This is a genomic window from Streptomyces paradoxus, from assembly GCF_014202475.1.
Classification (GTDB): Bacteria; Actinomycetota; Actinomycetes; order Streptomycetales; family Streptomycetaceae; genus Streptomyces; species Streptomyces paradoxus.
In genome coordinates, this window is the sequence record NZ_JACHGV010000004.1 from 565,315 (window position 1) to 652,032 (window position 86,718).

Genomic DNA, 86,718 nt, shown 5'->3' on the forward strand with positions numbered 1-86,718 from the left:
GCAACTCGCAGGGCTCATGCGTGGAGTTCGCCCGGCTGCCGGGCGGAGACGTCGCCGTCCGCAACTCGCGCTTCCCCGACGGTCCCGCTCTGGTCTACACCCGCGCGGAGATCGAGGCCATGCTGCTGGGCGTGAAGGACGGCGAGTTCGACCACCTGGTGGGCGGCTGACGATCCGGCAGCCCCCGGTGAAAACGGGGCAATCGGCACTCAACGCGCGGTAACGCGCGTAGAACCGCGACGCGAGGAAGCGCCGCGGTTTCTCATTCCCCGTGCGGCCGGGAACCGGTCCGCGGCAGCCGGAACAGCGCCCAGACCACCTTGCCGTCGAGCGCCCCCGCCAGCGGATGCCAGCCCCAGCTGTCGCTGAAGGAGTCGACGAGGAACAGCCCGCGGCCCGACTCGGCCGAGAAGTCGTCGGCCTCCCGGGTCACCGGACTGTCATGACTGGGGTCGCGCACCGCGCACACCAGCCGCTCGGTCCACCGCATCAGATGCAGCCGCACGGGAGGCTCACGGCCTCCGGCGCACGCGCCGTTCGCCGGCAGCCCGTGCCGCAGGGCGTTGGTGACGAGTTCCGAGACCACCAGACAGACGTCGTCGAACCGCTCGCCCATGTCCCACTGGTCGAGGGTTCTGCGAGTGAACTGCCGTGCCTCGCGCACCGCTTCGTAGCGGGCGGGCAGAGCGCAGGAGGCGGCGTCGGACACTGCCGCGGGATCCAGCGGCGGAAGGCCCTGCCGTAACGGCTCGAGCATGGTCGATCCATTCGTCCCCATGCGAGGCACTCCCGGGAATTCGCGGTCGGTGCGATGCGGCGGTGGTGCGGGACCATGGTTTCGGATGCGTACAGCAGATGCAAGGGCAGATGCACGTGCAGGTGACCGGAATGAGCTGTCCCGTACCGCTTGTTGGCCAATTTTTCCGTCATCTTCGCGACTCTCTTTGGCCGTTCACTTGCCTTCTTCTTGCTCCCGCGCACGAGCGCCGACCGTCTCGATTCCGTTTCCGTAACCGGACGAGTACTGCTCGGAGTGTTTTAGTGGCAGACTGCGGCCCCTGAAGACGTTGGGGAGGCTGGCGAACGTGAGCGCGGGAGAGCCGGGATCGGTGGTGCGGCGCATGCTGCTCGGATCACAACTCAGGCGACTGCGTGAGGCGCGGGGCATCACGCGCGAGGCGGCGGGCTACTCGATCCGCGCCTCCGAGTCGAAGATCAGCCGGATGGAGTTGGGCCGGGTGAGCTTCAAGACCAGAGACGTCGAGGACCTGCTGACCCTGTACGGCATCACGGACGAGCAGGAGCGCGCCTCCCTGCTCTCCCTGGCCAAAGAGGCCAACGTCGCGGGCTGGTGGCACAGTTACTCGGACGTCCTGCCCAGCTGGTTCCCGACCTACGTCGGCCTGGAGGGCGCCGCCTCGCTGATCCGGGCGTACGAGGTGCAGTTCGTGCACGGCCTGCTGCAGACCGAGGCGTACGCCCACGCGGTGGTCCGGCGCGGCATGCAGGGCGCGAGCGAGGCCGACGTCGAGCGCCGCGTGGCGCTGCGGCTGGAGCGCCAGAAGTACCTCGTCGACGAGCGCGCGCCCGACTTCCACATCATCCTGGACGAGGCCGCCCTGCGCCGCCCGTACGGCGACCGCGCGGTGATGCGGGGCCAGCTCCAGCACCTCATCGACATCTCCGAGCGGCCCAACGTACGGCTCCAAGTGGTGCCGTTCAGCCTCGGCGGCCACGCCGGCGAAAGTGGCGCGTTCACGATCCTCAGCTTCCCGGAGTCCGACCTCTCGGACGTCGTCTACCTGGAGCAGCTCACCAGCGCCCTGTACCTGGACAAGGCCGAGGACGTCGCCCAGTACGAGAAGGCGCTCAAGGAACTGCAGAGCGACAGCCCGGGCCCGTCGGAGAGCCGGGACCTTCTGCGGGGCCTGCTCCAGCTCTCCTGAAGTACTCCTCCAACTCTCCTGAAACACAAGTACGATGACGTGTGATCAGATCGTGAAGGCGCGATCAGAGGTCTGCCAGGGATCGAGGGATCACACATGTCGTCGTCCTACTTCACCGACCTTGCACAGCAGTACATCGACGGTGAGTGGCGCCCGGGTACCGGCTCCTGGGACATCATCGACTTCAACCCGTACGACGACGAGAAGCTGGCGTCGATCACCATAGCCACGGTCGACGAGGTCGATCAGGCGTACCGGGCGGCGGCCCGCGCCCAGAAGCAGTGGGCCGCGACCAACCCCTACGCCCGCCGGGCGGTCTTCGAGAAGGCGCTGCGCCTGATCGAGGAGCGCGAGGCCGAGATCTCCGAGGCCATCATCGCCGAGCTCGGCGGCACCCGTCTGAAGGCCGCGTTCGAGCTGCACCTCGCCAAGGAGTTCCTGCGCGAGGCGGTCCATCTGGCCCTGGCGCCCGAAGGCCGGATCATCCCCTCGCCGGTGGACGGCAAGGAGAACCGCGTCTACCGCGTGCCCGTCGGGGTCGTGGGCGTGATCAGCCCCTTCAACTTCCCCTTCCTGCTGTCGATCAAGTCCGTCGCCCCGGCGCTCGCGCTCGGCAACGCCGTGGTGCTCAAGCCGCACCAGAACACTCCGATCGTCGGCGGCTCCCTGGTCGCGAAGATCTTCGAGGACGCGGGGCTGCCCGGCGGACTGCTGAACGTGCTCATCACGGACATCGCCGAGATCGGCGACGCCTTCCTGGAGCACCCGGTCCCCAAGGTCATCTCCTTCACCGGCTCCGACGCCGTCGGCCGGCACGTGGCGACCGTCTGCGCCCGGCTGTTCAAGCGCTCCGTCCTCGAACTGGGCGGCAACAGCGCGCTGGTCGTCCTCGACGACGCCGACATCGACTACGCGGTCGACGCGGCGGTCTTCAGCCGGTACGTCCACCAGGGCCAGGTCTGCATGGCCGCCAACCGGGTCCTCGTCGACCGTTCGGTCGCGGACGAGTTCACCGAGAAGTTCGTCGCCAAGGTGAAGACCCTCAAGGCGGGCGACCCGCGCGACCCGGAGACCGTCATCGGCCCGGTCATCAACTCCTCGCAGGCGGACGCCGTCTCCGGTGTGGTCGAGCAGGCCCTCGCCGAGGGCGCCACGGCCCTCGTGCGCGGCGGGCGGACCGACAACCTCGTCGAGCCGTCCGTGCTGACGGACCTCCCCGCCGCCTCGGCGTTGCTCAAGCAGGAGGTCTTCGGCCCGGTCGCCTTCCTCGTCCCGTTCGACGGCGAGGACGAGGCCGTACGCCTCGTCAACGACACCCCGTACGGCCTGAGCGGTGCCGTCCACACCGGGAACGTCGAGCGCGGGGTCGCCTTCGCCAAGCAGATCGACACGGGCATGTTCCACGTGAACGACGGCACCGTGCACGACGAGCCGATCGTCCCGTTCGGCGGTGAGAAGCACTCGGGCATCGGCCGGCTCAACGGCGACACGATGCTCGACTCGTTCACCACGACCAAGTGGATCTCGGTGCAGCACGGCCGCAGCGGCTTCCCGTTCTAGAGCTGCTGGTTTCTCCGGACCTTCCGGCGCCCGGACCCTTGCGGACAGAACCTGACCGCAAGGGTCCGTAGCTTTTTCGGTGTCAGGGGAGATGCCCCGGACCTGGTGAAAGGCGGCGGTCATGGTCACTCACGTTCCGGCTGAGGCACACGGCGACGAGCGCGGGGCGCTCCTGGCCTTCGTCGCCGAGCAGCGCTGCGGCATCCGGCGGGCGCTGCTGGGCCTCACGGACGAGCAGGCGTCGTCCCGGCCCAGCGCCAGCGAGCTGTCCCTGGCCGGTCTGCTCAAGCACGTCGCCGAGGTCGAGCAGGGCTGGATCGCCCGGGCCAAGGGCGAGCCGCCGGCCGTCCACCGGGACGAGTCCAACTGGCACGAGTGCTTCCGGCTGGCCGGTGACGAGACCGTGGAGTCGCAGCTCGCGTACTACGAGAAGGTCGCCGCCGACACGGAGGCGTTCATCCGGGCGGTGCCCAGCCTCGACGACACCTTCGAGCTGCCCGCGACGTCCTGGAACCCGAAGGACGAGCAGCTCTCGATGCGCTGGCTGTGCCTCCACCTGATCCGCGAGACCGCCCGGCACGCGGGGCACGCCGACATCATCCGCGAGTCCCTGGACGGCAGGACCGCCTTCGAGCTGGTGGCCGAGGAACACCGGGTGGCGGCCGGGTCATAACCTTGGCCGCATGTCAGCGATCCGTCTCCTCGTGCTCGGCGCGGTCCGCATGCACGGCCGCGCCCACGGCTACCAGGTGCGCAACGACCTGGAGTACTGGGGCGCGCACGAGTGGTCCAACGCCAAGCCCGGCTCGATCTACCACGCCCTGAAACAGATGGCGAAGCAGGGCCTGCTGCACGCGCACGAGATCGCCCCGTCCACGGCGGGCGGCCCGCCGCGCACGGAGTACGAGATCACCGGGCAGGGCAGCGAGGAGTACTTCCGGCTGCTGAGGGACGCGCTGGTCACCTACGACCAGCGCGGGGACGTGAAGACGGCGGCCGTCGGCTTCGTCGTCGACCTGCCGCGGGCGGAGGCGGTCGCGCTGCTGAAGGAGCGGACCCTGCGGATCGAGCAGTGGCGGACCTCCGTCCTGGAGCACTACGTGCCCGAGGAGGGCCCCGGGCAGCTCGGGCACATCGGCGAGATCATGAACATGTGGGTCCACACGGCCGACTCCGAGGCCGAGTGGACCCGCGGCCTCATCGAGCGCATCGAGGGCGGCGCCTACACCTTCGCCGACGAGGGCGACCCGTTCGTCGGGGTCCTGGCCCCGGGCGAGGAGAACCCCTACGCGACGGGGGAGCGGCATCCCGGGGACGACCACTAATCAAGTTTGACGAATGGCTCGGGCTGGGATACCTTCGAGCCTGTAGTCAAGTTTGACTAGAAGGGGAGGCTCAGTGGCCGACGCGGCGATCACCGTCGAAGGCGCGGAGAAGACGTACGGCGACAAGAAGGCGCTGAACGGGCTCGACCTCACGGTCGCGCGCGGCACGGTGCACGGGGTGCTCGGCCCGAACGGCGCGGGCAAGACCACCCTCGTGAGGGTCCTGTCCACCCTGCTGCGGCCCGACGCGGGCCGGGTCGAGGTGGCCGGGCACGACGTGGTGCGCGAGGCGTACGCCGTGCGGCTGCGCATCGGCCTGCTCGGCCAGCACGCCGCGCTCGACGAGGAGCTCGGCGGCCGGCAGAACCTGGAGCTGTTCGGGCGGCTGCACCACCTGGGCGCGCGGCGGGCACGCGCGCGTGCCGGCGAACTCCTGGAGCGCTTCGGTCTGGCCGACACCGGCCGCAAGGCGGTCCGGCAGTACAGCGGCGGCATGCGGCGCCGGCTGGACCTCGCGGCGTCCCTGATCACCGAGCCGGAGGTGCTGTTCCTGGACGAGCCCACCACCGGCCTCGACCCGCGCGGCCGCGCCGAGGTGTGGTCCTCCGTCCGCTCCCTGGTCGGCGGCGGCACGACGGTCCTGCTCACCACCCAGTACCTGGAGGAGGCAGACCAGCTCGCCGACCGCATCTCGGTCGTCGACGCCGGCCGGGTCATCGCCGAGGGCACGGCGGACGAGCTGAAGGCCGAGGCCGGCGGCGACCGCATCGACGTGGTCCTGCGCGACGCCGGCCAACTGGGCGCGGCCGTCGCCCTGCTGCCCCTCACGGGGATCGGCGTCGACGCCGACCGCAGGCTGCTGAGCGCCCCCGTGACCGACCGCATGGAGGCGCTCTCCGGGGTCGTACGGGCCCTCCACGAGGCCGGGATCGAGGCGGAGGACGTCGCCCTGCGCCGCCCGACGCTGGACGAGGTGTTCCTGCACCTCACCGGAGACGACCGCCGAGTGAAGGAGACCGCGTGACCGCCCATGCACTGACCGACTCCTGGACCATGACCCGCCGGGAACTCGCCCGCTGGGGACGGCAGCCCGTGCAGCTGGTCGTCAACCTGGTCTTCCCGGTGATGCTGCTGCTGATGTTCGGCTACCTCATCGGCGGCGGCCGGGGGGTGAGCGGCGAGTACCGCGACTACCTGATCCCCGGCATGCTCGCGCTCACCATGGCCTTCGGCCTGGAGGGCACGCTGCTCGCCGTCACGCAGGACCTCAACAAGGGCGTGATCGACCGGTTCCGATCGATGCCGATGGCCAACGGTGCCGTGCTGGTGGGCCGTTCGGCCGCCGACATGCTCCAGTCGGCGATGGCCCTGGCCGTGCTCATCGGCGTCGGCGTCGCCCTCGGCTGGCGACCCGGCGGCGGCCCGCAGGCCCTCCTCGCGGCCGTGGGCCTGTTGCTGCTGTTCCGGTTCGCCATGCTGTGGATCGGCATCCACCTGGCGCTGGTGGCCGGCAAGCCGGAGCTGGTGCAGGCCGTGCAGATCCTGGTCTGGCCGGTCGGCTTCCTCTCCAACGCGCTGGCCACGCCCGGCTCCATGCCCGGCTGGCTGGGCACGGTCGTCGAATGGAACCCGATGTCCCACACGGCCACGGCCGTTCGGCACCTGTTCGGCGTCCCCGGCACGGAGTCCGGCCACGCGTGGGCCGCGATCGTCTGGCCCCTGGCCCTGCTGACGGTGTTCTTCCCCCTGGCGGTACGGCGGTTCAACCGCCTGAGCCGCTAGGGGGTGTGCGTGAAGTCCCGACCGCCTTGCGACGCCTGGCACGTCCTCCAGCTCTCGGCTTGGCTCGGTCAGGGCGTACCCCGCCCGCGGCACCGGGCGAACACCCGAGTACGACCGGCACGCGGATACTCGCCCGGCCCCCTGCCGCCGGCCCCGGCGTGAGCCTCAGTGGTGGAAACCGGTCGCCGCGCCCCTGTCCTCGGTCAGTGGGCGCGGCTGCCGGCGCAGGTCCGGCAGCAGGCGCTCCAGGTCCTGCGCGAGCAGCTCCGCGAGGTCGGCGGAGAAGCCGTTGCGGCACACCACCCGCAGCACGGACAGGTCCTCCCGGTTCGGCGGGAAGGTGTACGCGGGCACCAGCCAGCCGCTCTCGCGCAGTCGCCGGGAGACGTCGAAGACGTCGTACGCCTTCACGTCCGGCGCGGTCGTGAAGGCGAACACCGGCAGTTCGTCGCCCCGGGTCAGCAGTTGGAAGTCGCCGAGCGCCTCGACCCGCCCGGCCAGTCCCGTGGCCACGTCCCGGGAGGCCTGCTGCACGGCCCGGTAGCCTTCCCGGCCCAGCCGCAGGAACGTGTAGTACTGCGCCACGACCTGCGCGCCCGGCCGGGAGAAGTTCAGCGCGAACGTCGGCATGTCGCCGCCCAGGTAGTTCACCCGGAACACCAGCTCCTCCGGCAGCGCCTCCGCGTCCCGCCACAGCGCCCAGCCGACGCCCGGGTAGACCAGCCCGTACTTGTGCCCCGAGGTGTTGATCGACGCCACCCTCGGCAGCCGGAAGTCCCACACCAGGTCCTCGTCGAGGAACGGCGCGACCATGGCCCCCGACGCCCCGTCCACGTGCACGGGGACGTCCAGCCCGGTCCGTTCGCGCAGCGCGTCCAGCGCCGCGCACAGGTCGGCGATCGGCTCGTAGGACCCGTCGAAGGTGGAGCCGAGGATGCCGACGACCCCGATGGTGTTCTCGTCGCACAGCTCGGCCGCGGCCTGCGGGTCGAGGTGGAACCGCTCGCCCTCCATGGGCACCAGCCGGGCCTCCACCTCCCAGAAATTGCAGAACTTCTCCCAGCAGACCTGCACGTTGACGCCCATGACCAGGTTGGGCCGCGCGCCCGGGTAGCGGTCGGCGTTGCGCTTCGCCCAGCGCCGCTTCAGCGCCATCCCGGCGAGCATGCACGCCTCGCTCGACCCGGTCGTCGAACACCCCACGACGGTCGCCGGGTCGGGCGCGTTCCACAGGTCGGCGAGCATCGCCACGCAGCGCCGCTCCAGCTCGGCGGTCCGCGGGTACTCGTCCTTGTCGATCATGTTCTTGTCCCGGCACTCCGCCATCAGCACCCCGGCCTCCGGCTCCATCCAGGTGGTGACGAACGTGGCGAGGTTCAGCCGCGCGTTGCCGTCGAGCATCAGCTCGTCGCGCACCAGCTGGTGGGCGGTCGCCGGCGCCATGGGCTGGTCCGGGAGCCGGTGGGTGGGCGGGGCCTCGGCCATGTCGCCGAGCGGGTTGGCGGGGCCGTAGAAGGGGTTGACGGACAGGCGGCTCTCGGCGGGCCGGCGGGGGCCTTCGTGGAGCGGCATGGGTGCCTCCAGGGGTGGGTTCGAGAGGGAGGGAGGGGCTTCAGCGGACCGATGTGCCGTCCTCGCGCAGCTGCATCTGCGGCCGGCCCGTCACCAGCAGCCAGGCCGGCAGCGAGGCGACGCAGAGCAGGGCGATGACGCCGGGCTCGGCGACCAGCACCGCGGCGACGAACAGGCTGATCCAGCCCTGCCGCGTGACCGCCAGCAGCACCCCGAGCACACCGGCGGACACGCCCACCGAGGGATGCACCCCGGACACCAGGGCGTGCGCGCACAGCCCGAGGGCGGTGCCGACGAACACGGCGGGGAAGATCCGTCCGCCGCGGAAACCGCAGGACGCGGCGACGACCAGCGCGGCCAGCTTCACCACCGTCATCACGGCGAACTCCCCGGCCGACCAGCCGTCCGGGTCGTGCGCCAGCGTGGCGATCTCGTCGAGTCCCTTGAACAGCGTCAGATGGCCGCCCGCCGCCGCGAGAGCGCCGAGCACGATCCCGCCCGCGGGCAGCATCAGCATCGGGTGCTTCAGTCGCCGGAACGCCCCGTGGACGTAGGGGAAGGCCCGCACCGCGCAGAGGGCGAGCAGCGCGCCCGCCCCGGCGACCACGACCGCCGCCAGCAGGTCGGACCACCCCGGCCTGCCGAAGGACGGCAGGTTCAGGTCGAAGCTCGGGTGATCGAGGAGGGCGACGGTCAGGGAACCGGCGGCCGCTGCGGTCAGCGGCGCGAAGAGGTTGTCCCACAGCATGCCGCGGGTCTCCTGCCGGGCCAGCAGCTCGGAGATCGCCAGCGCGGCCGCCACCGGGGTGCCGAACAGCGCGCCGATGGTCGCCGCCTCCGCCAGCGCCGGCCAGACCCGGCCGGGCGCCCGGGGGATCAGCCGGCCGCCCAGCCAGACCGCCAGACCGACGTTCACGGCGATGATCGGATTCTCGGGGCCGAGACTCGGGCCGCCCGCCAGCATCAGCGCGGTCGCCAGCACCAGCCCGGGCAGCACGGCGGGCGGCAGGACGGGGGCCTCCAGTCCGAGGGTGGCGGGATCCGGGCCCGCGTGCCCCGGCACCTTCCACACCACCAGCCCGACCGCGAGGCCGGTCGCGACGAGCACCACGAACATCCACGCCACGGAGTACCGGCCGATCCCCAGCGCGTCGGGCAGCGGCCCCCAGAGCACGTCCTGGAGTTCTTCGGCGGCGGTCTCCACCCCGACCAGGACCAGGCTGGACAGGACTCCCACGGCCAGGGCGGGCAGGATCGTCGGCACCAGGGTGCGGGCGGGAGTCGCGGGGGTGACGGAGGGCGCCTGCTGCGCGGGATCCTGGACCACGCGCACACCATAAACGCCGCAAAGCGGACAATTCGCAAACACGCTTGCACCTCACGTGGCGTGAGGCCCGACCGTGGAGCACGGAAGAAGGGAGCGGAAGTGAACTACTCCGTGGGACAGGTCGCGGGCTTCGCCGGCGTCACGGTGCGCACGCTGCACCACTACGACGACATCGGCCTGCTCGTCCCGAGCGAACGCAGCCACGCGGGCCACCGGCGCTACAGCGACGCCGACCTCGACCGGCTGCAGCAGATCCTGTTCTACCGGGAGCTCGGCTTCCCGCTCGACGAGGTCGCCGCCCTGCTCGACGACCCGGACGCGGACCCGCGCGCCCACCTGCGCAGGCAGCACGAACTGCTGACCGCCCGGATCGAGAAGCTGCGGAAGATGGCGGCGGCCGTGGAGCACGCCATGGAGGCACGCACGATGGGACTCAACCTCACACCCGAGGAGAAGTTCGAGGTCTTCGGGGGCAAGGACCCGGAGCAGTACGCCGAGGAGGTGGAGGCGCGCTGGGGCGACACGGACGCGTACGCCGAGTCGCAGCGCCGCACCGCGAGCTACACCAAGGAGGACTGGAAACGCGTCCAGGCCGAGGCCGCCGACTGGGGGGAGCGCTACGGCGCCCTGATGTCGGCGGGCGAGCCGCCCACCGGCGAGCCGGCCATGGCCCTGGCGGAGGAGCACCGGCAGCACATCTGCACGTGGTTCTACGAGTGCTCCCACGAGCTCCACCGCTGCCTGGGGGACATGTACGTCTCCGACGAGCGGTTCAAGGCGTTCTACGACGCGATGCGCCCCGGCCTCGCGGAGCACCTGAGGGACGCGATCGCCGCGAACGCGGCCCGTCACACCTCCTGATCCCTGCCCCGGGGGTGGTTCACTCCCGGGTCAGGACCACCGCCGTGCCGTACGCGCACACCTCGGTGCCCACGTCCGCGGCCTCCGTCACGTCGAAGCGGAACGCCAGGACGCCGTTGGCGCCCCGTGTGCGTGCCTGTTCGACGAGTCGGTCCATGGCCTGGTTGCGGGTCTGCACGAGCGTCTTGGTGAGCCCGCGCAGCTCGCCGCCGACCATCGACTTCAGCCCGGCGCCGATCTGGCTCCCCAGGTGCCGGGAGCGCACGGTCAGGCCGAAGACCTCGCCGATCACCTCCCGCACGTGGTAGCCGGGTACGTCGTTCGTGGTGACGACGAGGACCTCGGGCTCCGGGCCCTGACCGCCGCCGTATTCATCGATGCCCATGGTTCACAGCTTTGACCGGGACCGCGCACAGTGCATCCTGAGTACGCCCATGGAACCTGGGCCATGACGGCTGCGTTGATACTTTGAGGCAGCCAGCCCCAGCCCGTACCCCACAGCAGCAGGAGCCACATCCCCGTGACCACGCTTGCGCTCGGCCCCGAGTGGCTCAGCCCGGACTACCTGATCTCGACGTTCAGCCTGCCCGGCATCCTGCTCATCGTCTTCGCGGAGTCCGGTCTCTTCGCGTTCCTGCCGGGTGACTCCCTGCTGTTCACGGCGGGCCTCTTCGTGGCCGAGGGCACCTACATCACCCAGCCGCTGTGGCTGGTCTGCACGCTGATCGTGCTCGCCGCCGTCATCGGCGACCAAGTGGGCTACATGATCGGCAAGTTCCTGGGCCCGAAGCTCTTCAACCGTCCCAACTCCAAGCTCTTCAAGCAGGAGAACCTGGACAAGGCCCACGAGTTCATGGAGAAGTACGGCCCCAAGGCGATCGTCCTGGCCCGCTTCGTCCCCATCGTGCGCACCTTCGCCCCCATCGTGGCCGGCGCCGGCCGCATGAAGTACCGCACGTTCCTCACGTACAACATCATCGGCGGCATCGCCTGGGGCACCGGCGTCACCCTCGCGGGTTACTGGCTCGGCCAGATCGGCTTCATCAAGAAGAACGTCGAGTCGATCCTCATGCTGATCGTCCTGCTCTCCATCGTCCCGATCATCATCGAGTACCTGCGCGACCGCTCGAAGAAGAAGCGCGCGGCGGCCGAGGCCCCCGAGCAGCGGCAGCAGCAGCCCCCCGCCATGGACGACGCCACGACCCAGCTCCGCCGCATCACCCCCGACGACCAGCCGCCCCACCAGCAGCCGCAGCAGCCCCCGTACGGCAACCGGAACGGCTACGACGACCAGCAGTACTACGGCCAGTACCCGCAGAGCCCGGGCTACGGCCAGCAGCAGCCCTACGGCACGCAGCAGGGGCCCTACAACAACGGCGGTTACTGAGCCGGCCGTCCCGTGGGGGCGGGGCGCCGCCCGCACCGCCCCGGAGGCCCACGGCCGCCGGCGGACCCCTCAGAAACCCCTGGTCCGCTTGGCGGCCCGCCGCTTCTCCGCCGACCCGATCCGCAGGAACATGCGGGAGATCTCCGACCCGAGATTCACCCCGATGGCGATGGCCATGGCGAGCGCCACCGCCGCGGACAGCGACACCAGCCCCTGGTCCACCTTGTTCTGCGCGATCGCCAGCAGCCCGAAGTACGTCGCGGAACCCGGCAGCAGGGGCCCGATCGCCGCGGTCGTGTAGGGCAGGGCGGAGGCGAACTGATAGCGCGACAGCAACTGCCCGAACAGCCCCACCAGTCCCGCCGCGGCCGCCGTGGACGCCACCGGCGAGATGTCCCCCACGTAGTGCATCGCGCCGTACACCACCCACGCGACACCGCCGTTCAGCGTCACCCACAGCACGGTGGATCGTTCCTGCTGGAGCAGCACCGCGAACGCCAATGACAGCAGCATCGACGCGCCGATCATCATCAGCGGGTCGTCGGAGGCCCCGAGCGCCTGGTCGGGGTTGAGCCGCGCCCCCAGCTGCACGCCGAAGTACAGCACCACCAGCACACCCGCGACGATGCCGACGAAGAAGTACAGAACCTCCAGCAGCCGCGCGGACGCGGTGATGTAGAAGCCCGTCAGGCCGTCCTGCACACCCGCCACCAGCGCCCGCCCGGGCAGCAGCGCGAACAGCCCACCGGTGATGACCGCGGAGGCCTTCACGTCCACGTGGCCCAGCGTCAGCGCGACCCCTATCGCGGCCGGCGGCATCGCGGCCACCGTGAACTGGTAGAACTCCGGCAGTCCGCGCCCCGCGCACAGCCACGCCAGCCGGTCACCGAGCATCGCGCCCAGCGCCGCCGCCACGAACACGATCAGGTCACCGCCCACGAGCACGGAGGCCGCACCGGCCAGCAGCCCGCTCGCACCGGTCAGCGCCCAGCCGGGGTAGGGGTGCCGGTTACGGCGGATCTCCGCCAGCCGCCGGTAGGCCTCCTCCAGGGAGACCGCCGCCTCGTGGTCGCTGAGGTCGTCCACCAGCTGGTACACCGCCGCCAGCCGCGTGTAGTCGGTGCCCCGGCGGCGCACGGTCCGCGACGCCGTGACCGGGTCGTCGACGAGGGACGGCTGGTAGGAGATCGCCAGCAGCGTGAAGGTGACGTTGGGCTCGCAGCGGTCCAGGCCGTACGACCGGCAGACGGCGAACATCGCCGCCTCCACGTCCTCGGCGCCCTCACCGCCCGCCAGCAGCAACTCGCCGATACGCAGCGTCAGGTCGAGCACGCGCGGCACCGCGGGGCCGCTCTCGTCGCTGCTGCGCTGGCTGATCTCCGGCGCCGGCCGCTCCGCCACCGGCATGCGCAGCATCGTGCGCATCCGGTCCTGCCAGGGCACGTCCTTGGTCAGGCTGACCACGGGGATCCCGCTCGGCGGTGTGAAGGCCGTCGGGGGATGCTTCGAGCTGTAGGTGCTCGGCGGGGTGAAGGCCGACCCCTCCTGCTCCGCCGCGGGCGCCGCATGGACGTCCAGCCCCCGCGGCACGGCGAACTCGGACGTCGTCTCCGACTCCGCGCCGGCCGTTCTGTGCAGGGCCAGGCCCTCGGGGATCGCGAACTCCGACGTCGTCGACATGTCCCCGTCGACGCCGGTCCCGGCCGGAGGCAGGAACGCACTCCTCGCCTCGTCCGTCTTCGGTTTGCGGTCCTCCGCGTCCGTCACTGCCTGGCGCTCCCTGTACGACACGTGGGCCTCGTACCCCCCACAGCCTCAGTATGCGCACAGACGGACGAACGGGCCGCACGCGCAGGCGTGCGGCCCGTCGGCAACAGGGGAGGGGGTCAGTGACCGCCGCTCTCCTTGAAGCGCTTGTAGGACCGCTCGATCTCGATCTCGGCGTCCGTACGGCCCACCCAGTTGGCGCCCTCGACCGACTTGCCCGGCTCCAGGTCCTTGTAGACCTCGAAGAAGTGCTGGATCTCCAGCCGGTCGAACTCCGACACGTGGTGGATGTCCCGCAGGTGCTCCACGCGCGGGTCCGTCGACGGCACGCACAGCAGCTTGTCGTCGCCGCCCGCCTCGTCCGTCATGCGGAACATGCCGATCGCCCGGCAGCGGATCAGGCAGCCCGGGAACGTCGGCTCGTCGAGGATGACCAGCGCGTCCAGCGGGTCGCCGTCCTCGCCGAGGGTGTTCTCGACGAAGCCGTAGTCGGTCGGGTAGGCGGTCGAGGTGAAGAGTCGCCGGTCCAGGCGGATACGACCGGTCTCGTGGTCCACCTCGTACTTGTTGCGCGAACCCTTCGGAATCTCGATCGTGACGTCGAACTCCACCGGTGGCTCCTCCATGATCAACACATAGTTCTGGTGGTTAAGTGTCCCTCACGCAGGTGTGTGATCGCGAAAGGGGCTGGTGGTCGTGCCAGAGCTGAGGCCTTGGCGGGCCGCGAAACCGCACGTGGTGCGGCTCGCGGATGCCGTACGACCGCGCCTGGCCCGGGCCGCAGCAGCCACGAAACCACGGCTCGCGCGGCTCGCACGAGCCGGAAAACCGCAGGTCGCGAAGGTCGCGCGGCCGAAGACCTGGCAGTACACCGCGGGCGCCGCCACCGCCGGACTCGCACTGACCGCCGGTGTGGTGACCGCCGCCGGTCCCTGGGACTCCTCGGGTCAGCGTACGGCCGAGCGGGACCGGGCAGTGGCCCTGGGCCGCGCGGGTGGCACAGATCACGGCAGTGCCCCCGGCGCCCCCGGCAGGCCCCGGCCCGCCCCCAGCGCCGGACCGGTGCTGACCGGCCTCGGCGGCGTCAGCACCGTGAAGTCCGCCCCGGACGGCAAGGCCCTCGCCGACGCCCTCACGCCCCTGCTCAAGGACCCCGCCCTCGGCCCCCGGCCCGCCGCCGCGGTCATCGACGTGACCACCGGCAGGCGCCTGTTCGGCAAGGCCCCGGGCACCGTGCTCACGCCCGCTTCCACGACGAAGGTCGCCACGGCCGTCGCCGCGCTGTCCGCGATGGGCGCCGACCACCGCCTCACCACCCGCGCCGCGCTGGAACCCGACACGAAGGAAGTCGTCCTGGTCGGCGGCGGCGACCCCACGCTCACGGCCCGCAAGAGCGCCGACGGCGCGGCGAGCCTGCGCACCCTGGCCGCCGGGACGGCCGCGGCCCTCGCCGACCGGGGCGTGCGCGAGGTGACCCTCTCCTACGACAAGACCCGCTACGCGGGCGACGAAATGCACCCGATCGGGGTCGACGGCAATCTCGCCCTCGTCACTCCCCTGATGGCCGACGAGGGCCGCACGAACGACTCGGTCAGCGGCCCGGCCCAGCGCGTGGCGGACCCGGCGGCGGACGCGGCCCGCCGGTTCGGGGACCTCCTGAAGTCTCACGGCATCAAGACCACGGCCCCCGGCCCGTCCAAGGCCACGAACCGCGCCAAGACCCTCGCGACGGTCTCCTCGCCCCCGCTCTCCGCCATCGTCGAACGCATGCTGACCAACAGCGACAACGACATCGCCGAGGCCCTCGCCCGCCAGACGGCCATCGCCACGGGCAACCGGGCCGACTTCGCCGGCGCGGGCAAGGCCATCAGCTCCCAGCTGCGCAAACTCGGCCTCCCCGTGAAGGGCGCCGCCTTCAAGGACGGCAGCGGCCTGAACCGCGCCGACCGGCTGACCCCCGACCTCCTCACCGCCCTGCTCGCCAAGGCGGCCGACCCCTCCCACCCCGAGCTCCGGCCGGCCCTCACCGGCCTCCCCGTCGCCGGCTTCACCGGCACCCTGACCACCCGTTACACGGACGGAGCATCCGGCGTCGTCCGCGCCAAGACCGGCACTCTCTCCGGCGTCCACACCCTCGCGGGCACCCTGGTCGACGAGGACGGCCGCCTGCTCGCCTTCGCGTTCATGGCCACGGACACGGACCCCGGCAGGCCGGCGGCGACCCAGCAGGCTCTGGACCGGATCGCGAGTGCGCTGGCGGCGTGCGGCTGCAGGTGACGGCCACCGGCGCCGCGTCCTCGCGGACCACCCCGGCAGCCCCCGGCCCTCGCCGCCCTGCCCCAGCGGTCGGCGCTCACGTACGGTTGACGCATGACGAGCATCGGTGGTGCTTCAACCGGCATGGTCGACTGGAATCTCGCGGTGGCGACCGCGACCCGGCTCGTACGGCCGGGCCCGGAGGTCAGTCGCGACGAGGCCCGGGCCGTCGTCGCGGAGCTGCGCCGGCATGCCAAGGCCTCGGAGGAACACGTCCGCGGATTCACCCTTCTGGGCACCGAGGAGGGGCACGACACCCCCGTCCTCGTCGTCGACCGCCCGGGCTGGATCCGGGCGAACGTCGCCGGGTTCCGGGAAATCCTCAGGCCCCTGCTCGACAAGATGCAGGAACGGCGCGGCGACACCCCCGGCGGCTCGGTCATGAGCGCCGTCGGCGGCAAGGTCACCGGCGTCGAACTCGGCATGCTGCTGTCCTTCCTGGCCTCCCGCGTCCTCGGCCAGTACGAGACCTTCGCCCCGGCCACCCGCGAACTCCCGTCCGGCGCGAACGGCGGCGGCCGGCTCCTGCTCGTCGCCCCGAACATCGTTCACGTGGAGCGCGAACTCGACGTCGACCCGCACGACTTCAGGCTCTGGGTGTGCCTGCACGAGGAGACGCACCGCACCCAGTTCACCGCCGTGCCCTGGCTGCGGGACCACCTGGAGGGTGAGATCCAGGCGTTCCTCCAGGAGACCGACGTCGACCCCATGACCGTCCTGGAACGCGTCCGGGAAGCCGCCCAGACCCTCGCCGGAGGCCGTCCCGAGGCCGAGGAGGACGACGGCGGGCGCTCACTCGTCGAGATCGTCCAGACCCCCGCCCAGCGCGAGATCCTCGGCCGCCTCACGGCCGTGATGTCCCTGCTGGAGGGCCACGCCGACTTCGTGATGGACGGTGTCGGCCCGGCCGTCGTGCCGTCCGTCGGGGAGATCCGCGAGAAGTTCCAGCAGCGCCGCGCCAAGGGCGCCTCCCGCCTGGACCTGGCCCTGCGCAAGCTGCTCGGCCTGGACGCCAAGCTCCGCCAGTACCGGGACGGCGAACGCTTCGTGCGGGCCGTCGTCGACGAGGTCGGCATGGACGGCTTCAACCGCGTGTGGACCTCGCCCAACACCCTCCCCACCAAGTCGGAGATCGCCAAACCGGCGGACTGGGTCGCGCGGGTGCACCGCAGGGCCGAGTAGTGAACATCGCGGGAAGGTCGTGAAAGGAAACCGGCCGACGGCAGGCGAACGCCCCTCCAATCACCCGTCCGAGGGACCGTGAGGCAGGGGTAGGCGTGCAATGCTCGGGGAACGGCCCGGTTCTGTCACCATCTACACACTCTGCGTGACCGACACGCGGGCTCACCCCCCGAAAACTTCATGAAGGGAACCGGACATGGGTCCCCATCCTGCGGTCGCGGCGATACGCCTGGCGGTCCGCCGCGTCCTCCACGACCTCCTCACCGAACACCACCGCGCCCCCGCCGCGGTAGCGCATGCCCTCCCGCGCGAGCTTCCCCCGAGCTCCAGGCTGCCCTCGAGCAGGGAGGTACCGCCACCCCCGCCGCTCGTGCTCGTGGCGTGCTCCGGCGGCGCCGACTCCATGGCTCTGGCCTCCGCCCTCGCCTTCGAGGCCCCCAAGCTCGGCATCACCGCCGGCGGCGTGACCGTCGACCACGGCCTCCAGCCCGGCTCCGACCTGCGCGCCGCGGAAGTCGTCCAGCGCCTGCGCGAACTCGGCCTCGACCCCGTCGACTCCGTCGCCGTCACCGTCGGTCGCAACGGCGGACCCGAAGCCGCCGCCCGCGACGCCCGCTACGCCGCACTGGACACCGCCGCGGAACGGCACGGCGCCGCCGCGGTCCTGCTCGGCCACACCCGCGACGACCAGGCCGAGACCGTCCTGCTCGGTCTCGCCCGGGGCTCCGGCATCCGCTCCCTGTCCGGAATGGCCGCGGTCTCGGGGGCCGGCGGCCGTTATCGGCGCCCCTTCCTTGGACTGGACCGGCAGACCGCCCGCAAGGCCTGCATGGTCCAGTCCCTGCCCGTCTGGGACGACCCCCACAACGCCGACCCGGCCTACACCCGCTCCCGGCTGCGCCACGAGGGCCTGCCCGCCCTGGAGAAGGCCCTCGGCAAAGGCGTCGTCGAGGCCCTCGCCCGAACGGCCCAGCTCTCCCGCGACGACGCCGACGCCCTCGACTCCTGGGCGAGCCAGGCCGAGGCCGGAGTCCGCGACGCAGCGGGACTGCTGGAGTGCGCCAAGCTCTACGCCCTGCCGCCCGCCGTACGCCGCCGTGTCCTGCGCCGGGCCGCCATCGAGGCCGGTGCGCCCGCCGGAAGCCTGTTCGCCCGCCACATCGAGGAAATCGACCGGCTGATCACCGGCTGGCGCGGTCAGGGAGCCATCAACCTCCCCGGCAAGGTCGTGGCTCGGCGGCAGGGTGGCAGACTGGTGATTCGGCAAGGCTGAACCACGACCCCTCCCCGCAGTCGCCAGGAGGGGCCGCTCGGCCGGTGGGACGACCGAAAGTGATGCGGGTGGACGCGAAAGACATGGGTGCCGACCTCGAGAAGGTGCTCATCACCAAGGAAGAGATCGACACCAAGCTGGCCGAGCTGGCCGCGAAGATCGACGCTGAGTACGCGGGCAAGGACCTGCTGATCGTCGGAGTCCTCAAGGGCGCGGTGATGGTCATGGCCGACCTCGCGCGGGCGCTGTCCACCTCCGTCACCATGGACTGGATGGCCGTATCCTCGTACGGGGCGGGCACCCAGTCCTCCGGTGTGGTGCGGATCCTGAAGGACCTCGACACCGACATCAAGGGCAAGCACGTCCTGATCGTCGAGGACATCATCGACTCCGGCCTGACCCTGTCCTGGCTGCTCTCCAACCTCGGCTCGCGCGAGCCCGCATCCCTCAAGGTGTGCACGCTGCTGCGCAAGCCCGAGGCCGCGAAGGTCGCCATCGACGTGGAATGGGTCGGATTCGACATCCCCAACGAATTCGTCGTGGGATACGGCCTCGACTACGCCGAGAAGTACCGCAACCTCCCGTTCGTCGGTACGCTCGCGCCCCACGTGTACGGCGGCTGAAATCCCGGCCGCGGTGCCGTGACGGTGATCGGGAACCCCAGCGGGCTTCCCGCCGTTGGAGCAGGCGTAGGCGGGTCGCCAGCTGTCCCACGCGGCTTCAGGTGGCAATGCTGGGGTACCGTCCGAAGAACAGTCTTTTATCAAACTCACTATGGCAGGAGGGACGGGGCGGCACCGCTCCGTATGGATGGACGTGAAGCGATACTTCCGTGGGCCGGTCATGTGGATCGTGCTGGCCGTCCTCGCCGTGGTCGTGTTGATGCAGGTCGTCGGCTCGTCCGGCGGCTACAAGACGGTGGACACCGGCCAGGTCGTCCAGGCGATCAACCAGAACAAGGTCGAGTCGGCCAAGCTGACCACCGGTGACGAACAGACCATCAAGGCCACGCTCAAGGACGGCGTAAAGGTCGAGGGCAGCTCGAAGATCCAGGCGAGCTACATCGGCGATCAAGGCGTGGACATCGCCAACACGCTGCAGAACAAGTACCAGGACAAGCAGATCCCGGACGGCTACACGGTTTCGCCGTCCAAGCAGAACCCGTTCGTCGGCATCCTGCTCTCGCTGCTGCCCTTCGTGCTGATCGTGGTCGTGTTCCTGTTCCTGATGAATCAGATGCAGGGCGGCGGCTCCCGGGTCATGAACTTCGGGAAGTCCAAGGCGAAGCTCATCACCAAGGACACCCCCAAGACGACCTTCGCCGACGTCGCCGGATCCGACGAGGCCGTCGAGGAGCTCCACGAGATCAAGGAGTTCCTCCAGGAGCCGGCCAAGTTCCAGGCCGTCGGCGCCAAGATCCCCAAGGGCGTCCTGCTCTACGGGCCTCCCGGCACCGGCAAGACCCTGCTCGCGCGTGCCGTCGCGGGCGAGGCGGGCGTCCCCTTCTACTCGATCTCCGGTTCCGACTTCGTCGAGATGTTCGTCGGTGTCGGTGCCTCCCGGGTCCGTGACCTGTTCGAGCAGGCCAAGGCGAACGCCCCGGCGATCGTCTTCGTCGACGAGATCGACGCGGTCGGCCGCCACCGCGGCGCCGGCCTCGGCGGCGGTCACGACGAGCGCGAGCAGACCCTGAACCAGCTCCTCGTCGAGATGGACGGCTTCGACGTCAAGGGCGGCGTGATCCTCATCGCCGCGACGAACCGGCCCGACATCCTCGACCCGGCGCTGCTGCGCCCCGGCCGCTTCGACCGGCAGATCGCCGTCGACCGCCCGGACATGCAGGGCCGTCTGGAGATCCTCAAGGTCCACCAGAAGGGCAAGCCGGTCGCGCCCGACGTCGACCTGTCGGCCATGGCCCGCCGTACGCCCGGCATGACGGGTGCCGATCTGGCCAACGTGCTGAACGAGGCCGCCCTGCTGACGGCCCGCAGTGACCAGAAGCTGATCGACAACCACATGCTGGACGAGGCGATCGACCGTGTGGTCGCGGGCCCGCAGAAGCGGACCCGGATCATGTCGGACAAGGAGAAGAAGATCACCGCGTACCACGAGGGCGGACACGCCCTGGTCGCGGCGGCTTCGCCGAACTCCGATCCCGTGCACAAGATCACGATCCTGTCGAGAGGCCGGGCACTCGGCTACACGATGGTGCTGCCGGACGAGGACAAGTACTCGACCACGCGCAACGAGATGCTGGACCAGCTGGCCTACATGCTGGGCGGCCGCGCGGCCGAGGAGCTCGTCTTCCACGACCCGACCACGGGTGCCGCCAACGACATCGAGAAGGCCACCGGTCTGGCCCGCGCGATGGTCACGCAGTACGGCATGACCGAGCGTCTCGGCGCGATCAAGTTCGGTGGCGACAACACCGAGCCGTTCCTCGGCCGTGAGATGTCTCACCAGCGCGACTACTCGGAAGAGGTCGCCGCGCTCGTGGACGAAGAGGTCAAGAAGCTCATCGAGACCGCGCACAACGAGGCGTGGGAGATCCTGGTCGAGAACCGCGACGTCCTCGACAACCTGGTGCTGCAGCTGCTGGAGAAGGAGACGCTGGGCAAGGAGGAGATCGCCGAGATCTTCGCCCCCATCGTCAAGCGCCCGCCGCGGCCCGCCTGGACGGGCTCCTCCCGCCGTACGCCGTCCACCCGTCCGCCGGTCCTCTCCCCCAAGGAGCTGGCCCTGACGAACGGCGCGAACGGCGCGACGCCGGCCATCTCCACCGCGAAGAGCACCGTGGCGGAGCCCGCCCCGGCGCCCGAGCGCACCCCGGAGGACCGTCCCGAGAGCTGACCAGGCTCCCGGCCGGCCCACCGGCCCCGGAATCCCCGGAATAGATGCCGCGCCCCCCAGGTAGCCTGGGGGGCGCGGCTTTGCGCCATATGCGCAGGCCCCCGTGAAGGACACAGGAACGAGGCACCAGATGACCGACCCCGTGACGCTGGACAGCGAGGGCCAGATCGGCGAGTTCGACGAGAAGCGCGCCGAGAACGCCGTACGCGAACTGCTGATCGCGGTCGGCGAGGACCCGGACCGAGAGGGCCTGCGGGAGACGCCGGCGCGGGTGGCGCGGGCGTACAGGGAGATATTCGCGGGGCTGTGGCAGAAGCCCGAGGACGTGCTGACCACGACGTTCGACCTGGGGCACGACGAGATGGTCCTCGTGAAGGACATCGAAGTCCTGAGCTCCTGCGAACACCATCTCGTGCCGTTCGTCGGCGTGGCGCACGTCGGCTACATCCCGTCCGTCGAAGGCAAGATCACGGGCTTGTCGAAGCTCGCCCGGCTGGTGGACGTCTATGCCCGGCGCCCGCAGGTGCAGGAGCGGCTCACCACGCAGATCGCCGACTCCCTGATGGAGATCCTGGAGCCGCGCGGCGTGATCGTCGTCGTCGAGTGCGAGCACATGTGCATGTCCATGCGCGGGGTCCGGAAGGTGGGCGCGAAGACGATCACCTCGGCGGTCCGGGGGCAGCTGCGCGACCCGGCGACCCGTAACGAGGCCATGAGCCTCATCATGGCCCGCTGACGCCGCCCTGCCTCACACCGTCGGGGCCACCCCTGTGCCGTCGTTCTCGTCGTCCTCCGGGAGCTTGCAGACGCGTTCCAGGAAGAGGGCGGCCGCTATGACGCCGATGCCCGCGAGGACGGAAAGGCCGGCGTAGATGGCCTGGTCTCGGCGGGCGGGGATGTCGAGGGATTCCAGGAGGAAGACGCCGGTGCCGCCGTACATGCCGGAGACCAGGGCGGCGACCAGGGCGCTGGCGTGGCCGAAAACGACCGCGCGGGCCGCCATGAGGGGGTCGACGCCCTTGGCCTCGGGGCGGCGCTCGCGCTGGGCCTTGAGACGGGCGCGGATCGAGAGCGCCGTGGCCAGCAGGATCACGGCGATCACGGCCAGGACGATGGGGGCGGCCAGGGGGACGCTGGGGAGCGTTCCGACCGAGTTCCACAGGCGGGCGCCCGCCCAGGACAGGACTCCGGCCACGACGAAGACGCCGGCCAGCACCCGGATACGCAGCTCTCTCACGGTGTCCCTTCGGTTCCCCCGGCTTCCGGCCCGGTTCGCGGCCGTCTTGACCTTAACGGCTACTCGGGCAGCCGGAGTTCCAGGTCCGTGCGGGGCGCCACACCGACGCGGGTGACCGCGTCCAGCAGACCGGCGACCGGGCCGCGGCCGGGCAGCTGCGCCTCGGGGTCCAGGTCGTGCCAGGGGGCCAGGACGAAGGCGCGTTCGTGGGCGCGGGGGTGCGGGAGGGTGAGCTGCGGGTCGTCGGAGACGACGTCGGCGTAGGAGACGATGTCGACGTCGAGGGTGCGCGGGCCCCAGTGCTCGTCCCGGACGCGGTGGAAGGCCTCCTCGACCGCGTGGGCGCGCTCCAGGAGCGAGGAGGGCGGGAGGGTGGTCTTGAGGACCACGACCGCGTTGAAGTAGGCGGGCTGGCTGCCGGGGTCCACGCCCCAGGGCTCGGTCTCGTAGACGGGGGAGACGCCCTTGATGCGGAGGCCGGGCGTGTCGCCGAGGGCGTCGACGGCTCCCTGGAGGGTCTCCAGGCGGTTGCCGAGGTTGGAGCCGAGGGCGACCACGGCCCATTTCGGGTTGGACAGGGTCGTGTCGGCGGCGTCGACCTTCTCGACGACGGAGGCGGGTACCGGCTGTACGGTCGGGTCGGTCGGACCCTTGATGAAGGGCGCGGTCATGCTCGGCTCCGGGTGATGGTGACGGTCACGTCGTCGAAGGGGACGGTGATCGGGGCGTCCGGTTTGTGGACGCAGACCTCGACCTCCTGCACTCCCTCGTGCTTCAGACAGGCCTGGGCGATGCGCTCGGCGAGCGTCTCGATGAGGTCGACGGGCTCGCCCTGGACGACGGCCACGACCTCCTCCGCCACGATGCCGTAGTGCACGGTCTTCGCCAGGTCGTCGTCGGCCGCGGCCGGTCGGGTGTCCAGGCCGAGGACGAGGTCCACGATGAAGGTCTGGCCCTCTTCGCGTTCCCGGGGGAACACGCCGTGGTGCCCGCGGGCCTTCAGGCCGCGCAGCGCGACACGATCCACGCGAATCACTCCTGCAATCGTCGGTCAGGGCCGGGCGGTGCCGTGTGCGGTCGGCACACCGGCCTCGGTCGAATCTACCTGCGAGCACGGGCGGGCCCGGGCCACGGGGTGGGGGCTTCGGCCGGGTCCGGCAGGATTCATCCGGCGTTTCCCCTGGGGAACCCGTCGGTGCACAGGTTGGTAGCCGCCCCTACCCGGGCGTCCGTGATTCCAACCACTTCTGCCGCCTACCCACTCAGGCGGGGGTGTCGTCCTGCTCGTCCTCGTCGGTTTCGGCCAGGACGGGGGAAGCATGGTGCGACCAGAGTTTCCACCCCAGGGGCGTGCGCCGGAACACGTTGGTGGCGACCACGAGCTGCCCGACGAGCGGGCCGAGCTCCTCGCCGGCGCCCTCGGGGGCGGGGCCGCCGCTGAGGATGTTCTCGGTGCAGTTCACCAGGGCGGTGTCGCCGGTGACCGAGACGTGCACGTCGGTGAGGAAGAACTGGATGTAGTCGGTGTTCGCCATGATCAGCGCGTACGACCGCAGGACCTCGCCGCGGCCGGTGAGCACGGGCCAGCCGGGGTGCACGCAGGAGACCACGCCGGTGTCGGCCGGATCGTGGTAGCTCTCGTCGACGCCCAGGTCGGAGGGGGTCAGCCAGAGCGACGCCAGTTCCTCGAAGTCGCCCTGCTCCAGTGCCTCGTAGAAGGCGGTGTTGGCGGCCTCGACCTGCTCGACGTCGGTGTGCGGGGCGCTCACCGGGCTCCTTCTGTGCCGGTGCGCGCCCCGGCGATGGCGCGGGCGACGCGGACCGCGTCGGCCGTGGCGCGGACCTCGTGGACGCGGACCGCCCACGCGCCGGCGTGCGCAGCGAGCGCGGAGACGGCGGCGGTGGCCGCGTCGCGTTCGCGTGCGGGCGGCGGCGGGCCGTCGGGGCCGGCGAGGACCCGGCCGAGGAAGCGCTTGCGGGAGGCGGCGACGAGCAGGGGGTGGCCGAGGGCGAGGACCCGGTCGAGGCCCGCGAGGAGGGCGAGGTCGTGCTCGGCGTCCTTGGAGAAGCCGAGGCCGGGGTCGACGATGACGCGGTCCGGGGCGATGCCTCCGGCCAGGACGGCCTCCACGCGCTCGCGCAGTTCGTCGACGACTTCGGTGACGACGTCGGTGTACTCGCCCCTGATGTTGCCGCCCTGGAGGAAGCCGCGCCAGTGCATGACGACGAAGGGGGCGCCGGCGTCGGCGACGGCTGGGACCATGCGGGGGTCGGCGAGGCCGCCGCTGACGTCGTTGACGAGGGCGGCACCGGCCGCCAGGGCCCGTTCCGCGACGGAGGCGCGCATGGTGTCGACGGAGACCGTGACGCCCTCGGAGGCCAGTCCGCGCACGACGGGTACGACACGGCGCAGTTCCTCGGCCTCGTCGACCCGGGTGGCTCCGGGGCGGGTGGACTCGCCGCCGACGTCGACCAGGTCGGCGCCCTCGCTGACCAGGTCGAGGCCACGCTTGACGGCGGCCGTGGTGTCGAAGAAGCGGCCGCCGTCGGAGAAGGAGTCGGGGGTGACGTTCACCACTCCCATGACCGCGCAGCGGTCCCGTTCCGGTAGGCCCGCCACGCGCCCGCGTCCGCTCTGGTTGCTCATATGTTCAGCGTAGGCCCCGGCGGGGGCCGTCAGGCGCTTCGGCCCGGGCGACGGCCCCGTGGGCGGCCCTACGCCGCCCGGACGCCCCGCTCCGTGGCGCCGTGGGCGCACGGGCGGTGGCCGGCCGGGCGCCGTCGGCGCAGGAAGCGCGGCAGGGGCAGGGCGAGGGTGACGAAGCCCTCGGCCTGCATGGCGGCGAAACCGATGCGGGGCAGGTCGGCGGAGGCCCGGTAGACGACGAACCGCGGCTCCCAGCGCGGCTGGAACTTGGCGTTGAACTTGTACAGGGACTCGATCTGGAACCAGCGGGAGAGGAAGACCAGCAGTCCGCGCCAGGCGCGCAGCACCGGGCCGGCGCCGATCTTCTCGCCGCGTGCGAGGGCCGCGCGGAACATGGCGAAGTTGAGGGAGACGCGCGCGACGCCCAGCTTGGGGGCGGCCTGGAGGGCGGCCACGATGAGCAGTTCGTTCATGCCGGGGTCGGCCGAGCGGTCGCGGCGCATCAGGTCCAGGGAGACGCCGTCGGTGCCCCAGGGCACGAAGTGCAGGATCGCCTTCAGGTCGCCGTAGGGGCCCGGGTGGTCGTCCTGTTTGTGGGCGGTGGCGATGAGGCAGTCGCCGTCGGCGGGGTCGCCGACGCGGCCCAGGGCCATGGAGAAGCCGCGTTCGGTGTCGGTGCCGCGCCAGTCGTCGGCGGCCTGCCGGATGCGCTCCAGTTCGGCTTCGCCGAGGTCACGGACACGTCGTACCCGGGTTTCGTAACCGGCGCGCTCGATGCGCTTGACCATCTGGCGCACGTTGCGCATCGCGCGGCCGGCGAGGGAGAAATCCGCGACGTCCACCACCGCCTCGTCGCCCAGTTCGAGGGCGTCGAGCCCGGTCTCGCGGGTCCACACCTCGCCGCCGGTCTCGGAGCAGCCCATGACGGCGGGGGTCCAGGAGTGGGCCTTGGCCTCGTCCATGAACCGTTCGATGGCGCCGGGCCAGGCCTCGACGTCACCGATCGGGTCGCCGCTGGCGAGCATCACGCCGGAGACCACGCGGTAGGTGACCGCGGCCTTGCCGCTGGGGGAGAAGACGACCGCCTTGTCGCGGCGCAGGGCGAAGTGGCCGAGGGAGTCGCGCCGCCCGTGCTTGTCCAGCAGGGCGCGCAGCCGGGCCTCGTCCTCCTCGGTGAGCCGTGCGGCAGGGTGTTCGGGGCGGAAGGCCAGGTAAATGGTGGTGACGGCGGTGAGCAGGCCGAGGGCGCCGAGGGAGAAGGCGACGGTCCAGGAGGTGTTGCCCTGGTAGTCGACCGGGCCCTCGAAGCCGAACAGGCCGTAGATGACGTGGGTGATGCGGTCGGCGAGGCTGGGGTCGCCGACGATGCGCTCGCTGTGGACGCTGACGATGAGCAGCCCCAGCACGAGCGAACCGGCGCTCATCAGCACGAAGTTGGCGAGCGCCCGCCAGCGGCTGCGCGGATCGGGCAGGGCGTTGAACTGGTCCCGGTGGCGCAGCAGGGGCGCCAGCAGCGCCAGGGAGATCAGCACGCCCACCAGCGAGTGCCGGTAGGTGAACTGCGCGACGGCACCGGCGGGCAGGAGGGCGACGGCCGCGCGCCAGGCCCGGCGCTTGCCGCGCTTGAGGCCGTGGGCGAGCAGCAGCAACAGCACGCCGGCGCTGAGGGAGAGGGCGGCGGCGAACGGGCCGAGCGCGCCGGGCAGGACCTCGGCGATGGCGTGCATCCGGCTGTGCCGGAAGCGGGGGAAGACGCCCGCGCCGATGTCCAGGACGCCCACCAGGGCGCAGGCTCTGCCGACGAGGACGGGGACGGCCTCGGGGCGTGGCCCGCGCAGCATCCGGCTCACCCGGCCCGGACGGGCCGCGTCGCTGCCGCGCCGCGGAACCTCACCCGACATTTCCTCATCTGTCCTGACAGACATCGCATCCCGTAGTTCTGCGAGAGACCTTGATTCCGGTGCCGATTCGGGCATCCGGCGACATTGCGCCCTCTAGGACGGTGTCTTGGGGAGAGAGGTTCACTCCCCACGTCAAAGGCGTTTCAAAGGCCGAGGAAAGTCCGGGACAAGCCCTTGCGAAGGTGTGTCGCGGGGCGGGCCCGGACAGAGAGTGCGGACAGGTAACCAACCCATGGGTCTGACGAGCAACAAGGTGCTGGTGCTGGCGGTGTTGTCCGCCGTGCTGCTGTTCGCCGGCACGGTCTGGCTGTGGCCACGGCTGGCCCGGCGCGGCTGGCGTGCCGTGAGCGGGCGTATCGGCCTGCTGCTGGGCACCCAGCTGGCGCTGTTCGCCGCGGTGGGCCTCGCCGCCAACCAGGCCTTCGGCTTCTACGCGAGCTGGGCGGACCTGTTCGGGCAGGAGAAGGACCAGGGCGTGGTCGTGGACCACACGCCGGGCGGGGGCCCGCTGGAGGTGACCGGCTCGCGGCGGGTGCCGGGGGCGGGCGGTGCGCCGCCCCGCGCCGGGGGCCGGATCCAGCAGGTCGAGATCGTGGGCCGTACGACGCGGATCGCCACGCCCGCGTACGTCTATCTGCCGCCGGAGTACTTCCAGCCGCGGTACCGCACCCACAGGTTCCCGGCGGCGGTCGTGCTGACCGGCTATCCGGGTACGGCGTCGGCGCTGGTGGAGAAGCTCCACTATCCGCGCACGGCTCTGGAACTGGCCCGGGAGGGCCGGGCGAAGCCGATGATCCTCGTGATGCTGCGGCCCACGGTGGCGCCGCCCCGGGACACGGAGTGCGTCGACATCCCGGGCGGTCCGCAGACCGAGTCGTTCTTCGCGAAGGATCTCCCCGACGCGTTGCGCTCGCACTACCGGGTGGCGGAAAAGGCGGGCGGTCTGGGCATCATCGGCAACTCCACGGGCGGATACTGCGCGTTGAAGATCGCCCTGCACCATCCCGGTGTGTACGCGGCCGGGGCGGGTCTGTCCGCGTACTACAAGGCGCCGATCGACGCCACGACAGGCGATCTCTTCCAGGGCGACAAGGCGCTGCGCAATCGCGCCGACCTGTGGTGGTATCTCGCGCACATGCCGGCTCCCGACACGTCCCTGCTGGTCAGCAGCAGCAAGCGGGGCGAGACCAACTACAAGGACACGCTGCGGTTCATAGAGCGGGTGAAGGACACCGGGCGGACGGGGATCTCGTCGATCGTGCTGGAAAGCGGCGGGCACAACTTCAACACCTGGCGGCGTGAGATTCCGGCGGCGCTGGAGTGGATGAGCGGGCGGCTGGCCGGCCGCTGAAATGATCTTGGGAATTGAGTGAGCGGCCGATTCCGGTTCTTCCCTCGTTCTGATGCCGTGTGAACGTTTCGGTGTGGTTTTGTTTTTGCGGGGTGGGTCACCATGATTCGCCTACGCGCGGTAAGTTTCTGGCCATGCCACGTGGACGTCACCGCCATTCCCCGCCCCTTCACAGGATGCTGCCCCCGTCGGCGATCGCAGGCGTCTCCCTCGTCTGCGCGTTGGGGCCCTGGGTGTTCACGGAGCCGATGGTGCTCCGCGGTCTGGCCGCGGCCGCCGCGGCGACGGCGGTCATCGGCGCGGTCGTGCTGCGCCGTTGGGACACCCAGGCGGGCAAGCGCGTCGCCGACCTCACGCGCGCGCGTGCGAGCGACGAGTGGCGCTTCGAGGAGCGGGTCGCCGAACTGGAGGCCGACCTCGAGGAGTCGCGCGAGCTGCGAGCGAAGCTGGAGCAGCGGCTGCGCTCCAAGCGCACGGAACTGGCCGGTCTGCGCAACGAGCACGCCGCGCTGCTGCGCCGGTACGCCACGGCGGAGGCCGATCGCGCGAGCGTCCTCGAAGACCGCCGGATGCTGGAGATAGAGGCGACGGCTCCGGTACGGGCCGCGCTGCCGGCGGGAGCGCCGGACACGGCACCGGACGCGGACGGGACGCCTGCGGCTCCCGCCGCGGAGGAGGAGCCCGCGGTTCCCGCCGTGTTCTCCCCCGAGGGGTCCCGGCTGTTCCTGCGGGCCGCGGCCGCCCTCGCCCGGCTCGACGGCGAGACGGTCCCGGACCCGGACGGCGGCGGCGACGGCGACGGCGCGCCGAAGGACGAGGACGCGGAGCCCGAGCCGGAGCCGGAGCAGGAGAAACCGGAGCAGGAGCAGGCGGCACAGCAGGCGCCGGAGAACGAGGCGCAGGGGGAGTCCGAGGCGGACGACGGGCACGAGCGCACGACCGCCGAGACGTCCGTGCCGGGCGACGGGACCGCCGTGCCGGCCGACGGGACCGGCCAACTCCCCGAACCCGCGCGGGCCGAGCAGCCCGCGGGCCGGCGCTCCGGGCACTACACCGTGCCGACCGCCGTGGCCGTCCCGCCGCAGTCGCCGGTGCGCCGTCCGCAGGCCGGGGGCGGGTTCGACTTCTTCGGCACCAAGGCGGGCACCTCGCGGGCGGCCCTGGAGGCCGTGCAGAACGAGGACCTCGCCGATGTCGTCGGCCAGGAGGCGCTCGCCCTGCACAAGGCCGAGACGGAGGCCCGCTATAAGCCGGCCGATGAGGAGTCGCGCGGCATCGGCCAGGTCATCGATCTGACGGCGCACGACGAGACGGAGCAGATCGACGTACAGGGGCTGCGCAGCGCGGTGTCCTGACGCCTGTCCGACGGAGGGCCCCCCGGCTACGGCCGGGGGGCCCTCCGCGTTCGGACGGTCATGCCATCCAGCGGTCCGGCCGCGCGTCCCGGCGTCCCGTGCGGGACCGTTCCGCCTGCGCCGCCAGCAGCTCGCGCGCCTCGGCCGCGTCCCGCAGCCGGGCCCGCACCGTCTTGTTCGCGCCCGTGTCCACACACACGTCGGCGACGCCCCGGGCCCGCTCCCACGGTCCCTGCATCCTCCGTACGCTCTGCACCTTGGCGTGCGGCACCAGCGCCAGGCTCCGCCGCAGCAGCCCGGACCGGGAGGCGAACACCGCGTCAGTGACGGCCAGTCCGTACCCGCGCCACCACAGCGGCACGCACCAGCGGGCGCTGCGCGGCGCCGGTGACAGGGCCGCGGGCCCCGGCACGCTCACCCCGGGCAGCACGCGCGCGACGACGTCCTCGGCGATCTCGCGCGGAGCGACCGGTACCAGCACGGAGTTGGACGAGCCCGCCACGTCCAGTTCCACACGGACCCAGCCGCGCCGCCGCCACAGCAGCGGTTCCACGATCCGCACGGTCTGGACGCGCCCCGGCGGCACGGTCTCGTGGGACCGGTCCAGCAGCCCGTGGTCGATGCGCAGCCCGTCGGGCGACTCGGCCAGCGTCCAGTCGTACTCGGCGACGAACCGCCCGACGCTGCTCGCGCCCGCCGCGCCCAGCAGCGGCAGGGCGACCGCCAGGACCGTCCACAGGCTGTGGGTGGCCAGCCACAGCACCGGCGGGACGACGAGCGCCGCGGCCAGCGACACCCAGGTCGCGCCCGTCAGCACCAGCGACAGGGCGAGAACGCCGGGCGGCACCCGCAGCAGCTGCCGGGCCGGGGCCTCGCCGACCTCGTGCGCGGTCTCGGGTGCGAAACCGGCCGCCCGGGCGAGCAGTTCGGCCCGCAGCGCCCGCGCCTCGTCCGCGCCGAGGAAGGCCAGTTCGTCCTTCTTGTCGGTGCCTATGACGTCGAGTTTGAGCTTGGAGACGCCCGCGACCCGGGCGAGCAGCGGCTGGGTGACGTCGACGGCCTGGATCCGCTCCAGCCGGATGTGCGCGGTGCGCCGGAAGACGAGCCCGGTACGGATGCGCAGTTCGGACTCGGTCACCGCGAAGTGTGTGAACCACCAGGAGCAGAAGCCGTAGAGGGCGGCGGCCGGGACGATCACGGCGAGGCCGATCAGCAGGGTGGCCGTCGTCAGCCGGGTCAGATGGCGCTGCGCCCCGTCGGGGTCGTGCACGGCCCAACCGATCACTACGGCGACCGGTGCCCAGGCGCGGCGCAGCGGTGTGACCGGGTGCAGCCGCCGCTCGGTCACCTCGGCGGCGACCTCGGGGGCCTCGGCGGCCCCGGGCGCCGTCACAGCCCCGCCGACCGGGCTTCGCCCAGCTCGGTGAGCCGGTCGCGCAGCCGCTCCGCCTCGGCCGGGTCCAGGCCGGGGATGGTTGCGTCGGTCGCCGCGGCGGCCGTGTGCAGCTGCACGCTGGCCAGCCCGAAGTGCCGCTCGACGGGCCCGGAGGTGACCTCGACCAGCTGCATCCGCCCGTACGGCACGACGGTCTCCTCGCGCCACAGCACGCCCCGGCTGATCAGCAGGTCGTCGGCCCGCTCGGCGTACCGCCAGGAACGCCAGTTGCGCTCGGTCATCACCCAGCCCCAGGCCAGCAGGGCGAGCGGCGGCAGCGCGAAGGCGGCCCAGGCGGGCCCGGCCAGCAGCCCCGGCAGCAGCCCGGCGGCCAGGGTGATCAGCCCCAGCCACACCACCAGCAGCAGCCGGCGCATCTTGAGCAGGCCGGGCGGCAGCGCGATCCACACCGGCTCGCCCCCGGCCGCCCCGATCGTGCCCTGCGACGCGCCCGGTCCCGTGTCCCGCGGACTCCCCGTATCCATGGGGCCAGCGTACGTAGGAGAGACTGTGTCCATGACTCCTACGACGGAGACCATGGTCGGAATCGGCGGCGCCGCGGAGAGCACCGACATGGTGCTCAACATCGGGCCGCAACACCCGTCCACCCATGGCGTGCTGCGGCTGAAGCTCGTCCTGGACGGCGAGCGCATCCGGCACGCGGAGCCGGTGATCGGCTACATGCACCGCGGCGCGGAGAAGCTGTTCGAGGCGCGCGACTACCGTCAGATCATCATGCTCGCCAACCGCCACGACTGGCTGTCGGCGTTCTCCAACGAGCTGGGCGTGGTCCTCGCCGTGGAGCGGATGCTCGGCATGGAGGTCCCCGAGCGCGCGGTGTGGCTGCGCACGCTGCTCGCCGAGCTGAACCGCGTGCTCAACCACCTGATGTTCCTCGGCTCCTACCCGCTGGAACTGGGCGGTATCACCCCGATCTTCTACGCCTTCCGGGAGCGCGAGGAGCTCCAGCACGTCATGGAGGAGATCTCCGGCGGGCGGATGCACTACATGTTCAACCGGGTGGGCGGCCTCAAGGAGGACCTGCCGGCCGGCTGGACCACGCGCGCGCGCACCGCCGTCGCCGACGTGCGCTCCCGCATGGACCGCTTCGACGACCTGGTGCTCGGCAACGAGATCTTCCGCGGCCGCACGAGGGACGTCGGCGTCCTCACCCCGGAGGCCGTGCACGCGTACGGGGTCAGCGGGCCGATCGGCCGCGCCTCGGGCGTCGACTTCGACCTGCGCCGGGACGAGCCGTACCTCGCCTACGGCGACCTCCAGGACACGCTGAAGGTGGTCACCCGGCAGGAGGGCGACTGCCTGGCCCGCTTCGAGTGCCTCCTGGAGCAGACGCACAACGCGCTGGACCTGGCCGACGCCTGCCTGGACCGGCTCGCCGAGCTGCCGCCCGGGCCGGTCAACCAGCGCCTCCCGAAGGTCCTGAAGGCCCCCGAGGGCCACACGTACGCGTGGACCGAGAACCCCCTCGGCATCAACGGCTACTACCTCGTCAGCAAGGGCGAGAAGACCCCGTACCGGCTGAAGCTGCGCTCGGCGTCGTACAACAACATCCAGGCGCTGACGGAGCTGCTGCCGGGGACGCTGGTCGCCGACATGGTGGCGATCCTGGGGTCGATGTTCTTCGTGGTCGGCGACATCGACAAGTAGGGCGCAGCCACCGGCAGGGGCTCAGCCCTGGAACGGGTCCGGGATCCCGGCCGGCTGGACCAGCCAGCCGAAGTCGCCCAGCCCGGCCTCCGCGGTGAGCTCGGCGGCCTCCGAGGCGCTCGCGAGGGCGCGTACGTATGCGGCGGGGTCGGTGGAGGCCAGCGTGAGCGGGGGGCGCGCACCGGTCACGCCCAGGGCGCGCAGCGCCTCGCGCTGGGGGATCACGTGCCCGCCGGGCAGCGCGCACGCGTCCAGGGCGACATGCGCGGTGATGTCGCAGGAGCCGTCCGGGACCGGTGTCGTCTCGCGGCCCTCGCGGTAGCCGGTCAGCGTCCCGAACGGGGGCCGGGTGTCCGCCGTGTGCGCGTAGTCCACGGCCACGGCGAGCCCGCGCCCGAGCGTCGCGACCGCCGCGGCCCACGCCTCGTCCCGGGGCAGCCCGATCTCGGCCCGCAGTCCCTCCTCGCCGGGCAGCGGCCACCAGCGCCGGAGCCATCGCGCCTGTGCCCCGGCCACCGGCTCCCCGAGCCGCTCGCTCCCGTCCCGCCGGACCAGCACCAGCCGCGCGACGCCCGCGGCGTCCACCTCCGCGACCTCCAGGGGCACGTTGTCCAGCCACTCGTTGGCGAACAGCAGCCCGGTCGTCCGCTGCGGGGGCTCGGCCAGCCACTCGATCCGGTGATCGAGCCCGGCCGGCCGCCCGGCGATGTCGACGGCGTACGCGCGCGTGCGGGCCGCCACCTCCGCGGGCAGCGCGGCGAGCACCCCGCCCGTCAGCTCGCCCCGCCCGGCCGCCATGTCGACGAAGTCCAGGGCGGCGGGCCGCCCCAGCGCCTCGTCGACCCGGCACAGCAACCGTGCCACGGCCCCGGCGAACAGCGGCGACGCGTGCACGGACGTCCGGAAGTGCCCGGCCGGTCCCTCCGTGCGCCGGTAGAAGCCCCCCGGCGCGTACAGGGCGTCCTGCGCCGCCGCACGCCACCCGCGCCACTCACGCCACTCTTGCCTCGTCCCTGCCGTCACCGGCCCAGGCTATGCGGACACAACGAACGCAACTCCACCTTGCGGAGTACGCGCGCCCGGTGCGGATCGGTCCTCCGGTTGACCCCTGCACCTATCGCGCTTCCCTACGCTGGGTTACGTGCAGCGCCTCTATGACTTCCTCCGCAGGCACCCGATGTGGGTCGACGGCTTCTGGGCCGTGGTCCTCCTCGGGATTTCGGTGCTGGGCGGGGCCGCCGGCGAGCGGATCGGCCCGTGGGCCGCTGTCCTTCCGGTCACGCTGCTGCTGAGCCTCGTGGTCGCGCTGCGCCGCCGGATGCCGGAGAAGATGCTGCTGCTGGCGGCCGCGGTCGGCGTGGTGCAGCTGGTGACCGACGTCGCGATCCTGCCCGCCGACTTCGCCATGCTGGTGATCGTCTACACGGTCGCGGTGGAAGGTGCCCGCTGGGCCTCCCGCTTCGCGCTGGTCGCCGGTCTGTGCGCGGCCCCCCTGGCGCAGCTGCGCTGGTCGAACGAGCAGACGGGTGTGGCGGGCGACATCGCCCTGGCGGTCCTCCAGACCGTCCCCTTCGCCCTCGCCTGGGTGCTCGGCGACTCCATCCGCACCCGGCGCGCCTACTTCGCGCAGCTGGAGGAGCGGGCCGCCCGCCTGGAGAAGGAGCGCGAGGCGCAGTCCAAGGTCGCCGTCGCCGCCGAACGGGCCCGGATCGCCCGCGAGTTGCACGACGTCGTCGCGCACAACGTCTCGGTGATGGTGGTTCAGGCGGACGGCGCCGCCTATGTCCTCGATGCCGCGCCCGACCAGGCGAAGAAGGCCCTGGAGACCATCTCCTCCACCGGCCGCCAGGCCCTCGCCGAGATGCGCCGCCTGCTCGGCGTGCTGCGCACCGGCGAGCACCAGGAAGCCGGCGAGTACGTGCCGCAGCCCGACGTGCAGCAGATCGAGGACCTCGTCGAGCAGTGCCGCACCTCCGGACTGCCCGTCGACTTCAAGGTCGAGGGCACGGCCCGCCCGCTGCCCAGCGGCGTCGAGCTCACCGCCTACCGCATCGTGCAGGAGGCGCTCACCAACACCCGCAAACACGGCGGCCCCAACGCGGGCGCGAGCGTCCGCCTGGTCTACTTCGACGACGGCCTCGGCCTGCTCGTCGAGGACGACGGCAAGGGCGCCCCGCACGAGCTGTACGAGGAGGGCGGGTTCGACGGCCAGGGCCACGGTCTGATCGGCATGCGCGAGCGGGTCGGTATGGTCGGCGGCACCCTGGACGCGGGTCCGCGCCCGGGCGGAGGATTCCGCATCAGTGCCCTGCTGCCGCTCAAACCCGCGCACTGACGCCGGCACACGCCCCCGACTGACACCTGTAACGACCCCCGATAGGGAAGAGGCCCGATGACGATCCGCGTGATGCTCGTCGACGACCAGGTGCTGCTGCGCACCGGGTTCCGGATGGTGCTCGCCGCCCAGCCGGACATGGAGGTCGTGGCGGAGGCGGGCGACGGCGTCGAGGCCCTCCAGGAACTGCGCACGACCGAGGTCGACGTGGTGTTGATGGACGTCCGCATGCCGAAACTCGACGGGGTGGAGACGACCCGCCGGATCTGCGAGGACACCGACCCGCCGAAGGTGCTCATCCTGACCACGTTCGACCTCGACGAGTACGCCTTCTCCGGGCTGAAGGCGGGCGCCTCCGGCTTCATGCTCAAGGACGTGCCGCCGGCCGACCTCCTGGCCGCGATCAGGTCCGTGCACAGCGGCGACGCGGTCGTGGCGCCCTCCACCACCCGGCGCCTGCTGGACCGCTTCGCACCGATGCTGCCGGGCACCCAGCAGCCGCAGCACAAGGAGCTGGAGCGGCTCACCGAGCGGGAGCGCGAGGTCATGGTGCTGGTCGCGCAGGGGCTGTCCAACGGCGAGATCGCGGCACGCCTGGTGCTGTCGGAGGCGACGGTGAAGACGCACGTGGGCCGCATCCTGACCAAGCTCGGGCTCCGGGACCGGGTGCAGGTCGTGGTGCTGGCCTACGAGACGGGGCTCGTGCGGGCCGGCGGGCACGGCTGACCCGCGGCCCGGGCCGCCTGCCGGCTACCTGAGGATCCCCTCCAGGAACTCGCTGCCGAGCCGGGCCACCACTGTCACGTCCAGCTGGTGCAGGACGTAGCGGCCGCGGCGGCGGGTGGTGATCAGACCCGCCTTCTTCAGCACGGCCAGATGCCGGGATATCTCCGGGGCCGTCATGCCGTGCGCCTGCGCCAGCTCGCTGGTGGTGTGCGCGCTGCGGGCCAGATGGCGGCACATGCGCATCCGCACCGGGTGGGACAGCGCGGTCATCCGCATGGCCAGCTGTTCCAGCGTCTGCGGTGCGGCGAGCTCCGGGGAGCCGACCGGGTAGTGCAGCACCGGCCGCCAGCCGTAGCGGTGCAGGACCATCAGATGCGGCCAGCCGAGGCTGGTCGGGACGAGCAGCAGGCCGCCGTCGCCCGTGGCCGTACGGCCGTCGCCCAGCTTGTCGACCGAGATCCGGTCAGCCGTCTCGTCGAGCGTGATCGCCGGGGACACCGCGGCCAGCGCCCCGGCCAGGCCCTTGCGCCGCAGCAGGTCCGTCTTGTGCCGGGCGTCCGCCGCCAGCTGGTGGCGCAGCCGGGACCAGGCCTCCGCGAAGAACGCCTCGTCGCAGTCCCGGAGGAACTGCCGCAGCCAGGCCCGGATCCTGGGCGGATCGGCCAGCAGGCGCTCGCCGAAGCGCAGTTGCCGCGGTCCGCGCGCCGCGGCCAGGTCCAGTGCCCGGCGGCGCGTCTCCTCGTCGGACAGCGCCGTCGGCCCGCACTCGCCGTAGCCCACGGCACAGGTGAACTCCAGCGCCGCGTCCACGAACTGCTCGTCGGACAGCTTGTCGAGCTGGTCCAGCTCCTCGGCGAGGGTGGCCGCCGGCAGCGCGTGCCGGTCCGGCAGACCCGCCCAGGGCAGGAACAGGTCCGAGAACGTCGTCCGCCACAGGAAGTCCGCCTCGCACATCCGGTCGGCCAGATGCGGGTCGAGCCGGGCCGTCACGCCCGTCACCCAGCCCTGCAGGCCCGGGTGGTGCGCCGGTTCGGACAGCGCGTGCAGCGCCATGCCGAGCTCGGCCAGGGGCGAGGGCACGACGGCGACCTCCTCCGGACGCAGCCCCGCGATGTCGATGTGCACGCTCATGCCCTCATGGTGCACGCGGCCACTGACAACGCCCCCGTCGATTGACGGGCCTCGTCAATCGACGCGACGCCGGGTGCGGCGCGGGCGCACGGTGGGACCACGGGGGCAGCCGCGGAGCCTTCGGACCTCCATCACCCCGTCCCCCAGAGGCGATTCACCATGAGCATCACGCAGCAGTACCTCCTCGACGCCTACCGCGCGCACTCCCTCGGTGAGCCCGTCCCGCCCGCGCCGGGCACCCACGACCGGCGGGTCGTACGGGAGTGGCGCGGCGAACGGCGGTTGCGCGCCGTCCTCGCGGGCCGCCCGGTCCGCCACCGGTTCCGGGACGCCCTGGGCCGGTGGCGGCGCCGCCCTACCTGACCTGCTCCGGCAGCCGGGCCACGAACTCCGCCACCGCCGCCTTCACGTCCTCGGCGGTCCACTCCAGCCCGGCGGCCCGCACATGCACCTCGGTCAGCGCCAGCCCGGGCCCGCCCCGGTCCCAGGCGCTGCCGAACAGCATGACCCCCGTTTCCCCAGCCGCCCGCACCGCGGCCTCCCCGAGGACGTCCGGCTCGTACGGCAGCCACACCTGGAAGTCGTGGGTGTGAGGCACCTCCGGGTGCACGCGCGCCCACGGCACCCCGGCCGCCGCGAAGCCCTCGCGCAGGGCGGCGGCCACCACGCGCGCGTGGGCCACGTACTCCGGCAGCCGGGGCAGCTGCCGCTCCAGCCCGACCAGCGCCGACAGCGCCGTGGGGAACTGCTGGAAGACCATCCCGCCGTACCGGTGGCGCCAGGCCTTCGCCTCCTCGACGAGCTCCGCGGGGCCCGCGAGCGCCGCGCCGCCGAACGCCTCGAGGGACTTGTAGAACGAGACGTAGACGCTGTCGGCCAGGCCCGCGATCTCCGACAGGGGCCGGCCGAAGTGGACGGTGGACTCCCAGAGCCGGGCCCCGTCGAAGTGCACCACCGCGTCCCGGTCCCGCGCGGCCTGGACGACCTCGGTGAGCTCCTCCCAGGCGGGCAGCACGAAACCGGCGTCCCGCAGGGGCAGTTCCAGCATCAGCGCCCCGAAGGGCTCCTCGAAGTCGCGTACCTCGGCGGCGGTCGGAAGCCGCGGCTCGCTCGTCAGCCGCAGCGTGCGCAGGCCCCCGAGCTCGCTGAACGCGTTCCGCTCGTGCACCTCGGGATGGCTGAGCGCGTGCAGGGCGACAGCCGGGTTCCCGGTGCGGCCCGCCCAGCAGCGCAGGGCCACCTGCTGGGCCATCGTGCCCGTCGGGAAGAACGCGGCTGCCTCGGTGCCGAGCAGCCCGGCGACCTTCGTCTCCAGCGCCTCGACGACACCGTCGCCGTACACGTCGGACAGCTGGTCGAGGTCGTGGACGGCCGCTGCCTTCTCCAGCAGCGCCAGGCGTTCCCGGAGGGTCTGCTGGAAGCCGAAGCGCGCGAACACACGCCGGGCCCTGTGATGGGCGGCCAGCCGCCGCTCGCGCAGCGGTGCGCCCCTGCCCTCGTGCGTCACCGGGTCGTCGTGTTCCGCCGTATCGGTCATGCCCGGGATCCTCCCGCGCGCGGGCGGCCCCGGGCATCCGCATTTCCGTGGGCCGTCCCGGTGCTGCCGCACGGGCGTGCACAGCCTGTGGACGACCGAACGCCCCCGAACCGATCGCGTTAACATGACGAGAAATCGTCCGGTACCCGGAGCGGACTGGAACGGGAAGGCCGCCGTCGAGTGAACACAACCCCACAGCCAGACCCCAAGGACCGCCCCGCGCGGCTCACCGTCGGCGTCGTCGGCGCCGGCCGCGTGGGTCCCGCGCTGGCGGCGTCCCTGCAGCTCGCCGGGCACCGCCCGGTCGCCGTCTCCGCCGTCTCGGACGCGTCCCGGCGCCGCGCCGGGCAACTGCTGCCCGACGTACCGGTGATGCCGCCCGCCGAGGTCCTCCAGCGGGCCGACCTGGTGCTGCTGACCGTTCCCGACGACGCCCTGCCCGGCCTGGTCGCCGGCCTCGCCGACACCGGGTCCGTACGGCCGGGCCAGCTCCTCGTCCACACCTCCGGGCGGTACGGCGCGCGGGTCCTCGACCCCGCCCTGCGCGCGGGCGCCCTGCCGCTCGCCCTGCATCCCGCGATGACCTTCACGGGCACGCCCGTGGACGTCCAGCGCCTGGCCGGCTGCTCCTTCGGCGTCACCGCGCCCGAGGAACTGCGCCTGGCCGCCGAGGCCCTGGTCATCGAGATGGGCGGCGAGCCGGAGTGGATCGCCGAGGAGAACCGGCCGCTCTACCACGCGGCCCTCGCCCTGGGGGCCAACCACCTGGTCACGCTGGTCGCCCAGTCCATGGAGCTGCTGAGCGCCGCCGGCGTCTCGGCCCCCGACCGGATGCTCGGCCCACTGCTCGGCGCGGCCCTGGACAACGCCCTGCGCTCCGGCGACGGCGCCCTCACCGGCCCGGTCGCGCGCGGGGACGCGGGCACCGTCGCCGCGCACGTCACCGAGCTGCGCCGGCACGCCCCGCAGACCGTCGCCGGCTACCTGGCGATGGCCCGCGCGACCGCCGACCGGGCCCTGGCCCACGGCCTGCTCAAGCCGGAACTCGCCGAGGACCTCCTCGGGGTACTCGCCGACGGCACCGACGGCACCGACGGCACCGACGGCACCGAAGGGGACGCCCGATGACCACCACCCTGCTGCGCACCGCCGGGGAACTGCACGCACGCGCGCGTGCGGGCCGCCGCGCCGTGGTGATGACCATGGGCGCGCTGCACGAGGGCCACGCCACACTGATCCGCACCGCGCGCGGTATCGCCGGGCCCGACGGCGAGGTGGTCGTCACCGTCTTCGTCAACCCGCTCCAGTTCGGCAAGGGCGAGGACCTCGACCGCTACCCGCGCACCCTGGACGCCGACATCGAGCTCGCCGGGCAGTCGGGCGCGGACGTCGTGTTCGCGCCCTCCGTGGACGAGGTCTACCCCGGCGGCGAGCCCGAGGTCCGCATCACCGCCGGCCCCATGGGCGAGCGCCTGGAGGGCTCCTCCCGCCCCGGCCACTTCGACGGCATGCTCACCGTCGTCGCCAAACTCCTGCACCTCACCCGCCCCGACGTCGCGCTGTACGGGCAGAAGGACGCCCAGCAGCTGGCGCTGATCCGCCGCATGGTGCGGGACCTGAACTTCGGCGTGGAGATCGTCGGCGTGCCCACCGTCCGCGAGGAGGACGGCCTGGCCCTGTCCAGCCGCAACCGTTACCTGTCCGCCGCGGAGCGGCGCACCGCCCTCTCCCTGTCCGGGGCCCTGTTCGCGGGCCAGGACCGGCACGCCGCGCAGGAGGCGCTGCGGGCCCGGGCCCGCGAGGTGCCGGCCACCCGCGCGCGTGCCGAGGCGCTCAGCGCCATAGGGGAGTCCCGCGCGGCGGCCGACACGCACGCCGTCGCGACGGCCGTCCCGGGCGGCCCGGCCGCCGTCCGCGCCGCCGCCCGCCAGGTCCTCGACGAGGCCGCGCGCCTGGACCCGCCGCTCGCGCTGGACTACCTCGCACTGGTCGACCCGTCCGACTTCACCGAGATCGGGGACGACTTCACGGGCGACGCGGTCCTCGCCGTCGCCGCCCGGGTCGGGGCGACCCGGCTGATCGACAACATCGCTCTCACCTTCGGAAGCTTCGGAGCCGCCTCGTGACCACCACAGGCATACGACTGCACGCGCCCGCCGCCGGGTGGTCCATCGCCGCGGACGTGGTCGTCGTCGGCTCCGGCGTCGCCGGGCTGACCGCGGCCCTGCGCTGCGAGGCCGCCGGCCTGCGGACGGTCGTCGTCACCAAGGCCCGTCTCGACGACGGCTCCACCCGCTGGGCCCAGGGCGGCATCGCCGCGGCCCTCGGCGAGGGCGACACCCCCGAGCAGCACCTCGACGACACCCTGGTGGCGGGCGCGGGCCTGTGCGACGAGGAAGCGGTCCGCCTCCTCGTCACCGAGGGCCCCGACGCGGTACGCCGCCTCATCGAGACCGGCGCCCGGTTCGACGAGTCCGAGGGCGAGCTGGCACTGACCCGTGAGGGCGGTCACCACCGCCGCCGCATCGCCCACGCAGGGGGTGACGCCACCGGCGCCGAGATCTCCCGCGCCCTGGTCGAGGCCGTCCGCGCGCGGGGCATGCGCACCGTCGAGAACGCGCTCGTCCTGGACCTCCTCACGGACGCCGAGGGCCGCACGGCCGGTGTCACCCTGCATGTCATGGGGGAGGGCCAGCACGACGGCGTGGGGGCCGTCCACGCCCCCGCGGTGGTCCTCGCCACCGGCGGCATGGGCCAGGTCTTCTCCGCCACCACCAACCCGTCGGTGTCGACGGGCGACGGCGTGGCGCTCGCGCTGCGGGCGGGCGCTGAGGTCAGCGACCTGGAGTTCGTCCAGTTCCACCCGACCGTGCTGTTCCTCGGCCCGGACGCGGAGGGCCAGCAGCCCCTGGTCTCCGAGGCCGTGCGCGGCGAGGGCGCCCACCTGATCGACGCCGACGGCGTGCGCTTCATGGCCGGACAGCACGAACTCGCCGAACTGGCCCCCCGCGACATCGTCGCCAAGGGCATCATGCGCCGCATGCAGGAGCAGGACGCCGAGCACATGTTCCTCGACGCCCGGCACTTCGGCGCCGAGATGTGGGAGCACCGCTTCCCGACGATCCTCGCCGCCTGCCGCGCCCACGGCATCGACCCGGTCACGGACCCCATCCCGGTCGCCCCGGCCGCCCACTACGCCTCCGGCGGCGTCCGCACCGACTCCCACGGCCGTACGACCGTCCCCGGCCTGTACGCGTGCGGCGAGGTCGCCTGCACCGGCGTGCACGGCGCCAACCGGCTGGCGTCCAACTCCCTGCTCGAAGGCCTCGTCTACGCCGAGCGCATCGCGGCCGACATCGCGGCGAACGGCCTGCACGCGCGCGTGCCCCAGCCGCTCCCGTACCCGGAGATCCCCGAGCACCCCCTGCAGACCGCCGAAGCCCGGTTCGCGATCCAGCGGATCATGACGGGCGGGGCGGGCGTCCTGCGCTCGGCGGGCTCCCTCACCAAGGCCGCCGACCAGCTCCAGCGCCTGCACACCGACGCCCGGGAGGCCCTCGCCGAGAACGGCAAGACGGCCGAGGCCGGCGTCGACACCTGGGAGGCCACCAACCTCCTGTGCGTGGCCCGCGTCCTGGTCGCCGCCGCCCTGCTGCGCGAGGAGACCCGCGGCTGCCACTGGCGCGAGGACCGCCCCGAGCGCGACGACAGCGCCTGGCGCCGGCACATCGTCGTGACCCTGAACCCGGACCGCACGCTGGCCGTGCACACCACGGACACCACAGACTTCCCCCCGACGACTTTCCCGCCCCAGGCCCCCCAGGAGCAGTGACCGACGTGAGCACCCCCGACCTTCCCCTCGCCTCCTCCGGAGGCTGCTCAGACGGCTGCGCCTGCGGCGCGGACGACGAGGCATACCTGGAGTGCGGCCTGGACCCCGCACTCGCCCAGCTCCTGGCCGACGCCGGCCTCGACCCCGTCGAGGTCGAGGACATCGCCAACGTCGCCCTCCAGGAGGACCTGGCCCACGGCGTAGACGTGACGACGGTGGCGACCATCCCCGAGGACGCGGTGGCCACGGCCGACTTCACCGCCCGCGAGGCGGGCACGGTGGCCGGCCTGCGCATCGCCGAGGCGGTCGTCTCGGTGGTCTGCGAGGAGGAGCTGGAGATCGAGCGGCACGCCGAGGACGGCGACCGCGTCGAGGCGGGACAGAAGCTCCTCTCCGTCACCACCCGCACCCGCGACCTCCTCACGGCCGAGCGCAGCGCGCTGAACATCCTGTGCCGCCTGTCGGGCGTCGCGACGGCCACGCGCGCGTGGGCGGACGTCCTGGACGGCACCAGGGCCAAGGTTCGCGACACCCGCAAGACCACGCCGGGCCTGCGCTCCCTGGAGAAGTACGCGGTCCGCTGCGGCGGCGGCGTCAACCACCGCATGTCCCTCTCCGACGCGGCGCTCGTCAAGGACAACCACGTGGTCGCGGCGGGTGGTGTCGCCCAGGCCTTCCAGGCGGTCCGCGAGCGCTTCCCCGACGTCCCCATCGAGGTCGAGGTCGACACCCTGGACCAGCTCCGCGAGGTCCTGGACGCCGGCGCCGACCTGATCCTGCTGGACAACTTCACGCCGGGCGAGTGCGCGGAGGCCGTCGCGATCGTCGGGGGCCGCGCCGCCCTGGAGGCCTCGGGCCGCCTCACCCTCGACAACGCCAAGGCCTACGCGGACACCGGCGTCGACTACCTGGCCGTCGGGGCCCTCACCCACTCCTCGCCGATCCTGGACATCGGCCTCGACCTGCGGCCGGCGGAGTAGGGAGCGGGTCGGGCCATGCTGCTGACGATCGACGTAGGAAACACCCACACCGTGCTCGGCCTGTTCGACGGCGACGAGATCGTCGAACACTGGCGCATCTCCACGGACGCGCGCCGCACGGCCGACGAGCTGGCGGTCCTCCTCCAGGGCCTGATGGGCATGCACCCGCTCCTCGGCGACGAACTGGGCGACGGCATCGACGGCATCGCCATCTGCGCCACCGTCCCCTCGGTCCTGCACGAACTCCGCGAGGTGACGCGCCGCTACTACGGCGACGTCCCGGCGGTCCTCGTGGAGCCGGGCGTCAAGACGGGCGTCCCGATCCTGACCGACAACCCCAAGGAGGTCGGCGCGGACCGCATCATCAACGCGGTCGCCGCGGTCGAGCTCTACGGCGGCCCCGCGATCGTCGTCGACTTCGGCACCGCGACGACGTTCGACGCGGTCAGCGCGCGCGGCGAGTACGTCGGCGGGGTCATCGCGCCCGGCATCGAGATCTCCGTCGAGGCCCTGGGCGTCCGCGGCGCCCAGCTCCGCAAGATCGAGGTGGCCCGGCCGCGCAGCGTGATCGGCAAGAACACGGTCGAGGCGATGCAGTCGGGCATCATCTACGGCTTCGCCGGCCAGGTCGACGGCGTGGTCAACCGCATGGCCCGCGAGCTGTCGCAGGACGCCGACGACGTCACCGTCATCGCCACGGGCGGGCTGGCACCGATGGTCCTGGGCGAGTCCTCGGTGATCGACGAGCACGAACCGTGGCTGACGCTGATCGGGCTGCGGCTGGTCTACGAGCGGAACGTGTCGCGCATGTGAGTCTGCCGGGGCGGGCGGGAGCGCGTTGCGAGGACGAGGTCGCTGTCCTGCACCCCCCGGCGGCGCCCGGTGCGTCGGGTCGCGGGGCCCGGCCGCGCGCTGTCCACGGCAAGTGAGCGCATCCGTCCGAAGGCGTCGGCGGTCGCGTCCACGACGCTCTGGGCGGGACGAGTGGTCCCCCACGCCACACCCGCCCCCTATGCGAGATTTGTCTGATTAGCGCGTATCGTCGCCACATGCCCACGCCATACGGATCCCGCGGCGGCATGGCGTTCGGCGTGGAGGAGCTGCGTGTGCTCCGCCGCGCTCTCGCCCTTGCCCTCCACCCCAGCCCTGCCTCGGCCGACGACGTCCAGGACTGTCTCCGTCTCGCAGAGTCGCTCGACGAGGCGCTGCGGGAGGGGGTCAGGCTGCGTGCCTTCCTCGTGGCCGACCTGGGCCGCTACCGCGCCGCCCTCCCCGGCACCGCCGCCGGCTACCTCGCGCTCCTGGACGAGGCGCTGGGCGCCGGCTACCGCCCCCTGCCCGACGACCACGCCGCCCTGCGCGCCCTGCGCGGCAACCCCGCCGCAGCGGCCCTGCTGGACCGCTGCACGGTCACACCCCTCACCACCGCGCCTCTCCCCGCGACCGCCATCCCCGGCTCCCGCACCCCCCTGCTGGCGCTCCCCGGGGGCCGCCGCGCCCCCGCCGGTGACTCCGCGGGAGACGGCCCGCAGAAGCAGCCCGAGAAGAAGCCGGCACGCAAGCCGCCGGCGCCCAAGCCCGCCCCGGCCCCCGCCCCGGGGACCCCGAAGCCCTCCCGCCCGATTCCCACCCCGGGCGAGGTCTTCCCGCGCCGCAAGCCGGCCCCGCCGCCCCCGGCCAACCCCCAGCAGCTCGCCGCGGGCTGACGTGGCTACCCTGGATCCATGGACTACGTCTCCGCGCTCCTGCCCCCGGCCGTCATGGCCGTCTTCTTCATCGGCGTGATCCGGGTGATCGTGAAGACCCAGGGCGGCGCCAACAAGGCCAAGGAGGACGCGGCCGTGGACGCCGCCCTCGCGCGCGTGGAGGGTGCCCGCCAGTCCACCGCGACACCCCCGAAGGCCGACGCCTGACCCCACTCCCTCCGAGGGCGTACGACTCGGCGGACCCGCAGCTCGCGGCGCCCGCACTTTCGAGTCGTACGCCCTTTTTGTTCCCGTTCGCCGGTGAAGCGCACGTCCGCCACGCCATAACCGGGATCTCCCACTATTGTTCTGAGCTGTGCCTCGCCCATTGGGAGAACTCGAAGACGCGGTCATGTCGCGGGTGTGGAAGTGGAACCGCCCGGTGACCGTTCGAGAAGTCCTGGAAGATCTTCAGAAGGAGCGGTCCATCGCGTACACCACCGTGATGACCGTTTTGGACAATCTCCATCAGAAGGGCTGGGTGCGCCGCGAGGCGGAAGGCCGCGCCTATCGATATGAGGCCGTCTCCACCCGCGCCGCCTACGCGGCCGCCCTGATGAACGACGCCTGGTCGCAGAGCGACAACCCCGCGGCCGCTCTCGTCGCCTTCTTCGGCATGATGAGCGAGGAACAGCGCCGGTCACTCACCGATGCCGTACGCATCGTCCAGGGCCCACAAACCCAGGAACCGACCGAACCGTCGGAATCCGCGGAAGCGGCCGAAGGAGCGGAACCCCGCCAAGGCTCACCGGAGAACCCCGCCTCCGCTCAGGACCACGGTGGGCGATAGCGTCCCGTCATGTCCGCGAAGAGCCCCGAAGCCACCGCAAAAGCCATCACCGTCCGACGGGCCCGCACCAGCGATGTCCCCGCCGTGCGTGGTCTCCTTGACGCCTACGTCCGCGGCCGCATCCTGCTCGACAAAGCGACGGTGACGCTTTACGAGGACATCCAGGAGTTCTGGGTCGCGGAACGGGACGACAACGCCGAGGTCGTCGGCTGCGGCGCGCTGCACGTGATGTGGGAAGACCTCGCGGAAGTCCGCACTCTCGCGGTGAAGCCCGGCCTGAAGGGGGCGGGTGTCGGACACCGGGTGCTGGAGAAGTTGCTGCAGACCGCCCGCTGGCTCGGCGTGCGCCGCGTTTTCTGCCTGACCTTCGAAGTCGACTTCTTCACCAAGCACGGCTTCGTGGAGATCGGTGAGACGCCCGTCGACACGGATGTCTACGCGGAGCTGCTGCGTTCCTATGACGAAGGCGTCGCGGAGTTCCTCGGACTCGAACGAGTGAAACCGAACACCTTGGGCAACAGCCGGATGCTTCTGCATCTGTGATCGCCGGGCGCTAGTGGGCCGCGAGAGCGTCCCGCCGGTTCGTCAAGGCATATTCCGCGACGCCCGCCCTGCCCCGGTGCCCTATGTCCGAAACGCACATGTTTCCGGACCGGGCCCGGGCTGCCGGTCTCTGCCGGGGGTTTGTGTTTTCCCGGCAAAAGCGGTTTGCTTTCCGAGGTACTGCAGTACTGCATATAACAGGGGACGGCGATACGGCGGACGCCGGCACACCCCGGCCCTTGAAGATATCGATGAAAGGAAATCCGGTGGCACAGAAGGTTCAGGTCCTTCTTGTCGACGACCTCGACGGTGGCGAGGCGGACGAGACCGTGACGTTCGCGCTGGACGGCAAGACGTACGAGATCGATCTCACCACTGCCAATGCGGACAAGCTCCGTGGCCTTCTCGATCCTTACGTGAAGGGCGGTCGGCGTACCGGAGGCCGTGCTTCGGGCGGGCGCGGAAAGGCGCGCGCCGCGTCGAGCGGCAGCCAGGACACCGCGGCGATCCGCGCCTGGGCGAAGGAGAACGGCTACGAGGTCAACGACCGCGGCCGTGTTCCCGCGACCATCCGCGAGGCTTACGAGAAGGCCAACGGCTGAACAGCGGCACTACCGACCCTGCGCAGGCAAGGCCGGTGGCTGGGCGCCCGTGCGCCGCAGCCGGACCCGGTGACACAGCGTGGCCACCGTGTCCACCAGCCGCACGAGATCGGGGACGTCCCCACCGCTCCCCAGCGCCGACAGCGTCGGCAGCGAGGCCTCGACCTCGCATCCCGGCTCGGGGGGCCGCAGCCACACGGCGGCCCCCTGGGAACCGAACCGGCCGGGCGGCGGCGACGCGACCCTGAGCGGTGCGTCCCCCTCCTCCTCGCGGGGCACCGGGGGCGACGGCGCCTCCATGAGACCGCCCGCGCCGATCGCCACGAGATCCAGCGGCAGGGACCCCCAGTCCAGCCACTCCAGCAGCCCGGGAAGCTCCTCCGCGCTGCCCGCGGCCACCAGGAACAGCATCCGGTCGCCGTGCAGGGCGACGGGAGAGCCCGGCGTCAGGCGCCGCAGCGCCGCATACCCCGCCTCCGCCGGGACGTCCAGGACGTCGTAGCGCACCCCCACCACCAGCCGCGGCGGATCGCCGGGCACCGTCGGCCACCCGAGTTCGTTCTCGTACCAGCGCCGGACCTGACCGCTCGCGCCGGCCACGTCGAGCGGCCGGCGAGGGAGCGGAAGGAACCGGGATGCGGACGCGATCAACGGGTGAGGGGCGCCGAACATGCCAAGTGCAACAGCCGGAAGGCCGTGCGGGTTACGGTGGGTGGCGCCATGAGCGCACAAAGTGGCGAAATGGGGGCGTGCGGGGGGCGCGGGCAGGCGCAAGGTTGTTCGCCCGTAGCGGAGGGAACGGGGCCGCTCGGCATGGACTTCCGGTCCCCGCGGGTAAGACATCCCTAGTGGGAGGGGGCGACACGCAGGAAAGGCCGTCTCACGTTCGCCATCGGCGTACTGGCGAGTGGGGTATCTGCCTGGCCTGCGGGAACATCGTCTCGCACCATCGGGTTGGAGCAGATGTCGGCGTTCGGGGTCAGGAGGCCAAGGACGGTGTCGGCAGTTGGAATGAGCGGTCCCCGCTTGCGGGACTAAGCTGCGGAAGGACAGGGAGGGGAAGTTCCCCCCACTGCCTGACCGCTCTGAGGAGCGATTAACGATGTTCGAGAGGTTCACCGACCGCGCGCGGCGGGTTGTCGTCCTGGCTCAGGAAGAAGCCCGGATGCTCAACCACAACTACATCGGCACTGAGCACATCCTCCTGGGCCTGATCCACGAGGGTGAAGGTGTCGCCGCCAAGGCCCTTGAGAGCCTCGGGATTTCGCTCGAGGCGGTCCGCCAGCAGGTGGAGGAGATCATCGGCCAGGGCCAGCAGGCCCCGTCCGGCCACATCCCCTTCACCCCCCGTGCCAAGAAGGTCCTGGAGCTGTCGCTCCGCGAGGCCCTTCAGCTGGGCCACAACTACATCGGCACGGAGCACATCCTGCTCGGCCTGATCCGCGAGGGCGAGGGCGTCGCCGCCCAGGTCCTCGTGAAGCTGGGCGCAGATCTGAACCGCGTGCGGCAGCAGGTGATCCAGCTGCTCTCCGGTTACCAGGGCAAGGAGACCGCCACCGCCGGCGGTCCTGCCGAGGGCACCCCCTCCACGTCCCTGGTCCTCGACCAGTTCGGCCGGAACCTCACCCAGGCCGCTCGTGAGTCCAAGCTCGACCCGGTCATCGGGCGCGAGAAGGAGATCGAGCGGGTCATGCAGGTGCTGTCCCGCCGTACGAAGAACAACCCGGTGCTGATCGGTGAGCCCGGCGTCGGCAAGACCGCCGTCGTCGAGGGCCTCGCCCAGGCCATCGTCAAGGGCGAGGTGCCCGAGACCCTCAAGGACAAGCACCTCTACACCCTGGACCTCGGCGCCCTGGTCGCCGGCTCCCGCTACCGCGGTGACTTCGAGGAGCGCCTGAAGAAGGTCCTCAAGGAGATCCGCACCCGCGGCGACATCATCCTGTTCATCGACGAGCTGCACACGCTGGTCGGTGCGGGTGCCGCCGAGGGCGCCATCGACGCCGCGAGCATCCTCAAGCCGATGCTGGCCCGTGGTGAGCTGCAGACCATCGGTGCGACCACGCTGGACGAGTACCGCAAGCACCTGGAGAAGGACGCGGCCCTGGAGCGCCGCTTCCAGCCCATCCAGGTCGCGGAGCCGTCCCTGCCGCACACGATCGAGATCCTGAAGGGCCTGCGCGACCGTTACGAGGCCCACCACCGCGTCTCCATCACGGACGAGGCGCTGGTCCAGGCCGCCACCCTGGCCGACCGGTACATCTCGGACCGCTTCCTGCCGGACAAGGCGATCGACCTGATCGACGAGGCCGGTTCCCGGATGCGCATCCGCCGGATGACCGCGCCGCCGGACCTGCGCGAGTTCGACGAGAAGATCGCCGGCGTCCGCCGCGACAAGGAGTCCGCGATCGACTCGCAGGACTTCGAGAAGGCCGCCTCCCTGCGCGACAAGGAGAAGCAGCTCCTCGCCGCCAAGGCCAAGCGGGAGAAGGAGTGGAAGGCCGGCGACATGGACGTCGTCGCCGAGGTCGACGGCGAGCTGATCGCCGAGGTCCTCGCGACCGCCACCGGCATCCCGGTCTTCAAGCTCACCGAGGAGGAGTCCTCCCGCCTGCTGCGCATGGAGGAGGAGCTCCACAAGCGGGTCATCGGCCAGAACGACGCCGTCAAGGCGCTGTCGAAGGCGATCCGCCGTACGCGTGCCGGTCTGAAGGACCCCAAGCGTCCCGGTGGCTCGTTCATCTTCGCCGGCCCGTCCGGTGTCGGTAAGACCGAGCTGTCCAAGGCGCTCGCCGAGTTCCTCTTCGGCGACGAGGACGCGCTGATCTCCCTCGACATGTCGGAGTTCAGCGAGAAGCACACGGTCTCGCGTCTCTTCGGTTCGCCCCCCGGCTACGTGGGCTACGAAGAGGGCGGCCAGCTGACGGAGAAGGTCCGCCGCAAGCCGTTCTCGGTCGTCCTGTTCGACGAGGTCGAGAAGGCCCACCCGGACATCTTCAACTCGCTGCTGCAGATCCTGGAGGACGGTCGCCTGACCGACTCCCAGGGCCGGGTCGTGGACTTCAAGAACACGGTCATCATCATGACGACCAACCTCGGCACCCGGGACATCTCCAAGGGCTTCAACCTGGGCTTCGCAGCCCAGGGCGACACCAAGTCCAACTACGAGCGCATGAAGAACAAGGTCTCGGACGAGCTCAAGCAGCACTTCCGGCCCGAGTTCCTCAACCGCGTCGACGACGTGGTCGTCTTCCCGCAGCTCAGCCAGGACGACATCCTCAAGATCGTCGACCTGATGATCGACAAGGTCGACGAGCGCCTGAAGGACCGGGACATGGGCATCGAGCTCTCCCAGTCCGCCAAGGAGCTGCTGTCCAAGAGGGGCTACGACCCGGTGCTGGGTGCGCGTCCGCTGCGTCGCACCATCCAGCGCGAGATCGAGGACTCGCTGTCGGAGAAGATCCTCTTCGGCGAGCTGCGCCCCGGTCACATCGTGGTCGTCGACACGGAGGGCGAGGGCGAGACCAAGACCTTCACCTTCCGCGGCGAGGAGAAGGCGGCTCTCCCGGACGTCCCGCCGATCGAGCAGGCGGCCGGTGGCACGGGTCCGAACCTGAGCAAGGACGCGTAAGCGTCACGGCCGAGTGAAAGGGGCCGGTGCCTTCCGGGGCACCGGCCCCTTTCGCGTGCCCGGGGTCAAATGCGGAAGATCTCGGCGCTGGGGAAGAGCTCGGCGTAGGGGTCGAGGGGCTCCGTGCCGATGAGCGGGGTGGCGACGCCCACGGTGCGCAGGCCCGGCAGGCGCGAGGCGAGGACCCGCAGCGCTTCCGGGGGCGGCGGGTCCGCGAGGAACTGAAGATCCCGGACGCCGGGCAGTTCCGGCATGGCGTCGTGTGCGTAGGCCTCGGGCTGCCCGTAGAGCGACAGCGTGGTGAGCGCCGGGAGGCCGGCCACCTCGGACCAGTCCTCGGCACTGAGGCGCTGCCCGCCGGACACGCCGAACGCGAGGGACTGGAGCGTGGGCCACCGGGTCAGGCCGCGCAGCCCCGTCGAGCGGATGGACCCCATCCCCAGGAAGAGACTCAGCAGGGGCGCCTCGACGGGGAGGACGTCGGTGAGGACGTCCCCCGGAAGGCTCTGGGCGATGGAGAGCCGTGTGAGCAGCGTCAGTGACCCCAGCCCGGTGAGGTCCGCTCCGCGGTCGAAGACCGACAGGTCGGTGAGCGGCAGGTCCGCCAGGCTCGACAGGCCCACGGCGTCCGGGCAGCGCTGGAGCCACAGGGAGGTCAGGGACCGGAACGCCCGCAGCTCGCCCAGATCCCCGAGGCCCGGGTTGTTCCGCAGGTGCAGGAGGCGGACCCCGGAAGGGTCGGGGACGCAGTCGATGAGCCCGGCAGCGGTGATCGGGCCGTCGAACCGCAGTCTCTGCCAGGGGCGCATCAGGCGGAGCGCCGCCCTCTGCTCGGCCGACTCGCAGACCAGGGAGAGACCGTCCCGCTCCAGGTGGTCGAGCACCTCGATCGCGTACTCGCGCGTGTCGAAGCGGCTCCAGGTGCCGGCCAGCTGGCGCCGGACGTCCAGATCCGGATGCTCGCGGAAGCGGCGCAGCACCGCCAGGGCGCCCTCGTCCTCCTCCGCCCCGAGCAGTGAGGCGGTGACGGCGACGCCGTGGGCTTCCTCGGCGGTCAGCCCGTCCGGCCCGGGCAGCAGCTCCAGGACCAGCGGGCCCGCCTCCGCGAGGGCCTTCGCCTCCTCCGTCGTACGCGGCGGGACGAGCGCCCCGGCCCGTTCCTCCACCTCCGCCCGCACCCCGGGATCCAGGGCCGCGGCGTGTTCGAGGCAGGCCAGGGCGAGGAGGGTCAGCCGCGGGGCGCCCTCGGCCAGCAGCCGGCGCAGCAGGGTCGCCCGTTCCCGGGGCCGGGCGTGCGCGACCGCCATGCGGATCACGTCCTCCCAGAGACTGTCGCCCGCGTGGCCCGTGAGGACGTCCAGATGGCCCTCCTCGACGGCGTACCGGGCGCCCAGGTAGTCCTGGAAGGTGCGGTGGACGAAGTCGACGACGCCCTCGCCGGGGCGGCGCAGCAGGCCGCTGCGGAGCAGGAGCGCGCGCAGCACCGCCTCGGCGTCACCCCGGCCCGATCCCGGCGCGACGACCGGCAGACAGCGGGCCACGATGCCCTCGGCCGTCTCCAGGTCCATCTCCGTGTTGCCGCTCAGCACCAGCGCGTAGGCGAGCCGCTGGAGCACCTCCAGCTGGGCCTCCTCGCCCAGCTCGACGCCGTCCACCGCGCCCATGCCCCGTTCCCGGTCGCGGCGGGCGAGCAGCATCGCGAGGGCGGCGTCGTACAGCTCCTTGCGGCCGGTGGGGAGGTAGCCCCGCCGCTCCCGGTGAAGGGCGCAGATCAGGCCGCACATCAACGGGTTGGTGGCGAGGCGGGCCAGGTCGCGTTTGGTGCGCAGGGAGTCCAGGAGCTGTGTCTCGTACTCGGGCGCCTGCGCGGCCGCGTGCCAGCGGTGCACGAACGTCGCCACGTCGGCGCGGCGCATCGGCGTGAGGGTCAGTTCCCGGAAGCCCTCGGTGGCCAGCCAGTCCGGGCGTACGGCGGTGGGACGCGAGGTCAGCAGCCAGTGGTTGCCGGGGAAGGCGTGGATCAGGGCGAGCAGCCAGTCACGGGTGCGGTGCCGGTCGGCGGCCGGGATCTCGTCCAGGCCGTCGACCAGGACCAGCCCGCGCCCGGCGGCCAGGACGCGTTCCGCCCAGCCCTCCGGCGGGGTGAGGGGGCAGGCCACCGCCGTGAGAAAGGCCGCGGGCGCGGGGAGCGCGCCCGAGCGGACCAGGGTGCGCAGGGGGAGGACGAACGGGACGCGGGTCGCGCCCCGGGCGGCGGTCACCGCCAGCCACTGCACCAGTGTGGTCTTGCCGGAGCCGGCGTCGCCGCGCAGCAGGACCCGGTCGTGGCTGCTGAGTGCCTCCTCGGCGGGTAGCCGGGCGGCGGCGGTGGCGGCGCCCGTGTGCTCGCCCGGTGGCCCGTCGGACACACCGGTCTGCTCGCCGCTCGTCGCCTCCAGGCTGAGGTAGGCGACTTCCAGGGGCCAGCGGTCCGGGGAGTCCCGCAGGTCGATGCCGTAGATGGTGATGTGGTTGTGGCGCTCGGCGACGTACGGCAGGTAGCGGCGTTCGAAGGCGGCGTCGCGGGCGAACGGGCGGGGGGTACGGGTGAGCAGCTCGTCGACCTTGGCGATCAGTTCGGCCTGGCCGCGGGTCTGTTCGACGAGGGAGCGGGCGACGAAGGTGGAGCGGCGGGTGAAGAACTCCAGGATGTTCAGGCACGCCCACTCGGTCGCGTGGTCGAGGAAGTGGCAGGAGTCGGCGGACAGCCCGTCGGGTGGCAGGGCCGCGTGGTGCAGCTTCTCGGCCAGTTCGCGGTGGCCCAGGCGGACCGCCTGGACGTCGTCCATGTCGAGGTCGCCGAGGGCGAGCAGCCTGCGGGCCAGGGTGTCGGTGACCGCGATCCGCTCGTCGGGCGGGAAGGGCTGCTCGCCGGGGGAGTCCACCGACTGCGCCACGAGCTGCGCGGCGAGTCTGTGGACGTCCCGGTCGTCCAGGGTGCGTTTCTCGCCACGGAAGGACACGAGAGCGGACAGGCGTACGGGCTTGTCGACGAGGCCCGCTCCCGGTCCCTCCGGGCGGAAGAGCTTCCTCAGCAGCGGGGTCACCAGTGCGGACGCCAGCTTGCCGCCGAGTACCGTCGGATCCAACCGCCCCACCCCCGTGATCGCGTGAACGGGGGTGAGACTACCGGCAGTTGACCAGGCGGGTCAGGACAGCTGCCCGTCGTAGTCCGGCAGTTTGTACGTCTTCTCGGCATGGCCGCCCGAGAGGTCGGTGCTGCTGTTGCCGATGTTCGCGATGATCGTGTAGCCCTTGCGTTCGATGTCGACGCGCTGGGCCGTCTTGTACTCGGCGACGTTCTTGAAGAGGTCGATGAAGTTGCGGACGTAGAGCCCCGAGACCTGGTAGCCGGTCTGCTTCAGGTTGTACTGGGTGAACGAGGCGATGATGTCCGGCCGGGCGGTCACGAAGAACAGGGCGACGCCGCGTTCCTGCGCGTATCTGGCGGCCTCCAGGACCGGCTTGTTGGCCGGTTGCGGGTAGCTGAAGCCGAAGTCCGTCTCCAGCGCGGTGTTGTCGATGTCGAGGACGATCGCCTGCTTCTCGCCCGGCTTCGCGGCCGCGATCCGCTGCTTCAGGTAGGGCAGCGCCTGGTTCATCACGGCCTGGCAGTCCTTCTGCCAGGTGCCGTAGTCGACGTCCGCGGCCGCGGACGTGGTGGTGGCCGTGGCGGCCTGGGGGGCGGTGGTGGCGTCGGCCGGTGCGGCCATCGCCAGGAGGGCCGTGGCCGAGACGGCGGTCACTGATGCGCGGCGCAACCAGGGGCGTCTGGTCTGCATGTCGTGGGGGTCCTCTCACGTCCGTGACGCTGCCAACATGTCGTGTGCATGCTTGTGCGCGAGGGTGGCGCGAAGGGAACCGTAGGGTTACCGGGCGGTAGGCGCCTAGAGGCGTGCGCCACATTTCAGGAATGGCCGGAGAGGGTCCCCGGTGACATGCGGCACAGGCGATATGTCCGTTACTAGCTGGAATAGTGGATAACGGAACGGGAGAAAAGGGATTCTTGCCCCGGTGTGGGCGTGGAAGTGCGGGCTAGTGCCCTGATTCGTCCCGAATGACTGCTGTGTCAAGAGACGTAGAACACTGAACCAAATTACTAAAGAGCGTCGTAGATCACGCTTTTGGGTGTTTGTCGGGCCGCGGGTTACCAAGGGATGGCCATGCGGCGAGCGTCTGTGCGCCGGGTGGTTTTCTCCGTCCCCTTCCATACGAGGTTTCGATGTCCCAGCGCGTCACGTCCCGTTCTTCCCGTACGTCCCAGCTCCGCACCCGTGCGACCGTGCTGGCCGCCGGCCTTGGTGTCTCGGTCGCACTGGGAGCCGGGGTCGCGTCCGCCGCCGACACCACGGCCGCGTCCGGTGCCGCCAGTGCCGTCCAGGCACAGGCCGCCGCCCAGGCCAAGGCCGCCAAGGCCGAGGCCGCCAAGGCCGAGAAGGCCGCCAAGGCCGCCGCCGCGAAGAAGGCTGCCGAGAAGAAGGCCGCTGCCGAGAAGGCGGCCGCCAAGAAGGCCGCGCCGTCCTGGGTCGACCCGGTGAAGAAGTACAAGCTCTCCGCGTCCTTCGCCCAGAACGGCGGCATGTGGCAGTCCACCCACAGCGGTCAGGACTTCGCCGTGCCGAGCGGCACCCAGGTCGTCGCCACCCACGGCGGCACCGTGGTCAAGGCCGGCGGCAACGGCGCCGGTGACGGTCCCGCGTACGGCAACGCCGTCGTGATCAAGCACGGCAACGGCACGTACTCCCAGTACGCCCACCTGTCCAAGGTCACCGTGCGGATCGGCCAGATCGTCAAGACCGGCCAGGAGATCGCCAAGTCCGGCAACACCGGCAACTCCAGTGGTCCGCACCTGCACTTCGAGATCCGCACGACCCCGAACTACGGCTCGGCGGTCGACCCGGTCAAGTTCCTGCGCGCCAAGGGCGTGAAGGTCTGACCAGCCTGTGAGCGCAGGCTCTAGGAGCCCCCGGCTCCCCGGTGGGCCTGGGCCACCAGGTCCGTGGCGACCTCGAGGACGGCTTTGTTCTTCTCCTCGGGGTCGTCTCCCATGTCGGGGAGCAGGAACATGCCGGCGTGCAGCGTGAAGATCGCGCTGGCATAGCGGACCTGGTCGACCAGGGCGGCGTCCGGGTCGACGATGATGTCGCGCAGACTGTGGATGCGCGATTTGAAGGACTCGCCGATCCGCAGGTCCCGTACCGTCGCCTGGTTCTCGTGCATGAAGCGGAACAGTGGCGCCGCCTCGGCGAGTGTTGCGGCGTAGCGGCGGACGGTCTCCTGCTTGGTGGCCAGGGTGTGCGGTTGCTCCCGGCCCCACTCGATCAGGTCCTCGATCGGCTGGGTGAGGTCCTCGAAGATGCTGACGAGGATCTCTTCCTTCGTCTTGAAGTGGTAGTAGAGCGCCGCTTTGGTGACCTCCAGGCGCTCGGCGATCTCGCGCAGGGAGGTCTTCTCGTAGCCCTGCTCCGCGAAGAGTTCGAGGGCCACGTCCTGGATGCGCCGGCGGGTGTTCCCGCGGCGCCGCTGCCTGGTGCCGTCCATGGTGCCGCCCATCCTCCTACGCCCCCCGCTTTCCATAAAACTTACTTGACGCCCGGCTAGTTCCACGACTAGCTTCCGAGTGTAGTCACTAGCCGGTCGGCAAGTAAGTAGCGGTGGTGGGGGAGTGGGAGCGATGACGGACACGACGGACACACCAGTGGCCGACGCCGGGGAGAAACAGCCCAAGAGCGTGCGGGTCGTGCTGCTCGCACTGATGATCGCCATGATGCTCGCGATGCTCGACAACATGATCATCGGTACGGCGATGCCGACGATCGTCGGTGAGCTGGGCGGGCTCGAACACCTCTCCTGGGTCGTCACCGCCTACACGCTCGCGACCGCGGCCTCCACCCCGCTGTGGGGCAAGCTCGGCGACATGTACGGCCGCAAGGGCACCTTCCTGTCGTCCATCGTCCTCTTCCTGATCGGCTCCGCGCTCAGCGGCATGGCCCAGAACATGGGCGAACTGATCGGCTTCCGCGCCGTGCAGGGCCTCGGTGCCGGCGGTCTCATGGTCGGTGTCATGGCGATCATCGGCGACCTGATCCCGCCCCGGGAGCGCGGCAAGTACCAGGGCATGATGGCCGGCGTCATGGCGCTGGCGATGATCGGCGGTCCGCTCGTCGGCGGCACCATCACCGACAACTGGGGCTGGCGCTGGGCCTTCTACATCAACCTGCCGCTCGGCGCGGTCGCGCTGGTCGCCGTCAGCGCGGTGCTGCACCTGCCGAAGAAGCGCTCCAAGGCGCGGATCGACTACCTGGGCGCCGCGCTGCTGACCGTCGGCATCACCGCGATCGTGCTCGTGACGACCTGGGGCGGCACCGAGTACGCCTGGAGCTCCGCGCGGATCATGGAGCTGATCGGCATCGGGGTCGCCGCGCTCGTCGGGTTCGTGTTCTGGCAGACCAGGGCCGCCGAGCCGGTGCTGCCGCTGCACATCTTCCGCAGCCTCAACTTCACGCTGATGTCGGTCATCGGCTTCATCACCGGCTTCGTGATGTTCGGCGCCACGCTCTTCCTGCCCCTGTACCAGCAGTCCGTGCAGGGTGCCTCCGCGACCAACTCCGGGCTGTTGCTCCTGCCCATGCTCGGCGCGATGCTCGTGACCTCGATGGTCGCCGGGCGGGTGACCACGAACACCGGCAGGTACAAGGTCTTCCCGGTCGCCGGCAGCGCGCTGATGATCGTCGGGCTGTACCTGCTCTCCACGATGGACACCGGGACCTCGCGTCTGACGTCCGGAATCTTCATGGCCGTGGTCGGGCTCGGCATGGGCTGCCTGATGCAGATCACCATGCTGGTCGCCCAGAACAGCGTCGAGATGAAGGACATGGGCGTCGCGTCCTCGTCCACCACGCTCTTCCGCACCCTCGGCTCCTCCTTCGGCGTCGCGATCATGGGCGCCCTGTTCAACAACCGCGTCCAGGACGTCATGAGCGAGCGGGCCGGGGCGCTGGGCTCCAAGGTGACCGAGCAGTCGGCGCAGCTCGACGCGAAGAGCCTGGAGAAGCTGCCGGTGCTGGCACGGGAGGCCTACCAGCACGCGGTCTCCGCCGGCACCCACTCGGCGTTCCTGCTCGGCGCGGTGGTCGCGGTGGTCGCACTCGCGGCGGCCGTGTTCGTGAAGGAGGTGCCGCTGCGGGGAGCGGGACCGAAGGAGGACGGCAAGCCGGACGCCCCGGCGGCGCAGCCGCCCGTGGTCGAGGCCGTCTGACCGCAGGAGTACGAGGCCCCCGGGAGTGTCCGCCCGGGGGCCTTCGTCATGCCCGGCCGCGAGCCGGGGGCCGTTGTCAGACCCCCGTGCCACCATCGGTCGCATGGACAAGACGCGCCAGATCCGGCTCGCCAAGGACGCCATGGACCGGGACTGGGCCGACCCCGGGCTCGACCTGGACACCATGGCCGCGCACGCCGGGTATTCGCGCTACCACTTCATCCGCGCTTTCAAGGAGGCGTACGGCGAGACCCCCGGCCAGTACCTGACGCACCGCCGCATAGAACGCGCCGAGGACCTGCTGCGCACGGCGAACCTGTCGGTGACGGAGATCTGTCACCTGGTCGGCTTCAGCAGCGTCGGCACGTTCTCGTCCCGTTTCAAGGCGTGGACCGGCCTGACCCCCAGCGAGTACCGGACGAAGCACGTGGGCCGGGGCGCCGCCCTCATACCCGGCTGCTATGCCATGCTCTGGGCCGGCGGCTTCCGCTCCGCGCCCGGCGCCGGCGAGCAGAACCCTTCCGGAGAGGCGAAGCAGCGCAATTCCGGAGAAGCGGGCTGACACCCCCGCTGCCTACCGTGGCAGGGCAGGTACGACGGCCGCAGGGCCAGAGCAGGAGCACGCCATGATCAAGGGTCTCGCCATATCGACCGTCTGGGTCCTCGACCAGGACCGGGCGAAGGAGTTCTACACCCGGAAGCTGGGCCTGGAGGTCCGTACGGACATGACCATGGGCGAGGGCGGTATGCGCTGGCTCACGGTCGGCTCCCCGGACCAGCCCGGCGTCGAGCTGACGCTCATGGTGCCCGGCGGGCCCGCCATGGACCCCGAGTCCGCCGAGATGGTCAGGAAGCTGGTGACCAAGGGGGCGCTCGGCGCGGGCGTGCTGACCACCGACGACATCCACGGCGACTACAAGAAGCTCAAGGACCGGGGCGTGGAGTTCCTCCAGGAGCCGCAGGAGCGCCCGTACGGCACCGAGGCGCTGTTCCGCGACGACTCGGGCAACTGGTTCTCCTTCACCCAGCCCCGCGAGGGCGGCCTCGACATGGACCAGGACTGGACCTGCTGACCAGGGATCTCCGGCCCTACGACGCCGGCAGCATCGGGTAGCTCCCCGTGTTCGTCGGCGCGTGCTCCGGCAGCCACAGCACGGCGACGGCGCCCTCGGCCGGCAGATGCTCCGGTGTCCCGGGGGTGCGGACGTTGCGGAAGGTCAGCCGGGCGCCCAGCACCCGGGCCTGACCGGCCGCGATGGTCAGGCCCAGTCCGTGGCCGTGACCGGCCCGGTCCCTGCTGCCGGTGCGGAAGCGGCTCGGGCCCTCGGCGAGCAGGTCCTCGGGGAAGCCCGGGCCGTGGTCGCGCACGCGGATGACCCGGCCCTCGACGCTGACCTCGACGGGCGGCTTGCCGTGCCGGGCCGCGTTGGCCAGGAGATTGAACAGGACGCGCTCCAGGCGGCGCGGGTCGGTGGTGACCTCCGACTCGTGCACGATGCGCACCTCGATGGCCGGGTCCTTGGCCGCCACCCGCCGGGCGACGAACTCGCCCAGCATGATGTCCTGCAGCTCCGCCCGCTCGGAGGCCCCGTCAAGACGGGCCACCTCCAGCACGTCCTCGACCAGCGTGCGCATGGCCTTGGCCCGGTCCAGCACCAGCTCGGTCGGGCGTCCGGGCGGCAGCAGTTCGGCGGCGGTGAGCAGCCCGGTCACCGGGGTGCGCAGCTCGTGCGCGATATCGGCGGTGACCCGCCGTTCGGCCTCGATGCGCTGCCGCAGCGCGTCCGCCATGGCGTCCACCGCGCTCGCCAGGTCGTCCGTCTCGTCCCGCACGACCCCGCCCATGGCGTCCCGCACCCGCACGTCCGTCTCGCCGCCCGCGAGCTGGCCCGCCGCGATGGCCGCCTTGCGCAGCCGTCGCGAGAGATGCCCGCCGATCAGCACCCCGAGCGCGCTGCCGCCGAGGACGACCGCGATCGACCCGATGAGCAGGGCCTGGTCGAGGTCCTGAAGGATGTCGGAGCTGCGGTCGGTGAAGCCCGAGTGCAGGGACATCACCTGCCCGTTCTTCAGCGGCACGGCGGCCCATATGTCGGGCACGTCTCCCGGCTTGTCGGCCACGTACGTCGCCCGCTGGCCCGCCTCGACCCGCTCCCGCAGCGCATGCGGCAGCTCCGGGTCGTTGATCTTGGTGTTGGGGAAGTTCATCCGCCCGGACAGCTCGAAGTTGCGCTGGGCGATCATGATCCGCTCGTCGGCGAGGTCGCGCGCGTTGTCCAGCATCGAGACCCGGGCGGCGTTGTGCACGACGAGGCTCAGCGCGATCGCCACCAGCGCACCCACCAGTGCGATGGCCGCGCTCAGCTTCCATCTGAGGCCCGTACGGATGCCCGCACGCTCCAAGCCCGCGGCGACCAGGCGCCGGAAGTGCCCCCTCATACCCCTGCCCCTGCTCAGGCCTTCAACTTGTAGCCGAAGCCGCGGACCGTCTCGATCCGGTCCTGGCCGATCTTCTGCCGCAGCCGCTGCACGTGCACGTCGACGACGCGGGTGTCCCCGCCCCAGCCGTAGTCCCACACCCGCTCCAGCAGCTTGTCGCGGGAGAGCACCGTGCCCGGCGCGGAGGAGAACTCCAGCAGCAGCCGCATCTCGGTCGGCGTCAGCGCCACCGGCTGTCCGGCGCGGCGGACCTCCATGCCCTCGGTGTCGACCTCCAGGTCCCCGAAGGCCAGCACCCCGCCGCTCGCCGGGGCGGCCGGCTCGTCGCCCCGGCCGCCGCCCGCGTGCCCGAAGCGGCGCAGCACCGCGCGGATCCGGGCGACCAGGACCGCACCGTCGAACGGCTTGGTCACGTAGTCGTCGGCGCCCGCCTCCAGGCCCAGCACGACGTCGATGGAGTCGGCCCGCGCCGACAGCATGATCACCGGCACGGTCGACTCGTCGCGGATACGGCGGCACAGGCTGACACCGTCGAGGCCGGGGACCATGACGTCCAGGAGCGCGATGTCGGGGCGGTCCGACCGGAACGCCTCCAGGCCCGAGAGCCCGTCGGGCATGGCGGTGACCACGAAGCCGTCCCGCTCCAGGGCGAGCTGCGTGGCCTCGCGGATGACGTCGTCGTCCTCGACGAACAGGACATGGGTCTGGTCTGCCATCCCGGTGCTCTCAGTCCTTCGTGGTCCGTGGGGTGCGTTCTCCTGCTGGGACGCACGGCCCCTGCGATGCGTTCACCGAGGGATCGGTCCGAGGGGCCCGATCGGTTCACGCGGCCCTCCCGCCCGCGTCAGCCCGCGGGCACCGGCGTCGCGCTGTCGCCGACGACCTTCCCGTAGTCGTTGTGCGTGCGGTACTTCTCGGCGAAGTGGCCCGAGGTCCATCTGTACGTGATCACGTTCTCCCCGGAGGGACTCGACACCGGGTCGCCCTTCTCGTACACCTGCTTGGTCACCACCAGGTCCCCGCGGTCGATCTCCGCGTAGACCGGCGGCTCCTCGGCCTTGAACACATTCTCGTACGAGCCGTCGTGCTCGCGGTACACGTAACTGCCGACACCCACCGCGTCACCGCAGGTCAGCACGTTGACGACGACATCGTCGGCGGAGCCTGAGGTCAGATTGCCGTAGGAGACGTCGACCGGGTACTCGTCGGCGACGCACGGCTTCAGCTCGCGCTTCACCGCGGGCGCGACCTTCGGGTCGTCCTTGATGAGCCTGACCGCGTTCACGGTGTCGGGGGACTTCGACGGTGCGGCGGACGGTGTGGCGGCGGCCGCGCCCGCCACCGAGTCGGTGTGCGCCGGGCCCTCGTCACGGGCGCCGGTGCCGCCGGCACCGCACCCGGACACCAAAAGGGCGAGGGCGGTGGGCACGGCCAGTGCCGCGCTCACCGCCTGGATACTGCCCCGGGTCCGTGCAGAACCCTCGCCGGTCAGGCCGCGCACCGCTCCCGCTCCTCACGCTCCAGCGCGCGTGCGTCCAGATCGCGGGACTCCAGCTCCTCGCGGAGCCGGGCGAGCGCCCGGTGCAGCGTGCTCTTGACCGTTCCGGCCGACATGCCGAGGGCGGCGGCCGTCTCCTCCGTGGACATCTGCTCCCAGTGTCGCAGTACCACGACACTGCGCTGCTTGGGGGCGAGCACCTTCAGGATGTCCATGAGCAGGGCGCGGTCCGCGTGCTGCTCGGTGGCGTCGTCGACCGAGGCGTCCGGGAGCTGCTCGGTCGGGACCTCCTCCAGCTTCCGCGCCCGCCACCACTCCGTGCGGGTGTTGATCATCACCCGGCGCAGGTAGGCGTCGGCCAGCCGCTTGTCCTCGATGGTCTCCCAGCGGCCGTACGTCCGTACCAGCGCCGTCTGCAGCAGGTCCTGCGCATCCGTCGGGTCCGGGACCAGGCGGCGGGCGCTGCGCAGCAGCGCGTCCTGCCGGGTGCGGACGTACTCCTCGAACTCGAGCACCTCGCCCTGCGCCATGGTGAACCGCCTCCCGTTTCCCCGTTCGGACCGGCTCCCCGCCGCCCGTGTACTGCCTGTGGTCTTCATTCGTCCCGTGTCTTCCGGGAACGCATCTGAAGGTACGGAGGCGTTGTCACGGCGCTGTCCGAAGCAGCCTGCGGCCAGCACTCGGCTGTCCGTCGGTTGTGTAACGGAAATCCGAACGGGGTAAAGACGTGGGGGTGTTGAGGCGGGTTCAGGGTGATTTGCCCACCCTGGCTCCTGTGACGGACGGTGGCCCGCGCTGTGATGTGCCTGTACGTCAGGTCAGCGGCAGCCGGTACAGACCGCCCGCCATCGGCTCCACCAGACCGTCGGAGACGAGACCGTCGAGGGCACGGGCCCGCTGCACCGGCTCGTGCCACACCCGGTCCAGAGCGGCCTGCGGAACGGGCCCGTGCGCCTCGCGCAGCACGGCGAGCAGCCGCCCGCGCACCTGCCGGTCGGTGCCCGCGTAGGTCTGGCCCTTGCGGGGCGGACCGTCGTGCTCCGGCTTGCCCGCCAACCGCCACGCGCACTGCGCGGCGATCGGGCAGCGGTGGCACGACTCGCTCTTCGCCGTGCACACCAGCGCGCCCAGCTCCATGGAGGCGGCGGCCCAGCGGGCGGCGGTCGGCTCGTCCTCGGGCAGCAGCGCGCGGGCCAGCTTGCGTTCGGCGGCGGTGGTGGCGTTCGGCGGGTACTGCACACCGGTGACCGCGCGGGCGAGGACCCGGCGCACGTTGGTGTCCAGCACCGGGTGCCGCTGCCCGTAGGCGAAGGAGGCGACGGCGGCGGCCGTGTACTCGCCGATGCCGGGCAGCGCCAGCAGCTGGGCGTGGTCGGCCGGTACGTCACCGCCGTGCCGTTCCGTTATGGCGACGGCGGCGCCGTGCAGGCGCAGCGCGCGGCGCGGGTAGCCGAGCCGGCCCCAGGCGCGGACGGCCTCACCGGGCGCCTCCTTGGCCAGGTCGGCGGGGCGCGGCCAGCGCTCCAGCCACTGCTCGTAGACGGGCAGGACGCGGCTCACCGGCGTCTGCTGCAGCATGAACTCACTGACCATCACCCCCCACGCCCCGGCCTCGGGGCGCCGCCAGGGCAGGTCACGGGCGTGTTCGCCGAACCAGTCGATGACGGGGGAGTGCAGGTCCGCTCCGAGGGGCGGGCCGGAGGGGGCGTCGGCGGGGGCGGGGATGGGCTGCGGGGGCTTCGTGGGAGCAGTCATGGCATATCGATGGTGCCACGCAGAGCCGTCCGAACGGGCACACCGCCACCCCTGAGAGGACGGGTACCTGACGATCGACAGCAGTGCGGGCAGGTGGGGCACTTGTAGCGTCGGGCGCATGAAATGTCCTGGGCCGGCCCCGCTCGCCCGTGGCGCCCTCCTCTGGGCCGCCTTCGCCGTCCCGGCGCTCACGGCGGACCGGATCGGGCTGAACGAGCCGCGACCGGGCTGGCAGCAGGCGGCCGGTGTCGCCGTGCTGGCCGTGGCCGTCGCCGTGTCCCGGCGGCTGCCGGCGGTCGCCTTCGCGCTGGTGGCCGCCCTGAGCCTGGCCGCCGCCCCGGCCCTGTTCACCGTCTCCTACGGCCCCGCCCTCGGCGTCTGCGCGCTGCTGCTCGGGCTGCGGGCGGGCCGGGCGCGCCCCGCCGTGCTGTGCTTCGCGGCCGTCGGCTGCGCGGGCACCGCACGGATCGTGCTCGCCGGAGCCGACCCGGCCCCCGAGTGGCTCGTCATGACGGGCACGCTGCTCTTCGGCTGTGTCTTCCCCTGGCTCGGCGGCCGCTACTGGCGGCAGAGCCGCGAGCTGGCCGAGGCGGGGTGGCTGCGCGCCGCCCGGCTGGAGGACGAGGCCCTCCTTGCGGAGGAGCGCGCCCGGCTGCGTGAACGGGCCCGGATCGCCCAGGACATGCACGATTCCCTCGGCCACGAGCTGAGCCTCATCGCCCTGCGCGCCGGCGCCCTCCAGGTCGCACCCGGACTCGGCGACGAACACCGGGCGGCGGCGGCCGACCTGCGTGCGGCCGCCGCCGACGCCACGGACCGGCTGCACCGCATCATCGGCGTCCTGCGCGAGGACGACGAGCCCGTGCCGCTGTCCCCGGCCGACGAGACCCTGGAGCAACTCGTGGCCCGGGCCGCCGAGTCGGGCCTTCCGGTGCGCTGGGAGCCGGGCGGACGGGGCCCGGCCGCCGGCCCGCCCTCCGCCGGTACCGGCGAGGTCGCCGAGCGCCTGCTGCACCGCGTGGTCCGGGAGGCACTGACCAACGCGGCACGGCACGCACCGGGCGCCCCCGTGGTCGTGGCGGTCACCGGACAAGCGGCGGGCACCTCCGTCACGGTCACCAACGGCCCTTCCAGGCAGGACGGTTCCCGGCCCTCCGGAGGCGGCACGGGCCTGCTCGGGCTGCGGGCGGCGGTGACCTCCGTCGGCGGCGAGTTCGAGGCCGGTCCGCACGGAGAGGGCTTCCGGGTCCGGGCGTACGTCCCGGGGCAGCCGGTCGCGGTCAGGCCGGCGCGCCCCGCCCGGGCGCCGTTCACGCACGCCCGCCGCCGGGTCGCCGCCGGCCTCGGCGCCGCGGCCGGCGTGGGCGTGGTGCTCGTCGGCGCCGCCGTCGGCTGGTACGCCTACGCCGAGACGCACTCGGTGCTCGATCCCGCCGCGTACGCGAAGCTGCGCCCCGGCACCCCGGCCGCCGAGGTCGAGCGGGTGCTGCCCGAGCGTGACGTGAACGACCCGCCGGAGGAGCGGGCCCCGGCCCCGCCCGAGGGAGCCGAGTGCCGCTACTACCGCGCGAGCGGCGAACTCTTCGTCTCCGTCGCTCACTTCAGACTGTGTTTCGACGCCGGACGGCTGGTCGCCAAGGACGTGGTCCCCGGCGGCGGCCTGTCCGGCGAAGGCCGCGAAGAGTACGAGGAGTTCGCGCGATGAGTACGGGGGACACGAGCAGGGCGCCGATCCGCGTGCTGCTGGCCGACGACGAGGCGATGGTCCGGGCCGGAGTGCGCGCCATCCTGGGCAGTGGCGGCGAGACGGAGGTCGTCGCCGAGGCGGGCGACGGGCGCGAGGCGGTGGAACTGTGCCGTGCCCACCGCCCGGACGTGGCCCTGCTGGACATCCGCATGCCGCGCCTGGACGGTCTCGCGGCGGCCGAGGAGATCGTACGGACGGTGCCGGGCACGGCCGTGGCGATGCTCACCACCTTCTCCGAGGGCACGTATGTGACCCGCGCCCTGGGCGGCGGCGCGACGGGGTTCCTGCTGAAGTCCGGGGACCCGTACGAACTCATCGCGGGCGTACGGGCGGTGGCCGCCGGCGCCGCGTTCCTCTCGCCCAAGGTCGCCCGGTACGTCATCGACGAGGGCCTCGGCGGCGGCCGGCTCACCCGCGAGGCACGCGCACGCACGCGGGTGACCGCCCTGAGTCCCCGCGAGCGCGAGGTGCTCGGCCTGGTCGGCGCGGGCCTGTCCAACCCGGAGATCGCCGCCCGGCTGCATCTCGTCGAGGGCACCGTGAAGGCGTACGTGAGCGCGGTCCTGGACCGGCTGGGCGTACGCAACCGGGTACAGGCGGCGATCGTCGCGTACGAGGCGGGGCTGGTGGAGCCGTGACCGCAGCGGCGCGACGGCGCCCGTGAGCCGCGGACGGGTGCTTGGCGCGGCGTGCGCCGTGCGTACCGGCTCACCGGCGCGCGTGCGTCTCGTACCGCGGGACGGGCGCCGGGCCCGGTCCCAGTGCCCACCGCACGGCCGGTGCCGGCGAGGTGCGCATCGCCCCGGCCAGCCGCGTCATCGGGCCCCTGCCCAGTCGTACGGCGAGGAGGGCGACCAGCGTGCCGAGCGCCAACCCCGCCATGACGTCGTGCGGATAGTGCACCCCGACGAAGACCCGGGAGAACGCCATCAGCAGGGCCAGCGGGGCCGTCAGCCACAGCAGCGCGCGCCGCACCAGGGCCAGGGAGACCGCCGCGGCGCCCGCGATGGTGGCGTGGTTGGACGGGAAGGACCAGTCGCCGTGCGGCGGGCACGCGGCCAGTGACGCGGCCGCCCCGGTCACCGCACGGCACGGACGCTCCTCCTGGACAGCGGACTTGAGCACCTCACTGCACACGTACGCCACAGCCGTGGCCAGAGGTGCAAGGGCTGCGATCGCGAACGCGCGGGGGCTGCCCCGGCGGGCACACCACCAGGCCGCCGCGAACAGACCGGCGAACACCAGCAGTCCGGCCTCCGTCCATATCTCAGCGCCGTGCTGTACCCAGTTCGGGGTGTCGAGCGCGAAGTCGGTGATGTCGCGGTAGAGCGCGGTGTCCTCGGAGTTCATGGTCACAGACGGTAGGCGGCGGGCCAGTACCGTCACACCCAGCGATCGTCGGGTTCCGTACCTGACGAAAGACAGGGGTGGGGCCGGGATTCCGGAATGATGATCCGGAAAAGTTGTTCACCGAACGGCGGGTGGGACCGGCGAATGCGCCGATCTCTCGTAAGGTTTGCGCCGTGGGATCTCTGCGCAATCCGGTCGGGCCGCTTCCCTCCTCCATCTACTGGCGTCGGAGGGTCGTACTGGTGTCCGTGGTCGCCGTGTTGGCGCTGCTGACCACCTGGATCGTGATGATGGGCGGGGGCGGCGAGGACCGCGACAACGGCGCCGACGGCAAGAATCCCGCGCCTTCCATCACGCCCGGCCCGTCGAGTTCGGGCCCGGCCATCAGCCAAGCGCCCGGCGGACGCGACGAGTCGGGCGGCGGCGGTTCCGGCGGCTCCTCGTCGGGGTCCGGCGACGGCTCCGGCGACGGCTCGGGGGACGGGTCGGGAGACGGTTCCGGCTCCGGCGACGGTTCCGGCACGGGCGGTTCCGAGGGCTCGGGCGGTTCCGGCGGCTCGGGGAGCGGCGCCACCGCGGGCGGCGTCGGAGCGGGCGACACACTGCCGGCCGGCTCCACCCTGCCCAACTGCACCGCGAGCGCGGTCAAGTTCAGCCTGCGCAGCCGGCACAACACCTACGACCCCGAGCAGACGCCCACCTTCCTGCTGACCGCGCGGAACGTCTCCGGCAGCGACTGCAAGATCGATCTCGGGCCGAAGAACGCGGTGTTCACGATCGCCCCCGCGAGCAGCGACGACGACTACTGGGCCTCCGAGGACTGCCCCAAGGCCGCCGCACACCAGCTGTACCGGGTCGCCGCCGGCAGCGGCATCACCTACACCGTGAAGTGGGACCGCAAGCCGAGCGCCCCCGAGTGCGCCACGCCTCCGGCGGGCTCGGCCGGGGCGGGTACGTACCTGGTGGAAGCCAAGGCCCCGGGCTTCGCGAAGGTGCAGACGTCGTTCGTGCTCTCGGCCGACTAGCGCCACTGGCGGCAGAGACAGAGGCGGCAGAGGCAGAGGCGGCATCAGACACAGCGGCGGAAACGCCCGAGGGCGGTACCCCTTGCCGGGTGCCGCCCTCCGCCGTTTCGAACAGGGTGTCCTGCGCGCTAGACGTACCGCTCCAGGATCGACGACTCCGCCAGCCTCGACAGCCCCTCGCGGACGCTGCGGGCCCGGGCCTCGCCCACGCCGTCCACCGTCTGCAGGTCGTCGACGCTCGCGGCGAGCAGCTTCTGCAGCCCGCCGAAGTGCTCGACCAGGCGGTCGATGATCGCGCCGGGGAGCCGGGGCACCTTGGCGAGGAGACGGTACCCGCGCGGGGAGACCGCCGAGTCCAGCGTCTCGGGCGCGCCGGTGTAGCCCAACGCCCTGGCCACCGTGGACAGTTCGAGCAGCTCGGCATGGGTGAGGGCGTCGAGTTCGGCGAGGGCCTGGTCGACCGTGCGGGAGCGCTTGGCCGTGGGCTCGGGGACGTAGTCCCGTACGACCAGCTCGCGCTCGGGCTCCACGCCCGCGATCAGCTCGTCCAGCTGGAGGGCCAGCAGCCGGCCGTCCGTGCCCAGCTCCACCACGTACTCGGCGATCTCCGTGGCGATGCGGCGGACCATTTCCAGGCGCTGGGCGACCGCCGAGACGTCCCGGACGGTCACCAGGTCCTCGATCTCCAGCGCCGACAGTGTGCCCGCGACCTCGTCGAGGCGGAGCTTGTAGCGCTCAAGAGTGGCGAGCGCCTGGTTGGCGCGGGACAGGATCGCCGCCGAGTCCTCCAGGACGCGGCGCTGGCCGTCGACGTAGAGGGCGATCAGCCGCATCGACTGGGAGACGGAGACCACCGGGAAGCCGACCTGCTTGCTGACGCGGTCAGCGGTGCGGTGCCGGGTGCCCGTCTCCTCGGTCGGGATCGTCGGGTCCGGGACCAGCTGCACGCCCGCGCGCAGGATCTTCGACAGGTCCGAGGACAGCACGATGCCGCCGTCCAGCTTGCACAGCTCGCGCAGCCGGGTCGCGGTGAACTCGACGTCCAGTACGAAACCGCCGCTGCACAGCGCCTCGACCGTCTTGTCGGAGCCGAGCACGATGAGACCGCCGGTGTTGCCGCGGAGCACGCGCTCCAGGCCGTCACGCAGGGCGGTGCCCGGTGCCACGGCGCTCAGGGAGGCGCGCATCAGGCCATCGGTACCGGCACTCCCACCGGACTTTCCGGGAGCTGATGCCCGGTCGTTGGCTGCCACTGCACTCCTCCGGTCGCAGGTTCTGGGCGCCCCCGTGTCGCGCGCTCGGTTCGCACGGACGGGCGAGACCAGGGCAAAGTCTACCGGCGACCCTCCTCGTCCCGTGGGGCCTCTCTGCGACGGGAGCGGGGAAGGACCCGCAGGGCGTCCCCTATGTCCGCGACTTCCAGGACCTTCATGCCCGCCGGAACCATGCCGGGATCGCCCGGGACCAGCGCGTGTGTGAAGCCCAGACGGTGGGCTTCGGCCAGTCTGCGCTGCACTCCCGTGACCCGTCTCACCTCGCCCGCGAGGCCCACTTCGCCGATCGCGACGAGGTTCTTGGGGAGAGGTGTGTCACTCGCCGCGCTCGCCAGGGCGAGGGCGACGGCCAGGTCGGCGGCGGGCTCCGAGAGCTTCACACCGCCGACCGTCGCGGAGTAGATGTCCCTTTTGCCCAAGGCGCTGATCCGCCCGCGCTGTTCCAGCACCGCGAGCATCATCGAGACGCGGGAGGTCTCCAGGCCCGAGGTGGTGCGGCGCGGGGAGGGGATCTGGGAGTCGACCGTGAGCGCCTGGACCTCGGCGACCAGCGGGCGGCGGCCTTCGAGGGTGACGGTCAGGCAGGTGCCCGGGACCGGTTCGGCCCGGCGGGTCAGGAAGAGCCCGCTCGGGTCGGCGAGGCCCGTGATGCCCTCGTCGTGCAGCTCGAAGCAGCCGACCTCGTCGGTGGTGCCGTAGCGGTTCTTGACGCCGCGCACCAGACGCAGGCGGGCGTGCCGGTCGCCCTCGAAGCTCAGGACGACGTCCACCAGGTGCTCCAGCAGGCGTGGGCCCGCGATCGCGCCGTCCTTGGTGACGTGGCCCACCAGCAGCGTGGACATGCCGCGTTCCTTGGAGGCCCGGATGAGCGCCCCCGCCACCTCCCGCACCTGGGCCATGCCGCCGGGTGCGCCGTCGATCTCCGGGGAAGCGACGGTCTGCACCGAGTCCATGATCAGCAGCGACGGCTTCACCGCGTCCAAGTGGCCGAGCACCGCCGCCAGATCCGTCTCGGCCGCGAGGTACAGGTGGTCGTCGATGGCGCCGATGCGGTCGGCGCGCAGCCGGACCTGGCTCGCCGACTCCTCGCCCGTGACGTACAGGGTGCGGTGCTCGTCGCTCGCGGACTTGGCCGCCACGTCGAGCAGGAGTGTCGACTTGCCGACGCCCGGTTCGCCCGCGACCAGCACCACCGCGCCGGGGACCAGCCCGCCGCCGAGCACGCGGTCCAGCTCGGGGACGCCGGTGGGGCGGGCGGTGGCCTGGCGGCCGTCCACCTGGCCGATGGGCAGGGCGGAGGTGGTGACCCGGCCCGGTGCCGTCGTACGCACCGCGGGCGCGCCGTACTCCTCGACCGTCCCCCAGGCCTGGCACTCGGGGCAGCGGCCGAGCCACTTCGCCGTCTGCCAGCCGCATTCCGTGCAGCGGTAGGACGGGCGGTCCTTGGTGGTCTTCGTACGGGCAGCCATGGACGAAACCGTAGCCGCAGGCACTGACATCGCGGGGACCGGCCGACGGCGGCCACCTGTGCGCCAGGGGCCCGCCACCCCGCACCAGCGGCGGAACCACCGGTTCATGTCCCCGATTGAGGGATCGTTTCACCCGTACGGATTAAATGTGCTCAACCCGCCTGAAGGTGCCACTCCCGGCCCCCTACGGTCGCCGAATGACGAGCAGTACTCCGGAGATCTCGACCCGCTCGAGCCGCACGGCCGGCGCACACCGGGCGCACCGGGAAGCGCGTGACCGCGGGGCGGCTCGCACGCTGGCGCAGCGGCCGCCCGCGCCCTACGAGCCCTACCTGGACGGCCTGTTCACCTACTGCCTGTCCGTGCTGTGCGACCACGAGGCCGCGACCGCCGCCCTGGGCGACGTGCTCGCCCTCGCCGAACGCCGCGGCCGGCACGTCCCCGAGGCGCCCGCGGACCGCAGGGCCTGGATGTACGCGCTGGCCCGCTGGGCGTGCCTGCGCAAGCTGGCCGAGGCCAAGCAGAAACGTCAGAGCAGCCATGCCGCGGGCCGCACCGACCGGCAGCGTGCCGACCGTCCGACCGCCCCGGTCCCCTCCGAGGAGGTCCAGGAGCGGCGCCGTCGCGAACTGGCCCTGCTGGCCTGGCCGGAGGCCGCCGGCACCACCCCGGAGCAGCGGGAGGCGCTCGAACTGGCCGTGCGCCACCACCTCGCCGCCCGCGAGGTCGCCGCCGTCCTCGGCATGGACCCGGCCGCCGCGCGTGATCTGCTCGCCTCCGCCGCCTGCGAGGTGGAGCGCACGCGTGCGGCCCTCGCCGTGGTGGAGACCGGGGCGTGTCCGAGCGTCGCGCACCTCGCCGGCGACGACCGTCTCGTGCTCGGCACGGCCCTGCGGGCCGAACTCGTCCGGCACGTCGACGACTGCCCGCGCTGCCGCCGCACCGCCGAGCGCGCCATCCCCGGCCGCTGGCCCGGCACCGGCGTCACGCCCGCCGAACTGCCCGTCCTGCCGGCCCCCCGGGCGGCCCTGCACGTCGCCATGACCCACCTCCCGCGCGCGCGGGGTGCCGCACCCCGCTTCGACCGGCGCGGCTTCCCGATGGACCCCAAGGACCATGCCGCCCGCAGGGACCGCCTGCGCGCGCGTGCCGTCACCATGACCGTCGTCGCCACCGTCGTGGCCGCCCCCGTGCTGGCCCTGTGGGCCGCCTACCGGGGCACTCCGATCGGCGAGGGCCAGGACGGCCGCTCGGCCTCCGCGCGCGAGGCGGACGACCCGTTCGGCCTGGACGGCGAGATGGCGGGCGGCGGCTACGAGAACACGGGAAACGCGAGCACCCGGCCCGGCCCCCGCTTCGGCAAGGACGGCAAGGCCGACGTGTCCGTCGAGGTCATCGGCGTCGCCGGGGCCGGCCGCGAGACCGCCCTGGAGGTCACGGCCGACAACAGCGGCGACACCACCCTCGTCACGCTGACCGCCACCGGCCCGGCCCCGGTCCGCTGGTCCGCGTCCACGGGAGCCCACTGGCTCTACCTCAGCCAGTCCTCGGGAACGCTCCGGCCCGGCGAGTCGTTGACGATCAAGGTGTACGTCGACCACCTGCGGGAGCCCGCCGGCCCCTGGCGCGCACAGGTGGCGGTCGCACCGGTGGGCGCCGTCGTCCACATCGAGGGTTATGGCGCCGCGCCCAGCCCCACCGGTCCCGGCCCCCGCCCCGGCGGACCGGTCGAGCCGGTTCCGGCCCAGCCCGACCCGACGCCCACGACCTCCGCCCCGGACCCGACGCCGACCACCCCGCCCCCGTCGACCGACCCGGACCCCACACCCACGCCGACGGACCCGGCCCCGACCGACCCCACGGGCTCGACGCCACCGCCCTCGGACAGCGGCGACCCGAGCCCGGCCGCGTCGTAGCGGGCCTCAGGCCACCGGAGGCGCGGGGTCCGCGGGATGCGGTGCCAGCAGCGGCAGCTGCGAGGCCAGCCGCTCCTCGCACAGCTCGACCAGCCGGTCGTAGCCGGCCTTGCCCATCAACTCGATCAGCTCGGGCCGGTAGGAGACGTACACGGGATCGCCGGCGCCGTGCGCCGAGGTCGCCGATGTGCACCACCAGTGCAGGTCATGGCCGCCAGGACCCCAGCCGCGCCGGTCGTACTCACCGATCGACACCTGCAGCACGCGCGTGTCGTCGGGCCGGTCGATCCACTCGTACGTCCGCCGCACCGGCAGCTGCCAGCACACGTCCGGCTTGGTCTCCAGCGGCTCGCGGCCCTCCTTCAGGGCGAGGATGTGCAGCGAGCAGCCCATACCGCCCTTGAAGCCGGGCCGGTTCTGGAAGATGCACGAGCCCTGGAAGGGCCGGGTCTGCCGCTCGCCGTCCTCGTCCTCGGAGACCCAGCCGCCCCGCGTGCCCTCGGCATGGTGCTGCCAGATGTCCGGCGTGAGCCTGGCCACATGCTCGGCGACGCGCTTCTCGTCGTCCTCGTCGGAGAAGTGGGCACCCAACGTGCAGCACCCGTCATCCGCGCGGCCCGCCTGGATGCCCTGGCAGCCGCTGCCGAAGATGCAGTTCCAGCGAGAGGTCAGCCATGTCAGATCGCAGCGGAACACCTGCTCGTCGTCCGCCGGATCGGGAAACTCCACCCACGCGCGAGCGAAGTCGAGGCCCTTCTCGTCGGGTTCCACGACGCCCGGTGATTTGTCGCGCTTCGCCTTTTTCGTCTTTGGCACTCCTCCAGGGTACGGGCCTCTTACCCCCACCGAGGACGGCGGACGGCCCGGTGGGCAGTAGCGTTCCGTACATGAGACTCGGTGTCCTCGACGTGGGATCGAACACGGTGCATCTGCTGGTGGTGGACGCGCACCCCGGCGCATGCCCGCTGCCCGCGCACTCGCACAAGGCGGAACTGCGCCTTGCCCAGCTCCTCGACGACGACGGCGCGATCGGCCCCCACGGCGTCGACCGGCTGGTCTCGGTCATCAAGGAGGCGCTCCAGGCCGCCGAGGACAAGGGCGTCGAGGAGGTCCTCCCGTTCGCGACCTCCGCCGTACGGGAGGCCTGTAACGCCGATGACGTCCTCGAACGCGTGCGCGCCGAGACCGGCGTCGAGCTCCAGGTCCTCACCGGCGCCGAGGAGGCCCGGCTGACCTTCCTCGCCGCCCGCCGCTGGTTCGGCTGGTCGGCCGGGAAGCTGCTGGTCCTGGACATCGGCGGCGGCTCCCTCGAGGTCGCCTACGGCATCGACGAGGAGCCCGACGCGGCCGCCTCGCTGCCGCTGGGCGCCGGCCGCCTCACCGCCGGCTGGCTGCCCGGCGACCCGCCCGACCCGGACGACGTCCGCGCCCTGCGCCGCCACGTGCGGACCGAGATCGCCCGCACGGTCGGGGAGTTCAGCCGCCTCGGCACCCCCGACCACGTCGTCGCCACGTCGAAGACCTTCAAGCAGCTGGCCCGCATCGCCGGTGCGGCCCGCTCCGCCGAGGGCCTCTACGTGCAGCGCGAGCTCAAGCGGGAGTCCCTGGAGGGCTGGGTCCCGCGCCTGGCCGCCATGACCGAGCAGGAGCGCGCGGAGCTGCCGGGCGTCTCCGAGGGCAGGGCCGGGCAGCTCCTGGCGGGCGCCCTGGTCGCCGAGGCCGCGATGGACCTCTTCGGCGTGGAGCGCGTGGAGATATGCCCCTGGGCGTTGAGGGAAGGCGTGATCCTGCGTCGCCTGGATCACATGGAGTCCGCGTAGGAGCCCGCTCGTCTATGGCAAACACCACAACGGCCAAGAGGCCCCCCACCCCACCCCGACCACACCCCGTAATCTGTCCTGCATGGCAGAGCCAGCCGTGAAGATCCCGGACGCGAAGGTCGCCCTGTCGACGGCCTCGGTCTACCCGGAGTCGACGGCCACGGCCTTCGAGATCGCCGCGCGCCTCGGCTACGACGGAGTCGAGGTCATGGTCTGGACCGACCCGGTCAGCCAGGACATCGAGGCCCTGCGCAGACTCAGCGACTACCACCGGATCCCCATCCTGGCCGTGCACGCGCCCTGCCTGCTCATCACGCAGCGCGTCTGGTCCACCGACCCGTGGACCAAACTGCAGCGGGCCCGTGCGGCGGCCGAGAAGCTCGACGCGAGCACCGTCGTCGTCCACCCCCCGTTCCGCTGGCAGCGCCAGTACGCCCGGGACTTCGTCGCCGGCATCTGGCGCATGGCGAACGAGACGGACGTACGGTTCGCCGTCGAAAACATGTACCCCTGGCGCTACCGGGACCGCGAGATGCTCGCGTACGCCCCCGACTGGGACGTCACGAAGGACGACTACCGGCACTTCACGATCGATCTCAGCCACACCGCGACGGCCCGCTCCGACGCGCTGGACATGGTCGACCGCATGGGGGACCGTCTCGGCCACGTCCACCTCGCCGACGGCCGGGGCTCCGCCAAGGACGAGCACCTGGTGCCCGGCCGCGGCACACAGCCCTGCGCCGAGGTGCTGGAGCGGCTCGCCCTGACCGGCTTCGACGGGCACGTGGTCATCGAGGTCAACACCCGGCGCGCGATGTCGAGCGCGGAGCGCGAGGCCGATCTGGCGGAGGCCCTGGCCTTCACCCGCCTGCATCTGGCCTCGGCGGTGAAGGTGCCGCGGCGATGAACGGCGCGACCCCGGCCGACGGCGGGTCCGGTACCACCGCCCGCCGCCGCGGCCGCCCCCCGCGCACGGAGTCGGCGGACACCCGCGACCGCATCCTGACCGCCGCCCGCGACGAGTTCTCCGAGCGCGGCTACGAGAAGACGTCCGTGCGCGGCATCGCCAAGTCCGCCGGCGTGGACTCGGCCCTGGTGCACCACTACTTCGGCACCAAGGAGCAGGTCTTCGAGGCGGCGATCACCCAGGCCTTCGGGCCCGCGCTCCAGGCCCCGAAGGCCATTGAGGAGGGTCCGCTCGACGGGGTGGGGGAGCGCCTGGCGCGCTTCTTCTTCGGCGTCTGGGAGAACCCGGCGACCCGCGCGCCGCTGCTCGCCATCGTCCGGTCCGCCGTCACCAACGAGACCGCGGCCGCCGTCTTCCGGCGGATCATCGCCACCCAGGTGCTGCGCCGCATCGCCGTACGGCTGGAGCTGCCGGACGCCGAGCTGCGCGCGGAGCTCGCCGCCGCCCAGCTCGTCGGCACCGCGATCCTGCGGTACGTCATCAAGATCGAGCCCTTGGCCTCGGCGGACCCGGAGCAGGTCATCGCCCGGCTGGCCCCGGTCGTCCAGGGGCATCTGACCGATCCGTGAGGCGCAGGGATGCCGTCGTCCGAGACAGGCGTCCCGCATTCCGGACACACCGTCCCGCCCACTGGATGACCGGCGTACGCTCGGTAGCAGTCAGAAATCTCCGAACTCTCTGACGCCGTCTCTGAAGGAGCGAGCGACGATGCCCGAGCTGAGGTCCCGCACAGTCACCCACGGCCGCAACATGGCGGGCGCCCGCGCCCTTATGCGCGCCTCCGGTGTACCGGGTGCGGACATCGGCCGCAAGCCGATCATCGCGGTCGCCAACAGCTTCACCGAGTTCGTGCCCGGCCACACGCACCTGGCGCCGGTCGGCCGGATCGTCAGCGAGGCGGTCGTCGCGGCCGGCGGCATCCCGCGCGAGTTCAACACGATCGCCGTCGACGACGGCATCGCCATGGGTCACGGCGGCATGCTCTACTCCCTGCCCTCCCGCGACCTGATCGCGGACAGCGTGGAGTACATGGTCGAGGCGCACTGCGCCGACGCCCTGATCTGCATCTCCAACTGCGACAAGATCACCCCGGGCATGCTGAACGCCGCCCTGCGGCTGAACATCCCGACGGTCTTCGTCTCCGGCGGCCCGATGGAGTCCGGCCGCGCGACCCTGGTCGACGGCACGGTCCGCACCCTCGACCTGGTCGACGCGATCTCCGACGCCGTGAACGACAAGATCTCGGACGAGGACATCCTCCGCATCGAGGAGAACGCCTGTCCGACCTGCGGCTCCTGCTCCGGCATGTTCACCGCCAACTCGATGAACTGCCTGACCGAGGCGATCGGCCTCTCCCTGCCCGGCAACGGCTCGGTCCTGGCCACCCACACGGCCCGCAAACAGCTGTATGTCGACGCGGCGAACACGGTCATGGACATCACCCGCCGCTACTACGAGCAGGACGACGAGACGGTCCTGCCGCGCAGCGTGGCCTCCTTCGCCGCCTTCGAGAACGCCATGGCGCTCGACATCGCCATGGGCGGCTCGACCAACACGATCCTGCACCTGCTGGCCGCCGCCCAGGAGGCGGGAGTGTCCTTCGGCCTCGACGAGATCAACGCCGTCTCGCGCCGCGTGCCGTGCCTGGCCAAGGTCGCCCCGAACGTCGCCAAGGACCGCACGTACTACATGGAGGACGTGCACCGCGCCGGCGGCATCCCCGCCCTGCTCGGCGAGCTGCACCGGGCCGGTCTGCTCAACGAGGACGTGCACTCGGTGCACAGCCCGTCCCTCGGCGACTGGCTGAAGACCTGGGACGTGCGCGGCGGCTCCCCGTCCGCGAAGGCGGTCGAGCTGTGGCACGCGGCCCCCGGCTGCGTCCGCTCCGCCGAGGCCTTCTCCCAGTCCGAGCGCTGGGAGGCCCTGGACGAGGACGCCGAGGGCGGCTGCATCCGCTCCGCGGAGCACGCCTACTCCAAGGACGGCGGCCTCGCGGTCCTCAAGGGCAATCTGGCGGTGGACGGCTGCGTCGTGAAGACGGCCGGTGTCGACGAGTCCATCTGGACCTTCGAGGGCCCGGCGGTGGTCTGCGAGTCGCAGGAGGAGGCCGTCCAGAAGATCCTCACCCAGCAGGTCAAGGACGGCGACGTCGTCGTCATCCGCTACGAGGGCCCCAAGGGCGGCCCCGGCATGCAGGAGATGCTCTACCCGACCTCGTACCTCAAGGGCCGGGGCCTCGGGAAGACCTGCGCGCTGGTCACGGACGGCCGCTTCTCCGGCGGCACCTCCGGCCTGTCCATCGGCCACGCCTCGCCCGAGGCGGCCGCGGGCGGCACCATCGCCCTGGTCGAGGACGGCGACCGCGTCCGCATCGACATCCCGAACCGCTCCATCGAGCTGCTGGTGGACGACGCCGAGCTGGCCCGCCGCGACCAGGCGCTGAACGGCGTGTACGCCCCGAAGAACCGCGACCGCAAGGTCTCGGCGGCGCTGCGGGCCTACGCGGCGATGGCGACCAGCGCGGACAAGGGCGCGGTGCGGGACGTGTCGAAGCTGGGCTGACCCCTTCTCGCGCCTGGGGCCGTCTCCCGCTGCCGGGGGGCGGCCCTCGCGCATGCCCGCCGGCTACCAGGCCGCCGGATCGCGCCCGTTCACGGCGAAGACGGTCCCGTCCGGCGCACTGCCGTAGACCCGGTCGCCCACGACCACGGGCTCGGGCAGCACGGCGGGAATCCGGTCCGGCCGGTCACCCAGCCGAGGAGACGTCTGCCCGGCGAGCTTCCCACGCCGCGCGTCGACGGCGAGCAGCCGCCCGTCCGACGCGGTCACGTAGACATGCTGGTCACCGGCAACCGGCGTGGACCCCCGCATCATGCCCGTCTCCAGATGCCAGAGCTGCTCACGTGCCTGAAGATCGACGGCCACCAGCGACCCCCCGGTCCCCATGAGATAGGCCGTGTTCCCCCGCACGGTGCCGTGGGCCTGCTGGAGGGGGACGGTGAGGGGCACCCGCCGGGTCTCACCGGTCCCCGGGGTGTAGCGGACGACGGCCCGCGCATCGCCGTGCACCGCGTCCTCGGAGAGGAGGTACACCGATCCGTCCGTCGCGCCGAAGGGCTTCAGTGTCCCGTCGAGCCGGGCGTCCGACCGCACGTCACCCGTCTGCGGATCCAGCACGGTGAGCCGGGTGCTCTTCCCGTCCACCGACGCGCTGGTGGCGTACGCCAGCGGGTCACCGGTGAACGCGGCGAGGTAGGGCACCTCGTGGCCGGGGATCGACTGGCTCCACCGCGGGTCACCGGAGGCGCCGTCCACGCCGGTGACCTTCCCGTCGGCTCCCGTGACCAGGAGCATGCCGCCGGCGGACACCGCGCTGCCGGCCTCCGCGATGTCCCGCTGCCAGCGCGCTTCGCCCGAGGCCGGATCGAGTGCCTCCAGGAGACGCCCCTGGTCCGCCGAGGGCTGTACGAGTCCGCCCGCCAGCACCGGCGGTTTCGTCCGGGGCCCCTTGCCGACGGGGTGCCGCCACAGCAGGCGCCCGTCGGACGGATCCAGGGCGGAGACCAGTCCGGACGTGGCGCAGAGCAGGCGTCCGGCCCCGTGGGAGCACAGGGGTGTGCTGTCCCCGGCCGCCGGTGTCGCCCGCCACCCGCTGAACGCGGCTGACGTGGTCCGCGGGGAGGCGGGCCGCGGTGAGCCGCCGTCACCGTCGAGCCACGGCAGCGAGGCCAGCGCACCGACGACGGCCAGGCCGAACGCCCCGGCTCCGAGGACCGCCCGCCTGCCGAGCCGCCGCCCCCCGCCGCGAACGGCTTCCCCCGCACGCCCGGCTTCCCCCGCACGCCCGGCTTCCCCGGCACGGTCGGCTTCCCCCGCACGGTCGGGTCTCCCGGCGGGCAGCCACGAACCGTCGGTGTCCCCGGTCCGCTGAGCCGGTATGAACGTCTGCGTGTCGTATGAAGCCGCGACGGACCGCAGCTCCCGCATCAACTCGTCCGGGGTCGGCCGCTCCTCCGGCTCCTTCGCGAGACAGCGCAGCACCAGCGGCGCGACCTCGTCCGGCACATCTGTCAGGTCGGGCTCGTCGTGCACCACCTGGTAGGCGACGATGTACGGGCTGTCGGAGTCGAACGGCCCTCGTCCTGTGGCCGCGTGCACCATCACCGACCCGAGCGCGAAGATGTCGGCGGCGGGACCCACCTCGCGCGGGCGCCGGAACTGCTCGGGCGCCATGAAGGGCGGCGTGCCGATCAACCTCCCGGTCTCGGTGCGCAGTTCGCTGTCCGATGGCCGGGAGATACCGAAGTCGATGACCTTCGGCCCGTCGTCGGCGAGCAGGACGTTGCTCGGTTTCAGATCCCGGTGGACGACCCCGGCACGATGGATGTCGCGCAGCGCCTCGGCCAGCCCCGCCATCAGGCGCCGCAACTGGGCCGAGTCCATGGGGCCGTTCCGCTTGACCTGCTCGGACAAGGTCGGTCCCGGGATGAACAGTGTGGCCATCCATGGCCGTTCACTGTCCGGGTCGGCGTCCACGACGGGTGCGGTGAAGGCGCCGCTCACCCTTCGCGCCGCCGCCACCTCCTGCCGGAAACGCCCCCTGAAGTCGGGGTCCTTGGCGAACTGGGCGTGCACGACCTTTACCGCGAGCTTCATCCCGGAGGTGCTCCGGGCCAGATGCACGACACCCATGCCGCCCGAGCCCAGACAGGACTCCAGACGGTAGTGACCGGCGTATTCGGGAAGTTCCGCTTCCGCGCCCGCTCCGGTACTGCTCTGCGGCGCCATGGAACCACCCCCGTGCTGTTCGTCCGCGCGCGCGACGCACGGAGCCTAGTCGAAGACTCGTGCGGGACAGAGGAGGCTTGCTAGCCTCCCGAACGAGTTGCGCACATATGTTTCATGGTGTGATTCGGGGGAATCAACGGGACCCCATGGCAGTCATGGGGCTCAACGGGGGAGAATTTCATGTCTGTCGACCATGTCGAGGAACTCGAAGGCAGAGGCGAGGGAGAGGCCGTCACCATGGCGGCGTCGGCCCTGCGCACGTACGCCGTCGCCCCGGGCGTCCGCCTGAACGTCCGCAGCGGCCCGGGCACCGGCTACGCCCTCGTCCGCGTCCTGCCTGAGGGAGCCAGGGTCACCATCTTCTGCCAGCGGCCCGGCACAACGGTGGCGGGCCCGTACGGCACGACGAACATCTGGGACAACATCGACGACGGCGAGTACGTCTCGGATGCCTACGTGAACACCGGCAGCGACGGCTACGTCCGCCCGCGCTGCTCCTGATCGGACCCGGCGACGGCCGCGTCGCCGGACGCTGCGACTGAGTCGGCCGGAGCCCGCGGCCGGGCCGGAGCCATAATCGACGCGTGAGCGACGACACCGGCACCCCCATGACACCCGCGGGCTCCACCGGCCCCCGCCCGGAGCCGATCCGGCTCTTCGGCACCACCTGGGTCGACCACGGCAACGGCTACGCGGCCCGCCGCGTCGCCGCGGCCGTGGGCTCCTTCGCCGCCGCCGTCGCCTCCTGCCTCGTGCTCCGCCTCGCCTACCAGGGCCTGCAGATCGCCGCGATCGGCGACTTCGTCACGGTTCTGATGGTCGCGATGTTCGCGATCTGCAGCGCGCTCGCCTTCCGTCACACCTGGGACGGCTACACCCGCCGCCCCGACCCCGACCGCCAGGCATCGCTGCGCGGCCTCCTGACCGTGGGCTTCGTCGGCTCCCTGCTCGCCTACTTCTTCCGCTCCCTCACCGAGGCCCCCGGCGAGAAGCTCCACCGCGAGGAGTACGAGACCGCCCTCAAGCAGTACGAGAAGCGCACGACCCGCCGCTCGGGCAACCCGAGGAACCGCCGCCGCGCGTAGCCCGGCGCCTGCCCGGCCGCCTACCCGGCCGTCACCCTCGTTCCGGGCGACCCGCTCGCCCTCGTCCGCGAACTGAAGCGCGAGCAGGGCACGGACTTGAACATCTGGCTCTGCGGCGGCGGAAGACTCGCCGGTGCCCTCCTGCCCGAGATCGACGAACTCGTCGTCAAGAACTACCCGGTGGTCGCGGGTGCCGGAATCCCGGCCTTCGACGGAGCCTTCGACCCCACCGTCTTCGACGTCGCCGAGCGCACCGCCTTTCCCGACGGCGTCACCCTCATGCGCCTCACTGGTCACTAGCGCCTGCCGTCACACCGGCACCCGCTGGCCCGATCTCACCCAACTCTCACCGCACCCCGCCCCACCCCCCGCCACCATGGCGGTATGACCACACCTCCCTCCGCCCACCACCCCACCGGAGCCGACCTCACCCCCGACCCCGCAGCCACACAGCCCACCGCCGAGCCCGCCCGAGCCGTACGAGCCCACTCCTTCAACGCCGCCGCGGCCCAGTACGCCGCCAACCGCCCCTCCTACCCCCCGGCCCTCTTCGACGCGATCGAGGACCTGACCGGCCGCCCCCTCACCGGCTCCCGTGTCGCGGACATCGGCGCCGGCACCGGCATCGCCACCGCCCTCCTGCACGCACGGGGCGCGAACGTCGTCGCCGTGGAACCCGGTGACGGCATGGCGGCCCAGTTCCGCCGCACCCTGCCCGGCATCCCGGTCATCCGCGGCACGGGCGACGACCTCCCCCTCACCGACGCCTCCGTCGATCTCGTCACCTACGCCCAGGCCTGGCACTGGACCGACCCCGCCCGCGCCGTCCCGGAGGCCCTGCGCGTCCTGCGCCCCGGCGGCGCCCTGGCCCTCTGGTGGAACACCGACGCCCTCGACGTCCCCTGGATCGCCGAGGCCGCCGACCGCACCGGCCGTCACTTCGGCATCGACGTCTCCGCCGAGAAGCGCAACGTCGACCACCGCACCGCCGACCCCAGCGGCCGCCTCGACTTCACCCGCCGCACGGTCCGCTGGAGCCGCCGCGTCCCGGTCGACACCCACCTCGCCAACATCGGCAGCCACTCGGTCTTCCTCGTGGCCGGCGCGGAACGCACCGCATCTTTCCTGGCCGCAGAGCGCGAACACCTCCTCCGGGCCTTCCCGGACGGCGTCGTGGAGGAGGTCTACGAGGTCGTCCTCCTCCTCGCCACGACCCCGGCCTGACGCGCACCCGCTCATCCCGGCCGCTTGACGCGTCCTCCACCCGGGAGCATTATTCATCACATGATGAATAATGCTCCCGGCTCGCCACGCCCAGGCCCGGCACCCACCCCCGGCCCACTCCCGGACCCGCACACCACGGCCGTCCACGCCGAGAACCTCACCGTCACCCGAGGCCCCCGCACCGTCCTGCGCGACCTCGGCTTCACCGTCCCCCGAGGCCAGATCACCGGCCTCCTCGGCCCCTCCGGCTGCGGCAAGTCCACCCTCATGCGCGCCCTCGTCGGCACCCAGGCCAAGGTCACCGGCACCCTCACCGTCCTCGGCCACCCCGCCGGCCACCCCACCCTGCGCACCCGCATCGGCTACGTCACCCAGTCCCCGTCCGTCTACGACGACCTGACCGTCCGCCAGAACCTCGACTACTTCGCCGCGATCCTCGACCCCGGCCGCCCGGCAGCCGACCGCCGCGACGACCACGTCACCCGCGCGATAGCCGACGTCGACCTCACCACCCACGCCGACTCCCTCGCCGGCAACCTCTCCGGCGGCCAGCGCAACCGCGTCTCCCTGGCCGTCGCCCTCCTCGGCGCCCCCGAACTCCTGGTCCTCGACGAACCGACCGTCGGACTCGACCCCGTACTGCGCCGAGACCTGTGGAACCTCTTCCACGACCTCGCGACCGACCGCGGCACGACCCTCCTCGTCTCCTCCCACGTCATGGACGAGGCCGAGCGCTGCCACCGCCTCCTCCTCATGCGCGAGGGCCGGCTCCTGGCCGACGACACCCCCGACGCCCTGCGCACCCGCACCGGCGCCGCCACCGTCCAGGAGGCCTTCCTGCACCTGGTGGACGAGGCGACAGCAGCAGCCCGCACGAAGGAGACGACCCGATGACCACCACCCCGACCAGGACGGCCACCCCACCGAGGGCCCTGAACGCCTCCCGCACCACCGCCACCGCCGCCCGGGTCCTCCGCCAGCTCACCCACGACCCCCGCACCATCGCACTGCTGGTGCTCATCCCCTGCGTGATGCTGTTCCTGCTGCGCTACGTCTTCGACGGAAGCCCCCGCACCTTCGACAGCATCGGCGCGTCCCTCCTCGGGATCTTCCCGCTGATCACGATGTTCCTGGTGACGTCCATCGCCACCCTGCGCGAACGCACCTCCGGCACCCTCGAACGCCTCCTCGCCATGCCCCTCGGCAAGGGCGACCTCATCGCCGGCTACGCCCTCGCCTTCGGCACCCTCGCGATCATCCAGTCCGCCCTGGCCACGGGCCTCGCGGTCTGGTTCCTCGGCCTCGACGTCACCGGCAGCCCCTGGCTCCTTCTCCTGGTGGCCCTCCTCGACGCCCTCCTCGGCACGGCCCTCGGCCTCTTCGTCTCGGCCTTCGCCGCCTCCGAGTTCCAGGCGGTCCAGTTCATGCCGGCGGTGATCTTCCCCCAGCTCCTCCTGTGCGGCCTGTTCACCCCGCGCGACGCCATGCACCCCGCCCTGGAGGCCATCTCCGACGTCCTCCCCATGTCCTACGCCGTCGACGGCATGAACGAGGTCCTGCACCACACCGACATGACGGCCACGTTCGTCCGGGACGTCCTCATCGTCGCGGGCTGCGCCCTCCTCGTCCTGACCCTCGGCGCGGCGACCCTCAGGCGCCGCACGGCATAGCCGCCCCGGCACGGCATCCCGCCCAGCGGACACCCGAGCCGCCTCCCACTCCCCGGGTGCGAGGATGGACCCCGGACGACGCACCCTTCGGAGGCACCCCGCGCCATGACCCAGAAAGTCGCAGTCCTCGGCACCGGCAAGATCGGCGAAGCCCTGCTCAGCGGAATGATCCGCGCCGGCTGGACCCCGTCCGACCTCCTGGTCACCGCCCGCCGCCAGGAACGAGCCGAAGAGCTCCGCACCCGCTACGGCGTCACCCCGGTCACCAACGCGGAAGCCGCCAAGACCGCCGACACCCTGATCCTCACGGTGAAACCGCAGGACATGGGCACCCTCCTCGACGAGCTCGCCCCCCACGTCCCCGCCGACCGCCTGGTCATCAGCGGCGCCGCCGGCATCCCCACGGCCTACTTCGAGGACCGCTTCGCCCCGAACACCCCGGTCGTCCGCGTCATGACCAACACCCCCGCCCTGGTCGACGAGGCCATGTCCGTCATCTCCGCCGGCACCCACGCCACCGCCGACCACCTCGCCCACACCGAGGAGATCTTCGGCGCCGTCGGCAAGACGCTCCGCGTCCCCGAGTCCCAGCAGGACGCCTGCACCGCCCTCTCCGGCTCCGGCCCGGCCTACTTCTTCTACCTGGTCGAAGCCATGACCGACGCCGGCATCCTCCTCGGCCTGCCCCGCGACAAGGCCCACGACCTGATCGTCCAGTCCGCCATCGGCGCCGCGACGATGCTCCGCGACAGCGGCGAACACCCCGTCAAGCTCCGCGAGAACGTCACGTCCCCCGCCGGCACGACGATCAACGCCATCCGCGAACTGGAGAACCACGGCGTACGGGCCGCCCTCATCGCCGCCCTCGAAGCCGCCCGGGACCGCAGCCGCGCCCTGGCCTCCGGCAACAACAGCTGACCACCGGGGGCGGGCCCGTCGCCCGCCCCCGCGGCCGCGTCACACCCCGGCGCCGGCCGGCTCCTTCTCCGCCACGGCCGGAAGCAAGCCGATCGCCCGGTAGGCGGCATCCACCGTCGGCCGGGCCATCCCCCGAGCCCGCTCGGCCCCGTCCCGCAGCACGCCCTCCACATACGCGGGATCCGCACACAACTCCTTGTGCCTCTCCTGCAAGGGCCGGAGCACCTCGACCACGGCCTCCGCGGTGTCCTTCTTGAGGTCCCCGTACGACGTGTACGCAGCACTCAGCATCTCGGGCTCCCCGCCCGTGCACGCCGCGAGGATCTCCAGCAGGTTGGCGAGCCCCGGCCGGGCCTCCCGGTCGTACACGACCTCCCGCCCACTGTCGGTCACGGCCCGCATGACCTTCTTGCGCACCACGTCCGGCTCGTCCAGCAGATAGACGATCCCCGGCCCGACGTCGTCGCTCTTGCCCATCTTCGACGCCGGATCCTGCAGATTCATCACCCGGGCCGCGACCCCCGGCCGCGTCGCCCGCGGCACCACGAACGTGTGCCCGTACCGCTGGTTGAACCGCACGGCGAGATCCCGCGCCAGCTCCACATGCTGCCGCTGATCGTCCCCGACCGGCACCTCACCGGCCCCGTACGCCAGGATGTCCGCCGCCATCAGCACGGGATACGTCAGCAGCGACAGCCGCACACTCCCGCCCCGCCGCTGCTCCCGCGCGGCCTTCTCCTTGTACTGGATCATCCGCCGCATCTCACCGTCGGTGGCCACGCACTCCAGCACGTACGACAGCCGGGCGTGCTCGTCCACATGGCTCTGCACGAACACCGTGCAGAGCTCCGGATCCAGCCCGGCCGCCAGCAGCAGCGTCGCCGACTGCCGGCTCAGCCTGCGCACCCGCGCGGGATCGTGGTCGACGGTCAGGGCATGCAGATCGACGACGCAGAACAAGGCGTCGGCCTCGTGCTGGTCGACGGCGGCCCACCGCCGCATGGCCCCCAGGTAGTTCCCCAGCGTCAGATGCCCCGTCGGCTTGACCCCGCTGAAAACCCGTGTCATCTCTCCTCCACCTCCTGGCCGGGACCGCCGCCCCGGGCGGCCGCCCCTCCGTGGTGCCAGGAGGGAGAAACGAAAACGGCCGCCGAAGCGGCGGCCGTTGAGTGCATACGTGAGAACGGCCGCCGTCAGGCGGCCCACCACAGTCCGGTGCACGTACGCGTCGTCATGTGCCCCACAGTACGCCGCCGGAGGGCCGCTCGCCCCCGAGTTGACACGCCCTACCCCCATCCGTAGTGTTCTCCGAGTTGTCCGACGTGAGCGCCGACCCCGGTCGGTCCCCGGGCAGCCAATCCGCAGGTACCAACCACTATTCGACGCGCAGCACGTCTGTCGTCGCTTCATTGGCATGTGTATTTACGGAATGAGGAATCTCCGTTCGAAAGGACGCGGCCCCCGATTGGCTCGGGAGCCGGGGAATCCGCTAAAGTCTCACTCGTCGGAACGGCCCAACAGCCGCAATGACAAACCCCGCTGACCGGGGATCAGGCCCGAAAGGATCTGATAGAGTCGGAACCGCCGGAAAGGGAAACGCGGAAGCGGGAACCTGGAAAGCACCGAGGAAATCGGATTGGAAAGATCTGATAGAGTCGGAAACGCAAGACCGAAGGGAAGCGCCCGGAGGAAAGCCCGAGAGGGTGAGTACAAAGGAAGCGACCGCTCCTTGAGAACTCAACAGCGTGCCAAAAGTCAACGCCAGATATGTTGATACCCCGTCCATCGGACAACCGATGGTCGAGGTTCCTTTGAAAAAACACAGCGAGGACGCTGTGAACGGTCGGGCCTATTCCGCCTGACTGTTCCGCTCTCGTGGTGTTGC

The 86,718-nt window shown here is 71.8% G+C and carries 82 protein-coding genes and 1 pseudogene (1 of these 83 only partly in view); 51 read left to right on the forward strand and 32 right to left on the reverse strand.

The window, feature by feature from the left end; genetic code table 11:
• Window positions 1–170 carry the 3' portion of a DUF397 domain-containing protein gene (locus tag HNR57_RS17100; RefSeq protein WP_045296613.1) on the forward strand. Its footprint begins 49 nt before the window's first position, so 170 of the gene's 219 nt are visible here — the last part of the coding sequence; its start codon lies beyond the left edge, outside the window; the stop codon is at window positions 168–170.
• Between the two features lie 92 nt (window positions 171–262).
• Here HNR57_RS17100 and HNR57_RS17105 read toward each other — a convergent pair whose 3' ends face one another.
• Window positions 263–757 (reverse strand): ATP-binding protein, encoded by a 495-nt coding sequence (locus tag HNR57_RS17105; protein ID WP_313673925.1) that lies wholly within the window; start codon window positions 755–757, stop codon window positions 263–265.
• Between the two features lie 352 nt (window positions 758–1,109).
• Between HNR57_RS17105 and HNR57_RS17110 the strand changes: the two genes are divergently transcribed.
• The 6 genes from HNR57_RS17110 to HNR57_RS17135 all read left to right on the forward strand — a co-directional run bounded on the left by HNR57_RS17110 (window position 1,110) and on the right by HNR57_RS17135 (window position 6,613).
• The gene (locus tag HNR57_RS17110; RefSeq protein WP_513820648.1) at window positions 1,110–1,946 is read left to right on the forward strand and encodes a Sco1979 family transcriptional regulator; all 837 of its coding nucleotides are present in this window, start codon (window positions 1,110–1,112) and stop codon (window positions 1,944–1,946) included.
• Window positions 1,947–2,042: 96 nt separating this feature from the next.
• A complete protein-coding gene (locus HNR57_RS17115; RefSeq protein WP_184560850.1) occupies window positions 2,043–3,506 on the forward strand; it encodes an aldehyde dehydrogenase family protein in 1,464 nt (487 codons plus the stop codon).
• A gap of 121 nt (window positions 3,507–3,627) precedes the next feature.
• A complete protein-coding gene (locus HNR57_RS17120) occupies window positions 3,628–4,179 on the forward strand; it encodes a DinB family protein (RefSeq protein WP_184560851.1) in 552 nt (183 codons plus the stop codon).
• 10 nt (window positions 4,180–4,189) lie between these two features.
• Window positions 4,190–4,831, forward strand: a complete 642-nt coding sequence (locus HNR57_RS17125; protein WP_184560852.1) for a PadR family transcriptional regulator — start codon at window positions 4,190–4,192, stop codon at window positions 4,829–4,831.
• Between the two features lie 73 nt (window positions 4,832–4,904).
• Complete coding sequence (locus HNR57_RS17130; RefSeq protein WP_184560853.1) at window positions 4,905–5,855, forward strand: efflux ABC transporter ATPase subunit, DrrA-related; 951 nt, start codon at window positions 4,905–4,907, stop codon at window positions 5,853–5,855.
• The gene (locus HNR57_RS17135; protein ID WP_184560854.1) at window positions 5,852–6,613 is read left to right on the forward strand and encodes an ABC transporter permease; all 762 of its coding nucleotides are present in this window, start codon (window positions 5,852–5,854) and stop codon (window positions 6,611–6,613) included. Before HNR57_RS17130 ends, HNR57_RS17135 begins: the two co-directional genes overlap by 4 nt.
• A gap of 165 nt (window positions 6,614–6,778) precedes the next feature.
• Here the strand turns inward: HNR57_RS17135 and gad are convergent, their stop codons facing one another.
• Together gad and HNR57_RS17145 are read right to left on the reverse strand one after the other, a co-directional pair.
• Window positions 6,779–8,185 carry a glutamate decarboxylase gene (gene gad, locus HNR57_RS17140; RefSeq protein ID WP_184560855.1) on the reverse strand — a complete coding sequence of 469 codons (1,407 nt, stop codon included), beginning with the start codon at window positions 8,183–8,185 and terminating at the stop codon, window positions 6,779–6,781.
• A gap of 40 nt (window positions 8,186–8,225) precedes the next feature.
• Entirely contained in the window at window positions 8,226–9,512 is a 1,287-nt protein-coding gene (locus tag HNR57_RS17145) for an ion channel protein (RefSeq protein WP_184560856.1), read from the reverse strand.
• Between the two features lie 99 nt (window positions 9,513–9,611).
• On the opposite strand from HNR57_RS17145, the gene HNR57_RS17150 reads away from it, so the two are divergent.
• Window positions 9,612–10,373 (forward strand): MerR family transcriptional regulator, encoded by a 762-nt coding sequence (locus HNR57_RS17150; RefSeq protein WP_184560857.1) that lies wholly within the window; start codon window positions 9,612–9,614, stop codon window positions 10,371–10,373.
• 19 nt (window positions 10,374–10,392) lie between these two features.
• On the opposite strand, the gene HNR57_RS17155 is transcribed toward HNR57_RS17150, so the two are convergent.
• Window positions 10,393–10,758: a YbjQ family protein gene (locus HNR57_RS17155; protein ID WP_184560858.1), complete on the reverse strand. Its 366-nt coding sequence runs from the start codon at window positions 10,756–10,758 to the stop codon at window positions 10,393–10,395.
• Window positions 10,759–10,893: 135 nt separating this feature from the next.
• Here HNR57_RS17155 and HNR57_RS17160 point away from each other — a divergent pair, with 135 nt between their 5' ends.
• Window positions 10,894–11,760, forward strand: a complete 867-nt coding sequence (locus HNR57_RS17160; RefSeq protein WP_184560859.1) for a DedA family protein — start codon at window positions 10,894–10,896, stop codon at window positions 11,758–11,760.
• A 69-nt stretch (window positions 11,761–11,829) separates the two neighbouring features.
• Here the strand turns inward: HNR57_RS17160 and HNR57_RS17165 are convergent, their stop codons facing one another.
• Together HNR57_RS17165 and HNR57_RS17170 are read right to left on the reverse strand one after the other, a co-directional pair.
• Complete coding sequence (locus HNR57_RS17165) at window positions 11,830–13,527, reverse strand: threonine/serine exporter family protein (RefSeq protein WP_184560860.1); 1,698 nt, start codon at window positions 13,525–13,527, stop codon at window positions 11,830–11,832.
• A 119-nt stretch (window positions 13,528–13,646) separates the two neighbouring features.
• Entirely contained in the window at window positions 13,647–14,138 is a 492-nt protein-coding gene (locus tag HNR57_RS17170) for an inorganic diphosphatase (protein WP_033310291.1), read from the reverse strand.
• A gap of 79 nt (window positions 14,139–14,217) precedes the next feature.
• Between HNR57_RS17170 and dacB the strand changes: the two genes are divergently transcribed.
• From dacB to folE, 6 genes are all read left to right on the forward strand, one after another.
• Window positions 14,218–15,804: a D-alanyl-D-alanine carboxypeptidase/D-alanyl-D-alanine endopeptidase gene (gene dacB, locus HNR57_RS17175; RefSeq protein WP_184560861.1), complete on the forward strand. Its 1,587-nt coding sequence runs from the start codon at window positions 14,218–14,220 to the stop codon at window positions 15,802–15,804.
• A gap of 93 nt (window positions 15,805–15,897) precedes the next feature.
• Complete coding sequence (locus tag HNR57_RS17180) at window positions 15,898–17,025, forward strand: Rv3626c family coenzyme F420 biosynthesis-associated protein (protein WP_184560862.1); 1,128 nt, start codon at window positions 15,898–15,900, stop codon at window positions 17,023–17,025.
• A gap of 196 nt (window positions 17,026–17,221) precedes the next feature.
• Window positions 17,222–18,298, forward strand: a complete 1,077-nt coding sequence (gene tilS / locus HNR57_RS17185; RefSeq protein WP_184560863.1) for a tRNA lysidine(34) synthetase TilS — start codon at window positions 17,222–17,224, stop codon at window positions 18,296–18,298.
• 83 nt (window positions 18,299–18,381) lie between these two features.
• Entirely contained in the window at window positions 18,382–18,921 is a 540-nt protein-coding gene (gene hpt, locus HNR57_RS17190) for a hypoxanthine phosphoribosyltransferase (RefSeq protein ID WP_246554661.1), read from the forward strand.
• A gap of 187 nt (window positions 18,922–19,108) precedes the next feature.
• Entirely contained in the window at window positions 19,109–21,148 is a 2,040-nt protein-coding gene (ftsH, locus tag HNR57_RS17195; RefSeq protein WP_184560951.1) for an ATP-dependent zinc metalloprotease FtsH, read from the forward strand.
• A gap of 130 nt (window positions 21,149–21,278) precedes the next feature.
• Window positions 21,279–21,884, forward strand: a complete 606-nt coding sequence (gene folE / locus HNR57_RS17200) for a GTP cyclohydrolase I FolE (RefSeq protein WP_184560864.1) — start codon at window positions 21,279–21,281, stop codon at window positions 21,882–21,884.
• A 12-nt stretch (window positions 21,885–21,896) separates the two neighbouring features.
• Here folE and HNR57_RS17205 read toward each other — a convergent pair whose 3' ends face one another.
• From HNR57_RS17205 to HNR57_RS17230, 6 genes are all read right to left on the reverse strand, one after another.
• Window positions 21,897–22,385, reverse strand: a complete 489-nt coding sequence (locus tag HNR57_RS17205) for a DUF3180 domain-containing protein (RefSeq protein WP_184560865.1) — start codon at window positions 22,383–22,385, stop codon at window positions 21,897–21,899.
• Between the two features lie 59 nt (window positions 22,386–22,444).
• A complete protein-coding gene (gene folK, locus HNR57_RS17210) occupies window positions 22,445–23,056 on the reverse strand; it encodes a 2-amino-4-hydroxy-6-hydroxymethyldihydropteridine diphosphokinase (RefSeq protein ID WP_184560866.1) in 612 nt (203 codons plus the stop codon).
• Window positions 23,053–23,412: a dihydroneopterin aldolase gene (gene folB, locus HNR57_RS17215; RefSeq protein WP_030845925.1), complete on the reverse strand. Its 360-nt coding sequence runs from the start codon at window positions 23,410–23,412 to the stop codon at window positions 23,053–23,055. The genes folK and folB overlap by 4 nt, the downstream gene beginning before the upstream one ends.
• A gap of 235 nt (window positions 23,413–23,647) precedes the next feature.
• A complete protein-coding gene (locus tag HNR57_RS17220; protein WP_107460336.1) occupies window positions 23,648–24,154 on the reverse strand; it encodes a nuclear transport factor 2 family protein in 507 nt (168 codons plus the stop codon).
• Window positions 24,151–25,032 (reverse strand): dihydropteroate synthase, encoded by an 882-nt coding sequence (folP, locus tag HNR57_RS17225; RefSeq protein WP_184560867.1) that lies wholly within the window; start codon window positions 25,030–25,032, stop codon window positions 24,151–24,153. The genes HNR57_RS17220 and folP overlap by 4 nt, the downstream gene beginning before the upstream one ends.
• 68 nt (window positions 25,033–25,100) lie before the next feature.
• Window positions 25,101–26,933: a phosphatidylglycerol lysyltransferase domain-containing protein gene (locus HNR57_RS17230; RefSeq protein WP_184560868.1), complete on the reverse strand. Its 1,833-nt coding sequence runs from the start codon at window positions 26,931–26,933 to the stop codon at window positions 25,101–25,103.
• 232 nt (window positions 26,934–27,165) lie between these two features.
• Between HNR57_RS17230 and HNR57_RS17235 the strand changes: the two genes are divergently transcribed.
• Together HNR57_RS17235 and HNR57_RS17240 are read left to right on the forward strand one after the other, a co-directional pair.
• Complete coding sequence (locus HNR57_RS17235) at window positions 27,166–28,284, forward strand: alpha/beta hydrolase (protein ID WP_184560869.1); 1,119 nt, start codon at window positions 27,166–27,168, stop codon at window positions 28,282–28,284.
• Window positions 28,285–28,460: 176 nt separating this feature from the next.
• Window positions 28,461–29,639: a hypothetical protein gene (locus HNR57_RS17240; protein ID WP_184560870.1), complete on the forward strand. Its 1,179-nt coding sequence runs from the start codon at window positions 28,461–28,463 to the stop codon at window positions 29,637–29,639.
• A 58-nt stretch (window positions 29,640–29,697) separates the two neighbouring features.
• On the opposite strand, the gene HNR57_RS17245 is transcribed toward HNR57_RS17240, so the two are convergent.
• A complete protein-coding gene (locus HNR57_RS17245; RefSeq protein ID WP_184560871.1) occupies window positions 29,698–31,032 on the reverse strand; it encodes a PH domain-containing protein in 1,335 nt (444 codons plus the stop codon).
• Complete coding sequence (locus HNR57_RS17250; protein WP_184560872.1) at window positions 31,029–31,559, reverse strand: PH domain-containing protein; 531 nt, start codon at window positions 31,557–31,559, stop codon at window positions 31,029–31,031. Before HNR57_RS17250 ends, HNR57_RS17245 begins: the two co-directional genes overlap by 4 nt.
• Window positions 31,560–31,590: 31 nt before the next feature.
• On the opposite strand from HNR57_RS17250, the gene HNR57_RS17255 reads away from it, so the two are divergent.
• Complete coding sequence (locus tag HNR57_RS17255) at window positions 31,591–32,742, forward strand: NADH-quinone oxidoreductase subunit D (protein ID WP_184560873.1); 1,152 nt, start codon at window positions 31,591–31,593, stop codon at window positions 32,740–32,742.
• A gap of 21 nt (window positions 32,743–32,763) precedes the next feature.
• On the opposite strand, the gene HNR57_RS17260 is transcribed toward HNR57_RS17255, so the two are convergent.
• A complete protein-coding gene (locus tag HNR57_RS17260) occupies window positions 32,764–33,765 on the reverse strand; it encodes an SAM-dependent methyltransferase (protein WP_184560874.1) in 1,002 nt (333 codons plus the stop codon).
• Between the two features lie 118 nt (window positions 33,766–33,883).
• On the opposite strand from HNR57_RS17260, the gene HNR57_RS17265 reads away from it, so the two are divergent.
• Together HNR57_RS17265 and HNR57_RS17270 are read left to right on the forward strand one after the other, a co-directional pair.
• On the forward strand, window positions 33,884–35,077 hold the full coding sequence (locus HNR57_RS17265; RefSeq protein ID WP_184560875.1) for a sensor histidine kinase: 1,194 nt from the start codon (window positions 33,884–33,886) through the stop codon (window positions 35,075–35,077).
• A 57-nt stretch (window positions 35,078–35,134) separates the two neighbouring features.
• Complete coding sequence (locus HNR57_RS17270) at window positions 35,135–35,803, forward strand: response regulator (RefSeq protein ID WP_184560876.1); 669 nt, start codon at window positions 35,135–35,137, stop codon at window positions 35,801–35,803.
• 24 nt (window positions 35,804–35,827) lie between these two features.
• On the opposite strand, the gene HNR57_RS17275 is transcribed toward HNR57_RS17270, so the two are convergent.
• Window positions 35,828–36,934: a DUF5937 family protein gene (locus HNR57_RS17275; RefSeq protein ID WP_184560877.1), complete on the reverse strand. Its 1,107-nt coding sequence runs from the start codon at window positions 36,932–36,934 to the stop codon at window positions 35,828–35,830.
• A gap of 159 nt (window positions 36,935–37,093) precedes the next feature.
• Between HNR57_RS17275 and HNR57_RS17280 the strand changes: the two genes are divergently transcribed.
• Entirely contained in the window at window positions 37,094–37,297 is a 204-nt protein-coding gene (locus HNR57_RS17280; RefSeq protein WP_184560878.1) for a hypothetical protein, read from the forward strand.
• Here the strand turns inward: HNR57_RS17280 and HNR57_RS17285 are convergent.
• Window positions 37,290–38,471 carry a threonine aldolase family protein gene (locus HNR57_RS17285; protein WP_184560879.1) on the reverse strand — a complete coding sequence of 394 codons (1,182 nt, stop codon included), beginning with the start codon at window positions 38,469–38,471 and terminating at the stop codon, window positions 37,290–37,292. The genes HNR57_RS17280 and HNR57_RS17285 overlap by 8 nt on opposite strands.
• 180 nt (window positions 38,472–38,651) lie before the next feature.
• On the opposite strand from HNR57_RS17285, the gene HNR57_RS17290 reads away from it, so the two are divergent.
• From HNR57_RS17290 to HNR57_RS17335, 10 genes are all read left to right on the forward strand, one after another.
• Window positions 38,652–39,599 carry a Rossmann-like and DUF2520 domain-containing protein gene (locus HNR57_RS17290; protein WP_184560880.1) on the forward strand — a complete coding sequence of 316 codons (948 nt, stop codon included), beginning with the start codon at window positions 38,652–38,654 and terminating at the stop codon, window positions 39,597–39,599.
• The gene (gene panC, locus HNR57_RS17295) at window positions 39,596–40,597 is read left to right on the forward strand and encodes a pantoate--beta-alanine ligase (RefSeq protein ID WP_184560881.1); all 1,002 of its coding nucleotides are present in this window, start codon (window positions 39,596–39,598) and stop codon (window positions 40,595–40,597) included. Before HNR57_RS17290 ends, panC begins: the two co-directional genes overlap by 4 nt.
• Window positions 40,594–42,303, forward strand: coding sequence for an L-aspartate oxidase (locus HNR57_RS17300; protein WP_184560882.1), 1,710 nt, complete (start codon window positions 40,594–40,596; stop codon window positions 42,301–42,303). Before panC ends, HNR57_RS17300 begins: the two co-directional genes overlap by 4 nt.
• Before the next feature lie 5 nt (window positions 42,304–42,308).
• A complete protein-coding gene (gene nadC, locus HNR57_RS17305; RefSeq protein ID WP_184560883.1) occupies window positions 42,309–43,283 on the forward strand; it encodes a carboxylating nicotinate-nucleotide diphosphorylase in 975 nt (324 codons plus the stop codon).
• A 15-nt stretch (window positions 43,284–43,298) separates the two neighbouring features.
• Window positions 43,299–44,096: a type III pantothenate kinase gene (locus HNR57_RS17310; RefSeq protein WP_033310333.1), complete on the forward strand. Its 798-nt coding sequence runs from the start codon at window positions 43,299–43,301 to the stop codon at window positions 44,094–44,096.
• A 236-nt stretch (window positions 44,097–44,332) separates the two neighbouring features.
• Window positions 44,333–44,989 (forward strand): hypothetical protein, encoded by a 657-nt coding sequence (locus HNR57_RS17315; protein ID WP_246554662.1) that lies wholly within the window; start codon window positions 44,333–44,335, stop codon window positions 44,987–44,989.
• Between the two features lie 18 nt (window positions 44,990–45,007).
• Window positions 45,008–45,196, forward strand: coding sequence for a hypothetical protein (locus HNR57_RS17320; protein ID WP_184560884.1), 189 nt, complete (start codon window positions 45,008–45,010; stop codon window positions 45,194–45,196).
• A 184-nt stretch (window positions 45,197–45,380) separates the two neighbouring features.
• Window positions 45,381–45,818: a BlaI/MecI/CopY family transcriptional regulator gene (locus HNR57_RS17325; RefSeq protein WP_246554723.1), complete on the forward strand. Its 438-nt coding sequence runs from the start codon at window positions 45,381–45,383 to the stop codon at window positions 45,816–45,818.
• 9 nt (window positions 45,819–45,827) lie between these two features.
• Complete coding sequence (locus HNR57_RS17330) at window positions 45,828–46,361, forward strand: amino-acid N-acetyltransferase (protein WP_031111859.1); 534 nt, start codon at window positions 45,828–45,830, stop codon at window positions 46,359–46,361.
• A 266-nt stretch (window positions 46,362–46,627) separates the two neighbouring features.
• Window positions 46,628–46,963 (forward strand): histone-like nucleoid-structuring protein Lsr2, encoded by a 336-nt coding sequence (locus HNR57_RS17335; protein WP_102910506.1) that lies wholly within the window; start codon window positions 46,628–46,630, stop codon window positions 46,961–46,963.
• 9 nt (window positions 46,964–46,972) lie between these two features.
• On the opposite strand, the gene HNR57_RS17340 is transcribed toward HNR57_RS17335, so the two are convergent.
• Entirely contained in the window at window positions 46,973–47,635 is a 663-nt protein-coding gene (locus HNR57_RS17340; RefSeq protein WP_184560886.1) for an SCO3374 family protein, read from the reverse strand.
• A 430-nt stretch (window positions 47,636–48,065) separates the two neighbouring features.
• On the opposite strand from HNR57_RS17340, the gene HNR57_RS17345 reads away from it, so the two are divergent.
• Window positions 48,066–50,591 carry an ATP-dependent Clp protease ATP-binding subunit gene (locus HNR57_RS17345; protein ID WP_184560887.1) on the forward strand — a complete coding sequence of 842 codons (2,526 nt, stop codon included), beginning with the start codon at window positions 48,066–48,068 and terminating at the stop codon, window positions 50,589–50,591.
• Window positions 50,592–50,656: 65 nt separating this feature from the next.
• Here HNR57_RS17345 and HNR57_RS17350 read toward each other — a convergent pair whose 3' ends face one another.
• The gene (locus tag HNR57_RS17350) at window positions 50,657–53,719 is read right to left on the reverse strand and encodes an NACHT domain-containing protein (protein WP_184560888.1); all 3,063 of its coding nucleotides are present in this window, start codon (window positions 53,717–53,719) and stop codon (window positions 50,657–50,659) included.
• Window positions 53,720–53,779: 60 nt separating this feature from the next.
• Entirely contained in the window at window positions 53,780–54,412 is a 633-nt protein-coding gene (locus HNR57_RS17355; RefSeq protein WP_184560889.1) for an HAD family acid phosphatase, read from the reverse strand.
• A 440-nt stretch (window positions 54,413–54,852) separates the two neighbouring features.
• Between HNR57_RS17355 and HNR57_RS17360 the strand changes: the two genes are divergently transcribed.
• Window positions 54,853–55,566, forward strand: a complete 714-nt coding sequence (locus HNR57_RS17360) for a M23 family metallopeptidase (RefSeq protein WP_184560890.1) — start codon at window positions 54,853–54,855, stop codon at window positions 55,564–55,566.
• 20 nt (window positions 55,567–55,586) lie between these two features.
• Here HNR57_RS17360 and HNR57_RS17365 read toward each other — a convergent pair whose 3' ends face one another.
• Window positions 55,587–56,183 carry a TetR/AcrR family transcriptional regulator gene (locus HNR57_RS17365; protein WP_184560891.1) on the reverse strand — a complete coding sequence of 199 codons (597 nt, stop codon included), beginning with the start codon at window positions 56,181–56,183 and terminating at the stop codon, window positions 55,587–55,589.
• 121 nt (window positions 56,184–56,304) lie between these two features.
• Between HNR57_RS17365 and HNR57_RS17370 the strand changes: the two genes are divergently transcribed.
• The 3 genes from HNR57_RS17370 to HNR57_RS17380 all read left to right on the forward strand — a co-directional run bounded on the left by HNR57_RS17370 (window position 56,305) and on the right by HNR57_RS17380 (window position 58,961).
• A complete protein-coding gene (locus HNR57_RS17370) occupies window positions 56,305–57,888 on the forward strand; it encodes an MDR family MFS transporter (RefSeq protein ID WP_184560892.1) in 1,584 nt (527 codons plus the stop codon).
• A 103-nt stretch (window positions 57,889–57,991) separates the two neighbouring features.
• The gene (locus HNR57_RS17375; RefSeq protein WP_184560893.1) at window positions 57,992–58,450 is read left to right on the forward strand and encodes a helix-turn-helix transcriptional regulator; all 459 of its coding nucleotides are present in this window, start codon (window positions 57,992–57,994) and stop codon (window positions 58,448–58,450) included.
• A 64-nt stretch (window positions 58,451–58,514) separates the two neighbouring features.
• A complete protein-coding gene (locus HNR57_RS17380; protein ID WP_184560894.1) occupies window positions 58,515–58,961 on the forward strand; it encodes a VOC family protein in 447 nt (148 codons plus the stop codon).
• A 16-nt stretch (window positions 58,962–58,977) separates the two neighbouring features.
• Here the strand turns inward: HNR57_RS17380 and cseC are convergent, their stop codons facing one another.
• The 5 genes from cseC to HNR57_RS17405 all read right to left on the reverse strand — a co-directional run bounded on the left by cseC (window position 58,978) and on the right by HNR57_RS17405 (window position 63,580).
• Window positions 58,978–60,327: a two-component system sensor histidine kinase CseC gene (cseC, locus tag HNR57_RS17385; protein ID WP_184560895.1), complete on the reverse strand. Its 1,350-nt coding sequence runs from the start codon at window positions 60,325–60,327 to the stop codon at window positions 58,978–58,980.
• A gap of 14 nt (window positions 60,328–60,341) precedes the next feature.
• Window positions 60,342–61,043 carry a two-component system response regulator CseB gene (gene cseB, locus HNR57_RS17390; protein WP_184560896.1) on the reverse strand — a complete coding sequence of 234 codons (702 nt, stop codon included), beginning with the start codon at window positions 61,041–61,043 and terminating at the stop codon, window positions 60,342–60,344.
• Window positions 61,044–61,171: 128 nt separating this feature from the next.
• A complete protein-coding gene (locus HNR57_RS17395; RefSeq protein WP_184560897.1) occupies window positions 61,172–61,828 on the reverse strand; it encodes a hypothetical protein in 657 nt (218 codons plus the stop codon).
• Entirely contained in the window at window positions 61,816–62,355 is a 540-nt protein-coding gene (locus tag HNR57_RS17400; protein ID WP_030251439.1) for a SigE family RNA polymerase sigma factor, read from the reverse strand. The genes HNR57_RS17395 and HNR57_RS17400 overlap by 13 nt, the downstream gene beginning before the upstream one ends.
• Before the next feature lie 283 nt (window positions 62,356–62,638).
• Window positions 62,639–63,580, reverse strand: coding sequence for an HhH-GPD family protein (locus tag HNR57_RS17405; protein ID WP_184560898.1), 942 nt, complete (start codon window positions 63,578–63,580; stop codon window positions 62,639–62,641).
• A 118-nt stretch (window positions 63,581–63,698) separates the two neighbouring features.
• Here HNR57_RS17405 and HNR57_RS17410 point away from each other — a divergent pair, with 118 nt between their 5' ends.
• Both HNR57_RS17410 and HNR57_RS17415 read left to right on the forward strand, forming a co-directional pair.
• The gene (locus HNR57_RS17410) at window positions 63,699–65,285 is read left to right on the forward strand and encodes a sensor histidine kinase (RefSeq protein WP_184560899.1); all 1,587 of its coding nucleotides are present in this window, start codon (window positions 63,699–63,701) and stop codon (window positions 65,283–65,285) included.
• Complete coding sequence (locus tag HNR57_RS17415; protein WP_184560900.1) at window positions 65,282–65,965, forward strand: response regulator transcription factor; 684 nt, start codon at window positions 65,282–65,284, stop codon at window positions 65,963–65,965. The genes HNR57_RS17410 and HNR57_RS17415 overlap by 4 nt, the downstream gene beginning before the upstream one ends.
• Window positions 65,966–66,035: 70 nt before the next feature.
• On the opposite strand, the gene HNR57_RS17420 is transcribed toward HNR57_RS17415, so the two are convergent.
• Complete coding sequence (locus HNR57_RS17420; protein WP_184560901.1) at window positions 66,036–66,677, reverse strand: phosphatase PAP2 family protein; 642 nt, start codon at window positions 66,675–66,677, stop codon at window positions 66,036–66,038.
• A 173-nt stretch (window positions 66,678–66,850) separates the two neighbouring features.
• On the opposite strand from HNR57_RS17420, the gene HNR57_RS17425 reads away from it, so the two are divergent.
• Window positions 66,851–67,702 carry a hypothetical protein gene (locus tag HNR57_RS17425; protein WP_184560902.1) on the forward strand — a complete coding sequence of 284 codons (852 nt, stop codon included), beginning with the start codon at window positions 66,851–66,853 and terminating at the stop codon, window positions 67,700–67,702.
• Between the two features lie 128 nt (window positions 67,703–67,830).
• Here HNR57_RS17425 and disA read toward each other — a convergent pair whose 3' ends face one another.
• Together disA and radA are read right to left on the reverse strand one after the other, a co-directional pair.
• The gene (gene disA, locus HNR57_RS17430) at window positions 67,831–68,955 is read right to left on the reverse strand and encodes a DNA integrity scanning diadenylate cyclase DisA (RefSeq protein WP_031104906.1); all 1,125 of its coding nucleotides are present in this window, start codon (window positions 68,953–68,955) and stop codon (window positions 67,831–67,833) included.
• A gap of 80 nt (window positions 68,956–69,035) precedes the next feature.
• Window positions 69,036–70,445 (reverse strand): DNA repair protein RadA, encoded by a 1,410-nt coding sequence (gene radA / locus HNR57_RS17435; protein WP_184560903.1) that lies wholly within the window; start codon window positions 70,443–70,445, stop codon window positions 69,036–69,038.
• A 197-nt stretch (window positions 70,446–70,642) separates the two neighbouring features.
• Here radA and HNR57_RS17440 point away from each other — a divergent pair, with 197 nt between their 5' ends.
• Complete coding sequence (locus HNR57_RS17440; protein WP_184560904.1) at window positions 70,643–72,361, forward strand: BACON domain-containing protein; 1,719 nt, start codon at window positions 70,643–70,645, stop codon at window positions 72,359–72,361.
• 6 nt (window positions 72,362–72,367) lie between these two features.
• Here HNR57_RS17440 and HNR57_RS17445 read toward each other — a convergent pair whose 3' ends face one another.
• Window positions 72,368–73,177: a DUF3109 family protein gene (locus HNR57_RS17445; protein WP_184560905.1), complete on the reverse strand. Its 810-nt coding sequence runs from the start codon at window positions 73,175–73,177 to the stop codon at window positions 72,368–72,370.
• A 71-nt stretch (window positions 73,178–73,248) separates the two neighbouring features.
• Here HNR57_RS17445 and HNR57_RS17450 point away from each other — a divergent pair, with 71 nt between their 5' ends.
• From HNR57_RS17450 to ilvD, 4 genes are all read left to right on the forward strand, one after another.
• Entirely contained in the window at window positions 73,249–74,181 is a 933-nt protein-coding gene (locus tag HNR57_RS17450) for a Ppx/GppA family phosphatase (RefSeq protein ID WP_184560906.1), read from the forward strand.
• A gap of 82 nt (window positions 74,182–74,263) precedes the next feature.
• A complete protein-coding gene (locus tag HNR57_RS17455; RefSeq protein ID WP_184560907.1) occupies window positions 74,264–75,088 on the forward strand; it encodes a sugar phosphate isomerase/epimerase family protein in 825 nt (274 codons plus the stop codon).
• Window positions 75,085–75,717 (forward strand): TetR/AcrR family transcriptional regulator, encoded by a 633-nt coding sequence (locus HNR57_RS17460; RefSeq protein WP_184560908.1) that lies wholly within the window; start codon window positions 75,085–75,087, stop codon window positions 75,715–75,717. The genes HNR57_RS17455 and HNR57_RS17460 overlap by 4 nt, the downstream gene beginning before the upstream one ends.
• A 139-nt stretch (window positions 75,718–75,856) precedes the next feature.
• Window positions 75,857–77,710 (forward strand): dihydroxy-acid dehydratase, encoded by a 1,854-nt coding sequence (gene ilvD, locus HNR57_RS17465; protein ID WP_184560909.1) that lies wholly within the window; start codon window positions 75,857–75,859, stop codon window positions 77,708–77,710.
• Between the two features lie 63 nt (window positions 77,711–77,773).
• On the opposite strand, the gene HNR57_RS17470 is transcribed toward ilvD, so the two are convergent.
• Complete coding sequence (locus HNR57_RS17470) at window positions 77,774–79,936, reverse strand: serine/threonine-protein kinase (RefSeq protein ID WP_184560910.1); 2,163 nt, start codon at window positions 79,934–79,936, stop codon at window positions 77,774–77,776.
• 180 nt (window positions 79,937–80,116) lie between these two features.
• On the opposite strand from HNR57_RS17470, the gene HNR57_RS17475 reads away from it, so the two are divergent.
• The 7 genes and pseudogenes from HNR57_RS17475 to proC all read left to right on the forward strand — a co-directional run bounded on the left by HNR57_RS17475 (window position 80,117) and on the right by proC (window position 84,833).
• On the forward strand, window positions 80,117–80,437 hold the full coding sequence (locus HNR57_RS17475; RefSeq protein WP_184560911.1) for an SH3 domain-containing protein: 321 nt from the start codon (window positions 80,117–80,119) through the stop codon (window positions 80,435–80,437).
• Window positions 80,438–80,520: 83 nt separating this feature from the next.
• The gene (locus tag HNR57_RS17480; protein ID WP_184560912.1) at window positions 80,521–81,021 is read left to right on the forward strand and encodes an EamA/RhaT family transporter; all 501 of its coding nucleotides are present in this window, start codon (window positions 80,521–80,523) and stop codon (window positions 81,019–81,021) included.
• Between the two features lie 12 nt (window positions 81,022–81,033).
• Window positions 81,034–81,321 (forward strand): annotated as a pseudogene (locus HNR57_RS17485) (dihydrofolate reductase family protein); the annotation flags it as partial.
• Between the two features lie 84 nt (window positions 81,322–81,405).
• Window positions 81,406–82,245: a class I SAM-dependent methyltransferase gene (locus HNR57_RS17490; RefSeq protein WP_184560913.1), complete on the forward strand. Its 840-nt coding sequence runs from the start codon at window positions 81,406–81,408 to the stop codon at window positions 82,243–82,245.
• A gap of 60 nt (window positions 82,246–82,305) precedes the next feature.
• Window positions 82,306–83,139 (forward strand): ABC transporter ATP-binding protein, encoded by an 834-nt coding sequence (locus HNR57_RS17495; protein WP_184560914.1) that lies wholly within the window; start codon window positions 82,306–82,308, stop codon window positions 83,137–83,139.
• Entirely contained in the window at window positions 83,136–83,915 is a 780-nt protein-coding gene (locus tag HNR57_RS17500) for an ABC transporter permease (protein ID WP_184560915.1), read from the forward strand. The genes HNR57_RS17495 and HNR57_RS17500 overlap by 4 nt, the downstream gene beginning before the upstream one ends.
• A 105-nt stretch (window positions 83,916–84,020) precedes the next feature.
• Window positions 84,021–84,833: a pyrroline-5-carboxylate reductase gene (proC, locus tag HNR57_RS17505; RefSeq protein ID WP_184560916.1), complete on the forward strand. Its 813-nt coding sequence runs from the start codon at window positions 84,021–84,023 to the stop codon at window positions 84,831–84,833.
• Window positions 84,834–84,872: 39 nt separating this feature from the next.
• On the opposite strand, the gene trpS is transcribed toward proC, so the two are convergent.
• On the reverse strand, window positions 84,873–85,901 hold the full coding sequence (trpS, locus tag HNR57_RS17510; protein WP_184560917.1) for a tryptophan--tRNA ligase: 1,029 nt from the start codon (window positions 85,899–85,901) through the stop codon (window positions 84,873–84,875).
• Window positions 85,902–86,718: the final 817 nt, after the last annotated feature.

What these genes read in the sequence shown, in the direction of transcription:
- HNR57_RS17125 (WP_184560852.1), top strand. Translation starts at nt 4,190, where the DNA reads ATGTCAGCGATCCGTCTCCTCGTGCTCGGCGCGGTCCGCATGCACGGC.
- ilvD (WP_184560909.1), top strand. Translation starts at nt 75,857, where the DNA reads ATGCCCGAGCTGAGGTCCCGCACAGTCACCCACGGCCGCAACATGGCG.
- HNR57_RS17370 (WP_184560892.1), top strand. Translation starts at nt 56,305, where the DNA reads ATGACGGACACGACGGACACACCAGTGGCCGACGCCGGGGAGAAACAG.
- cseB (WP_184560896.1), bottom strand. Translation starts at nt 61,043, where the DNA reads ATGGCAGACCAGACCCATGTCCTGTTCGTCGAGGACGACGACGTCATC.
- HNR57_RS17345 (WP_184560887.1), top strand. Translation starts at nt 48,066, where the DNA reads ATGTTCGAGAGGTTCACCGACCGCGCGCGGCGGGTTGTCGTCCTGGCT.
- HNR57_RS17120 (WP_184560851.1), top strand. Translation starts at nt 3,628, where the DNA reads ATGGTCACTCACGTTCCGGCTGAGGCACACGGCGACGAGCGCGGGGCG.
- ftsH (WP_184560951.1), top strand. Translation starts at nt 19,109, where the DNA reads ATGGACGTGAAGCGATACTTCCGTGGGCCGGTCATGTGGATCGTGCTG.
- HNR57_RS17340 (WP_184560886.1), bottom strand. Translation starts at nt 47,635, where the DNA reads ATGTTCGGCGCCCCTCACCCGTTGATCGCGTCCGCATCCCGGTTCCTT.
- folK (WP_184560866.1), bottom strand. Translation starts at nt 23,056, where the DNA reads ATGACCGCGCCCTTCATCAAGGGTCCGACCGACCCGACCGTACAGCCG.
- HNR57_RS17460 (WP_184560908.1), top strand. Translation starts at nt 75,085, where the DNA reads ATGAACGGCGCGACCCCGGCCGACGGCGGGTCCGGTACCACCGCCCGC.
- HNR57_RS17235 (WP_184560869.1), top strand. Translation starts at nt 27,166, where the DNA reads ATGGGTCTGACGAGCAACAAGGTGCTGGTGCTGGCGGTGTTGTCCGCC.
- HNR57_RS17275 (WP_184560877.1), bottom strand. Translation starts at nt 36,934, where the DNA reads ATGAGCGTGCACATCGACATCGCGGGGCTGCGTCCGGAGGAGGTCGCC.
- HNR57_RS17115 (WP_184560850.1), top strand. Translation starts at nt 2,043, where the DNA reads ATGTCGTCGTCCTACTTCACCGACCTTGCACAGCAGTACATCGACGGT.
- HNR57_RS17230 (WP_184560868.1), bottom strand. Translation starts at nt 26,933, where the DNA reads ATGTCGGGTGAGGTTCCGCGGCGCGGCAGCGACGCGGCCCGTCCGGGC.
- HNR57_RS17400 (WP_030251439.1), bottom strand. Translation starts at nt 62,355, where the DNA reads ATGGCGCAGGGCGAGGTGCTCGAGTTCGAGGAGTACGTCCGCACCCGG.
- HNR57_RS17415 (WP_184560900.1), top strand. Translation starts at nt 65,282, where the DNA reads ATGAGTACGGGGGACACGAGCAGGGCGCCGATCCGCGTGCTGCTGGCC.
- HNR57_RS17285 (WP_184560879.1), bottom strand. Translation starts at nt 38,471, where the DNA reads ATGACCGATACGGCGGAACACGACGACCCGGTGACGCACGAGGGCAGG.
- HNR57_RS17240 (WP_184560870.1), top strand. Translation starts at nt 28,461, where the DNA reads ATGCTGCCCCCGTCGGCGATCGCAGGCGTCTCCCTCGTCTGCGCGTTG.
- tilS (WP_184560863.1), top strand. Translation starts at nt 17,222, where the DNA reads ATGGGTCCCCATCCTGCGGTCGCGGCGATACGCCTGGCGGTCCGCCGC.
- HNR57_RS17405 (WP_184560898.1), bottom strand. Translation starts at nt 63,580, where the DNA reads ATGACTGCTCCCACGAAGCCCCCGCAGCCCATCCCCGCCCCCGCCGAC.
- folE (WP_184560864.1), top strand. Translation starts at nt 21,279, where the DNA reads ATGACCGACCCCGTGACGCTGGACAGCGAGGGCCAGATCGGCGAGTTC.
- cseC (WP_184560895.1), bottom strand. Translation starts at nt 60,327, where the DNA reads ATGAGGGGGCACTTCCGGCGCCTGGTCGCCGCGGGCTTGGAGCGTGCG.
- HNR57_RS17325 (WP_246554723.1), top strand. Translation starts at nt 45,381, where the DNA reads ATGTCGCGGGTGTGGAAGTGGAACCGCCCGGTGACCGTTCGAGAAGTC.
- HNR57_RS17410 (WP_184560899.1), top strand. Translation starts at nt 63,699, where the DNA reads ATGAAATGTCCTGGGCCGGCCCCGCTCGCCCGTGGCGCCCTCCTCTGG.
- HNR57_RS17180 (WP_184560862.1), top strand. Translation starts at nt 15,898, where the DNA reads ATGACGAGCATCGGTGGTGCTTCAACCGGCATGGTCGACTGGAATCTC.
- HNR57_RS17380 (WP_184560894.1), top strand. Translation starts at nt 58,515, where the DNA reads ATGATCAAGGGTCTCGCCATATCGACCGTCTGGGTCCTCGACCAGGAC.
- HNR57_RS17280 (WP_184560878.1), top strand. Translation starts at nt 37,094, where the DNA reads ATGAGCATCACGCAGCAGTACCTCCTCGACGCCTACCGCGCGCACTCC.
- HNR57_RS17360 (WP_184560890.1), top strand. Translation starts at nt 54,853, where the DNA reads ATGTCCCAGCGCGTCACGTCCCGTTCTTCCCGTACGTCCCAGCTCCGC.
- folP (WP_184560867.1), bottom strand. Translation starts at nt 25,032, where the DNA reads ATGAGCAACCAGAGCGGACGCGGGCGCGTGGCGGGCCTACCGGAACGG.
- HNR57_RS17320 (WP_184560884.1), top strand. Translation starts at nt 45,008, where the DNA reads ATGGACTACGTCTCCGCGCTCCTGCCCCCGGCCGTCATGGCCGTCTTC.
- proC (WP_184560916.1), top strand. Translation starts at nt 84,021, where the DNA reads ATGACCCAGAAAGTCGCAGTCCTCGGCACCGGCAAGATCGGCGAAGCC.
- HNR57_RS17500 (WP_184560915.1), top strand. Translation starts at nt 83,136, where the DNA reads ATGACCACCACCCCGACCAGGACGGCCACCCCACCGAGGGCCCTGAAC.
- HNR57_RS17440 (WP_184560904.1), top strand. Translation starts at nt 70,643, where the DNA reads ATGACGAGCAGTACTCCGGAGATCTCGACCCGCTCGAGCCGCACGGCC.
- HNR57_RS17255 (WP_184560873.1), top strand. Translation starts at nt 31,591, where the DNA reads ATGACTCCTACGACGGAGACCATGGTCGGAATCGGCGGCGCCGCGGAG.
- HNR57_RS17475 (WP_184560911.1), top strand. Translation starts at nt 80,117, where the DNA reads ATGTCTGTCGACCATGTCGAGGAACTCGAAGGCAGAGGCGAGGGAGAG.
- gad (WP_184560855.1), bottom strand. Translation starts at nt 8,185, where the DNA reads ATGCCGCTCCACGAAGGCCCCCGCCGGCCCGCCGAGAGCCGCCTGTCC.
- trpS (WP_184560917.1), bottom strand. Translation starts at nt 85,901, where the DNA reads ATGACACGGGTTTTCAGCGGGGTCAAGCCGACGGGGCATCTGACGCTG.
- HNR57_RS17490 (WP_184560913.1), top strand. Translation starts at nt 81,406, where the DNA reads ATGACCACACCTCCCTCCGCCCACCACCCCACCGGAGCCGACCTCACC.
- HNR57_RS17315 (WP_246554662.1), top strand. Translation starts at nt 44,333, where the DNA reads ATGCCCACGCCATACGGATCCCGCGGCGGCATGGCGTTCGGCGTGGAG.
- HNR57_RS17250 (WP_184560872.1), bottom strand. Translation starts at nt 31,559, where the DNA reads ATGGATACGGGGAGTCCGCGGGACACGGGACCGGGCGCGTCGCAGGGC.
- HNR57_RS17105 (WP_313673925.1), bottom strand. Translation starts at nt 757, where the DNA reads ATGCTCGAGCCGTTACGGCAGGGCCTTCCGCCGCTGGATCCCGCGGCA.
- HNR57_RS17355 (WP_184560889.1), bottom strand. Translation starts at nt 54,412, where the DNA reads ATGCAGACCAGACGCCCCTGGTTGCGCCGCGCATCAGTGACCGCCGTC.
- panC (WP_184560881.1), top strand. Translation starts at nt 39,596, where the DNA reads ATGACCACCACCCTGCTGCGCACCGCCGGGGAACTGCACGCACGCGCG.
- HNR57_RS17450 (WP_184560906.1), top strand. Translation starts at nt 73,249, where the DNA reads ATGAGACTCGGTGTCCTCGACGTGGGATCGAACACGGTGCATCTGCTG.
- hpt (WP_246554661.1), top strand. Translation starts at nt 18,382, where the DNA reads ATGGGTGCCGACCTCGAGAAGGTGCTCATCACCAAGGAAGAGATCGAC.
- HNR57_RS17155 (WP_184560858.1), bottom strand. Translation starts at nt 10,758, where the DNA reads ATGGGCATCGATGAATACGGCGGCGGTCAGGGCCCGGAGCCCGAGGTC.
- HNR57_RS17470 (WP_184560910.1), bottom strand. Translation starts at nt 79,936, where the DNA reads ATGGCGCCGCAGAGCAGTACCGGAGCGGGCGCGGAAGCGGAACTTCCC.
- HNR57_RS17420 (WP_184560901.1), bottom strand. Translation starts at nt 66,677, where the DNA reads ATGAACTCCGAGGACACCGCGCTCTACCGCGACATCACCGACTTCGCG.
- HNR57_RS17310 (WP_033310333.1), top strand. Translation starts at nt 43,299, where the DNA reads ATGCTGCTGACGATCGACGTAGGAAACACCCACACCGTGCTCGGCCTG.
- radA (WP_184560903.1), bottom strand. Translation starts at nt 70,445, where the DNA reads ATGGCTGCCCGTACGAAGACCACCAAGGACCGCCCGTCCTACCGCTGC.
- HNR57_RS17365 (WP_184560891.1), bottom strand. Translation starts at nt 56,183, where the DNA reads ATGGGCGGCACCATGGACGGCACCAGGCAGCGGCGCCGCGGGAACACC.
- HNR57_RS17270 (WP_184560876.1), top strand. Translation starts at nt 35,135, where the DNA reads ATGACGATCCGCGTGATGCTCGTCGACGACCAGGTGCTGCTGCGCACC.
- HNR57_RS17330 (WP_031111859.1), top strand. Translation starts at nt 45,828, where the DNA reads ATGTCCGCGAAGAGCCCCGAAGCCACCGCAAAAGCCATCACCGTCCGA.
- HNR57_RS17495 (WP_184560914.1), top strand. Translation starts at nt 82,306, where the DNA reads ATGATGAATAATGCTCCCGGCTCGCCACGCCCAGGCCCGGCACCCACC.
- HNR57_RS17455 (WP_184560907.1), top strand. Translation starts at nt 74,264, where the DNA reads ATGGCAGAGCCAGCCGTGAAGATCCCGGACGCGAAGGTCGCCCTGTCG.
- HNR57_RS17375 (WP_184560893.1), top strand. Translation starts at nt 57,992, where the DNA reads ATGGACAAGACGCGCCAGATCCGGCTCGCCAAGGACGCCATGGACCGG.